The sequence below is a fragment of the Methylocaldum sp. GT1BB genome, assembly GCF_051027545.1.
Lineage (GTDB): Bacteria > Pseudomonadota > Gammaproteobacteria > Methylococcales > Methylococcaceae > Methylocaldum.
Genome location: NZ_CP194902.1, coordinates 3,383,044 through 3,498,386, shown reverse-complemented (window position 1 = coordinate 3,498,386; position 115,343 = coordinate 3,383,044). Strand labels below are relative to the sequence as shown.

The 115,343-nt window shown below is 59.1% G+C and carries 87 protein-coding genes, 1 tRNA gene and 3 pseudogenes (2 of these 91 only partly in view); 44 read left to right on the top strand and 47 right to left on the bottom strand.

The features are described 5' to 3' along the window. Together ACR2TX_RS17020 and ACR2TX_RS17015 are read left to right on the top strand one after the other, a co-directional pair. Window positions 1–1,446, top strand: partial view of a hypothetical protein gene (locus ACR2TX_RS17020; RefSeq protein ID WP_434130280.1) — the 3' portion only. Its footprint begins 3,063 nt before the window's first position; only the last 1,446 of its 4,509 coding nucleotides appear in the window; its start codon lies off the left edge, out of view; its stop codon occupies window positions 1,444–1,446. A 43-nt stretch (window positions 1,447–1,489) separates the two neighbouring features. Next, window positions 1,490–3,970 carry a hypothetical protein gene (locus tag ACR2TX_RS17015; protein WP_156881441.1) on the top strand — a complete coding sequence of 827 codons (2,481 nt, stop codon included), beginning with the start codon at window positions 1,490–1,492 and terminating at the stop codon, window positions 3,968–3,970. 24 nt (window positions 3,971–3,994) lie between these two features. Here ACR2TX_RS17015 and ACR2TX_RS17010 read toward each other — a convergent pair. Next, window positions 3,995–4,657 (bottom strand): annotated as a pseudogene (locus ACR2TX_RS17010) (IS5 family transposase); the annotation flags it as partial. A gap of 197 nt (window positions 4,658–4,854) precedes the next feature. Beyond that, window positions 4,855–6,450, bottom strand: a complete 1,596-nt coding sequence (locus ACR2TX_RS17005) for an FAD-dependent oxidoreductase (RefSeq protein WP_434130278.1) — start codon at window positions 6,448–6,450, stop codon at window positions 4,855–4,857. A gap of 185 nt (window positions 6,451–6,635) precedes the next feature. Between ACR2TX_RS17005 and ACR2TX_RS17000 the strand changes: the two genes are divergently transcribed. Further along, window positions 6,636–7,490 carry a thermonuclease family protein gene (locus ACR2TX_RS17000; RefSeq protein WP_434130276.1) on the top strand — a complete coding sequence of 285 codons (855 nt, stop codon included), beginning with the start codon at window positions 6,636–6,638 and terminating at the stop codon, window positions 7,488–7,490. Between the two features lie 59 nt (window positions 7,491–7,549). Here the strand turns inward: ACR2TX_RS17000 and ACR2TX_RS16995 are convergent, their stop codons facing one another. From ACR2TX_RS16995 to ACR2TX_RS16980, 4 genes are all read right to left on the bottom strand, one after another. Then, complete coding sequence (locus tag ACR2TX_RS16995; protein ID WP_434130274.1) at window positions 7,550–8,407, bottom strand: isocitrate lyase/PEP mutase family protein; 858 nt, start codon at window positions 8,405–8,407, stop codon at window positions 7,550–7,552. Window positions 8,408–8,466: 59 nt separating this feature from the next. Beyond that, a complete protein-coding gene (locus ACR2TX_RS16990; protein ID WP_077731583.1) occupies window positions 8,467–9,078 on the bottom strand; it encodes a DUF502 domain-containing protein in 612 nt (203 codons plus the stop codon). Window positions 9,079–9,459: 381 nt separating this feature from the next. Continuing rightward, the gene (locus ACR2TX_RS16985; RefSeq protein WP_434130272.1) at window positions 9,460–10,041 is read right to left on the bottom strand and encodes a hypothetical protein; all 582 of its coding nucleotides are present in this window, start codon (window positions 10,039–10,041) and stop codon (window positions 9,460–9,462) included. A gap of 246 nt (window positions 10,042–10,287) precedes the next feature. After that, window positions 10,288–10,494, bottom strand: coding sequence for a YgaP family membrane protein (locus ACR2TX_RS16980; RefSeq protein WP_434130270.1), 207 nt, complete (start codon window positions 10,492–10,494; stop codon window positions 10,288–10,290). 269 nt (window positions 10,495–10,763) lie between these two features. Here ACR2TX_RS16980 and grxC point away from each other — a divergent pair, with 269 nt between their 5' ends. The 4 genes from grxC to ACR2TX_RS16960 all read left to right on the top strand — a co-directional run bounded on the left by grxC (window position 10,764) and on the right by ACR2TX_RS16960 (window position 14,708). Further along, window positions 10,764–11,042, top strand: a complete 279-nt coding sequence (gene grxC, locus ACR2TX_RS16975) for a glutaredoxin 3 (protein ID WP_434130268.1) — start codon at window positions 10,764–10,766, stop codon at window positions 11,040–11,042. 357 nt (window positions 11,043–11,399) lie between these two features. Next, a complete protein-coding gene (locus ACR2TX_RS16970; RefSeq protein ID WP_077731587.1) occupies window positions 11,400–11,984 on the top strand; it encodes a hypothetical protein in 585 nt (194 codons plus the stop codon). Between the two features lie 88 nt (window positions 11,985–12,072). Continuing rightward, window positions 12,073–13,821 (top strand): multicopper oxidase domain-containing protein, encoded by a 1,749-nt coding sequence (locus tag ACR2TX_RS16965; RefSeq protein ID WP_434130266.1) that lies wholly within the window; start codon window positions 12,073–12,075, stop codon window positions 13,819–13,821. Window positions 13,822–13,835: 14 nt separating this feature from the next. Then, the gene (locus ACR2TX_RS16960; protein ID WP_347257971.1) at window positions 13,836–14,708 is read left to right on the top strand and encodes a cupredoxin domain-containing protein; all 873 of its coding nucleotides are present in this window, start codon (window positions 13,836–13,838) and stop codon (window positions 14,706–14,708) included. A gap of 132 nt (window positions 14,709–14,840) precedes the next feature. Here the strand turns inward: ACR2TX_RS16960 and ACR2TX_RS16955 are convergent, their stop codons facing one another. From ACR2TX_RS16955 to ACR2TX_RS16935, 5 genes are read right to left on the bottom strand one after another with little or no spacing between them, the layout of a single operon-like run. Further along, on the bottom strand, window positions 14,841–16,040 hold the full coding sequence (locus ACR2TX_RS16955) for a hypothetical protein (protein WP_434130264.1): 1,200 nt from the start codon (window positions 16,038–16,040) through the stop codon (window positions 14,841–14,843). A 54-nt stretch (window positions 16,041–16,094) separates the two neighbouring features. Further along, window positions 16,095–17,168: a galactokinase gene (gene galK / locus ACR2TX_RS16950; RefSeq protein ID WP_434130262.1), complete on the bottom strand. Its 1,074-nt coding sequence runs from the start codon at window positions 17,166–17,168 to the stop codon at window positions 16,095–16,097. 7 nt (window positions 17,169–17,175) lie between these two features. Then, the gene (galT, locus tag ACR2TX_RS16945; RefSeq protein WP_077731590.1) at window positions 17,176–18,255 is read right to left on the bottom strand and encodes a galactose-1-phosphate uridylyltransferase; all 1,080 of its coding nucleotides are present in this window, start codon (window positions 18,253–18,255) and stop codon (window positions 17,176–17,178) included. Beyond that, window positions 18,242–20,017 carry a glycoside hydrolase family 2 protein gene (locus tag ACR2TX_RS16940; protein WP_434130260.1) on the bottom strand — a complete coding sequence of 592 codons (1,776 nt, stop codon included), beginning with the start codon at window positions 20,015–20,017 and terminating at the stop codon, window positions 18,242–18,244. The genes galT and ACR2TX_RS16940 overlap by 14 nt, the downstream gene beginning before the upstream one ends. A gap of 30 nt (window positions 20,018–20,047) precedes the next feature. Beyond that, window positions 20,048–22,732 carry an FAD-dependent oxidoreductase gene (locus ACR2TX_RS16935; RefSeq protein ID WP_434130258.1) on the bottom strand — a complete coding sequence of 895 codons (2,685 nt, stop codon included), beginning with the start codon at window positions 22,730–22,732 and terminating at the stop codon, window positions 20,048–20,050. A 326-nt stretch (window positions 22,733–23,058) separates the two neighbouring features. Here ACR2TX_RS16935 and ACR2TX_RS16930 point away from each other — a divergent pair, with 326 nt between their 5' ends. Beyond that, window positions 23,059–24,876, top strand: coding sequence for an ATP-binding cassette domain-containing protein (locus tag ACR2TX_RS16930; RefSeq protein ID WP_133718536.1), 1,818 nt, complete (start codon window positions 23,059–23,061; stop codon window positions 24,874–24,876). A 149-nt stretch (window positions 24,877–25,025) separates the two neighbouring features. On the opposite strand, the gene ACR2TX_RS16925 is transcribed toward ACR2TX_RS16930, so the two are convergent. Further along, window positions 25,026–25,769 (bottom strand): ferritin-like domain-containing protein, encoded by a 744-nt coding sequence (locus ACR2TX_RS16925; RefSeq protein ID WP_077731592.1) that lies wholly within the window; start codon window positions 25,767–25,769, stop codon window positions 25,026–25,028. 30 nt (window positions 25,770–25,799) lie between these two features. Further along, complete coding sequence (locus ACR2TX_RS16920) at window positions 25,800–26,963, bottom strand: hypothetical protein (protein ID WP_086135538.1); 1,164 nt, start codon at window positions 26,961–26,963, stop codon at window positions 25,800–25,802. 301 nt (window positions 26,964–27,264) lie between these two features. On the opposite strand from ACR2TX_RS16920, the gene ACR2TX_RS16915 reads away from it, so the two are divergent. Then, window positions 27,265–28,467, top strand: a complete 1,203-nt coding sequence (locus tag ACR2TX_RS16915) for an ammonium transporter (protein ID WP_434130255.1) — start codon at window positions 27,265–27,267, stop codon at window positions 28,465–28,467. A 347-nt stretch (window positions 28,468–28,814) separates the two neighbouring features. Continuing rightward, on the top strand, window positions 28,815–29,192 hold the full coding sequence (locus ACR2TX_RS16910) for a hypothetical protein (RefSeq protein ID WP_133718539.1): 378 nt from the start codon (window positions 28,815–28,817) through the stop codon (window positions 29,190–29,192). Window positions 29,193–29,306: 114 nt separating this feature from the next. Here ACR2TX_RS16910 and typA read toward each other — a convergent pair whose 3' ends face one another. The 11 genes from typA to def all read right to left on the bottom strand — a co-directional run bounded on the left by typA (window position 29,307) and on the right by def (window position 41,622). Beyond that, entirely contained in the window at window positions 29,307–31,127 is a 1,821-nt protein-coding gene (gene typA / locus ACR2TX_RS16905; RefSeq protein ID WP_077731595.1) for a translational GTPase TypA, read from the bottom strand. Between the two features lie 75 nt (window positions 31,128–31,202). Next, window positions 31,203–31,937, bottom strand: coding sequence for a glycosyltransferase (locus ACR2TX_RS16900; protein ID WP_434130253.1), 735 nt, complete (start codon window positions 31,935–31,937; stop codon window positions 31,203–31,205). A gap of 232 nt (window positions 31,938–32,169) precedes the next feature. Beyond that, window positions 32,170–32,568 (bottom strand): rhodanese-like domain-containing protein, encoded by a 399-nt coding sequence (locus ACR2TX_RS16895; RefSeq protein ID WP_077731596.1) that lies wholly within the window; start codon window positions 32,566–32,568, stop codon window positions 32,170–32,172. Between the two features lie 53 nt (window positions 32,569–32,621). Then, on the bottom strand, window positions 32,622–33,209 hold the full coding sequence (locus ACR2TX_RS16890; RefSeq protein WP_077731597.1) for a class I SAM-dependent methyltransferase: 588 nt from the start codon (window positions 33,207–33,209) through the stop codon (window positions 32,622–32,624). Window positions 33,210–33,224: 15 nt separating this feature from the next. After that, complete coding sequence (gene trkA / locus ACR2TX_RS16885) at window positions 33,225–34,598, bottom strand: Trk system potassium transporter TrkA (RefSeq protein ID WP_077731598.1); 1,374 nt, start codon at window positions 34,596–34,598, stop codon at window positions 33,225–33,227. 60 nt (window positions 34,599–34,658) lie between these two features. Next, entirely contained in the window at window positions 34,659–36,023 is a 1,365-nt protein-coding gene (locus ACR2TX_RS16880) for a sigma-54-dependent transcriptional regulator (protein WP_434130251.1), read from the bottom strand. Between the two features lie 3 nt (window positions 36,024–36,026). Next, window positions 36,027–38,213, bottom strand: a complete 2,187-nt coding sequence (locus tag ACR2TX_RS16875) for an ATP-binding protein (protein WP_434130249.1) — start codon at window positions 38,211–38,213, stop codon at window positions 36,027–36,029. Further along, complete coding sequence (locus ACR2TX_RS16870; RefSeq protein ID WP_434130247.1) at window positions 38,195–38,752, bottom strand: DUF4390 domain-containing protein; 558 nt, start codon at window positions 38,750–38,752, stop codon at window positions 38,195–38,197. The genes ACR2TX_RS16875 and ACR2TX_RS16870 overlap by 19 nt, the downstream gene beginning before the upstream one ends. Continuing rightward, window positions 38,752–40,047: a 16S rRNA (cytosine(967)-C(5))-methyltransferase RsmB gene (gene rsmB / locus ACR2TX_RS16865; protein ID WP_434130245.1), complete on the bottom strand. Its 1,296-nt coding sequence runs from the start codon at window positions 40,045–40,047 to the stop codon at window positions 38,752–38,754. Before rsmB ends, ACR2TX_RS16870 begins: the two co-directional genes overlap by 1 nt. Then, window positions 40,047–40,970 (bottom strand): methionyl-tRNA formyltransferase, encoded by a 924-nt coding sequence (gene fmt / locus ACR2TX_RS16860; protein WP_434130243.1) that lies wholly within the window; start codon window positions 40,968–40,970, stop codon window positions 40,047–40,049. The genes rsmB and fmt overlap by 1 nt, the downstream gene beginning before the upstream one ends. A gap of 115 nt (window positions 40,971–41,085) precedes the next feature. Next, window positions 41,086–41,622, bottom strand: coding sequence for a peptide deformylase (gene def, locus ACR2TX_RS16855; RefSeq protein WP_077731604.1), 537 nt, complete (start codon window positions 41,620–41,622; stop codon window positions 41,086–41,088). A gap of 194 nt (window positions 41,623–41,816) precedes the next feature. Between def and ACR2TX_RS16850 the strand changes: the two genes are divergently transcribed. The 7 genes from ACR2TX_RS16850 to ACR2TX_RS16820 all read left to right on the top strand — a co-directional run bounded on the left by ACR2TX_RS16850 (window position 41,817) and on the right by ACR2TX_RS16820 (window position 48,648). Beyond that, a complete protein-coding gene (locus ACR2TX_RS16850; RefSeq protein ID WP_077731605.1) occupies window positions 41,817–42,842 on the top strand; it encodes a LysM peptidoglycan-binding domain-containing protein in 1,026 nt (341 codons plus the stop codon). Continuing rightward, a complete protein-coding gene (gene dprA / locus ACR2TX_RS16845) occupies window positions 42,839–43,954 on the top strand; it encodes a DNA-processing protein DprA (RefSeq protein WP_434130241.1) in 1,116 nt (371 codons plus the stop codon). Before ACR2TX_RS16850 ends, dprA begins: the two co-directional genes overlap by 4 nt. 40 nt (window positions 43,955–43,994) lie before the next feature. After that, window positions 43,995–44,462: a DUF494 family protein gene (locus ACR2TX_RS16840; protein ID WP_077731607.1), complete on the top strand. Its 468-nt coding sequence runs from the start codon at window positions 43,995–43,997 to the stop codon at window positions 44,460–44,462. A gap of 91 nt (window positions 44,463–44,553) precedes the next feature. Beyond that, window positions 44,554–46,854, top strand: a complete 2,301-nt coding sequence (gene topA / locus ACR2TX_RS16835) for a type I DNA topoisomerase (protein ID WP_434130239.1) — start codon at window positions 44,554–44,556, stop codon at window positions 46,852–46,854. Window positions 46,855–46,881: 27 nt separating this feature from the next. Further along, complete coding sequence (locus tag ACR2TX_RS16830) at window positions 46,882–47,436, top strand: L-threonylcarbamoyladenylate synthase (protein WP_077731609.1); 555 nt, start codon at window positions 46,882–46,884, stop codon at window positions 47,434–47,436. Window positions 47,437–47,537: 101 nt separating this feature from the next. Continuing rightward, complete coding sequence (gene ispB / locus ACR2TX_RS16825; RefSeq protein ID WP_077731610.1) at window positions 47,538–48,560, top strand: octaprenyl diphosphate synthase; 1,023 nt, start codon at window positions 47,538–47,540, stop codon at window positions 48,558–48,560. Window positions 48,561–48,571: 11 nt separating this feature from the next. Beyond that, a tRNA-Pro gene (locus ACR2TX_RS16820) sits at window positions 48,572–48,648 on the top strand. Between the two features lie 1,074 nt (window positions 48,649–49,722). Here the strand turns inward: ACR2TX_RS16820 and ACR2TX_RS16815 are convergent. Further along, window positions 49,723–50,535 (bottom strand): annotated as a pseudogene (locus tag ACR2TX_RS16815) (IS5 family transposase). Between the two features lie 162 nt (window positions 50,536–50,697). On the opposite strand from ACR2TX_RS16815, the gene ACR2TX_RS16810 reads away from it, so the two are divergent. The 4 genes from ACR2TX_RS16810 to ACR2TX_RS16795 all read left to right on the top strand — a co-directional run bounded on the left by ACR2TX_RS16810 (window position 50,698) and on the right by ACR2TX_RS16795 (window position 59,011). After that, a complete protein-coding gene (locus tag ACR2TX_RS16810; RefSeq protein WP_434130236.1) occupies window positions 50,698–55,869 on the top strand; it encodes an AAA family ATPase in 5,172 nt (1,723 codons plus the stop codon). Between the two features lie 41 nt (window positions 55,870–55,910). Beyond that, a complete protein-coding gene (locus ACR2TX_RS16805) occupies window positions 55,911–56,612 on the top strand; it encodes a response regulator (RefSeq protein ID WP_077730190.1) in 702 nt (233 codons plus the stop codon). Window positions 56,613–56,627: 15 nt separating this feature from the next. Then, the gene (locus tag ACR2TX_RS16800) at window positions 56,628–58,136 is read left to right on the top strand and encodes a PAS domain-containing sensor histidine kinase (RefSeq protein ID WP_347257390.1); all 1,509 of its coding nucleotides are present in this window, start codon (window positions 56,628–56,630) and stop codon (window positions 58,134–58,136) included. A gap of 659 nt (window positions 58,137–58,795) precedes the next feature. After that, complete coding sequence (locus ACR2TX_RS16795) at window positions 58,796–59,011, top strand: (2Fe-2S)-binding protein (protein WP_086135549.1); 216 nt, start codon at window positions 58,796–58,798, stop codon at window positions 59,009–59,011. 80 nt (window positions 59,012–59,091) lie between these two features. On the opposite strand, the gene ACR2TX_RS16790 is transcribed toward ACR2TX_RS16795, so the two are convergent. From ACR2TX_RS16790 to ACR2TX_RS16760, 7 genes are all read right to left on the bottom strand, one after another. After that, entirely contained in the window at window positions 59,092–59,535 is a 444-nt protein-coding gene (locus ACR2TX_RS16790) for a DUF2721 domain-containing protein (protein ID WP_077730188.1), read from the bottom strand. A gap of 107 nt (window positions 59,536–59,642) precedes the next feature. Continuing rightward, window positions 59,643–59,948, bottom strand: coding sequence for a DUF6794 domain-containing protein (locus tag ACR2TX_RS16785; RefSeq protein ID WP_434130233.1), 306 nt, complete (start codon window positions 59,946–59,948; stop codon window positions 59,643–59,645). Between the two features lie 558 nt (window positions 59,949–60,506). Beyond that, entirely contained in the window at window positions 60,507–62,942 is a 2,436-nt protein-coding gene (locus ACR2TX_RS16780) for a sigma 54-interacting transcriptional regulator (protein ID WP_434130231.1), read from the bottom strand. A gap of 325 nt (window positions 62,943–63,267) precedes the next feature. Beyond that, entirely contained in the window at window positions 63,268–66,453 is a 3,186-nt protein-coding gene (locus tag ACR2TX_RS16775) for an efflux RND transporter permease subunit (RefSeq protein ID WP_077730185.1), read from the bottom strand. Next, entirely contained in the window at window positions 66,450–67,685 is a 1,236-nt protein-coding gene (locus ACR2TX_RS16770; protein WP_434130229.1) for an efflux RND transporter periplasmic adaptor subunit, read from the bottom strand. Before ACR2TX_RS16770 ends, ACR2TX_RS16775 begins: the two co-directional genes overlap by 4 nt. Window positions 67,686–67,745: 60 nt before the next feature. Then, window positions 67,746–68,216 (bottom strand): carboxymuconolactone decarboxylase family protein, encoded by a 471-nt coding sequence (locus tag ACR2TX_RS16765; protein ID WP_077730183.1) that lies wholly within the window; start codon window positions 68,214–68,216, stop codon window positions 67,746–67,748. 1,019 nt (window positions 68,217–69,235) lie between these two features. Next, entirely contained in the window at window positions 69,236–69,850 is a 615-nt protein-coding gene (locus ACR2TX_RS16760) for a Slp family lipoprotein (protein ID WP_168175401.1), read from the bottom strand. A 907-nt stretch (window positions 69,851–70,757) separates the two neighbouring features. On the opposite strand from ACR2TX_RS16760, the gene ACR2TX_RS16755 reads away from it, so the two are divergent. After that, on the top strand, window positions 70,758–71,825 hold the full coding sequence (locus ACR2TX_RS16755; protein WP_434130227.1) for an SDR family oxidoreductase: 1,068 nt from the start codon (window positions 70,758–70,760) through the stop codon (window positions 71,823–71,825). Here ACR2TX_RS16755 and ACR2TX_RS16750 read toward each other — a convergent pair. The 3 genes from ACR2TX_RS16750 to ACR2TX_RS16740 form a co-directional block, all read right to left on the bottom strand. Continuing rightward, on the bottom strand, window positions 71,779–72,192 hold the full coding sequence (locus ACR2TX_RS16750) for a DUF6567 family protein (protein ID WP_139841171.1): 414 nt from the start codon (window positions 72,190–72,192) through the stop codon (window positions 71,779–71,781). The two genes, ACR2TX_RS16755 and ACR2TX_RS16750, sit on opposite strands and share 47 nt — an antisense overlap. Beyond that, window positions 72,189–72,566 (bottom strand): sensory rhodopsin transducer, encoded by a 378-nt coding sequence (locus ACR2TX_RS16745; RefSeq protein ID WP_077730178.1) that lies wholly within the window; start codon window positions 72,564–72,566, stop codon window positions 72,189–72,191. Before ACR2TX_RS16745 ends, ACR2TX_RS16750 begins: the two co-directional genes overlap by 4 nt. An 87-nt stretch (window positions 72,567–72,653) precedes the next feature. Next, window positions 72,654–74,444, bottom strand: a complete 1,791-nt coding sequence (locus tag ACR2TX_RS16740) for a thiamine pyrophosphate-requiring protein (protein WP_434130225.1) — start codon at window positions 74,442–74,444, stop codon at window positions 72,654–72,656. A 530-nt stretch (window positions 74,445–74,974) separates the two neighbouring features. Here ACR2TX_RS16740 and ACR2TX_RS16735 point away from each other — a divergent pair. The 6 genes from ACR2TX_RS16735 (at window position 74,975) to ACR2TX_RS16710 (ending at window position 79,680) form a co-directional block, all read left to right on the top strand. Next, the gene (locus tag ACR2TX_RS16735; protein ID WP_434130223.1) at window positions 74,975–75,754 is read left to right on the top strand and encodes a L,D-transpeptidase family protein; all 780 of its coding nucleotides are present in this window, start codon (window positions 74,975–74,977) and stop codon (window positions 75,752–75,754) included. Between the two features lie 137 nt (window positions 75,755–75,891). After that, a complete protein-coding gene (locus ACR2TX_RS16730) occupies window positions 75,892–76,245 on the top strand; it encodes a BON domain-containing protein (RefSeq protein WP_077730175.1) in 354 nt (117 codons plus the stop codon). A 61-nt stretch (window positions 76,246–76,306) separates the two neighbouring features. Continuing rightward, entirely contained in the window at window positions 76,307–77,032 is a 726-nt protein-coding gene (locus ACR2TX_RS16725; protein ID WP_434130221.1) for a ZIP family metal transporter, read from the top strand. Window positions 77,033–77,155: 123 nt separating this feature from the next. Beyond that, the gene (locus ACR2TX_RS16720; protein ID WP_434130219.1) at window positions 77,156–78,541 is read left to right on the top strand and encodes a cytochrome ubiquinol oxidase subunit I; all 1,386 of its coding nucleotides are present in this window, start codon (window positions 77,156–77,158) and stop codon (window positions 78,539–78,541) included. A gap of 9 nt (window positions 78,542–78,550) precedes the next feature. Continuing rightward, window positions 78,551–79,555, top strand: a complete 1,005-nt coding sequence (gene cydB / locus ACR2TX_RS16715) for a cytochrome d ubiquinol oxidase subunit II (protein ID WP_143735153.1) — start codon at window positions 78,551–78,553, stop codon at window positions 79,553–79,555. Beyond that, window positions 79,555–79,680, top strand: a complete 126-nt coding sequence (locus ACR2TX_RS16710) for a DUF2474 domain-containing protein (protein ID WP_143735152.1) — start codon at window positions 79,555–79,557, stop codon at window positions 79,678–79,680. Before cydB ends, ACR2TX_RS16710 begins: the two co-directional genes overlap by 1 nt. Window positions 79,681–79,787: 107 nt before the next feature. Here the strand turns inward: ACR2TX_RS16710 and ACR2TX_RS16705 are convergent, their stop codons facing one another. Both ACR2TX_RS16705 and ACR2TX_RS16700 read right to left on the bottom strand, forming a co-directional pair. Then, the gene (locus ACR2TX_RS16705; protein ID WP_077730171.1) at window positions 79,788–80,576 is read right to left on the bottom strand and encodes a metal ABC transporter permease; all 789 of its coding nucleotides are present in this window, start codon (window positions 80,574–80,576) and stop codon (window positions 79,788–79,790) included. 4 nt (window positions 80,577–80,580) lie between these two features. Continuing rightward, on the bottom strand, window positions 80,581–81,282 hold the full coding sequence (locus ACR2TX_RS16700; RefSeq protein WP_077730170.1) for a metal ABC transporter ATP-binding protein: 702 nt from the start codon (window positions 81,280–81,282) through the stop codon (window positions 80,581–80,583). Between the two features lie 184 nt (window positions 81,283–81,466). On the opposite strand from ACR2TX_RS16700, the gene ACR2TX_RS16695 reads away from it, so the two are divergent. Together ACR2TX_RS16695 and ACR2TX_RS16690 are read left to right on the top strand one after the other, a co-directional pair. Continuing rightward, window positions 81,467–82,273 (top strand): hypothetical protein, encoded by an 807-nt coding sequence (locus ACR2TX_RS16695; protein ID WP_434130216.1) that lies wholly within the window; start codon window positions 81,467–81,469, stop codon window positions 82,271–82,273. A 692-nt stretch (window positions 82,274–82,965) separates the two neighbouring features. Further along, a pseudogene (locus ACR2TX_RS16690) lies at window positions 82,966–83,798 on the top strand (IS5 family transposase). A gap of 16 nt (window positions 83,799–83,814) precedes the next feature. Here the strand turns inward: ACR2TX_RS16690 and gpmA are convergent. The 4 genes from gpmA to ACR2TX_RS16670 all read right to left on the bottom strand — a co-directional run bounded on the left by gpmA (window position 83,815) and on the right by ACR2TX_RS16670 (window position 87,153). Continuing rightward, on the bottom strand, window positions 83,815–84,519 hold the full coding sequence (gene gpmA / locus ACR2TX_RS16685) for a 2,3-diphosphoglycerate-dependent phosphoglycerate mutase (protein WP_086135614.1): 705 nt from the start codon (window positions 84,517–84,519) through the stop codon (window positions 83,815–83,817). Between the two features lie 60 nt (window positions 84,520–84,579). Continuing rightward, window positions 84,580–85,218 carry a class I SAM-dependent methyltransferase gene (locus tag ACR2TX_RS16680; RefSeq protein ID WP_434130214.1) on the bottom strand — a complete coding sequence of 213 codons (639 nt, stop codon included), beginning with the start codon at window positions 85,216–85,218 and terminating at the stop codon, window positions 84,580–84,582. Continuing rightward, window positions 85,215–86,216 carry a pyridoxal phosphate-dependent aminotransferase gene (locus ACR2TX_RS16675; protein WP_434130212.1) on the bottom strand — a complete coding sequence of 334 codons (1,002 nt, stop codon included), beginning with the start codon at window positions 86,214–86,216 and terminating at the stop codon, window positions 85,215–85,217. Before ACR2TX_RS16675 ends, ACR2TX_RS16680 begins: the two co-directional genes overlap by 4 nt. Window positions 86,217–86,496: 280 nt before the next feature. Further along, on the bottom strand, window positions 86,497–87,153 hold the full coding sequence (locus ACR2TX_RS16670) for a peroxiredoxin (protein WP_077730165.1): 657 nt from the start codon (window positions 87,151–87,153) through the stop codon (window positions 86,497–86,499). A 177-nt stretch (window positions 87,154–87,330) separates the two neighbouring features. On the opposite strand from ACR2TX_RS16670, the gene ACR2TX_RS16665 reads away from it, so the two are divergent. The 5 genes from ACR2TX_RS16665 to ACR2TX_RS16645 all read left to right on the top strand — a co-directional run bounded on the left by ACR2TX_RS16665 (window position 87,331) and on the right by ACR2TX_RS16645 (window position 97,875). Next, complete coding sequence (locus ACR2TX_RS16665) at window positions 87,331–89,499, top strand: heavy metal translocating P-type ATPase (protein WP_434130210.1); 2,169 nt, start codon at window positions 87,331–87,333, stop codon at window positions 89,497–89,499. 63 nt (window positions 89,500–89,562) lie between these two features. Beyond that, window positions 89,563–91,203, top strand: coding sequence for an NAD(P)-binding protein (locus ACR2TX_RS16660; protein WP_434130208.1), 1,641 nt, complete (start codon window positions 89,563–89,565; stop codon window positions 91,201–91,203). 2 nt (window positions 91,204–91,205) lie between these two features. Continuing rightward, a complete protein-coding gene (nifJ, locus tag ACR2TX_RS16655; protein WP_434130206.1) occupies window positions 91,206–94,796 on the top strand; it encodes a pyruvate:ferredoxin (flavodoxin) oxidoreductase in 3,591 nt (1,196 codons plus the stop codon). Window positions 94,797–94,809: 13 nt separating this feature from the next. Continuing rightward, complete coding sequence (locus tag ACR2TX_RS16650; protein ID WP_434130204.1) at window positions 94,810–95,796, top strand: dihydroorotate dehydrogenase-like protein; 987 nt, start codon at window positions 94,810–94,812, stop codon at window positions 95,794–95,796. Window positions 95,797–96,465: 669 nt separating this feature from the next. Further along, complete coding sequence (locus ACR2TX_RS16645) at window positions 96,466–97,875, top strand: L,D-transpeptidase family protein (RefSeq protein WP_434130202.1); 1,410 nt, start codon at window positions 96,466–96,468, stop codon at window positions 97,873–97,875. Window positions 97,876–98,041: 166 nt separating this feature from the next. On the opposite strand, the gene ACR2TX_RS16640 is transcribed toward ACR2TX_RS16645, so the two are convergent. The 3 genes from ACR2TX_RS16640 to ACR2TX_RS16630 are packed head-to-tail and all read right to left on the bottom strand — an operon-like array spanning window position 98,042 to window position 100,600. Beyond that, window positions 98,042–98,881, bottom strand: a complete 840-nt coding sequence (locus ACR2TX_RS16640; RefSeq protein ID WP_434132493.1) for a ZIP family metal transporter — start codon at window positions 98,879–98,881, stop codon at window positions 98,042–98,044. Between the two features lie 55 nt (window positions 98,882–98,936). Continuing rightward, window positions 98,937–99,371, bottom strand: coding sequence for a DUF1232 domain-containing protein (locus tag ACR2TX_RS16635; RefSeq protein ID WP_156880994.1), 435 nt, complete (start codon window positions 99,369–99,371; stop codon window positions 98,937–98,939). A gap of 26 nt (window positions 99,372–99,397) precedes the next feature. Further along, a complete protein-coding gene (locus ACR2TX_RS16630; RefSeq protein ID WP_434130200.1) occupies window positions 99,398–100,600 on the bottom strand; it encodes a glutaredoxin family protein in 1,203 nt (400 codons plus the stop codon). A 364-nt stretch (window positions 100,601–100,964) separates the two neighbouring features. Here ACR2TX_RS16630 and ACR2TX_RS16625 point away from each other — a divergent pair, with 364 nt between their 5' ends. Then, complete coding sequence (locus tag ACR2TX_RS16625) at window positions 100,965–102,146, top strand: cytochrome-c peroxidase (RefSeq protein WP_434130198.1); 1,182 nt, start codon at window positions 100,965–100,967, stop codon at window positions 102,144–102,146. A gap of 226 nt (window positions 102,147–102,372) precedes the next feature. Here the strand turns inward: ACR2TX_RS16625 and ACR2TX_RS16620 are convergent, their stop codons facing one another. After that, window positions 102,373–103,779 (bottom strand): MBL fold metallo-hydrolase, encoded by a 1,407-nt coding sequence (locus ACR2TX_RS16620; RefSeq protein WP_434130196.1) that lies wholly within the window; start codon window positions 103,777–103,779, stop codon window positions 102,373–102,375. Between the two features lie 361 nt (window positions 103,780–104,140). Between ACR2TX_RS16620 and ACR2TX_RS16615 the strand changes: the two genes are divergently transcribed. From ACR2TX_RS16615 to ACR2TX_RS16605, 3 genes are all read left to right on the top strand, one after another. Beyond that, window positions 104,141–104,641 carry a DUF1269 domain-containing protein gene (locus ACR2TX_RS16615; protein WP_086135571.1) on the top strand — a complete coding sequence of 167 codons (501 nt, stop codon included), beginning with the start codon at window positions 104,141–104,143 and terminating at the stop codon, window positions 104,639–104,641. Between the two features lie 63 nt (window positions 104,642–104,704). Further along, complete coding sequence (locus tag ACR2TX_RS16610; protein ID WP_086135572.1) at window positions 104,705–105,097, top strand: ferritin-like domain-containing protein; 393 nt, start codon at window positions 104,705–104,707, stop codon at window positions 105,095–105,097. A gap of 62 nt (window positions 105,098–105,159) precedes the next feature. Next, entirely contained in the window at window positions 105,160–105,534 is a 375-nt protein-coding gene (locus ACR2TX_RS16605) for a helix-turn-helix domain-containing protein (protein WP_086135573.1), read from the top strand. Between the two features lie 59 nt (window positions 105,535–105,593). On the opposite strand, the gene ACR2TX_RS16600 is transcribed toward ACR2TX_RS16605, so the two are convergent. Next, window positions 105,594–106,586 (bottom strand): M28 family peptidase, encoded by a 993-nt coding sequence (locus ACR2TX_RS16600; protein WP_086135574.1) that lies wholly within the window; start codon window positions 106,584–106,586, stop codon window positions 105,594–105,596. A 186-nt stretch (window positions 106,587–106,772) separates the two neighbouring features. After that, window positions 106,773–109,148 carry a sensor domain-containing phosphodiesterase gene (locus ACR2TX_RS16595; RefSeq protein ID WP_077730150.1) on the bottom strand — a complete coding sequence of 792 codons (2,376 nt, stop codon included), beginning with the start codon at window positions 109,146–109,148 and terminating at the stop codon, window positions 106,773–106,775. 457 nt (window positions 109,149–109,605) lie between these two features. Between ACR2TX_RS16595 and ACR2TX_RS16590 the strand changes: the two genes are divergently transcribed. The 5 genes from ACR2TX_RS16590 to ACR2TX_RS16570 form a co-directional block, all read left to right on the top strand. Then, window positions 109,606–111,495, top strand: a complete 1,890-nt coding sequence (locus tag ACR2TX_RS16590; RefSeq protein WP_347257570.1) for a potassium transporter Kup — start codon at window positions 109,606–109,608, stop codon at window positions 111,493–111,495. Between the two features lie 119 nt (window positions 111,496–111,614). Next, a complete protein-coding gene (locus ACR2TX_RS16585) occupies window positions 111,615–112,592 on the top strand; it encodes a DUF6279 family lipoprotein (protein WP_347257569.1) in 978 nt (325 codons plus the stop codon). Between the two features lie 247 nt (window positions 112,593–112,839). Then, window positions 112,840–113,211 carry a hypothetical protein gene (locus tag ACR2TX_RS16580; protein WP_139841173.1) on the top strand — a complete coding sequence of 124 codons (372 nt, stop codon included), beginning with the start codon at window positions 112,840–112,842 and terminating at the stop codon, window positions 113,209–113,211. A 301-nt stretch (window positions 113,212–113,512) separates the two neighbouring features. Further along, entirely contained in the window at window positions 113,513–113,785 is a 273-nt protein-coding gene (locus ACR2TX_RS16575; RefSeq protein WP_077730146.1) for an RNA recognition motif domain-containing protein, read from the top strand. Window positions 113,786–113,953: 168 nt separating this feature from the next. Next, window positions 113,954–115,343: the 5' portion of a lytic transglycosylase domain-containing protein gene (locus ACR2TX_RS16570; RefSeq protein ID WP_434130192.1), read on the top strand. Its footprint extends 56 nt past the window's final position; 1,390 of the gene's 1,446 nt are visible here — the first part of the coding sequence; its start codon is at window positions 113,954–113,956; its stop codon lies beyond the right edge, outside the window.

The following is a 115,343-nucleotide window of genomic DNA, read 5'->3' as shown; positions in this document are numbered from 1 at the left end:
GTCAACGAGCGCTGGCTCAATGCCTGGATCAGGCTGTTGCTGGGCGATGCGCGCAAGGTGCGGTGCACCGTCGAGCGGCTCGACGACACCACCGGCGCGGTGACGGAAACCGCCGTTTTCCCGTTGAGCGATGTGCCGATGTCTACCCTAGACTTCGTGTACAGCGTACAGCCCGGGGGCCAGTCGGCCACGGCCGACGCGTCGCCCTGCCTCGCCGAGCAGCGCGTGCTTTATCATGCAAGACGCCTGGCGAACGGCTTCGGCAACGACGCCGGGGTGCGGCTGCAGCACGAGCGGCCGGCCGATCTCGCCGCCGGAGAGACGACGCTGTTCGACGTGCTGGAGCAGGCACGCGCCATTCGGCGCTTGCTCCAGGGCGCACGCGGACTGCGTCCCGAGGACCTAAGCCCGCCCGACCGCCCGCATCAGTCCACGCTCGATCTGGCGGACCTGGAAGCACGTGTCGTGCGATACGAAAACGGCCTGAATGCCGCCCACAAGACGCTCGCAAGCCTGGTGTCCAAGGCCGCGGATACCCTCGCCGAGGATTTTCGCACGGCGATACTGAACCTCGGCCATTTCAGCGTCGAACCGGCCGTCCCCGGCGTCGCGGTCGGCGACACGCCCGAGATTCGCAGCGCCTTGGCCCGGCAGGCGGCCGCGATGCTGAAGGTCAGCGGACCGCGCTTGGAACAGGGCGCCGCGCTTCGAACCCGGGTTGCAGCAACCGACCCCCGCGCGCGCTGCGACCAACTGCTCGAACGCGGACGCGCCGTCTATGGCGCCGAGTTCGTGTCGCTCCCAAGCTTTACCTGCGACGCTGCCGGCGCCGCCGAACTCAATGCCGCACTCGCGGCCGGCACCCAGCAACAAGGCGGCGATCCGCTCGCCGTCCACGGCTGGTTCATGCGCGCCTCGCGGGTGCGCGACGCCCTGGCGCCTCTCGGCCTGTGCCTGCAGACGGCGGAAGTCTTCGCGACCGGCGCCCGCCTGAACCTTAATGTCGCGCAATTGCCTTTCAACGCGGAAGAGCGCTGGGTAGGCCTGCCGGGGGCCGGGAAAGAACTGCCTCCGAGCAAGCTGTCGCTGGTGGTGCAACCCATGACGGCAATCGATGCCGCCCTGCCCTTGTCCGGCCTGTTCATCGACGAATGGGTGGAGGTGGTGCCGAACAAGGAGGAAACGACCGCCCTCACCTTTCAGTTCGATCCGCCCAATGCCTTCCCGCCGCAGAACGTGCTGATCGCCGTGCCCCCGGTTCCGGGCCAGGACTGGACCACCGAAACCTTGCGCTGCGTGCTCGCCGAGACGCTCGATCTGGCCAAGCTGCGCGCCGTCGACACGCGCCTGCTCGGCGCGGCCGCGCAGTATCTGCCGGGCATCTACGTGCCCTTCAATGTCGCGGACGACGCGGTCTCGACCGACTTCGCGCCGCTCACGGCCTAATTCAACCGCCGCCACCAACGAAATAGATAGAGGAAACGACGTAATGGCAGGACTTTTCGTTTTCGTAGCCAGCCCGGCCCAGTACAGCACGGTCGGACGGAGCATACAGTTGTCCGGTTCGGTTGGAGGCGCCGGTAGCGGTTCCGTCTCCTGGGTTAGTATCCAGCTCGGCGCCGGGGGACCTACAGTGAAGCCCAACGGTCGCGAGAATTGGAGTTGGCAGGGACTGATCCCAAACAACATCCGCCCGGGCCAGGCGTTTCAGATCATCGTCACTGCCAGCGGAGTGATACAGACCAAGGGTTGGCCGGAACCGGAATACGAGACGGTCGACGGACAAGCCGTCCTCAACGTCGTGCTCGAAAACGTGGTGCCGGAACTGACGGTCGATTCGTTCCAGTCGCCCGTCGTGGTGACGCAGTTCCCCTATGTTTTCCAGCTCGAAGGATCCGCATCGGAGGCTAAACCCGAGATCTACGGCGTCCCCCAAGTCCAGTATCGGATCGGAAACGGCGCGTTCGTGGCCGCGAGTCCCGTCATTGGCAATGCGGCTCGCTGGACCGCGGGGGTTTCCGTGGCGACCAAAGGGGACACCGTCATCACCGTGCAGGCGTCCGACAATTTCGGGTCGGTCACGACCGTCCAGAAAACCTTGACGGTGCTCGAGTATCCGATGCCGACCGAAGTCGATCCGAACGTAAAAACAACGCTGGCCGGCGTGCCGACGACGTCCTCGATTACCAGTTGGACGCGGCTCGAACCGCAGTGTTCCAACGCGGACATCGGTTCCAGTTCCAACGCCCGCCTGTTCGATCCGCTATGGCTCATGACGCGGCAATGGCAGATCGGCGAATTCCAGGGCGAGGATACCGGCTCGCCGGTGCAGGCGCGGGTGCGGGCAACGGGCGCACTGCTCACGCGGTGCTATTTCGGGGAGTTGCCCGAGAATAACAAGGCGCCTCCGTACGACCCGACGCTCGAACCGCTCGAGGCCGTGGTGGAACGCCGGCGCATGCGTCCCGCCGGCGCCGACGATTCCCGCATGCTCACGCTGGCTGTGGAAGCCGGGCTCCACTTCCTGCGCATGCTGGAACGCAATGCGACGGCGAAGAAATATCGCCCGGCATTCCTCGCCCACTATGTACTGCAACCGTCCCTCACGCTGCCGGCCGACGACGCCGGCCGGCGCTTCGTCCAGACTATGGTCGGTCGAGCGCCCGACGCGCGCCGGCTCGCGTCCGCGTTCCGCCAGCCGGACTCGTCCCAGATCGTTTTCGATGCGGCGCTTAACATCGCGGCAGCCGACCATGCCCCGGTGCAGCAGGTCGCATCGGCTTGGCTCGCCTGGTACGACGGGCTTTTCACCGAGCCTGGGGCACCGTCCCAGGACGCCTGGATGCCGTCGCGCCTCGAGTATGCCGTGTCGGTCGCCACCCGTTTGTCCGCCGATCCGCAGGACGCGCTGACCTTCTCCGCCAGCGAATTCGATGGCGGCCGACTCGACTGGAGCAGCTTCGACATCAATAAAACAGCCGGTGTCGACACCACCGGCGACGTGTATCCGATCGCGCTCACGGAAACCACGATGCCCGCGCCGGTGAGCTTTCACGGCGCGCCCGCCCCGCGTTTCTGGGAACTGGAGGACGCGAAAATCGCCTACGGTCTGGTGTCGGCCGGACCGGCGGATGTGGCGCAAATGCTCATGATCGAGTATGCCAGCACCTACGGCAATGATTGGTTTGTCGTGCCGCTGAACTTGCCGGTGGGCAGCGTCACCCGCATCGACTCGCTGGTGGTGACCGACACCTTCGGCGTCCGCAGCCTGCTGCGTCCCATCGGCGATCCGGAACTGCCGCAGCCCTTCTTTTCCCTGTGGCAGGTGTCGATCCTGCGCCGTGCGGGCGAAAGCCTCGGGGCTGAGTTACCGACCGGCGAGCGGATCGGCGCTCCCGTCCCCAATCTGTTCTTTCTTCCGCCCACGCTTGGCCGGACCATCGACGGCGCGCCCCTGGAAGACGTGCTGTTCATGCGCGACGAAATGGCCAACATGGGGTGGGGCATCGAGCGTAGCATCGAAAGCGCCATCGAAACGCCGCTCAAGCTGGCAAGCGATCCGGCGCAGGCCAACAGCGCTCCGCCCCCCTCCACCGCACTGCCGCGCTATCGGCTGTCGACGACCGTGCCGGACAACTGGATACCGCTGCTGCCCGTGCAACCGAATAACACCGACAACGGGGTTTCGCAACTCCGGCCCGGGGCCGTACTTCAGCCGAATTCCACGGCAAAACCACAGTTCGCCCGTAGCGAGGTGCTCAAGGCGTTGAGCACGCAATGGCTCTACGACGAGGAGGTCCCCCGTGAAGGCGTGCATATTACGCGTCGGCGCCATATGACGCGGTGGATCGATGGGTCGACCTGGGTATGGACCGCGTTCCGCAGCGAAGTCGGCACCGGGGAAGGATCGGCCGGTCTGCGCTTCGACCAGATCGAGGATGGCGGTCGGTCGGAGCAGGGATTCGATTGACGGTTCACGCTTTATTAGAGCGTGTTATGCACTTTGCAGGAGTAGCGAGGCCTTGACGAGCATGAGGATGGCGAACACCACGAAGTGCAGGCCCGCCAAGGTTTCGGCTAACCGCTCGTAATCGCGAGCCAAACGCCGAAAACGGGCGATCCAACCGAAACTCCGCTCCACCACCCAGCGCCGGGGCAACAGCACAAAGCCTCTTTTGACCTCAGGCAGCTTGACCACTTCCAGCCGAATGCCGTGCTGGCGGGCGACCTCGGCTGCCTCGTCACCGGCGTCGCCCTGGTCGACAAACGCCACTTCCACACCTTGTCCCGTGACTTGTTGAACAGAGCGCGCCAGTTCCGCCACCTGCGCCCGTTCCGGCTCATTGGCCGGAGTCACCAGGAGCGCCAACAGATGGCCCAAGGTATCGACGGCCATGTGGACCTTGCTGCCCTTCTTGCGTTTATAGTCATCGTAACCGGCACGCGACCCACTCTCACAATTGGGTCGCAGCGTTCGCCCATCCAAAATCGCGGCTTTCGGCTGCGATTTTCGCCCCTGCGCCAGACGCAAAATTTCGAGGCGATCGTGCACGATCGCCTCGAAGCAGCCCGCCGCGAGCCAACGCTGGGTCTGTTGATAAACGGCTTCCCACGGCGGCAGGTCATGCGGCAACATCCGCGAAGGCGCGCCGGCCCGCTTGGCCGGGACATGGAATGCGTTCGGAGAGTTGAAAAAATAGAGCCTCCCGGCGGGAGGATTCCGCCCGGCCACGGAAATTCGCCTCCAGATCGGTTGATTGTTACAAAAGGAGCGTAACCGGAGATCGGCCGGGCAAGTCGCCGGAGAGTGGACTGCTCCGTACCGGCCGGATGCGTGCGCAACGGATTTCGGTGTTAAACCCGCTTCCGGAATCTAGGAAAACTATCCAGGCATTTCCCGATTTCAAGTCTTTGACGTGCTTTGTCCCATTCCAGGATCGGAGCGATGTCGGCTGCAATGGCTTCCATCTCGTCGGGAGAAAAGCGATGTAGAACGAGCAAGGGCGAACGACGCCGCAGGAGATCGTCCAAGTGAACGATCATTTCATTACGGGCGCAATGAAAAAGATCGGCGACAATGAATGGCAAGTCCGACAGAGCACGCGAACCCAGGGCGTTGTTCCGCTCGATAGATTGGAAAATCTCCTCGATCCGCCTGCCATGGCGGAAACCCAACCAGCGAATCTCTTCGGCTCCGAGCCCTAAATTCCGGCCCCGCTCCACCGAGTTCCGAAGCCATTCCGAATAGTTTTGGTCGGGAGCCCAAGGGAAAGCCAGACCCGCTGTCATGCAAGGGCGTCGAACACCCAGCTTTCGGCAAACTTTATCGACGATCGCCGCGGCGTCGTAACGCGCCGAGGTAAACTTGCCGCCCACCGAGACCAGCACGCCATTATTCAACTCTCTCAAAGTCCACTCGCGACTCAGCGCCGATGGCGCGAGCCCCTGTTTGCCCTTCAGCACCCGGAGACCGGCAAAGCCGCCGAGTATATCCTCTTCGCGCCATTGCACGGAGCCGAGCACACGGTTTGCCGATCGCAGCAAATAATCGACATCCTCCCGCTCCACGTCGACATCCTCGGGATTGCCCGCATAATCCGTATCGGTAGTGCCTAGCAGCGTTAGGCCATACCACGGCACCAAAAAGATCACCCGGCCGTCCGTTTCCGAAAAGAACAGCAAGGCATCCCTACCGGGCAAACGAGGCAAGATAAGATGAACGCCTTTACACAGACGACAGGCCTTGGGCGAAAAACCGGGCGCATCTTTCACCCATGCACCGGTGGCGTTGACCACACAGCGGGCATGCACCGGCGTCTGCTCCCCTGTCACTTGATCCTTGACGATGACGCCCGTCACTCGCCCGTGCCGCTCTTCGTAAGCTATGGCACCGCAATAGTTGACCGCCACGGCACCGGCTGCCAAGGCTCCGTCCACCAATTCCAGCACGAAGCGGGCATCGTCCGTCTGCGCATCTCCGTAAACCCACCCGCTATCCAAATCCGTAACGCGGAGCCACGGGAAACGACGTGCAAATGCCTCGGCGCTCAAACGCTCGTGGCGTGCTTCCGAGCCGGCGATACTTCCCAGCAGATCGTAGATCGACAGCCCCAGACGAAGCCGCCAGGATGCCAAGCGATCTTTGCGATAAACCGGGACACCGAAACGTAGCGCTTCGACCCGGTGCGGACAAAGCCGCATCAGCCGCTGCCGCTCGTTCAACGATTTCCGAACCAGTCCGAAATGCCCCTGCGCGACGTAACGCAGCCCGCCGTGGATCAGCTTGGTCGATGCCGAAGACGTACCTCCGGCCCAATCCCCCCGGTCGATCAAAGCCGTTGACAATCCGCGCAAGGCGGCATCATAAGCCGTCCAGGCGCCATAAATGCCGCCACCGACGACCAGCAAATCGAAGGTCTTGTTCTTAAGATCGGAAAATCGCCGCTGCATGGTCGTAATAGCCTTGATGCCCCATACTTCCTGGACCGATTCTCAGGATGTTACACTCGCGCCGCCAACGATCCTGACGTGGAGAATATCCCCGCTCTGGCAATACACACAAGCAAGTCGATCTCATTTTCCGACCATTCAAGGCTTGTCGCTCAAATGTGGCCATGGATCCGATCGTCATACCGATGAAAAAATCACCACCGATCCGCCTTCGATCTCTCTTCCTGATCGTCGCGGCCTTTTTGCCGATTCTCTGCGGCCCGGCGCAAAGCGATGAAGTTTTCCGCTGGAAGGACGAGAAAGGGCGCGTTCATTACTCCGATCATGCCGCCGAAGGTGCCGAACCTACAAATATCGAGGCGGCACCAGCGGTTCACGCGGTAAAAGCGGTATTCGACGGCGACACCGTCTTGCTCGACAATGGGGAGAAAGTCCGGCTGCTTGGAATCAACACACCGGAAGTGGACAGCCCCAGGAAGATCGGTGAAGCGGGAGGCGAAGAGGCAAAGCTCTGGCTCCAACGGCGCTTGACGGGCCGAACGGTGCGCCTGGAGCATGATATGGAGCTTAGGGACAAGTACCGGCGGCTATTGGCCCATGTCTTCGCCGACAACGGCGAACACATCAACCTGGCGTTGATAGAAGCGGGCTTGGCTTTCGTAGACATTCATCCGCCCAATCTCAAATATGCCCAAGCCTTGACTCAGGCCGAGAGTCGGGCGGAACTGGCTAAACGCGGCATTTGGGGAATGCCGGATTACCGGCCGAAGCCAGTGGAAGCGCTGACTGTGCGGCCGACGCAACGCGGCTGGCAGCGTTTGACAGGCGCACCATCCGCTATCGTCGAAAGCAAGCGCTATTTCCGGCTGAGATTTTCCGATCGATTCGAAGTCCGCATCCCGAGAGAAAACCTTAACCTATTCCCTCCCTTGGAGACCTATCTGCGCCGGAACGTCGAAGCACGGGGTTGGCTATCGCGTCGACGCGGCGATTATTCGATCTTTGTCCGACATCCGAGCGCGCTCACCATCCGAAGATGATTGCTGGAAATCCGGTCTTGACCGGCGTATCGCATCGAGCGGCGTGCCTGAACTTCGCTTCAATACTGATAACGGTGCTCCTCCTCGTAATACTGAGGAAATCCGACAGCCGCTTTCAACTCCTCGAATTCCATGATGTTCTCCGGCATCCGCCCCTGCCTGAGGCTGCTCAAAGCCTCACGCATGGCGCGGATGCCGGCATTCAGCAAGGTTAGAGGATATACCGCGATCTTATAGCCGATCGCCTCCAGCTGTTGGGGCGGCAAGACCGGAGTCTTGCCGTATTCGATCATGTTGGCCATCTTGGGCCCGTCAACTTCGGCGCAGTAGCGATGCATTTCCTCGACGCTTTCCGGAGCTTCCAGAAAAGTGATATTGGCGCCCAACTCCCGGAATAATCGACAGCGTGCGATGGCTTCCTCCAAACCTAACACGGCCCGCGCGTCGGTTCGCGCCATGATGAGTATGTCGTCGCCGGCATTGCGTGCGTCAACCGCCGCACGGATTCGCATTGCGGCTTCGTCCCGGCTCACCACCGCCTTTCCCTGGGTGTGACCGCAACGTTTCGGAGCCAGCTGATCCTCGATCATGATGCAAGCAAATCCCGCCCGAGCGTAGCCTTGCACGGTGCGCTTTACGTTGAGTGCATTGCCGAAGCCAGTATCCCCATCGCCGAACATCGGAATAGAGACGGCGGCACAAATATTCCGGCCCTGTTCCACCAGTTCCCCGTAGGAAATCAAGCCGGTATCGGGCAGACCGAGGCGCGCCCCGGACACGGCAAAACCACTCATAAAGCCCATCTCGAAACCGGACTCCTGGATCAATTTGGCCGATATGGCATCGTGGCAGCCCGGCATAATGCGGATACCAGGCGAGGCAAGAAGCTCTTTCAAACGGGCGGTAGCGGAAGCCATACGTTTTTCTCCTCGGAAGTCGGCCATGAATCGAATACCCGATCAACCGGAAACGGCGATCATTGCGACGCCTTATCGGCGTTCAGTTCGAGGCGGGATGCTTCGTTGGGTCTGGGAATGTCCACGCCGAGACTGATGACGAAACTCGACGCCTCCTCGATGCTCATCTCGGACACTCTGACCTTCGATTCGTGGACGATTACGGTAAAGCCCGAGGTCGGATTCGGCGAGGTCGGAACATACAGCACCAGGTAATCGTCGACCCGGTTGGTTACATAGGCCGGCACCCAAATGCCTTCCTTAGGATACTCGATGTAAACCACGTCGCGCAGCTTTTCCTTCTCATCGCCCCGAAACAGATTCAGTATTTTTTTGGTAACCCGGTATATCGTGCCGAGCAGCGGAATACGGTTAAGCAGACCCTCCAGGTAGTACCACACATGCGCTTTATCCTGCTTGAGCAAATAACCGAAATACGTCAGGACCAAAATGGCCGTCGTAAACAAGCCTATGGGGATAAAGAAGTTCTCGTAACGCCCGAAGATGCTCAACACGAAGTCTCGAAGCAATCCTTCGACCGCGATTACGATCTGTAGGATGATAACGATGGGAAGTACACCCAATACACCGATAAGAAAATAGCCAAAGAATTTCTGTAATGTCTTTTTCATTTTATTACCAGCAACTTTGGTGACGAAATTTGCAATTCGAGAAAAACGGCATCGACGAGCGATATCTCCGTCGGCCTGCTCCAATGCCGTTAAGTTAAGCCGTCATTCCGGCAGGGATTGCCGGAATCCAGTGCACAAGGACGTGAGAGGCCTTTGCCGTCCTTGGCGTCTGGACCCCGGCATTCCAATCGCAAACGGTGTCTTCGGGAGCACCGAAGCCACCCTTCCCTGCCGGGGTGACGTCATTCGTCTTAACTTAACGGCATTGCGGCCTGCTCCCGGACCGAAGAATATGCTCTACAGAATAAAGCGTAATTGGGACAATGTCAGTTTTGGAGCGTCGAAAAAGATCGATCGGGTTTGAGGGCGGGGTTGTGAAAATCAGTCTTCAACGGGCTCCACGGTTATCGTGACCGCTTCAGTGTAGGTAAGTTCCACTTCATCCCCTGCCCCTAAGTTCTTTATGTACTTTCGGAGCTGAGGATTTCGCACCTCAACCGTGTGCACGCGACCGCTCGGGCTCGAAATCGTCACTCTGTTCGCATCGTGATCGACGGACAAGACTTTCACCGTCGCCCTGACCGAGCGCCCTACCGATCCGCCCGGACGCTCTCCGGACTGTGTTATCGAGCTTCCTTCTCCAACTTTGACATCCTTTGCACCCTCGCCGGGATCTTTGATCTCGGCCGCAAGCGCCTCGTAATAACCGATGGTCACCTGATCGCCGACTTTCATTTTGGCGAGATTTTCAACTTTCGGGTCGATGTGTACGGCGAATCCGTTTCCGTTTGCGTCCGTCAAAAAGACCTGACGGCTTTGCAAATCGATCTCTTTGACCGTTGCGGTGGTTTGTTTGGCATTTGCGTAAAGCTGTTTCGGCTCGTGAGCGGCGCACGCCGCCAGAGCAGCCAGAATGACACTGTTGAGCACTCTCCGAGCGATCGAAAACCAGATGCTGTCCATCGCGACGCTCCGTCCATGACAATCCGAACAAACATCCGAGCTGAAATTGCAGCCCGACCAACGCCGATAATCGATGCCTCCGATGCGATTCCCGCACAGATGCCCCTTCATAAAGCAACTTCACGGCGTCGGCTACGGTTTCCCTCGTCATGGAGCGTCCCACGCGATCACACGACCGCATCGCCTGGAAGTCGACGTCCTCGAATAAAATTAGACAGCTCCGCTAGGAGGAAGGGTTCCCCGTTTTCAGAACTCTTTGAATCCAAGTCTCTTTAAAATGGTTTCCAAAGGACAAATTTTGGTAAATCCGCTCTGAAACAAGTTGGCTCCGACAAATGCTGTAAACCAAAGCCAGTTCTTGTTTACGAATATCGGGCTGGCTTCCGCGCCAAGTGCCAACGATAGCAAAACAAAAAATCCTGCGAAAATTCTTACTAAACGATGTGTGGTCATAGCAGCCTCATGTTAGAATTCTCTAATATATCAAACTCGAGCCCGCGATAAAGCACGAGTTCGCCGATGAATCGAGTGTGACGCACGTCGGCGCATGATCTGCAAGACTCATTCGGAAAAGCGAGCAGAAAACGGTCCTGTCGCGGATAGTATCAAACGGGTTTTTTTGGTGAACTCGGCTGCCTTGATGGCGAAGAAACCAAATTTCGAACATCGATGGAATATGGGACGGCTCTGAACGCTGGCCGCACATTCGAGGAAAATATTGGATGGCTAATGTAATCATGTACAGCTCAGCCTTCTGCCCCTATTGTGTCATGGCGGAGCGCTTGCTTTTGAAAAAAGGCGTCGAGAATATCCAAAAGATCAGGGTCGACCTGGAGCCGGAACTCCGCATCGAAATGATGGAAAGGACAAAACGCCGCACGGTACCCCAGATTTACATCGGCGAAACTCATGTAGGGGGTTATGACGACCTCGCTGCCCTGGAGCGTGTCGGCCAGCTTGATCTCTTGCTGGCCAATGCTCGATGGCATGGCAACGATTAGAAACTCCCCTCGCTCTGGCTTAGCTTTCAACTAAGAATCGTTCCGTATCGAAAAGCGGTTGAAAGGTTTTCCAGCGGTGAATTATTGACTTGTCTCAAAACTAAATTCGCGAATATCTGTCTTTAATACCAATTCGTTCTGCTGTACCGGATTAGCGCCAATCCAAACGGTAAGAAGCAGACAACGCGGCGTGCGTTGGACCGAAACATTGTGCATGGCACCCTGCTTATGTATATTTACCTATTCCTTTAGCTCATTCGGAGGCGAGGGGAAGTCGAGAAACTACGAGCCTTCCATTAGGCCCGCTTCAACAACGTAATACAAAAATCCGATAATCCATCAAGTGAGGGAAGAGATATGCGTAAACTAATTTGCTTCAAAGAGTGCTTGCTCGCTCTGAGCCTGCTCGTTTCCGCCGTGATCCCCGTATCGAGCTGGGCGCACGGAGGAGCCTCCGGCGTCGATTTGGATGCTTGCCGCATTCCGGTCGGCCCGCACTGGGTCCATTTCACCGCTTACCAACCGCAGTTGACTGGAACAACCGAATACTGCGATTCCATTCCCGAAGTTGGTTCAGCCACCCTGGTATTCGATTACGAAGGGAAGGCGTTGCGAAACATGACGGTTGAATTTGAAATCACCAAGGAACCGCAAGGAACCCGCGTCTTTTACAAGGAGCCGTCGACCTATCCGACCGGCACCGCCAACACCACAATCAACTTCACCGAGCCTGGTAAGTACTTGGCCCATGTGACCCTGGTCAATGAAGGGCAAAAGGTGGACGCCCACGTACCCTTTAGTGTCGGAGCCTCCGCATCCGGGCCTTCGACCAGCACTTACTTGGTCATTGCCGTCATTTTGATTGCGGCCGGCTATATCTTTTATCTTTCCAATGCGTCGTTCAAAGGCGCCGTAGATCGGATGTTGAAAAAGACCTCTTAGGAACTTTTAGGTCGGATCGATTGACTAAGCGCAAGCCGTCGCCAATCTTAGTCAAGTCTTCGAATCTCTGTTCCCAACGGTACTCAAAATGCAGACACGCTCCCTCGTATTCTTGTTTGGTTCGGCCCTGTTGAGCTTATCCACCAGTGCCGGAGCCGTTACTTCTCCACCGCCCAGCGCCAAAGTCCAACTCGGCCAAGCAGAACCTTTCTGCAACAGCGGGGTTCCTAGCGAATGGCGCAAAGCTCAAGTCATCGAAGGCGTAAACATTCAAGAATCGAGGGTCTGCAACGCGGATAATCCGGCAGACATCGCGGCGTTCGTGAAGGGAACCAACAACATATCCATGCAAACGATCATGGATACGTCCAGCTTAGCTGCGGATGCGATCACGAAAACCAATGATATGGATGGCGACGGTGACCCCGACCATATCATCATTAAAGTCGAAATCATGGAAGTAAACGGGCACTCGCCGGATTTCGCCGGCGTAGTACCCACCTTCGATATCGCACCCGGCATACAACCCAGCTTCTGGGTCTTCGCTCCGAAAACCCGCGATATGTCGACGCGTAGCTTCGCAAGCGTGGAAGCAAATCCGATGCTGCGCATGCCCTCCACGCCGATACGCGTCGAGCAGGGCGACGTGGTCTGGCTGGTCGTTGAGAATACCCACTACTTCCCTCACTCGATACACCTTCACGGCGTCGACCACCCCTTCATGGACCACGGCGGCGAAGGCAACGATGGCGTTGGCCAAACCAGCCAAATGGATATCATGCCGGGCCAAAGCAAGACCTACGTGATCCGGCCACGTCAGCCCGGCACTATGTATTATCACTGCCACGTCCAACCTCATACGCATATTCCGATGGGGCTCGCGGGCATGTTTATAGTGGAAGAGAACCGGCCGAACAACTGGGTTCAAACCTTTAACGTGGGCGCCGGCCAAGTCCGCCATCCCTCCGTAGCGGTATTGGAAAAATTCAGCCAGGAATACGACCTGCACTATCAGTCGGTCGACAAAGATCTGCATAAACTTCCGCAGGCAGCCAACGATCCCCGCCTGATCGCGAGAGCGATGAACCAGGAGTATGACATCACGGACGCGACTGACGACTATTTTCTACTGAACGGACGCTCCTTCCCGTACACGCTTCGGGAGTCGCTCATTACGGTTAACCCGAACGAGAAGATCAAGCTGCGCATTTTGAACGGCCATACCGAGACGCTTGCGCTTCATACGCATGGCCACAAGGCGACCGAAACTCATTATGATGGTGTCGAACAGAACCCCAGCGCTCAGGTGACCCGTGATGTTTACATGATGGCGCCGGCCCAGCGGCTGGACCTGTCGATCAATACGACGGATGACGGCTTGCACAGCTTCGGGTCCGGTATATGGATGTTCCACGACCATGTCGAAAGATCCTTCACCACCGACGGCATGGGCGAAGGCGGCAGCATCAGTCTCATCGTGTACAAGTCTTATCTAGAGGAAAACGGCACGCCGAAAACTCACGGCATGGATTTGACTCCGTATTTCACCAAGGAATTTTGGGAGAGAAAAATACCCGTATGGCAAGACTGGGCAGATGACTGGGGCAGCTTGGCTGAGCCTGCAGGCATTCAAACAGCGGCTGCGGCAAGCGTGACCGGAACGACCGGAGTTGAATCTGCGCCAGACGTGGTCGCCACCGATACGTCATCCAATCCGCTGGGCAGCCTTTTCAATGGACTGCTGTTCGGTATTGCGGGTTATGTGCTCTATCTGTACCGGGAACGCGTACTCGCTGTAATCAACCAACTCGCGTCCCAGGCCAAAGGCAAGCATTGAGGCAGTCGAACGTCATGTCAAAGTTTACGCATCTCATAATCTTCGGCGCTTTTCTGACCGCTTCGTCGGCCCATGCCGCGAAACAGCAGGAAATCGTAGAACATAAGTTATTGATGGATCACGGTGATGGCCACCTCATGGATATGGATGGCGGCATGGTCATGGGCCAAAACAAGGATAAGCTGCCCGGTGGCTGCGACAAGATCAGCGGGGACGAAGAGATCACCGTACGGGCCGGGCACAAGTATTCAAAGAAATTTCCCGGCACCATGTTCGCGTTCGACAAGCAGGAGTGGCGCATTAAGCCCTGTACGCGCCTCACGGTGCACTTCATCAACGAGGACAATATTCGCCATCAATGGATGATGCATGGATTGCCCAAGTATTTGTACGACAAGGGCATGTTCCACTTGGAGGTAACCGGCCCAGCCAAAATAAGCGGTACGCTGATCGTGCCCAAGGAAGACAAGACCTATCTGGTGCACTGCGACATCGCCCAGCACATGGAAAAGGGAATGAAAGGGCAGCTGGTCGTTGGGAAAGGCGGCGGCACGTTTCCCAGTATCCCCGGTCTGACCGACTTCGCCATTCCCGACAATTACGGCCCAACGCAAATAGCGGCTACTACGTCGGCGCAGCCTGCAGTTACTCAACCTACAGCGGCTCAACCGCTGCCGGCGCCTCAATCTTCGTCCAATACCGGCACATTCATTATCGGCCTAGCCCTCGGCTTGTTCGCGACACCATTTGCCGTGAGCAATTTCAAGCAGCGCTTCAAAGGCATGAGCTCGAAAGACGTCGTCATCTATGGAGCCAACCTCGGCAAGAGCCTGTTTGATCAAGCCGTCCATTTAGCAATCTCCATATACCGCCGCTTCAAGAAGTAAGCCAGGCCACACTCCCGTTGCGAGGCGCCTCACTCAGCCTGGAAGAGCCTCGCAACGGGCAAAAACCGCCCTCCTCATACGCAAAAATACCCGCTGTAACCGTCCGCAGACGGCAGGCCGAATCGGCTTCATTCACCGAAGGCCGGCTTGCGCCTCCGGATGCTGCAACTTGCATTCTTGCCGGTTGAAATGGCGTTGCGCCTCCAGAAAATCGTCCAGATACGCCTGATTGATCACCCGCCGCAAAACGCCTTCTTCGTCGGGTTCCACGTCCCATAGTCCGCTATTGTGCCAGTGATGGTCGTTTTCCCAGTCGGTGCGGTCGACTATCGGGTACAGACAGACGCCTTCCACCGGTACACCCAACTGCCGCGCCCCGCACACCTCTTCGGCGATTTCCCGTATCCATTGCCCCCGACCGGCGCCGACATGGCTGGTCTCGCCGATGATCATGGGGACCTGATAACGCTCGTACACCTCTTGCAACAAGCGGTGCAGCGGCATCCGCCTTGGATCGCCGAGATGCCAGTGGAGACGGTCATTCGTTAGATACTCCCACTGATTGGAGTGATAATAGTTGACGCCGATGATGTCCAGGTACTTCGGGTCCCCGCCCAAATCCTCGTCGCGGGAGCCGCGCAACATGTCCCAAGCCTCGAACATGGAAGCGCGCTGCGCCCGCGCCGCGTCTTCCAAATCGGGGCGGCCGGGCGGCGCGATAATGTGGATGATAGGATCGATATGGATGATGCGCGCACGAGGATCCACTTCCCACACCGCTTCAATCGCTTCGATGGCGGCCCGAACGAGCTGGCGCTTCAGTTCGTTGTCCCGGCCCTTGCTGTGAACCGCGTACGGGTACATCAAATCGCTATGACAAACCGCCCAGCAGATGAAGGATATTTCATTGATGGGCGAATATACGGGTTCCGCATTGCTGTGATCGGCGATGAAGCGCGCAGCTTCGGCGGAAAAGCGGGCAAAGCGATGCACGAAAGCCGGCGAAAACAGGTCCAGGTCGTCCGGCCAGCCATAATGGCAAAGGGTCCAGTTGACTTGGACGCCGTGCTCGTTGGCCGCGCGCAACATGGGAGCGAGCGAGGAAAAATCGAATCGCCCGCCGCGCTCGATCAGATGCCAGCGTACGCTTTCCCGAACGACATGAATCCCGACTTCGCGCAGCATGGCATAGTCGCTGTCCACCAGGAGGTCATGGTGCGTGGAATGCACCATGTCCAGACGCTTGCCGGATGAATTGATATGGCTGGCTCCCTCGAATCCTGCCATCCAAAAGGACTTGAGAAGTGCCGGAGCGATGTGATCGGTCGTCATTCAGCAGCCTCGTTGTATGAATTGCGGTCGATTAAGAGCTACGGGGGCACGGGATTACACCAGCACGCGGCCGTCATGCCCTTGAGCGCGGTAGGCGGCAAGGGCCGTCGCCTTCACCGCGGCGGCTTGCCCCGCCTTCGCCAGCGCCACGCAGGCACCGCCGAAACCTGCGCCGGTGAGCCGGGCGCCGTAGACGGCCGGCTGTTTTTGCAATAGCTCCACGAGAAGATCGAGGGCCGGAACCGACACCTCGTAGTCATCACGGAGGCTTGCATGGGACGCATTCATCAGCTCGCCGAACTCCTCGGCCGATACGCCGGACACCGCCAAGAGCACGCGCTGATTTTCGCTGAAGACGTGACGCGCGCGACGGTTCAAAGGTTCCGGCAGGCTCTCCGTTATCGCAAGGTCGCCGATATCCCTGAGGGCCATGACACCCAATCGGCGAGCGGCTTCCTCGCATTCCTGGCGCCGCTGGTTGTAGGCGCTAGCGGCCAGGCGGCGCGGCACGCCGCTGTCCAGCACGATCAGTTCGGCGTGCTCCGGCAGGGGCAGCAAGCGGCGCTCCAGCGTCCGGGTGTCCAGAAACAGCATGTGCAAGACATCGCCGAAGCTCGCCGCCATCTGATCCATGATGCCGCAACGGACCCCGGCGAACCGGATTTCGGCTTGCTGGGCCAGGAGAGCGATGGCGAGGTCGTCTATATCGAGCTGAAACAAACCGCGTAATCCCCTCAGCACCGCGACTTCCAGGGCCGCGCTGCTGGATAGCCCTGCCCCGATCGGAACCTCCGAGCGGATCAGGAGGTTCACCGGAGCTATGGCGCAGCCCGCTTCCCGAAGTACTTCAAGGCAACCTGCGACATAGCCGGTGAACCCATGGGCAATGGCGCCGCCCGCGCGGTAGCGAACCAGTTCGTCGAAATTCGCCGAATAAAATCGGCACCATTCGTCTTGGCTCCGTGCCATTTCGACCTGGGTCCTCTGCGGAATCGCGGTGGGAAGAACATAGCCGTCGTTATAATCGGTGTGTTCCCCGAGCAGATTCACCCGGCCCGGCGCGCCGGCTTCGAGCTCGGGTTCGGAACCGTACAGTTCGGAGAACTTGAGGTGGTCTGCTCCCATCATTCATTACTCACCAAGCCACCGCTATCGCCTTGAGTTCCCTTGCCTTTTCTTCCGGCAATGCGTCATTCGCGAACATGCCGGCGGCGAGCTCGGTGCCGGCCAGATATTTCAGCCGGTCTGCGGTACGGTAGGGCGGATAGAACTCGGCATGGAGATGGCACTCCGGATGCTGGCGCCGATCGACCGGAGCCTGGTACCAAGCCATGAGATAAGGGAATGGCCGCTGCCAAAGCCCGTCGTATTTGAGCAGAACCGTTTTCAGGGCGGCGGCCAGATCGGCCCGCTGCTCGGAATTCAAAGCCAAGAACGACGGAACCGCGACAATGGGGGCCACCCACACTTCGTACGGATAGCGCGCCCATGCCGGCACGAATGCGATCGCGTGCTCGCCGAGATACAGCACCCGCTCGCCGCTCTTAGCCTCCGCTGCGATCAATTCCTGGAGCAACGAACCGCCGGTCTTCTCGAAATGCTCGGCTTCGTTCTGGTGAATGCGCTCGGGAAACGGCGGCACGAAGGGATAGGCATAGATCTGACCGTGAGGATGATGCAGGGTCACGCCTACCTCGGCCCCGCGATTCTCGAAAGGCAACACATAACGCACATCCCGGCGCATGGCGAGGACTTCCGTGCGGCGCCCCCAGACTTCCAGAAGCAACTCGATGTGATCCAAGGGCAATCGGCCTAGGCTACTCTGTGGGTCCTGGGTGAACACGACGACTTCGCAGTGGCCTTTGGCCGGAAGGGTGCTGACCAGGCTTTCGGGCGGATCGTGAGCCTTCCCGGTCAGTGCCGGAAAGCGGTTATCGAACACGGCGATGTCATAGTCGCCGCAGGGCAGTTCGGTGGGATTGTCCGGATCGTCCGAGGGTGCAAAAGGGTTGTACTCCGGCGGCGGATGAAAGGTGCGCCCTTGCCGATAGGCAGCATAGGCCACCCATTCGCCTCGCAGGGGATGCCAGCGGAGGTGGGGATTGAGCCCTTCCGGGGCGGACAGCAGCGAGGGCTGGATATTCCAGGCGATGGGCCGACGGCTGTACAGGCTCAGCGTGCGGCCGTCCGCTTTCATGAGATCACGGGTGTACATAATTGTTTCCGCGCACCGCGCGGGCTATGTCTTCCACCGGCATCTTCGGAGTGCGATCGTCGAATAAGAGGCCGTTGGCCTCCTGGAATGTGTCCGCGAACTGCGTGTAGCAGAAGCCGCTGAACATTGCGGTTGAGCGCACCGCCTCGATGATGGCGCAGGTGCGCTGCTTGTATTCCTCGAGATCGTCGTAGCGTTGATAGCCCCAGCCACGGTCGTAGCGTTCGTCTCCGGGCCGAATGTAAGCCACGCCGCCGAACTCGGAAAGCAGCACCGGCTGGCCGCGGTGAGGGTGCCCATCCAGGGTCAGAATGCGCCCTCCGGCCCAGCGCCGGTCGACCACTTCCTGCAATTTGACCTCGGGTCCGTAACGGGCGCGGATATGGTCCGGGTTACCGTCGTAATCGTGTACGCCGATAATGTCGGTGGCGGAACTTTCCCAACCGTCATTGCCGATGACGAGACGGGTCGGATCCAGAGACCGGGTGAGGTGATAGAAGGACTGAACCGCATCCTGCGGCGCCGGCAACGCGGGCAGATCGGGAACGCCCCAGGATTCGTTGAAAGGCACCCAAATCACCACGCAGGGATGGCTGATGTCGCGCTCGATGACCTCGGTCCATTCTCTCAGCAGCCGATTCAAGGCCTTGTGGGTAAATCGATAGGCACTGGGCATTTCGGTGAAAACCAGGAGGCCCAGCACATCGGCCCAATACAGGTAGCGCGGATCCTCGATCTTCTGATGCTTGCGCACCCCGTTGAAGCCCATGGCCTTGGCCAGCTCCACATCGCGCTTCAACGCATCGCTCGTGGGTGCGGTCATCAGCGAATCCGGCCAGTAGCCCTGGTCCAAGGCCAGGCGCAGAACATAAGGCCGGCCGTTCAGCAAAATGCGCTCCCGCTGTGCGCCCACAGACCGCAGAGCGGTGTAGGAATACACTTGATCGACCACTTGCCCTTCGCAGAGCAGCTTTATTTCGGCATCGATCAGCGTAGGCCATTCAGGAGACCAGAGCAGTTCGTTGCGGAAGTCGTCGATGCCGGGATCGGACAACCCGATCCGTCGATGCACCTCGCCGCCGATGACGTGATAGGTGTCGTTCGCGAGAATTTGCGCACCGCAGCGGAGACATACGGAGACATAAGTCTCATCGGGGTGCCTCCCGGTGACGTAAGCATCGAAGGTGATGTCCCAGCGCTCCACGCTGGGCGTCCAGCGGATTTTTTCGATGTAGTTGTCGCCCACGAATTCCAGCCACACGGTCTGCCAGATGCCGGTGGTACGTGGATACCAGATGCTGTGGGACTCCAGCCGCCAGTCCTGCTTGCCGCGCGGCTTTTCGAGATCATGAGGGTCATCCTCGGCCCACACCGTGATGCGCTGCCTGCGACCGGGCGCCAGTGCGAAGCTGATGTCGGCGCCGAAGGGCGTATGCCCGCCCTGATGTTCGGCCACCTTGACGTCGTTGACCCAGACCCGAGCCTGCCAGTCGACCGCGCCGAAGTGCAGCAGAACCCTGCCGCTGCGATTTTCCGGAAGATCGAACTCCCGCTGATACCAGCACGCCCGGTGAAAACTCGTATCGGCGACACCGCTCCGCTGGCTTTCAGGGGCGAACGGCACCTCGATGGTCAAAGGCCAGTCGGGCACGTCGCGCGGTACCCGGAAAGCCAGTTCATCGTCGAACCGGAAGCGCCACGAACCATCCAGCGATATCCAGTCGGGGCGCCGCAGTTGAGGTCTTGGATAGCGGCTATCCATACCGATCCTTCTACATGTCATTGCGCCGCTCTAGAATTTCAGCGCGCCCTCCGCGGCCGCCGCTGCAGCCAGGAGCACCGATTCGGAAGCTGAACTCATCTTGTGTTGCGCGCGCTTAGTCTGCCGCTCCCGCACCGCCTCGGCGGCCCGCTTTCCGGCGAGGAAGGCGTGATCGGAATTGTAATACTCCCATTCGCTGTAGCGCCCGGCCAAAAGGATGTCGTGTTCGGCAAGCCAGTCCCGGATCAACTTCACGTTTTCGGCACGGACATGATCGTAAATGACGTAAGCATGCGGCAGGTCCACTTGGTTGGCAGCCCAAATCGGGTCTTCAGGGGTGAACATGCCAACCCTCTGACAGTCTCGAATGCAGCGCTCGATCAAGGCGTCACCGTCGCAGGGCAGCGGTTTCGCGGGCGAATAGGTGATCTCGCAGGTGAGGCCGAAACCGCCCGGCGCATTGCAATGGGGGCTGGCGTTGCCCTGCACGAAAATGCGGTGAAATACCGTGTCCTCTGGGTAATAGATCCAATGCTTCTCGGTGAGATGGGGCCGGCCGATCCCGAGATTTACGCAACGTACCGAGACGTGGCGTAAACCCTCGCTCGCCCGGCGGATATGGACCGGCGCTTCCTCGCCGAGGCTACGGACCAGTACCGGCAGCGGCATCGTGCTGATCAAGTGGCCGTACTCGATCTGCATGCCATCGGCCAAGGTTGCGGTATGCCGGTGAGGAGAGATCGCGACCACCCCGGCATTGAGGCGGAGCCGATCGCGCACGTAGGGAATAAAGCCGTTCATCAGCGCCTGAAACCCGCCCCGCAGGGGGTAGCCGAAGCGGGCGTTCGGTCCCATGGGCTTGGGCACCGGCCTCAAGGCGCCCTCGATCATGTCCTCCAGATCGGGCAGCGGTACCCGTCCGCCCAGCCAGGAGGTTTCCATCGCCTTGAGATCCACCGCCCATAACTTGCGGTTGTAGGGAATGGCGAAATGCTTGGCGATGCCGGCGCCCCACACCTTATAGATGAATTCCTCGAAATTTGCGAAGCGTTCCGGCAGTCCTTTCCGAGTGTTCGCAGCACCCCAGCGGACGGTACTTTCCAGGATGCCGTCGCCGCAGCAATCCTTCACGTCCCCGATCCGGCAATCCCGTTCACGGTGCGATTCCCGGCGGTTACCAGCCAGAGTTTTCCGTTCACTCAGGGGGCCAAAACGGGCTTCGATGGCACCGACGAGACACTCCTTGATGACTTCGGGCGGCAGGCCGTACAGACCGCCCTGGAACGGATAGCGGGTGTACACGCCCTTGCTGTAGATCCAGGCTTCCCGATCCTGCCAGTGCACGTTGTCGCCCAAAAGCTTTCGGTATAGCTCGTGCACATACCCATCATTGGAAAACATGATATGCCCGGCATAATCGAAGGTGAAACCGTTCTCCTCGATGGAGCGGCACCAGCCGCCTATGCTGTCGTTAGCTTCCAGCAGCAATGCGCCGGGGGCATGATAAGCGGCGGATAGGCCGGTCGGTCCGGCTCCGATGATGGCAATATCCCACTGCTCGTTCTGCGATCGCATCGAACGGCGGGAAACGGGACCGGAGCCGCGCCGGCGTCCGTGCAGCACTTTGCCGATCTCGTTGGCCATGGACCGTGCGGTAGCATCCCAGGACGTATTCCGCAATACCTTGCGCATCGCCTCGCTGCGCCGGGTGCGATCGTCCCCTTCCGTCAGCGCCCGGTCGCAGGCGGTGACGAATTGCTCGACGCTATCCCCAAGGTGGACGATCTCCCCATAGGGCCCCGCCACGTCGGCGATGGGCGTGCCGACGATCGGTTTTTCCGCCGCCATGTATTCCAAGGTTTTGGTCGGACTGATGAAGCGGGTCGAATCGTTCCGGGCGAAGGGCAACAGGCAAAGGTCCCATCCAGCCAAGAATGCGGGCAGCTCCTCATAGGAACGCTGACCGAAGTAATGGAGGTTGGGGTGCCGTGGCAACTCCGCGGGATCGATCTTGGCGACGGGTCCGACCATCATCAATTGCCAGTCCGGCCTTGTCCGTGCCATGGCGTCCAGTAACGGCAGGTCGATGCGCTCGTCGATAACACCGAAGAAGCCGAGCCGCGGCCGGGGCAGATCCGCTTGCTCGGGATGATCCAGGCCGGCTTCGCGAGCCTTGCCGAAGTGGGCCGCATCAACGCTGCTCGGAAAGCAGTGTACGTTGGGATGGCGGTGCGCCTTGGCGCGATACAGGCTGGGGCCTCCGGTGAATACCAGGTCAACTGCGCGATAGGCCTCCGCTTCGAACTCCAATAGATCGGGAGAGGCGCCCTTGAAAGCGGACAGCTCATCCATGACGTCGTAGACCATCGCCGTGGGCTTGAGCCGACGGGCCAAAGGCAGCGCCATGGGTGTGTAGAGCCAAACCAGGCCATTGCGCAGTTCCTCGCGCTCGCTCAAGTCGTCCATGAGCGGCTCCAGTTCCGTGAACTGGCGATGGTTGAAGCCCGGGTCGAGAATAGGCGTGAAAGGGGTGGCAACAAGCACCCCCGGAACCGGGCGATGAAACTCCCAATGCGCGGCTTCAGAGTGTAGCGGCTCCTCGATAAAGACAGTGGAAAAATGCTTGGCCAGGCGAGACAGCAGATGTTGAGGGCGTTGCCAGACCCAATTCCAACGTAGGTGGGAAAATACGGTCATCTTGGGTGTTTTTTCCATGAGCCCTCCTTGGAAATGGATTTTTCTGCTGCATCGCGAAAAATAGACTATCCAATGAGACCGGGTCCGTTTGTTCGCGGTTCCGAAGTACGGAGAACGCGAAACCCGCTCCAACATCGAATCAAGCGCTAAATCCTTGTTTGTCGGCATGTTCAACGCCTACATAATCCTCCTGATATACGGGACAGCCCCTATTCACCCGAGGTTTCGATCCGCTTAGCATCGGGTCGGATAACTGGCGGTTAGAGCGGACGCGTCATAAGCATGATGCCAAGCCTTGCCGTTGCAATTGCGCGTGAGCTTTGCGGTTTAGGGATCAGGGACAGATGCCAGACACCAAAAATTCGAATACGTCCGAAGCGACACCTCGTTTTCTGAGACGCCCCCTATTCTTTCTCCTGCACTATGTTCGGCGCCGGCCGTTCCATTTCGCCGGTTTGTTCCTGTTGGTGATCGGCGCCGCCGCCTGCGCCATCGGTGTGCAGGTGGGCATGAAGTTTCTGGTAGACGCCATGTCCGCTCCGGAGAGGAATCGGCTGGCCGTCTGGGGTCCCCTGGCACTGTTTATCACTCTCGTGGGTGTCGAGCATGGGCTGTGGCGATTGAGCGGCTGGCTCGGCTGCCGGACCATGGTGAGCACCGGCGTGGATGTGCGGCTCGATTTGTTCCAGCACCTCTCCGGCCACTCCATGTGCTATTTCAATGATCGTATGGCCGGCTCCCTGGGCAACCGCATCAGCGAAACCGCTGCCGCCACGGGGACGCTGTTCAGCGTACTCGCCTGGAATATGGTGCCGCCTTGCACCGATTTCCTGGGCGCTATGATCGTGCTGGGAACTGTCCACGGTGACATGGCTGCGCTCCTGTGCGTCTTTGTCGCGATCGTCGGTGGGGGCATGATTCTGTTCGGGCGGCGCGGCCAACCCATACATCGCCATTATGCTGAACAGTGTTCGCGCGCGAATGGCGAACTGGTTGACGTGGTGGGAAACATCTGGGCGGTGAAGGCATTTTCCGCCCGGCAACGCGAACGGGAACGCTTGGCCGAGCATTTGGGATTGGAAGCCGAAAGCCAGCGGCGGAGCTGGATGTATCAGGAGAAAACCAGGGTGCTTCACGACCTGCTGCTATGGTTGATGGCGGGAACCATACTGGCTTGGGCGCTCCAACTCTGGGCTGAGAATCGGATTACGCCCGGCGAGGTGGTGCTGGTCAGCACGTTGACATTCCGCATACTACACGGCTCCCGCGACCTCGCCTTTGCCTTGTTCGGCACCACTCAGCAGCTCGGGCTTATCGCGGAGACCCTGAGGGACATCGGCAAGCCGCACTCGGTAACCGATTGTCCACGGGCGAAACCGTTCGTGCCACAAGGCGGAGCCATCAAGTTCGAGAACGTCTGCTTCGGCTATGCAAACGGCGATCTCCTTTTCCGCGATCTAGGCCTCGACATTCCGGCTGGCCAGAGGCTAGGCATCATCGGCCCATCCGGCGCCGGCAAGTCGACGCTGGTGAGCCTGGTGCAACGGCTCGACGATGTTCATACAGGCCGCATTCTGATCGACGGTCGGTGCGTGACCGAAATTCCGCAGGATGCTCTGCGTGCGGCTATTGCCGTGGTGCCGCAGGATATTTCGCTGTTCCACCGTTCGATCCTGGACAACATCCGCTACGGCCGCTCCGAGGCCAGCGACGAGGAGGTCTATGCCGCGGCCCGTCAGGCCTTTTGCGATGCTTTCATCCGCGCGTTACCGGAGGGATACCACACGCTGGTCGGAGAGCGCGGCGTGAAACTGTCCGGAGGCCAGCGTCAGCGCATCGGCATCGCCCGCGCTTTTCTGAAGAACGCGCCGATCCTGATCTTGGATGAAGCCACCTCGGCACTGGATACCGCTTCGGAGCTCGAGATTCACCAGGCGCTGGCCAAGCTCATGCGGGGCCGCACCGTGCTGGCGGTGGCTCATCGGCTGTCCACGGTGGCCTCGTTCGACCGGATCATCGTGCTGAGTGAAGGCTGTATCGTCGAGGACGGCAGCCCCGAGGAATTGAGGCGGCGGCGCGGCGTATTCGACGCCATGTGGCAGCTGCAAGCAGGAAACGCCGTTTCTCAGAATCCCAAAATCACTCCGGCTGCGCGGGCATGAATCGTGACGAATAAAATGGGCGAAGCAAAGGCGTTAGGCAATACGATCCTATGGTACGACAGCGCATCATCCTACTACCCTGCAGCCGCCTCGGGCCGACCTTTGCCTGAATAAAAAGCCGAATCCCGAGGCAGCCGCACCGATGGCCGTCAGATCGCCGATACGCCTGCGTGGGACAGCGTGGATTGTTCGTGCCACTGGCGCACCTGCATCAGGTGATCATCCTCCTCCGCAAGCGCCGTCCGGAAATCGTTGGCCATATCATCAAGCCCCATCTCGCTGGTCAATCGGATCAAGAGTTCCCAACCGGCATGATCGACCAGCTCGGCGGTGAGGATTGCTTCTAAGGATTGGTCTATGGAGGTGCGCGGATCGCTCATGATCTGAAGCACTCCGCTCGACGCGACGGCGCTGACGTCCGCACCGGGCGTTTGCGTGGTCGGATCGGCGCCTAACGACTCCAGTGCCTTTGCCACCAGCTTGAAATGCTGGGCCTCCTCTCGCCGAAAACGTTTGAGCGTGTCGACAGAGATCGGCGAGCCGGCCTCGGACGCGGTTTCACATTTGTTAATGAGATAGTCGTAGAGCCGCGTACCGGTGCGCTCGAACGCCAGGCGCTCGCCCAGCTTATCGACCAAGACTTCGGGATGCTTGCCGGTCAGTTTCTGTAGGGTGGCCTGAGCCATACCTTTCAAGGTACCCGGCGGCGGAACCGACCCCACCGGCTCGGCTTCCCGAATATAGACGCTATCGAGTTTCGCAAGCGCCGATTCGTCTCCCGACGAACTCGGAGGAGCCGCCTGCGCCGCGTCTATCATCCGCTGGCTGTCGACCGGCGACATGCCGATACCGGTGCGATTTTTCGAGCTCATCTCGACTGATGTTTTTTCCATGGTTCAACTCCTCAGACGGTTTCTTGCGATTTATGCGACCCTGCGATTCAACTCGGTACCGGGGGACCACTGGTATCCCGCCGCCACCGTTTGAGATGGCGACCCGTCCGAATTCATATGCTGCCGGTAATCCAAGGACGCCGAATCTTCCTGCGACTTATCGACAAATTGAGTGCCGCGGGTGCGCAAGTCCACTTCTTGATCGAGCACCTTGCGGACGAATTCGCGGTTGCTCTTGAACGGAATAGGTTCCGGCAACGTGTCTGAAATGACCTCGGCCGGATCGCGCCTCTCATACTTCTTGAACAGTTCCGACACGTATGCGACATGTCCGAGCTCATAATCCAGGAAACGCTCCCATATCGCCTTGATGCGCGGGTTGGATTCCTGCTCCACGCAGCTGTAGTAGTTGTAGGCTTCCGTCGCTTCGTGCAGCAGCCATTTTTCGAGCCATGTTTCGTTGGGGTCTATGATGGACTCATACTGAGTGACATGCTGCTCCTCGATCGAGGCGATTTCAGCATATAACTGGCGGGCGACCGCATCGGCATACATCGGTCCGACATTGGCGTAGAAATCATGGGTCTGATACTCGGCGGCCATGATCGTCGTCGCATGCAGCTTGCTGATCGCGGCCGCTTTGGTTCGATCGTAGTGCTCGCGCAAATCGTTCTCCGGCGCTCGATGCTCATCCACGGTCGGTCTTCCCGGGATGATGTCCGTGTGGGATTGCAGAATGTTGTTCGCGTCTTTGCCCTCGAGCCGATCCAACAGCGCCGAATAGCGGTAAAGGTGGTCGAAATCCTCCAGCAAGCCGAAGCGGTAAACCTGAGCCAGATAGCCGTCGGGCTCGTTTTGCGCTACCGCCGCGGTGACCTCGACGGCCACTTGCTCGTAGGCGATGGTGGTCTCCAGCGGTGAATGATCGGAAGAAATGAGCCAATTGACGGTAGTCTGCTGATGCTGTTCGGCCCGCCTGACCTTAGCCAGCGGTACCTGAAGGTCCTTGTTCATCCGTGCGCACAGGTGCTGAAAACGTAGCGCCTCCATTTCAAGTCCGTTCATGAGGATGATCCTGACCCGCGTGAACGCCTCGTCATCGAGCTTGCTGATCGGCTTCTGAACCATCTCTTTCCACGTGAACCGTTGCTTTTCAAGGGGAACACCCCTCGAGTCAAAGAGCTTTACGGCCATAACGCCTCCTGTCCAAAAATAAGTCAGTCCCAAGGAAATATCGTTTCGTTTTCGAAACACTCCTGACTATGACAGCGGGAAGGAGAATGGATTCAGGCAAACAATCTAAGTGCATTCACTTACCCTGCATGACGTATTGTTCATCTCTGGTGCACCTCTGTCCTTTTCGCACCATATAGGATCATTCGACGCTGCACCGTTTCGGGAAGACATGCCCCAAAACGAGGCCATATGCTGCCAAGAACAAAAGGCTCGTTTCTTGCTTACGACACCCCGTCCTGAAACCAAAGAGATCGTTTTTATGGAGACAGTCAGTAAAAGCAACGACGTATTCTTCGTGCTACTCGGCGCGGTCATGGTGCTTGCAATGCACGCCGGCTTCGCGTTTCTCGAACTCGGCACCGTTCGCCGCAAGAATCAGGTTAACGCCTTGGTAAAGATCCTGACGGATTTCGCCATGTCGACCGTAGCCTATTTTTTTATCGGCTATTACATCGCCTACGGCGTCCAATTCTTCGACGGGGCGGCACATCTGGCTCAAAACAACGGCTATGAGCTGGTCAAGTTTTTCTTCCTGCTCACTTTCGCAGCCGCGATTCCCGCTATCGTGTCCGGCGGGATAGCGGAACGCGCGAAATTCAATCCGCAAATAACCGCTACGTTTTTGCTGGTCGGGCTCGTGTACCCGTTTTTCGAGGGGATTGCATGGAACAAGAATTTCGGCGTTCAGGCTTGGCTCGAGCAGAGTTTCGGAGCAGGATTCCACGATTTTGCCGGCTCGGTCGTGGTGCATGCCGTAGGCGGCTGGATCGGCCTGGTCGCCGTGATTCTGCTTGGGCCGCGCCGGGGCCGTTATCATCGAAACGGCGACATCTCCGCCCATCCACCATCAAGCATACCGTTTCTGGCGCTCGGTGCCTGGATACTGACTGTCGGCTGGTTCGGCTTCAACGTCATGTCGGCGCAGACCTTGAATGCTGCCAGCGGTTTAGTAGCCTTGAATTCTCTCATGGCGATGGTCGGGGGGACCTTGGCTGCTCTTCTGATGGGACGCAACGATCCCGGCTTCGTACACAATGGTCCCTTGGCCGGTTTGGTTGCCGTATGTGCGGGATCCGATCTCATGCACCCGATCGGTGCATTGGTAGTCGGGGCCGGCGCCGGGATTCTGTTCGTCGTCTTGTTCACCCTGACCCAGAATCGCTGGAAGATTGACGATGTGTTGGGCGTTTGGCCCTTGCACGGCCTTTGTGGGGCATGGGGAGGAATCGCTGCCGGAATTTTTGGCCTGCCAGCGTTCGGGGGTGTCGGCGGCGTCAGTTTCTTATCGCAGTTGATCGGCACCGGGCTCGGGCTTTCCGTAGCCGCGGTCGGCGGTCTCCTGATTTATGGATTTCTCAGGCTTACGGTCGGATTGCGCCTGGACCCGGAAGATGAATTCGCCGGCGCGGACTTAACCATCCATAAAATCAGCGCTTCCCCGGAGAAAGAAGCCGGCTGGTAGGTTCATTCACTCTCGGCCGATTTTTACCGGCCTTTTGATCCTCAAAACGTGGGCAGCATATTGTCGTGCGCCAATAGGTGCAGAGCGTTCTCCAGTCATGTTTTCAAGAAAGCTGTTAGGCCGCGTCTTGTTTCCCGTCACAAGAAATCGCCTGTTCGACGCTTTATAAATGGCAGATTGCAGCCTGTATCTGTAAACTGAAAACAGCAGGGTCGACGCTCTGTTCTGCACCAGGAAGACACCGTGAGGAAGCTCGACGAGACGCGAACTAGATGAACCCTGGCTTGGGCAAAATTTTTGCGCGGCTGCCCGAGAACCGGGGCACGAAAGACAAAAGGGGATCCACGATGAAAAAGGCCGGAGTGATTGGAGCAGGAGTGCTCGCAGCTATTTTTTGGGGCGATGTGCTGCTGGATTTTCTGATCACGGCGGTGGAACTTCTGCTCGAAACCCTCGAATTAGTCACCGAGCATGTCCTGGAGGCTCTCCTTGCCCTCACCCCCTATGAAGCTCAGGCAGTTACCGCATGGCTTGGATTCGGGCTGCTCATGCTCATCCTCCTTTTCGGATTCAAAAAGCTGAACGGAATTTTCCAACGAGCCAAGTCAACCGTTCCCGTTTGGTGGCAGGAACAAAAAGAGCGCGTCCAAGTCAGCTGGTCGAGCATCGGCTGGCAAATCGCCCTCACGGGGATGGCCCTGATACTCCTGCTTCTTTATATCTAGCGGAAAAGCCGAGCACCAGACCTTGGGCAGCCTCGACCGTCCGCCGCGATGACAATCATCCGACAAACGGCCAAGGCAGATATCGACAATCGCGAATGTTCCCTTATTTCTGCATCAGGCGCCCGCCGCACGGGTGGCTTTTTTGCGTTCGTGTTCCAGAAGCAGCTTTTTTCTGAGTCGAACGGATTTCGGGGTCACCTCCACCAGTTCGTCATCGTCGATGAACTCCAGAGCCTGCTCCAGACTCAGTTTGATGGGCGGAGTCAAAATGATGTTCTCGTCGCTGCCGGCGGCGCGGATATTGGTCAACTGCTTGGCTTTGGTGGGGTTCACCACCAGGTCGTTGTCGCGGGAATGGATGCCGATGATCATGCCCTCGTAGACTTCCGTGCCGTGCTCGATGAACAGGCGTCCGCGTTCTTGCAGATTGAACAGCGCATAGCCCAGGGCCTTGCCTTCCACCATGGAAATCATCACACCGTTGATACGCTGGCCGATATCGCCTTTCTTCACCGGGCCGTAATGATCGAAGACGTGGTACAGAAGGCCGGTGCCCGAGGTGGCAGTCATGAATTCGGTCTGAAAGCCGATCAGGCCGCGTGACGGCATCATGTATTCCAGCCGTACCCTGCCCTGCCCGTCCGGCACCATGTTCAAAAGATCGCCCTTGCGCTCGCCCAGTTTCTCCATCACCGCGCCCTGATTCGCCTCCTCCACTTCGATGGTGACGAATTCATAGGGTTCGCAGAGCTCGCCGTCGACCTCCTTGATGATCACCTCGGGACGCGACACGCCAAGCTCGTAGCCCTCGCGGCGCATGTTTTCAATCAGGATGGAGAGATGCAACTCGCCGCGTCCCGAAACCTTGAATTTGTCGGGATCGGACGTGTCTTCCACGCGCAGGGCAACGTTGTGCAGCAGTTCCCGCTGAAGACGTTCGCGAATTTGCCGCGACGTGACGAACTTGCCCTCCTTGCCGGCAAAAGGCGAGTTGTTGACCTGGAAGGTCATGCTCACGGTGGGCTCGTCAACGGTCAAAGGCGGAAGCGGCTCTACGCAATCGACGGCACAAATGGTGTCGGAAATCTCCAGCGCATCGATGCCGGTGAAGGCGATGATATCGCCAGCATTCGCCTCGGGCACTTCGACCCTTTCCAGCCCCTTGAATCCGAACACCTGCAGGATACGGGCGTTGCGCTGCTTGCCGTCGCGGCTGACGACCACCACCGGGGTGTTGGTCCTGATGGTGCCGCGCTGGATGCGGCCGATGCCGATCACGCCCACATAGGAGCTATAGTCCAGCTGGCTGATCTGCATTTGAAAGCCGCCCTCTTCGTCGACCACGGGCGGATGCACCTTTTCGATAATGGTTTCGAACAAGGGGTCCATGTTGCCTTCGCGGATATCCGGGCTGTGGCCGGCATAGCCGTTCAGGGCGGATGCGTAAATGACCGGAAAGTCGAGCTGCTCTTCGGTCGCTCCCAGCCGGTCGAATAAATCGAAGGTCTGGTCCAATACCCAATGGGCGCGCGCTCCCGGACGATCGATTTTATTGATGACGACGATGGGCTTGAGCCCCAGGGCGAACGCCTTCTGCGTCACGAAACGGGTCTGCGGCATCGGGCCGTCTACCGCATCGACCAAGAGCAGCACGGAATCGACCATGGACAAAACGCGTTCGACTTCGCCGCCGAAGTCGGCGTGGCCGGGGGTATCGACGATGTTGATGTGATAGCCGTTCCAGTCGATGGCGGTGTTCTTGGCCAGAATGGTGATACCGCGCTCCTTCTCCAGGGCGTTCGAGTCCATGACCCGTTCCTCCACTTTTTCGTGGGCGGCGAACGTGCCGGATTGCTGGAGCAGCTTATCGACCAGAGTGGTCTTGCCGTGGTCTACGTGGGCGATGATGGCGATATTGCGAAGTTTTTCGATCATAAATCGGAAAAAGGATGGATGGTGGGGGCGGGGAGCCGGGTAAAACCGGTTATTCTACCAGATTTTAAAGCTCACTCAGTCCTGAGCGGACGCACCGCTTTCGCCCTGCTGGACATGCGACCAGTAACCCCAATCCAGTCTGCGCCAGCGGGCAGGAATCAGGTCGCAATAAAGGAATAAGCACCGGACAACAGAGTGAAGCGTCTTGCGGAACACGCCCCGCTCCAGACGACGATGATCCATTGCATATACGGGCAGATCCGGTGCGAACGCGGTGCGGTAGCCGGCGCGTTTGATGCGCCAGACCAGTTCGGAGTCCTCGTTACAAATCAGTTCGGGGTCGAATCCGCCCACCTCCGTCACGATACTGCGCCTGACCAGCAAATTGGAGCCGCTCGCCGCAGGAATTCCCATTTTGTGAGATATCCATTGCCCGTGGGCGAACCAGCGGTAATATCGGCGAAATCGATTGTGCGACAGTTTTGGACCGTAGACGCAGTCGAATTCCGCATATCCGGCGAGTGCCCGAAAGTAGGTTGGTGGGAATACCACGTCTGCGTCCGTAAACAAGACCCATCCGGTTCCGGCCAACTCCATACCGATCTGACGAGCTTCCGATATCGTGCTTTTCAGCCTCACAATTTGGGTGAACTCCGGCGAACGGTGGCGAGCGACGATTTCCGCAGTTCGGTCGTCCCCGGCATCCACGACAATGAGACGACAGCGATCCGGTAACGACGACAGAAAATGAGCGATGTTTATCTCTTCGTTCAGCGTCGGCAGCACAACCGTGATATCACTCGATTGCATGAAAACCCCTCTGATCCCTTCTCTATCGTTTTTGCGATGCATGAGGCGACTATCATTAACATCGCCATGTTGCAAAACGAAGAACGGTAGCCGGTTTAAAGGGATTTATCGCAGGTCGAGCCTTTGATATGCGGATACGGACGCAGGGGGGTGCGAAGCTCCTATCGGATGCGCGCCTTCCCCATTTCCGTGTGCGTTAGGGCGTTTAAAGTGACGGGCTCTTTCGTCCCTATCAGCTTTGCTCCCAAGGAAGCCCATGATAACGCCAGCCGCCGACGCTGCTACGATGTTTCTGTTCGTCGAGAGGGCCTTCGAAGCCTTGCTCGATATTCGTAAGATCCGAATAGCCTTCGGCTGCCAAGGCATTGGCGGCATCGAGCGAACGCTGCCCGCTGCGGCACAATAAGAAAATCGGGGTATCGGCGTTCGGAGCGATTTGGCGAACGCGATTCACGAAGTCCGGATTGGGCTTCCAGTCCGGCGCCCATTTCCACGGAATGTTGATGGCGCCGCACGGATGCCCGACATAGGAGAATTCCAAAGGATCGCGGACATCCAGCAGCACGGCACCGCTTTGTTCCCTGAAAGCATTCCACGCGTTGGGCGGAGTTAAGCTTTTTACAGACGACATCTTGGTACTCCTGAAGAGTTGATTCACGTGAGCAAGGTACCGCTACACGGCGCCTATGCCTTTTGCCCCACAAAAAAAGCCTCGTTGCGACTGCCTCGGTTCAAATCGCCGATTTGCCCTTCTTCCCGATAAAACACGAGTCTGAGGCTGCCAAACAGCCGAGGCAGTTCGTTCGTATCGAGAAGAAAAGCCGGATTTGTAGGCCCGATCCCGGCAGCTTTGTCTCGTGTGTAAGTCTGATAGAAGAGCAAGCCGCCGGGTTTCAGCGCCTTTGTAATAGCCAAGGTCAAAGACCGTTCCAAAAAGCGGCTGATGACGATGACGTCGAAGGATTCCGCCGTGGGAGGCAACTCGACCACGTCTCTGGTCTCGGCGCGGAGACCCAGACCGAGCCGTCGGGCATGAACGTTCAGCCGGCTGATCGCCTCCGGAGAAATATCCCATGCCTGGGTCTCCAGCCCTCGCCGCGCAAGAAACAACGCGTTTCCTCCCAGCCCGCAAGCCAAGTCCAAGGCGGTTCCGGATTCAGGGAGAAGATGCGCATTATCCGCCAAAACCGGTGCCGGCTCGGGAATCGCGTCGCCGGCTCCCCGGTAGATCCGGTCCCATTTGTCTCGAATCGGAAACCCGTCGTCGGTCATAGATAATCTCCGGAATCAGACCGGTACATCGGTAGCTTGAAAGATTTGTTCGACCATGGGAATAAGTTTCTTGTCGAGTAGGAACATGATGACGTGATCACCCTCCTCGATCACCGTGTCGTGGTGAACCTGAATCACCTCGTCCCCCCTGACCAAGGCCCCCATCACCACGCCCGGCGGAATGTTGATCTTGTCGATGGGTATGCCGACCACCTTCGAGCTGCCGCGGCGCCCGTGGGCGACCGCTTCGATCGCTTCCGAGGCGCCATGCCGAAGGGAGTGGACCTGAACGATATCGCCGCGCCGAACATAACGCAGCAAGGCGCTGATGGTCGCCTGCTGCGGAGAAAGGACGAGGTCCACCAGTGAGGAATCGACGAGGTCCGCGTAAGCGCTCTTGTTCACCAGGCTGATCACCCGGCGGGCACCCAGGCGTTTGGCCAACATGGCGGACAAAATATTGGCTTCGTCGTCGTTGGTAATGGCGCAGAAAATATCGGTGTTCTCGATGTTTTCGCTGAGCAGAAGCTCCTTGTCCGAAGCATCGCCCGCCAATACCACCGTATTGCTCAGATCGGCGGCGATTTTCTGGGCGCGCTTATAATCCTTTTCTACGAGCTTGACCTGATAACGCCCCTCCAGCGCTTGAGCCACGCGCTTGCCGATGTGTCCGCCGCCGGCGAACATCAGTCGCTTGTAAGGCCGTTCGAGCTCTCTGAGCTCGCTCATGACCGCTTTGATTTCTTCGGATGATGCGGCGAAAAATACCTCGTCATCCGCCTGAATAATGGTTTTTCCGTTCGGGATGACAGGCAGGCCGTTTCGAAAAATTGCCGTGATGCGCGCATGGACATTCGGCATGTGCTGATGAAGCTCGCGGATTTCCCGCCCGACCAGCGGCCCGCCTTGATGGGCCCTGACCGACACCAGCCGGACGCGGCCCTCGGCAAAATCCAGGACTTGCGAGGCCCCCGGATACTTGAGCAGCCGCTCGATGAATTGCGTGATGATCTGCTCCGGGCTGATGACGACGTCGATAGGAATGGTCTCGGGGGAAAAAATGCCCGGATAGCTGAAATATTCGATGGCGCGGACCCGGGCGATCTTTCGCGGAATCTTGAACAGGATATCCGCCATCTGACAGGCCAGCATATTGGTTTCATCGTCGCTGGTGACGGCGATGAGCATATCGGCCTCATCCGCCCCGGCTCGCTTCAATACCGTGGGATGCGCCGCATTGCCCTGAACCGTGCCGATGTCGAACCGGTCTTGCAAATCCTTCAATAAGGCGGGCTGCGTATCGACCATGACGATATCGTTAGCCTCGCTCGCCAAGCTGGCGAGCACGCTGCTTCCGACCTGCCCGGCGCCAAGTATGATTATTTTCATTATCGAGAGCAGAAGTTAGAGAAACTAAGACAGGAAACGGCAAATTCGAGAGCCGCGATGCTATCGCTTTTCTCTGAATTTGATCCCAAGCGAATTGAGCTTGCGATACAAATGAGTACGCTCGAGGCCGATGGCATGTGAAAGACGGGCAACGCTGCCGCTGTATTTTTCCAGGTGATACTCGAGATAAGCCTTTTCGAACCGTTCGCGCGCCTCTTTGAGCGGCAGGTCATAAAAATCGGGCTGGCCCACGGCTGCGCCGACTTCCCCCAAGGACTCGCCGAGCGCCGCCTTCACTTCGTCCAGCTCTACCTCTTCCCCGCTGCCCAGGATCAAGAGGCGCTGCACCAGATTCTTGAGCTCGCGGATATTGCCATGCCACGGATAATTCCGCAAAAAGTTCTGGACCGGAACGGGAAACTTCCGGAACGGCAATTTCTCCCGGCTCACGAAGTAATCCACATAAAATCGCAGCAGCTCGGGCACATCTTCGCTGTGTTCGCGCAAGGGCGGGACCTTGAGCGTGACGACGTTCAGCAGGTAATAGAGCTCGCGCCTGAAACGGCCGGCTCGCACCTCTTCTTCCAACGATTTTCGGGTCGATGCGACGATGCGGACATCCACGTTGATCAGTTCACTGCCGCCCACCCGCGAGAATGAACTCGATTCCAGTGCGCTAAGTAGGCGCAACTGCGTTTCCTCTTCCATATCGGCCACTTCGTCCAGGAATAACGTTCCGCCGTGCGCCTGCTCCAGCAATCCGTAGTGAATCCGCCCGTCTTCCATCCTGCCGAAAAATTCCACTGCCGAGTACTGCGGCGCGATCGTGCCTACGCCCACGTCTACGAAAGGGCCGTCGCGCCGCGCGCTGTTGGCATGAAGATAACGCGCCAGGGTTTCTTTCCCGGAACCGGGCTCACCTACGAACAACACGCGGGCATCGTGCTGCGCCAAACGCTTGATTTGATCGCGGAGGCGCTCCATGGCGGCACTCTTGCCGACGGGTTCGATCGGGATGTCCACCCGCCGCTTCAATCCGATGTTTTCCCGCTTAAGCCTAGCGTTTTCCAGGGCTCGCTCGACGGTCACCAGCAGTTTGGCCAGCGACAAAGGTTTCTCGAGAAAATCGTACGCGCCCAGCCGGGTCGCTTCGACCGCGGTTTCGACCGTTGCATGGCCGGACATCATGATAACAGGGCATAGCTGGTCATCCCGGAGCCACTCTTTCAGCAGAGTGATGCCGTCCTCGTCCGGCATCCAGATATCCAGCAAAATCAGATCCGGCATGCGTTCCGCCCTGAGCTTGCGCGCAACGCTCGCGTTTTCGGCCGCGGCAACCCGATAGCCCTCGTCTTCCAGAATCTCCTGGAGCAATTGGCGAATGTCCGGCTCGTCATCCACCACCAAAATATTCGCTTTGACCACCGCTTATACCTCCATCGCTAGCCTGCGCACCGCAGCCGTTTCGGTTGCGATGGGCACTCGTATGATAAAGCGCGCGCCTTCACCTCGCCCCGAAACCAGCCGGATGCTTCCCCCATGCTCCTCGACAATCTTCTTTACAATGGCCAATCCCAAACCGGTACCCTTCGATTTAGTCGTTACATAAGGTTCGAAAATTCGGTCAGCCTGCTCGGGCGGAATACCGGGCCCGGAGTCATGCAACTCGATTTCGACGTAATGATGACGGTTTTCCTCGATCAAACGCGTCTGGATGCCCATTTTACCCGACACCCCCGGTGCCATGGCTTCCTGCGCGTTCTTGATCATATTGTGCAGAACCTGTCGAATTCTGATCGGATCGGCGTAAATCGGAGGCAAAGTGGGCTCCAGATCGAGTTCGAACTCCAAACCGGATTGAGGCGGATAAAGCGCCACGACTTCCTCGATCAAAGCATCGATATCGATCCGCTGCAACTGGATAATGGATGGTTTGGCATATTCGGAGAAGGCATTGACCATGGTCTTCATGGCCTCGACCTGTTGCACGATGGTACGGGTCGCGCGATCCAGCACCTCGGCTTCGGCCGTCTCCAGATTCTTGGACAGCTTGTGCTTGAGACGCTCGGCCGAAAGCTGAATCGGTGTGAGCGGATTTTTGATCTCGTGTGCCAGACGCTGGGCCACTTCGCTCCATGCCGCCTGACGCTGGGCCTGGATCAGCGCGGTGACATCGTCGAACACCACGACGGCACCTTGCGACTCACCGTCCGATCCGAATAGCGGCGTTCCGCGGCATAAGAGTTCCTGGCGGCCTTTAGGCCCGAGGAAGGGAATTTCTTCGCGCCAGATGCTATTCTCCTTTTCCAATCGATTTCCAACGATCTGCATCAAATCGGCCAGATGCGGCTGTGCTTCCGTCAGCTCGCCGATCGTAGCGCCGACGCTCTTGTCGAGCTCGGCGTGAAGAATGGCATTCGCGGCCTGATTGGCGGTCAGAAGCCGCATCGACTCGTCGAAACTCAACACGCCGGAGGAAAGGTTCGCCAATACGGTTTCCAGATAGGCGCGCTGGCGCTCGACCTCCTGTCGGGAATGCTGCGCTTCGTCTCTTGCCTGGGCGATCTTCTGCGTCATGGCGTTGAACGACTCGACCAAGAAGCCCAACTCGTCCTTGCGTTTCACCGGCAAGCGCTTCTCGTAATTGCCTTGGGCCACGGCTCTGGTGCCCTGGGCCAAATACCGGACCGGAGCCACGATGCGGCGGATGCTGAGAAACGCGGACCACATCGCGGCTAAAAGACTCAGAAGGAGTACCAGGGACAGGGTCAGGGAAAACGTCAGCTTCAATGACCCCCGCAGAAAGGTAAGCTCCTTGTAGTGAACATAAGCCGCCTCGACGGTTTTCGCGAGATCGGCCACACGCAACGGGACTGGATAAATGCCTTGAAGGTATTGCGCGTCATCGCCTGCGATGGATACGACCGCCCTGATTTGCAGGCCGTTTCCGACGTCGGGTTCGAGACCTACGTACGATTTGCCCTGTTTCACCTGCAACAAGACGCCGGTTTCCGGAAAGTCCGGAATGATTCTTCCGGTTTGGCTGCCGATAAAGCCAATGATGCGGCCTTGCTTGGAAAAAACGGTCAGCTCGCCGTCCTCGGCATGGCTGCGCAGCTCTGCCAAGCGAATAGGCACAAGACCTTCCGGCGAGCCTTCCAAGCCTTCCGCCATTTGCTCGGTTTGCTTCAAGACGGCTCGCATACGCTCGTCCAAGGCGGCTTGTCCCAGTTGCAGCGCATCCTCCATGGCCTGGTCGATGCGGACATCGAACCAACTGTCGATGCTCTGCTGAAGGAATTGCATGGAGTAATAAAAGACGATGGTGGCCGGGGCCAGGCTTAGCAGAGTGAACAGAAACACCATGCGGAGCGTGAGATTGGAACCGGCCGCCTTCCGCTTCAACTGTTTCAGCAGCCAGTAGACATTGGCGCCCACCAATCCCAGAAGCAAAACCGATCCCAGCGAGTTGATCAGCACCAGCCAGGAATACATCTTTCCGAGCTGGGACGCGTCTTGAGTCGCCGTACTCATCAAATGAAGCGATGCCAAGAGCGCCGAAAACAGCACCAGGATCGTTAAACTGAGCGGTGGCTTTAATCTGCGACGCGCCATCGGTACCAGGAACTCCCGAGATACCAGCTTGGGGAAACGTAGGCAATCGGACGCAAAGGAAGCGGCAAGGATTCTATATCCAGATCTACCGACAGGCTCGCCTCGTAACTATTGCCCTCGACGATGCGATCGGCCGGCAGCATGAACCAGCCCCGGATCGCACCCATGGCTTCCAGCAAGGCCGTCAGACTCGCAAAGCTTTCAGTATTTCCGCCCTCGTGGATGATCTGGAACGACCTGCCCAAGGGATGATAGAGAATCCGGAACTTATGGATTTCACTCAAGATCGTTTCATTTAACCAATAATGCCGCTGACGCTTGATCTTGAGCCGAACAGCCAAAGTCAGGGGAACTCCGTGTCTCAGGGCTTCGAGGGCGGACTCGCTGAAACGGTAGTCGATATCCGCGTTTAAAACGAAGTTGGTGCCGGACGGCACAAGCTCGGCGCGTATGATCCGAAATCCGTAATCCGCGCACACGGCATCGAAGGCCAGTAAAAGGCCGACAAGAAAGCTCCATTGACTCAGACGTTGGAGCACTAGCTGGTTTTCACTATGCGAGCGTAATAAAACCCATCCATTCCCTGATCGCCGGTCAATATCTGCCGGCCATGGCTTACCGCCTCCCCCCAAGTCGCCTCGATGGGCACTTCCCGTGCTTCGGAATGATTCTCGAGGAATTCGGCGATTCTCACTTCGTTTTCTTGCCGCAAGATGGAACACGTAGCGTAAAGCAGCAATCCGCCGGGCGCCAGCATCGGCCAAGCGGCATCCAAAATAAGCCGCTGCAAGTCCAGCAACCCGCCAATATCGGAAGGCTTACGCAATACCTTGATATCCGGATGACGCCGTATGACCCCGGTAGCGGAGCAAGGCGCATCCAACAAAATCCGGTCGAAAATCTGCCCGTCCCACCACGCTTCGGGATCCGTGGCATCGGCAGTCAGCACCCTGGCGTTCAGCCCGGCGCGCGCAAGATTATCGTGAATCCTGGCAACCCGCTCGGGGGAAATATCGACTGCAACCACTTCCTTCAAACCGGAACAGGTTTCGAGGACATGCATCAATTTACCGCCGGGAGCCGCGCACACATCGAGCACCCGCAAACCCGGCTTCAGCTCCAATAACGCAGCGGCTAACTGGGCGGCACTGTCCTGCACGGATACCCAACCCTCCGCGAACCCCGGCAGCCTCTCTACCGCCGTAGGGCCTTCCAACACTACGGCACTGTCGCCGACCGGGGAAGCATAGGCCGAAATGCCTGTCTGCGCCAATCGCTCCAGGTAAGCCGCCCGCGATATCGCCAGGCGGTTTACCCGCAAAACCATGGGAGGAGCGAGATTGTTTTGCCTCAGAACCTCGGTGTATCGACCCGGCCAGTCTCGCTGTATCTGCGAGGCCAACCACTCCGGGTGAGCTTCGGCAACGACTTTCTTTTCCTCAACCCGAGCTTCCAGCGTCGACTGCTCCCGAAGATAGGTGCGCAAAATCCCGTTCAGTAGCGGCTTCGCCCAGGCCTTCCGCCGTGCCGCCGATACCGTTTCGGCCACCGCCGCATGAGGCTTTACCCTAGTGTACTTGAGTTGATATAAGCCGAGCATGGCCAACATCCGGAGATCCAGGTCCTTGATCGGTTTCCGCGTCAGCAACCCGAGCAGATAATCCAGCCGCCAATACCAGCGCATGACGCCGTAGCACAGGGCTTGCACGAAAGCGCGGTCGTTTTCCCGTGGAATCTTGGGCAGGACGGATTCGAGTGCGTGCGTGAGGGTTTTCTGTTCTCCCACCACCTGAACGAGTACATCCGCCGCGAATACGCGTGAATTCGACTCCATCAGCCGAAGCGTTCCGATCTAACCGGATGCGCGTTCAGAAATGCCTGAGCCGTCATCCGCCTCCCTCCCGGAAGCTGAACTTCCAGCAGCCGGAGTACTCCGCTGCCGGTGGTGACATCCAGGGTCTTGCCGCGATCAAGAATCGTTCCCGGCTCTGCCCCCGCGGGTTCATCCAGGCTCTCAGCCCGCCAAATCCGTAAGATGTCTCCCCGGTAAAGTGTCTCGGCGACCGGCCAGGGATTGAATGCTCTGATCCGGCGCTCCAGGTCGATCGCCGCCATCGTCCAGTCCAAACGCGCCTCGTGCTTTTCCAGCTTCGCCGCATAGGTAACTTGGGTTTCGTCCTGAACCTCGGGCCGCACCGTCCCTGCTTCGATTTCGGGCAATATTTCCGCGAGCGCTTCCGCGCCGAGCCCGGCCAGGCGGTCGTGCAGCGCTCCAGCCGTTTCCAAGGGCGCGATCCTGCAGCTCTTCTTATGCAACATCGGGCCCGCGTCGAGACGCGGCTCCACGAACATGATGGTAATGCCGCTTACCTCGTCGCCGGCGAGGATGGCCCGCTGTATGGGCGCCGCGCCTCGCCACCGAGGCAGTAACGATGCGTGAACATTGACGCAACCTAGACGGGGAATCTCCAGAACCGCTTTGGGCAAGATGAGGCCGTAAGCCACCACCACCATCAAATCAGCATCATGAGACCTGAGCCGCTCCTGTTCCTCGGGGTCTTTCAGCGTGGTCGGCTGAAAGATGGGTATACCGCGAGACTGTGCCAACTGCTTCACCGGACTCGGCTTGAGCTTCTGGCCCCGGCCCGCCGGGCGATCGGGCTGGGTATAGATCGCACAGACATCATGCGGCCCCTCCAAAAGCATCTCGAGGGTAGGAACGGCAAACTCCGGTGTGCCGGCGAAAACGATCTTCATAAGATGGAAGTGGCGAATTGCAAAGACGCAGCTACGTGCCGCTGCGTAAACCAAAAGAAGGACCCTCTCCGCCCGGAGCGAATCCTACTCCCCCGAAGTATCGGGAGACTTGAAATCAGACGACTGCCCGTGTTTTCTGCGGCTGCTGTGAGGTCCGCTGCCGCTGATCCTTTTTCAGTTTCTTACGGATAAGCTGGCGTTTCAACGGCGAGAGATAATCGACGAACAACTTTCCATCCAGATGGTCGATCTCGTGCTGGATGCAGACCGCGAGGAGGCCATCGGTTTCAAGTTCGAAAGCATCGCCATTGCGGTCCAATGCACGAATCTTGACCGTCTCGGCGCGAGTTACCTTTTCGAAAACACCGGGAACCGACAAGCAACCCTCATCCATTTCCTCGCTCCCGTCCTTCTCCACGATCTCGGGGTTGATCAGGCAAACCGGGGTGTTCTTTTCCTCGGACACATCGATGACCACGATGCGTTTTTGGACGTTGACCTGCGTTGCGGCAAGACCTACGCCGGGAGCGGCGTACATCGTTTCGAACATGTCGTCCACAAGCCGCTTGATCGACTCGTCGACCACGGGCACGGGAACCGCTTTCTTGCGGAGCCGGTCATCGGGAAATTCAAGAATGGTTAAGATGGCCATAACGTTTATCGTGGACGCTGAATACCTAAGTCAATGGAATTCTAACGAAATTCAACTAGACTTTGAACGCCGTTCCTTAAGACTCGATTGGTTTTTGAAAGTTGCACATGCCTTATCGCGAACAAATTCTTGCAGTGAGTCCAGCGCTTCCCACACTCGAATGGCCGCGCCATGCGTGATGAGCAGGAGACAAGATGACGCTTCGAATCATTATCGGTATTGCCTTATCGTTCGTCGTCGGCACGGTGTCGGCCGATCACATTCAGCTAAATCCGAATCATCCGGACCGATACACCGTAGTCCAGGGAGACACGCTATGGGGCATCTCCGGTAAGTTCTTGAGCAAGCCCTGGCAGTGGCCGGAAATTTGGCAAAACAACCCCCAAATCGCAAATCCGCATCTTATTTATCCGGGCGACGTGATCGCCCTGAGCTACGTAAACGGCGAGCCCCGCCTGCAAATCGAAACGCCGTCCGAAGTACGCCTGAGCCCGGAAGTTCGAGTCAGCCCGATCGCCCGAGCCGTGCCGCTCATTCCCATGGACGCGATCCGTCAGTTTCTGAGTAGACCCAGGGTCGTCAACAAGCGCGAATTACAGGATGCGCCATATATCGTGGCGTTTGTCGACGAGCATATCGTGGGAGGGATCGGCGACGGGATTTACGTGCGTGCGGTCGAAGACGGCACGAACCAGGCATTTACCTTGTTCAGACCGGGCCCGGCCTACCAGGACCCAGTTACCGGCGACATTCTCGGCTATGAAGCGATCTACGTAGCCGACGCCCAACTGCAACGTATCGGCGACCCGGCAACACTGGTGTTGACCCGCGCCCAGCGCGAAGCCATTATCGGCGACCGGCTCATGCCGGTCGAGCAAGAAAAAATCGAGCTTTATTTCCAGCCACGTGCGCCCGAGCAAGATATCGAAGCCCATATCATCAGTGTCTTGGATGGGGTCTCGCAGATCGGCCAATACCAGGTCGTGGTGATCGACAAAGGAACCGCCGACGGCATCGAAACCGGACACGTTCTCGACATTTATCAAAGCGCACGTCCGATACGGGATATCGTAAGCCAGAGACCCGGCGAAACCGTGGCCTTGCCCGACGAACACGCCGGCTTGTTGATGATCTTCCGCCCCTTCGAACGCGTCAGTTATGCGCTGGTCATGAACGCAACACGTGCGATACACGTGTCAGACATTGCTGCAACCCCTTGACGACAGGCTGCTCCGCGGAAAGCTTAGAAGACCTGTGCTACTGGCTGGCACTGCATCGAGCACCGCTCATCGGAAGCCGGCGGTTCTGCGCCATTCTCGCCCATTTCCACAGTCCTAGAATCCTCTTCGAAACCAAGGCGGCTGATCTAGCCGCCTTAGGTCTTAAAGAAGAAACCATCGTCTATCTCTGCCATCCGGATTGGCTGGCCGTGGAAGCCGATTTGCAATGGCTGAGTGCGTCGGGCCACGATTGCCTCACGCTGCACGATCCTCGATATCCCGCGCTGCTGCGCGAAATATCCGATCCGCCCCCGCTGATCTTCGTTAAAGGGGACGTTTCGGCCCTTTCATTTCGCCAGATTGCAGTTGTCGGCAGCAGAAATCCGTCGCCGTCCGGTCGGCGGATTGCGCGAGAAATCGCGTCAGGCTTAGTCTCCGCTGGCTTTGCTGTCACCAGCGGGCTGGCATTGGGGATTGATGCCGCCGGGCATTCCGGAGCGCTCGAAGCGGGCGGTGTTACCATAGCCGTCGCCGCCACGGGATTGGACCGAGTATATCCGTACCGTCATCAGAATCTGGCACACGAAATCATCGCCCAGAACGGAGCCTTGGTATCCGAATTCCCTCCCGGAACCGGCCCCAAGGCCGATCATTTCCCCCGTCGGAATCGTATTATCAGCGGCCTTTCCTTGGGTACCCTGGTCGTCGAAGCCGCGCCGCGGTCCGGATCCTTGATCACTGCACGTCTCGCAGCCGAACAGGGACGCGAGGTCTTCGCCGTCCCCGGCTCGATTTACAATCCGCTTTCCCGCGGTTGCAACGAATTGATAAAAAACGGAGCAAAACTGATCCAAACGGTTGAGGATATCGTCGAGGAATTCGAGGCGCGATTATCCGTCCAAGCCTACAAACCTTCGTTCAAAACCGATTCGGACGACAACCAACCCCATATGGAACTCTTGAAATATATTGCGTACGACCCAACCTCTGTGGATACTCTAGTGGCAGCCACAGGAAAAACGCCGGAAGCTATCGCCTCGATGCTTTTAATGTTGGAACTGCAAGGTCATGTTGCCTCTACACCCGGAGGATGCTACTTCCGGACCCAGTAAATTTCCTAGCCGTTGCGCATCCCTTAGTTGAGACCACTCAATGAAAGAAAACGTATTCGATGTCCTAATTTATCTTTTCGAAAACTATATGGATGATGATGTCGAACTCACACCCGATCCCGACATGATTCGCACCGAACTTTTGGAGGCGGGATTCCCTCAAACCGAAATCAATAAAGCCTTTGAGTGGCTAGAATCGTTGGCCGAGCATAATGCGATCAAGCCTGTTTCCTCGCCGGCATTTCGTATCTTTTCCGCCCAGGAAACGGCTAAGCTCGATGCCGAATGCCGTGGTCTCCTGATGTTTCTGGAACAAAGCGGAATCCTTACGCCGGCAAGCCGCGAACTGGTCATCGACCGTGTCATGGCATTCAACGAAGAAGCCATCTCTCTGGAAAACCTGAAGTGGGTTGTGCTTATGGTACTTTTCAGCCAACCCAACGAAGAAATCGCTTTCGCGCGCATGGAAAATCTCGTCTACGAGAGCCTGCCTAATTATCTGCATTGATACATCACCCGTTTCTCCATTTCTTCTCCGCAGAAGAAACCGGAGAATCGTTTATTCTTAAACGCAAATAGCTCGCACCTTATTAACTCCGATGAGCCAAAACCTGGTCATTGTTGAATCACCAGCAAAAGCCAAGACCATTGAAAAATATCTCGGCCGAGATTTTCAGGTCTATGCATCCTATGGCCATGTCCGTGACCTTGTTCCCAAAGAAGGAGCAGTAGATCCCGATCATGATTTCGCGATGAAGTATGAACTCATCGAGAGAAACGAGAAGCACGTACAAACCATCGCCAAAGCTGCTCAGAAAGCTGACGCCTTGTTCCTCGCGACCGACCCGGACCGCGAAGGCGAGGCCATTTCGTGGCATATCTACGAGATCCTGAAAAACCGCAAGGTGCTCGACAATAAACCGGTACACCGTGTCGTTTTCCATGAAATCACCAAGCGCGCCATTACCGAGGCGATCAAACACCCCAAAGCGCTCTCTACCGACCTGATCAATGCGCAGCAGGCGCGCCGTGCACTGGATTATCTGGTCGGCTTTAAGCTGTCGCCCTTGCTGTGGAAAAAGATTCGGCGAGGCCTATCCGCCGGACGGGTGCAAAGCCCGGCACTCCGGATGATTGTCGAGCGCGAGATCGAAATCGAGAACTTCCAGATTCGGGAATATTGGACTCTCGATGCCGACGCCAGCACCGAGGGGCAGAAGTTCCGCGCCCGGCTCATCACCCTGAACGGCGCGAAGCTGGAACAGTTCAGCATCGTCACTGAAGAACAGGCGAGCCAGATTAGGAACTCGCTGCTTGCGGAGGCCAACGGCAAGCTCCGGGTGGTGAAGATTGAGGAGAAAGAGCGCAAAAAGAATCCCGCGGCACCCTTCATTACCTCCACTTTGCAGCAGGAAGCGGCTCGCAAGCTGGGGTTCACCACCAAGCGCACCATGGCAATCGCCCAACAGCTTTACGAAGGTATCGACCTGGGGGGCGAAACCACCGGGCTGATCACCTACATGCGTACCGATTCGGTCAATCTCGCCAATGAAGCGGTACAGGAAATTCGTGAGCTGATCGCGTCCCGGTTCGGCAAAGAAAACCTGCCCAAGCAGCCGCCTCTATACAAAACCAAGAGCAAGAACGCTCAGGAAGCCCACGAAGCCATTCGGCCCACATCGGCTTTTCGGCTGCCGGAACAAGTCAAGCCTTATCTCAGTCCCGAGCAATACAAGCTTTACAACCTGATCTGGAAGCGGACCGTCGCTTGCCAGATGATTCACGCCACCATCAAAACGGTCTCGGTCGACCTGTCCTGCGGCACGATGGGCGTATTTCGCGCAACAGGCTCGACGGTGGTGAATCCGGGCTTTATGAGCGTCTACCTCGAAGGCAGGGACGACGTATCCACCGAAGACGACGAAAGTTTATTGCCCGCGCTGAAAGAAGGCCAATGGGTCGATCTGCTCGATATCGTCACCGCTCAGCACTTCACCGAACCGCCGCCGCGCTATACGGAAGCAAGCCTGGTCAAGGCGTTGGAGGAGTACGGCATCGGCCGGCCGTCGACTTACGCGGCTATTATCTCGACCCTGCAGCAGCGTCATTACGTCGTGCTGGAAAATAAACGGTTCCATCCGACGGACGTGGGGCGCATCGTCAACAAATTCTTGACGGAGCACTTCACCCAATACGTCGACTACAACTTCACCGCCAATTTGGAAGACGATCTGGACGCCGTCTCGCGCGGCGAAAGAAATTGGATTCCGCTGATGCGCGAGTTTTGGTATCCGTTCAAGTCGCTGATCGATGCCAAGGATGAAAGCTTGAGACGCGCCGACGTTACTCACGAATCGCTAGACGAAGCATGTCCCGAATGCGGCGGACAGCTATCCATACGCCTCGGACGTAACGGCCGCTTCATCGGCTGTACCAATTATCCCGAGTGCAAATACACCCGCAACATCAACGGGGAAGCCGCGCCCGCCGCGCCGGAAGTCGTGGAAGGAAAGGTCTGCCCCGAATGCTCCTCGCCGCTGGTCATCAAGACCGGTCGGTTCGGGAAGTTCATAGGCTGCAGCAATTATCCCAAGTGCAAGCATATCGAACCGCTCGAAAAACCGGAGAACACCGGGGTACGTTGTCCTGAATGCAATAAGGGCCAATTGATCAAGCGGAAGTCGCGCTTCGGAAAATTATTCTTCTCCTGCAATACCTATCCCAGTTGCACCTACGCCGTCTGGAACCCGCCTGTCGCAGAGCCCTGCCCCAACTGCGGCTGGCCGATCCTGACGCTGAAAGTCACCAAGCGGCGCGGCACGGAAAAAGTCTGTCCTCGCAAGGAATGCGGCTATGCGGCGCCTTACGAAGGCGAACCGCTGGCCGAATCCGCAACCTAGCGTTTTCGACCGCGGGCCAAGGAAAAAATGCTCTCGCCGTTTCGTCTGAGGCTCGCGGCGAGTCACCTGCGTCGCGGAGGCATTATCGCCTATCCGACCGAGGGCGTGTACGGACTCGGCTGCGACGCTCTCGACCAAGATGCGGTACGCCGGCTCCTGGCTTTAAAGGAACGACCCTCGGCGAAAGGACTGATCCTCATTGCCGCGGAATTCGATCAGATCGAACCTTATCTCGACATCCCGACCGAATTTATGCGGAGCCGACTCTTGGCGACCTGGCCCGGACCGGTCACCTGGATCGTTCCCGCTGCTAGCTGGGTACCGGCTTGGCTCCGAGGCGAACACGCGACGCTGGCCGTCCGCGTCACGGCTCATCCCGATGCGGCCGCCCTATGCCGCGCTTTCGGCGGGCCGATCGTATCGACCAGCGCCAACAAAAGCGGCCGGCCGCCAGCCCGTACGCCGATATCGGCTCGCAAGCATTTCTCTACCGGGCGCGTCCTGATCTTCCCCGGACGACTCGGAGGACTGCGCGGTCCAACGGCCATCTATGATGCATCGACTGGCGTTCGGCTACGCTAAGTGGCAAGTCGAAACCGTTTTAGCTTGACACGCCGACCTCTCATCCATAGCATTCCAGCGTTTTGCAGGACTCTGCCGCAGCGAGAGCAATTTCATCCTTAATGAGCATATTGACTACGTCACAGATCACAACGACAGCTTCGCAAAATCCAAAAACAGCCTTTACAAGTATCCGCTGTTTGGTAGAAGAAGAAACGTCGGCTGTCGACCGACTCATTCTTCGCGAGCTCAGTTCCGATGTATTGCTTATCAATCAGATCGGCCGATACATCGTAAACAGCGGCGGCAAACGACTGCGCCCGATGCTGTTGCTGCTGGTCTCCAAGGCTCTCCAATATCAAGGGCAGCAACACATCACCCTTGCAGCAGTCATCGAATTCATTCACACGGCTACCCTCCTCCACGACGACGTGGTCGACGAATCGACCCTGCGCCGTGGGCGAAATACCGTCAATGCGCTTTGGGGAAACTCGGCCAGCGTTCTAGTCGGCGACTACTTGTATTCCCGCTCGTTCGAATTGATGGTGAGCGTGCAAGACCTCCGCATCATGGAGATCCTCTCCCGCACCACCACAGCCATCGCCGAGGGCGAGGTGTTGCAGCTTCTCAATTGCAATAATCCCGCAACAACCGAACACAAGTACCTCGAAGTCATCTCTCGCAAGACCGCAATCTTGTTCAGCGCCGCAGCACAATTGGCCGCTGTGCTAACGGGAGCGCCCGAGTCCACCGAATTGGCGCTGAAGGACTATGGCCTTCACCTCGGCATTGCGTTTCAGTTGATCGACGATGCCCTGGATTACATGGCGAATCCCGAAGAGCTCGGAAAAAATCTCGGTGATGACCTGGCCGAAGGCAAACCGACGCTGCCTCTGATCTATGCCATCGAGCACGGCAATGCATCGCAGGCCGCCGCACTTCGGGACGCTATCGAGAACGGCAACCGCGATGCGTTCCGCGAAGTTTACGAAATCGTTGAATCTACGGACGCAATCGCGTACACTGCACGGCGCGCTAGGGAAGAAGCAAACAAAGCGGTCGAACTGCTCAATGCACTTCCCGCATCAGACTACAAGGACGCACTCGTTCAGCTGGCCCACTTATCGGTCGAACGAAGCTATTAAAATCCAATTTCCGGGGTGTAGCTCAGCCTGGTAGAGCACTGCTTTCGGGAGGCAGTGGCCGGAGGTTCGAATCCTCTCACCCCGACCAATTTAATCAATTGGTTATCCCGTCTTCTCCTACTCGATCAAAGTCACAGCATGGCCAGATCGTGACCGACCTCCTTCAAGGGCCTTCACCGCAGCCCTGACATTCTCCGGCGAAAGATGGCCATAACGCATCGTTACCCGGATGTCTGAATGCCGTAGGGGTTCCGCTACCTCCCGGATCTAAACTCCAGCCTGAACCAAGCAGGCCGCACAGGTGTGACGCAGGTCACGCGGATGAAAGTCCTCGATTCCCGCCTTTTATAAGCCCCTTCGAATCCCTTCCGTATCGAGCCAAGCCGCGTTCCGTCCGGTGAGCGAAAAACCAGGGCGAAGCCGGGCAGTGCGTAGTTCTGAAGCGTGCTCGCGATAGGATCGCTTCCCGTACTTCCCGATTCAGCGGCACACTCTCGCCTCTTCCATTCTTCTGGTTTGTTGCCCGGAGGTAGACCTGGCTCGGTCCCAGGTCTACCTCCGGGCAACAAACCAAAAACTCGCCCAACGGGGAGCGTGGGAAACAGGTCGCACGACCGCGCGGCTCTGCGCCTTATCTGCAGCGACCGGAGGGATCCGTCATCCTTGAACGGCCCGCCGCACCAGGCTTTCCGATCCTAAGAAGCCCTGCTGGGCGATCTCTTGGAACAACCGCCGGGCGTTATGAATACCCGTTCCGCCAGCGCTGCGGCAAGTGCGGCCGGAGCGGATCAATGAGGCCGGGGACCGGCGCCCGAAACGCCCGCTCTGGAATGCCTTCGGCCCGTAGGAAACGCCGTACGATAATACACTCAAGATCGAAATGGTGGGCAATCGCCCGAAACGACCAGCTTTGTTGCCTCAGGTTCACGACCGCTTCATGACGAGCCAGGCGGTAGGTCCGATGGTCGGCCCGCGCCCGTTCGGCGCGCATCAGCGCAGAGGTGGTGCAGTGGCAATTGGATTCAGTGGCGGCGGCATCACCGTGTCCGCGGCCTCCTGCAAGGCCCGGTGATGACGGCTCGACAATCCACTGGTGCAGCACCGTCAGCGTACTCTCCTACTGCCGTATAGAATCGTCTCCTCAGCCGATCACCCGGCGTCGTTAGAATGTAAATGCGGCTATAGCACCAAGGCCTGTTAACACAACCTGAGTACTTCGATGAAAGGCGAAATGAATAACCGCCGCAAATATCAGGTCCAGATTATCGAAGCGAGAGAAGAATCGGCGAAACCCTTTGAGTCGATGGACCAAACCAGACCTTTTTGCGCGTGCGGAACGTCGCGAGGTAGTACTCCTAGGGCGGCAAGCGGTCGCATTGAGCGTAACGAACCTAGGTACTCAGATCGAGCGCGAGTTGAAGGATTTCGTCGCCTGCGCTGGCGCGGTCCATGATGAGGCAGCGGGAGACCGGCGGAGCCCTCGAACCCGACAGCACTGGACGATCTTTCGGGATATCATGGGCATAGCCGGAAGAGAGGGCAAAGGTTATAGCACAGCATTCATTCGCGGCAACCACACGAATTTTGGTGCTCCATCGGGCGCGCGGCTTGCCAACGGCTTGGCGGCCGTTTTCCTTAATGCGCCGGTGCCATCCGTATGTATCTCGATGACCGTACTATCCAACGGCACCGCTTCGATCTTGACCGGAACAATTTCGATTTTGATCTGAATGATCTGCTGGTGCTGCAATTGCTCGAACACCCGGTCGAGCACGCCGCTTTTGGCCCAGCGCATCATGCGGGTATACACGGTGTGCCAGGGGCCAAAGCGAGGCGGCAAGCTGCGCCACGTGCAGTCATGTTTGGCGACATATAAGATCGCATTGAGCACCTGGAGATTCGAGAGACGCACATTACCGCGCTGGCGCGGCAGACAGTGGGCGATTTGTTGATATTGAGATTCACTGAGCTCCATGCGCGAAGTCTAACAGACATTGTGTTAACATGGCCTAAACCACATTCGGTGGGTGGATATTAACGGATCATCATATGGCGGTTCGCGACAGCCCCGCTCTTATTCAAGCCTCGCGACTTCACCGTCGCAAGGCCTTCGGCTTTAGCCTGAGATTACTTCATCATGCCTGGCATACCTCACGTTCCAGAGAGCATAGCGCAAGCAGTTGATATAACAACAAAGCATCAACCGCAGGGCCTGCCAACACTGGGCAACTACATCGCTACCGAAAAACTCGGAGAAAGCTTGCAGGCCTCGGTATTCAAGGGCTACCACATACACGTCCCCGACCAACCGCTGGTCATCAAACTGCTGAAGCAGCTGTCGAGCTGGGACGATCAGTCGCGGCATCTGCGCCAGAAGATCGAACGCCTGAAAGTGCTGCACGATCCGCGGGTTTGTACGCCGCTCGCGCTGGAGTCCTACGGCGACCTTCAGTTTATCGTTCAGTCCTGGTTCGCGGGCCAAACGCTGAATCATTGGGTGGCACACCAAAATAAACTCGATCTCAACGATTTTTTTACGCTGGCTTGTACGCTGGCCGATACGCTGCACGCGGTACATGATGCCGGCATTACCCACGGCGGCATAAAGCCCCATAATATTCTGATTCAACCGGGGACGCTGACGCTCCGGCTGACCGATTTCATCACCCCGCTCGACATTCGTGACGTCAGCCATTTCATCTACGATCCGGAATTCGTACGCCATACCTTGGCCTACACCTCGCCGGAACAGACTGGCCGCATCAATTATCGCGTGGATTTTTCCACCGATTTGTATTCATTAGGGATCGTGTTTTATGAGCTGCTGACCGGTCAGCTGCCGTTTTTTTCCAGCGATCCACTGGAACTGATTCACTCGCATCTGGCTGAGGAAACGCCTAGAGTCAATCAGCTCAAACCGCAGATTCCCCAAGCTTTGGCCGACATCATTGCCAAACTTACCGTCAAGCAGCCGGAGAAGCGTTACCAAAGCACCGCAGGGTTACTGGCCGACCTAATCCGCTGCAAGGACGAGTACGCCGCCACCGGCAGCGTATCAGCGTTCACGATCGGCCTGCACGATCGTAGCCGTCGGGTCATCTTCATCTCGAAGATGGTGGGCCGCCAGCACGAAAGCGAGCTGATACGGGAGCAATATGACGAGGTCATCAGCGGCAAATTCCGCTCGGTATTTATTTCCGGACTGTCCGGCATCGGCAAAACCCGGCTGATTCAGGAACTGCAAAAACCGCTGGTCAAGAATCGCGGTTACTTCACCTCCGGCAAATTCGACCAGTATCAGAAAAACATCCCCTACAGCTCGCTGATTCAGGCCTTGCGCAATCTAATGCGCATCTTCTTAACCGAAAGCGATCTGCAGGTTCAGCAGTGGCGGAAGAAAATACTCGATGTCGTCGAGAACAACGGAAGCGTCATCATCGACGTGTTGCCGGAACTGGAATTCATCATCGGACGGCAGCCTGAAGTGCCGCATCTGCCTCCGGTGGAAGCCCGCCATCGTTTCAACAATTTGTTCGGCCGGTTTCTCGCTTGTCTCGCCAGCGAAGACAATCCGCTGGTACTGTTCATCGACGACCTGCAATGGTGCGACAGCGCAACCTTCGACTTTCTGCAAAACCTGTTCGACAACCATGATGAACATCCCTATTTGTTTTTCATGGGCGCCTATCGGCACAACGAAGTCGACGGCAGCCATCCGCTCAGCAAGCTGATCCGCAAGATTCAGGAAAACAACGGTCCGTTCGCGGAAATTCGCCTGGAGGCGCTCACTGACGCCGACTGTCATGAAATGGTGGCCTACATCCTCGACTCTTCGCTGGAAGCCACGGCCAATCTGGCGGAATTTATCGCCCACCTCACCGAAGGTAACCCGCTGTTCGTCAGCGAAAGTTTGGCATGGCTGTATAACGAGAACTTGCTGAACACCGATGCCGAACACCACTGGCACTGGGACATCAAGCGGATTCGCGACACGCAGATGCCGACTTCGGTAGTTGAATTGTTCAGCTCCAAGGTGAGCAAACTGCCGGTCAAGACCCTGCATATACTCGACCACTGTGCCTGCATGGGCAACCGTTTCAGCGTCGAAGACGTGGCGCTGGTGTTGGACATTCCCATTGAAAAGCTGTTTGAGGATTTGAAGCCGGTCTTGAATCTGGGGATGCTGCTGGAAAACAAATCCGATCTGCAATTCGTCCACGACCGGGTTCAGGAAGCGGTGCTGCGCCAGGTCGACACTGAGGCCAAACCCGCGATTCACTGGCGCATCGGCAACCGCCTGCTGCAAGCGGTGCCGGCGGGAACCCATCTCGAACTCCTCGATAACTTGTTTACCATCGCCGCCCACCTCAACCTGGGCCGCCCGGCGGAGATGGAACCTGAGCTGGCGTATCGACTGGTCGATATCAACTTCCATGCCGGCAACAAGGCGCTGGATGCGCTGGCCGGCGATGCCGCCAACGACTTTTTCCAGAAAGCCCACGACTACCTGCCCGACGATTGCTGGCAACAGGCCTACGATCTGACCTTTCGCATATACCAGCGTCTGGCCAAGACCGAGTTGATGTGCGGCCGTTATGAACGATCGGAAGCGCTGCTCAATCATTTGATCGAATACGCCGCCAGCGACTTGGACAAAGCCGAAGCCCTGGCGGAACAGACCACGTCGCTGTCCTCGTTCGGCAACTTCAACGAGGCGATCGCGACTGCCAACCGAGGCCTGGCCTACTTCGATAAATCAATCCCCGAACAAGCCGAGATCGCTCACCAGCGAATGCGGGCCTTAATGGCGGAAATCGAACGGCAAGGCGACGTCTGGACGACGATCCTGCACATGCCTTTTACCCAGGACCGCAAGAGCAAGATCGAGCTGGCGTTTTACAGCGAGCTCATTCCGGATCTTTATATGTCCGGCCTGGTGCCGCAGCTGTATCTGTCCGCCGCGCAATCGACCCTGCATTGCCTGCAGGGCGGCATGGACGAATCGGTGATTTACTCGTTTTCGATCATGGGCCTCAATCTCGGCGAACAGGGCAAGTTCGAACTCGCGTTCCGTTATCAGGATCTGGCCCACGACCTGTGTGAAAGACACCCCAATACCTTTGGCGCCACCCGCGGCATGAACGGCATCGTCTGGTGCAACATGCATTCGCGCAGCCATCCGGCCGAGATCGTCGATTACTGCCACAAAGCCATACAGTGCGGCAAGAATTGCGGCGACCTGTATAACGCCGGCCTGTCCTACGGCCCCTTGATGTGGAATTTGCAGGTGCAGGGCAAAGATCTGCGCCTGGTCGAAGAAGCCGCCGAGGAATGCCTGCATTTTTCCCGCAAGAACCAACTGTCGTTCTCGGTCGGCCTCGCCGAAGCCGTGCTGGCCGGCTGGGTGGCGCCGATGAAACCCGATTACCAGCCGGTGGACATGACCGAAACCCTGGCGCGCTGGGAAGCCGACAATTATGTCGCCGCTTCCGGCAGTTATTTTGCGCTGCTGGGTTTTGCCCACCATTATTTAGGCGATTACGCCGCGGCAGCGGTGTCCTTGCACACGGTGGAACGCTATCTGCACGGTTTGACCGATAACGTGCTGAAACGGCTCTGGTATGTCTTCCGTATCGTCAATCGCCTGCGCTGGCCGGAGGGTGCCGACTGGCCGGCGCTTGAAGCGGAAATTGCGCCGTTGCTGGCCGAACTGGAAACCTGGGCCCGTCTCGGCCCCCTGCTGAAACCCTTTTTGGCCTTTGTTCATGCCGAGATCGCCCGCGCTCGAAACCAAATGCGCGAGGCCCGCAACTTGTATTTGGATGCGATCGCGGTCGCCCAGGAACAAAACTACGGCCTGCTCACCGGCCATTTATACGAAGCATTGGCTGATGTCATGGCAGCCGGCAATCTCGGCGATGCCGGACTTTATTACGGCGCGGCGCGACGTATCTACCGGGCGTGCGGCGCCGATCGCAAAAACGCGCAATTGCAGCAACGCCTCCCTTATACTGAAGCGGACTACCCAGTTCGTGCCGAAAAAACTGTCGCCCTCGACAAGCCGGCTACGCTGCCGAATCTCGATTTCAATTATCTGATCAAATCCGCGCTGGCCCTGTCTGCGGAAGTCGATCTGAATCGGCTCATGCAAAAAATCATGAGCGTCGTGCTGGAAAGCTCGGGGGCTCAGCATGGCTACCTGCTGATCAAGGAAGCGGATGAACTGCTGGTCGCCGCCGAAAGCCATGTCGGCGAAAAACACATCGTCAATCGCGAGTATCTCAGTCTTAAACAGACCCGCAGCAGCATTAGTCATGCTATCGTCAACTACGTACTGCGCACGCGTAAAAAAGTATTACTGCACGATGCGATGGCCGAGGGCGAGTTTCAGGACACTGCGGAAGTGCAGGCGCTAAAACTGCGTTCGGTGTTGTGTCTGCCGATCATCAAGCAAAACGAACTCATCGGCTTGCTTTATCTGGAAAATCGATTGTCGGCAGGTGTATTTACCACTGAAAAAACCGACATGACCGAACTGTTGACCGCCCAGGCTGCGATTTCCCTGGAAAACGCCCGCCTCCTGGAACAAACTCGGAAGGCCTACACGAAACTACAGGAAAACCAGGAACACATGCTGCAGATGGAAAAACTCTCGGCATTGGGGACGCTGGTCGGCGGTGTGGCGCATGAGATCAACAATCCGCTGATGGGCGTGATGAATTTCGTCGAATTCGCCGCAGACAGAAGTACGGATGAAAAATCGAAGGAAATTCTCGATCAGGCGCTACAGCAAATTCACCGTATCAAGAAGATCGTCAGCAACATGCTGGTATTCGTTCACAACCGATCGACTCCGAGCGGCACCTGCCAGATAGCGGAGGCGATCAGGCAAACTCTATTGCTGCTGGAAGGCGAATTGGGCAAGCACGGCATCAAGGTCGAGGTGGATGCCGTCGACGATCTGCCGGCCATTCGCTGTAGCTCCGACAGTCTGCAGCAGATCCTGGTCAATCTGATCATTAACGCCCGCGACGCACTAGTCGATAGCCAGCAACCACAAATCAGAATCATGCTCAGGCCCGTGGACGGCATGTTAGAACTGAGCGTGGCCGACAACGGTCCCGGCATCCCGCAAGAGGTGCAAACCAAAATTTTCGATCCGTTCTTTACCACCAAGCCTCCCGGAAAAGGCACCGGACTGGGTTTGTCGGTCATCCGCCGTCTGGTTCAGGATGTCGGCGGCCATATACAGGTGGAGAGTTTACAGGGGCACGGCTGCTGCATGCGGCTACGCTTTCCCCATGTTTGAGCATTTGAATTCGATACATAAGAGAAACGATATACAAGGTTATGGCAAGCAAAATCCTGGTAATAGATGACGACCCGGCAGTGCGCAGCGCCTTCAAGCTGATTCTGGAAAATGACGGTTTCTCGGTTCGCGTAGCCGAGAACGGTTTACAAGGCATCGAGCTGGCCCGCGCGGAACGCCCCGATCTGATTTTTCTCGATCTGCGCATGCCCGGCATCGATGGCGTGGAAACCTTGCGCCGTCTGAAAACCATTGACGAAACGCTGAACGTTTACATCGTCACCGCCTTTGCCAACGAATACATGGAGCAACTGAAAGGCATCAATGAGGAAGGCTTTCAGTTCGAACTGGCCAGCAAGCCGCTGTCTTCCGCACAAATTCGCAATCTCGCCCAGATTGCCCGTATCGGCAATCCTCAGGAAGAACGGCGCGCAAACCAGCACAAACTGGTTCTAACCCTGTATGTGGTGTCCCTGAACAGTGAAACCCGCCGTCTGGTCGAGCAGATTTCCACTGCGCTCGCCAATCTTTACGATCCCGGACAATGGGTTCTGGACGTCGTCGAAGTCTTGGGCATGCCGGAAAAAGCATTGGAAAAGGACGTGTTTGCAACGCCGATGCTGGTGCGCGACATGCCGGAACCCGTATTGAAACTGCTCGGTGACTTGTCGCGGGCTCCTTCGATCATGGCGGCCATTACCACTCAAGCGAAAGGAATCGGCGTACAAACCATCATCGTTTAAGCACGCTTATCGACCATGAACACCCGGCTTCGCAAGCTTGATCTGATCCTCGACACTATCACCGACGGCGTTTTGGTTGTAGACAGCCAGGGTGTCGTACTCTATGCCAACCAAGCTGCCGAAACCCTGCTGGCGCGAAGCCCGATAGTCGGTCAATCGCTGGCGATTCCGATCAATCCTGATAAAAACAGCCATCAGGACATTAATTTAATCCGTCCGAACGGACTCGCCTGGGCGGAAATGCGCTCCACACCGATCGAATGGGACGGGCAATCCGGCTACGTCATCGCCCTGCGTGACATTACCGAGCGCAAGCACATGGAGCTGGAACGGCAAAAGTTCGTTTCGCTGGCCGATAACAGCATGGATTTCATCGGCATATGCGACATGAATTTCACGCCGTTTTACATCAACGAAGCCGGCATGCGCCTGATCGGCATAGACAGCCTGGAGCAGTGCATCCGAACACCGATCCAGGAATTTTTCTTCCCCGAAGACCAGCGCTTCATCCTTGAAGAATTTTTCCCGCGCGTTATGCGCGAGGGCCACGCCGATGTGGAAATCAGGTTCCGGCATTTCAAGACCGGCGCCGCCATCTGGATGATCTACAACGTGTTCTTCATCAAAGACAGCACGGGCGAACCGGTTGGCATCGCCATCGTGAGCCGCGATATATCTTCGCGCAAACAGGCCGAGGCTGCTCTGCGCAAAGCCGATCAACATAAGGACGAATTCCTGGCCATGCTGGCTCATGAACTCCGAAATCCGCTGGCCCCCATCAGCAACGCAACCCACATTTTGGACATGCTGAAGCTGGAAGACACGCGGTTTCACTGGGCTAAGGACATCATTAAGCGACAGGTGACGCACCTCGCTCGCCTGGTCGACGATCTACTGGACGTCTCCCGTATCGCGCGCGGCAAAATTTCGCTGAAGAAAGAGCGGCTTGACCTTGTAGAAGTGATTAAATCCGTCTTGGAGACGGCACAAGGCCTCATCTCGGCCAAACAACAACATCTCGATGCTTGTCTGCCTAACCAACCGATAATGTTGGAGGGCGATTCCGTGCGCCTGTCTCAAGTGTTGCTTAACCTGCTCGACAATGCCAGCAAATACTCTCCGGAAGGCAGCCGGATCGAGGTTGATGTCCAACGGCTCGGGGGCGAAGTCGAGATCCAGGTGCGGGACAACGGCACTGGCATCTCGACGGAACTATTGCCGACGATCTTTGGGCTATTCCAGCAGGGTACGCGTACCCTGGATCGGTCTCAGGGCGGACTAGGCATCGGGCTTACCCTGGTAAAACGGCTAGTGGAACTACACGGCGGACAAGTAACGGCATCAAGTCCTGGCGCTGGACTCGGCTCCACGTTCAGCATCCGTTTGCCGACGATTGACGAAGGGACCACCCTTCCCGTCTCTAAGACATCAGTGCCATCGCCTAACGCAGAGATGCGGGTGGTGGACGATAATTCCGACGTAAGAGAGAGTAATACCCTCCTCCTGACTGCCAACCTTAGGTAAACCGGACCTCGATTTCCTCGCTACCTCCGGCGGTGCCGAAGTTCACCGGGAATTGCATCGGACGCAAGACACCGTGTCATTATAAGCACTGATCCACCCCTGTCTTCGAGATGGTTTCGTTATAAAGATCATCGCCCTTACCTATCCGTGAAGCGGCTAGCAAATATTTGGTTATTAACCCGGCCTATAAATATAGGCCGGGTTAATCCGGGGCAGGGATGCCCCGGCGCGGCGACAAGCCGCGTGAGCCCAGGCCGGGCGTGTACCGGGCCTGGGCGGCGGCCCGAAATACCAGGAGGGTATTTACGGGCCTGATTAATAGCTCAGACGGAAATCCATGCTCGACCGATAGTGCCTACTGCGCAATGAAAACGGTGATAACACCCGACACAGGATTGGCATTGAGTTAAATCAGAATCATCCGGCCGCGGCCGGATAAGTAATCTTCCGAAGTTTAAAATACCGACGGATGCGCACGGGGCGTTTCTGCAACCGGCGCCGATGGAACCGAGTTTTCCGGTTCAGAGCGGCCACCCTGTCGACCGGATCAAAGAGCTCCTCGACCACGGCTCCCTACCCGCCCGACCCACGACGGCGCGAAGCAGTCACGACGGTATCCGTTGTGCCTTACCCTAGAGCTCTAGACTTTCGCCATTGAAATGAACATCAACCATCCCGACCAGAAAAAGAACGTGATTTGCCGCTGTAGCGGGACGACGACAGGACAGATCAAGCGACTTGTCGATAAGGGAGTCAACGACCTGGACAGCATATCGAGAGCGACCGGTGCATGTTCAGGTTGCGGGGCCTGCGATACAGACATTCTGGCCTTATTAGCCGAATATGCTTCGCCTGTTTTGCAAGATGCCCTATAGCGCCGCTCTGTTTTCCTCGACAACACGACGAAGAAAGATTGATGCCAAACGATGGTGTTGGCAGCAGCTGATAACGGTGCTCATTTTCGGTAGCGCCATCGGAACCGCAAGCTGGCGGTCGCCAGATAAATTTCGTGCAGGAAGCAATAAAGGCCGATGATCAGGGCGGCCATCGCGGCGATAAAGAGAATCGCGATAGCGTTCGAAACATCCAGGCTTAAGAAGGCCCCGACGAACAGAACGACAATGAGTGTACAGATGAGCAAGGCACAGGCCGTACAGAGGCTAATCGCCCAGTACGCTATGCGGGCGCGGCGCGATAGCATACTGATCTCGCACTGAATGTCCGGATGGAGGTGTTCGTCCGTGCCGGCGTGTTTGTCCTCGATCTGGCGGGACCGATCAACGATGCGGCCAACGCGAGAGCTAAGCACCGACAGTAGAGCACCGATGCCGGTAAGAAGAAATACGGGCGCCACCGCAAGTTCTATGACATGAGCAATATCGGTGGCAGTGGCTTGCATCGACAGCCTCACAGATTAAATGGTTGAGCAAAAGGACAATTTGGAGGAAGACCGCGCTTCATGAGATTAATCTCCTCCTTACAGAAGGGTAGCAAGCTGCGCTCACATCACAGACCGGACTGGCGCCGCAACCTTGCCCACAGCTCACGGATAATCACGACCGAAGCCTCCTCGGGATTGAGAGCGCCACAGGATGCCATCTGCGCCTTGTTTCCGCGCCAAAGACCAAAGACCTTCCGGATATAAGCCCCTAGGCTGAAGTGGACGATGATGGCGTCCGCACTGGATGCCGCGGCAATTTTGTCTTTTTCGGCCTGACTCAGCTGGAGGGTCAACCGGTCCACGGCTTCTCGAAGGGTTCGAGGCAAACTCTGATCGGCCTCTGAATCGGGCGATGGTAACGGATTGGTCATTTTCTTTATGATGAGAGAAAGCTGCCGGAAATAAGGACCAAAATCGGGAATATTGGAGTTTAGCCATAAAGAGGCAAGGAACATTCGACCGCGCATTGGCAATACAAAAAGCTTAAGAACATGTACTGCAATACGGCCGTCTCCTACAGGCCGACCGTGGCTTCGGTCTCTTGGTCACCCGCCCCCATAGTTAGCGATTTCAACCGGGCAAGACAAGAATCCATGCAACTCACCGCTGCGGCTATCGGCAGCCGCGACCTGGATACCATGAAGAAGCGGGATATGGCCTGTGACACGTTTTCGAGTCTTATTCCATTCGGCATTCGAGTGAACATTCATCGTAGGATGGGTAGAGCGAACCGAAACCCATCGATGGTGGGTTATAGCCCCTCGGCTCCGCTCGTGACAGGCCCTTCGACAAGCTCAGGACAGGCCCCGCGTAACCCACCGACCCTTCGACTTGGCTCAGGACAGGTCCGAGGCCGTTCGGTGGGTTACGGCCTCGCGGCCTAACCCACCCTACAGAAATTAATGCCTTACTGAAAGCGATAATGTTCGTCACGACATGTCGCGGGATATGCCGAGTTTTTCCATGCGGGAGCGCAGGGTGCTCCGCTTGAGGCCCAGTCGTTCCGCGGCCCCTTTCGGCCCGCCGATCACCCAGTCGGTTTCCCGCAAGACTTGGAGGATGTGTTCGCGTTCGACGTCTTCGAGTGTTCTCGATGCGCCCCGCATTGTGTAAGATTCCTTGTGAACGGATACCGAATCGGGCAGGGGCACGCGCAGCACGCCATTGGGCGACAGAATCACCGCGCGCTCGATGACGTTCTGAAGCTCGCGCACGTTGCCCGGCCATTGATAACGCTTGAGCGCTTCGGTCACCTCGTTGGGAATGTGGGTGATCGGGCGGTTGATGCGCCGCGCGAACTTTTCCACGAAATGTCGCACCAGGGGCGCAATGTCCTGGGGACGCTCGCGTAGAGGCGGAACCGTGATGGGAAAGACGTTCAGACGGTAATACAGATCGTCACGAAACGTCTGCTCCTTGACCATCCGGGCCAGGTTTCGGTTGGTCGCCGCCACCAACCGGACATTGGTTTTAACGGTACGGGCACTGCCGAGCCGCTCGAACTCCTGCTCCTGCAGCACCCGCAGCAGCTTGGGCTGCAGATCCAACGGAATCTCACCGATTTCATCGAGAAACAGAGTGCCCTCGTGTGCGAGTTCAAACCGACCGATTCGCCGCGCGATCGCCCCGGTGAAGGCGCCCTTCTCATGGCCGAACAGCTCGCTCTCAAGCAGATCCCTGGGAATGGCCGCGCAGTTCACCTTGACGAAGGGATGAGCGGAGCGCGCGCTCAGGTCGTGAATGGCCCGGGCGATGAGTTCCTTGCCGGTACCGGTCTCACCGGAGATCAGAACGGTCGCATCGGTCGTCGCCACGATTTCGACCTGTTTGAGAGCGCACGCCAGCGCAGGACTTTCGCCGATGATTTCGCCAAAGTCGTGCTCGATCCGGATTTCGTCTTCAAGACAGCGCTTCTCCTCTGCCAGCCGTTCCTTCGCCTCACTCACTTCACGGTAATTCAGGGCATTGTCCACGGCGATCGCCACCTGCCCGGCGATTTTCTCCAGGAAATCGATCTCCCCATCGCTGAAGACGCTGTCCGCCAGCCGCAATAGATTCAAGGTGCCGAGCAAGCGGTCGCAATGGATCAGCGGAAAGAAACAACCGGATTTCAGACCCTCCGCCAGGCCAGGATTGATTCCCCTATCGAACTGGGCCATGCGCTGGGCGTCGAAGACCTGGAGGCGACCTGTCCGGAACGTCAGACCAGACGGCGTCCCTTCCATAGGAAAAAGCGCGCCTGCCCGGACGGTTCCTTTGCCGTCCGGGAAGTCGAGCGTGTAAAGGCGCATCCCGCCCGCCTCGAGATCGGGCAGAGTAAGACCCACGAAATCGCACTGCATGACGCGCCGGACGCTCGACGAAACGGCCTGGCAGAGTTGTCTCAGATCCAGGTGCGAAAGCACCTCGTTGGTGAGATTCAGCAAAAGGCGGAGTCGCTCGTGTTCCTCCTGCAATTGTTGCTGCAGCCGCTTGCGCTCGGTGACATCCTCGACCAATGCCATGACAAAGCCGGGGCAGTAGCCTCCGTCCAAAACCCGGGAAATGGTGTTGCTGACCCAGAGCACCCTCCCGTCCTTGCGCCGATAGCGCTTTTCGATCTTGAACTGCTGGAGCGTCCCGCTGAGAAACTCCTGGTAAAGGGCCAAGTTATTGCCGCGGTCTTCCTCGTGGGTGATATCGGGCCAGGAGAGTGCAAGCAGTTCCTCTCCGGTGTAACCCAGCATTCGCTGAAAGGCGGCATTGGCGGCCAGAAACCGGCCATCCACGTTGGATAATGCGATACCGATCGCGGAATTCTCAAACACCTGGCGCCAGCGTTCTTCACTGTGCCGCAGCGCCATTTCGGCCCGGCGGCGCTCCAACTCGGCCCCGGCGCGCACGGCAAAAATCTGCAGGATCGATTCGGCCAGCTTCGGGCTTTCGATGGGGTGGTCGAACAACACCACGATCAGGCCCAGGGCACGGCCGCCCGAATCAAGAAGCGGCGTTCCCACATACCCTTCAACCTTCATCTCGGCGAGAAACCGATCCTGGGGGAACGATTGCTGCACACCGCTCGCATAGGAGCACAGGCTCTTGCCGATCACGTGCCTGCAAGGGGTATGCGCCAGATCGTATTCAAAGTTGTCTACGATTTTCCCGTCCGCCCACACGGCGATGGTGCGCACCCGTTCCGAGCCGGCTTCCACCAGTTCGCCGATGAAGACGCGGTGGGCGTCAAGGGAAGCGGCAAGGTGTTCGACTAATGAGCGGAAAAAGCTTTCACCGGTCGCACTGGAAATCCCCTTGGCGATATTGAGCACCCTGTCCTCCGGCGGGCTGCGGTCCATCTTGGGAATACCGCCGGTGATCAATGTTTGCATGGTCGCGATGCTGCCTGAATGATGTAGGCCTGCATGTCCTCGAACTGATGTCCCCCCGTGAATCACGCGAACTTGGTGAAGTGATGCGAGAACGTCGGAACGGTCACCGTTTCAGCTATCCGCTTCGTTCTCCACGCATGACGGTATCAAAGATCAGTCTAGAAAAGAAGCCGGTTGAATAAGGCCGTTGCGCGAGGCCTTACAATCGCAAACAGCCTATCGATTGGCCATTCCTCGCTCTCGGCTTCGGGCTCGGTCGGGATGGCGAAGACACCCTCTTAACAGCGCGAGGCCCAGGGCCGAACCCACAGCGACGGGCTTCGCGCTAGTCATCGGACACCCTCCCCAGTTCGTCCACCACGGCGGGGACCGGTGCCCGCCCGCGCCTCCGTGCCACCCGGGCGCGGATGACCACGTAGAAGACCGGTGTCATGAACAGGCCGAACAAGGTCACCCCGAGCATGCCGGAGAACACGGTGACACCCATGATGCGGCGCACCTCGGCCCCGGCGCCGTGAGAGAACACCAGCGGGACGACGCCGGCGATGAAGGCCACCGAGGTCATCACGATCGGCCGCAGCCGCAGCCGGCTCGCCTCGATCGCCGCGGCGACGATGCCGCGGCCTTCGCCCTCGAGCTCGCGCGCGAACTCGACGATGAGGATGGCGTTCTTGCAGGCGAGCCCCATCAGCACCACCAGCCCGATCTGGACGAAGATATTGTTGTCGCCTCCCGTCAGCCACACGCCGAACAGCGCCGAGAGCAGACACATGGGCACGATCAGGATGACCGCCAACGGCAGCGTCCAGCTCTCGTAGAGCGCGGCGAGTACCAAAAATACCAATAACACGCACAGCGGAAACACGACTTTATTGGCATTGCCTTCGTGGATCTGCTGATAGCTCAGGTCGGTCCAGTCGTAACTCGTTCCGGCGGGCAGCACCCGAGGTGCCAGGGAGGCAATGGCGGCAATGGCTTCGTTCGAGGACATGATCCTGGGATCGGCCTCGCCGATGAGGTCCGCGGCGGGGTAGCCATTGTAACGGATCACGGGGTCCGGCCCATAGGTCTGACGGACCGTCACGATGCTGCCGATCGGCACCATCTCTCCGGCTTGGTTGCGGGCGCGCAGCGTGAGGACGTCCTCGGGCTGGTCGCGGAACTGGGCGTCGGCCTGAGCGTAGACCTGATAGGTGCGGCCGAAGCGGTTGAAGTCGTTCACGTAGGTGGAACCGAGGTAAATCTGCAGCGTTTCGAACACCTCGCTCAAGGGCACGCCATGTCGCTTCGCCTTGGTGCGGTCGACGTCGGCCGTCAGTTGCGGCACGTTGGCCTGATAAGAGCTGATGGGAAACCCCATCCCCGGTACTTCCGAAAGAGCGCCCGCCAGTCCCTGGACCGCATGCTGCAATTCACCGTAGCCCAGGCCCGCACGGTCCTGGACGTAGAGCGAAAAGCCGGACCCGGTGCCGATGCCGAGTATCGGCGGCGGCATGATCGCGAACGCGAAGGCCTCCTGGATCGAGGAAAATTTGCCCATCAGCTCGCCGACGATCTCGGGCGCCGGCCGCTGGCGCTCGTCGAACCCGTGCAGGCCGAAGAAGATCGTACCGGTATTTGGCGTGTTGCTGAACTGCAGGGCATTGAGCCCCGGAAACGCCACGGCATCGCGGACCCCTTCGGTGGACAGGGCCATCTCGCTCATGGTGCGCACCACCGCTTCGGTACGATCGAGCGAGGCACCTTCCGGCAGCTTGACGCCGCCTATCAGATACAGCTTGTCCTGGGTCGGGATGAAGCCCCCCGGCACCGCCTGGAAGCTCAGCCAGGTCAGGCCGATGAGACCGCCGTAGAGCACCAGGATTCGGCCGCTTCGGCGTAGGATCCTGACCACGGCGCCGGAGTATGCCTCGGCGCTGCGCTGGAAGCCGCGGTTGAAGGGTCGAAACAGCCAGCCGAACAGCGTGTCTAGCACGCGCGTCACCGGATCGGGTGTCGCGCCGTGCCGCTTGAGCAGCGTTGCCGCCAGCGCCGGTGACAATGTCAGCGAATTCACCGCCGAGATCACGGTGGAGATGGCGATGGCCACGGCAAACTGGCGGTAGAACTGGCCGGTCACGCCGGACAGGAAGGCCATGGGCACGAAGACCGCCGTCAGGACCAGCGCGATGGCGATGATGGGGCCGCTGACTTCGCGCATGGCCTGATGGGCCGCCGCTCGCGGCGCCAGTCCGTTGGCGATGTTGCGCTCCACGTTCTCGACCACGACGATGGCGTCGTCCACCACGATGCCGATGGCGAGCACCAAGGCGAACAGCGTGAGCGTGTTGATGGAAAAGCCCAGCAACAGCAACACCGCGAAGGTGCTGACGATGGAGACGGGTACCGCGAGCAGCGGGATGATCGAGGCTCGCCAGGTCTGCAGGAACAGGATGACCACCGCGACCACCAGGAGCACGGCCTCGAACAGCGTCTTCACGACCGCCTCGATCGAATCGCGAACGAACACCGTCGGGTCGTAGACCACGTCCCACTTCACCCCCTCGGGGAAGAAGCGTTCCAGTTCGCGCATCTTGGCGCGCACGCTGTCGGAGAGCTCGATCGCGTTCGAGCCGGGGGCCTGGAAAATCGCGACCGCCACCGCCTGCCGATTGTTGAGCAGCGAGCGCAGCGCGTATTCGGAGGCGCCGAGCTCGATCCGCGCCACGTCGCGCAGGCGGGTGATCTCGCCGCCGGCGCCGGTCTTGACCACGATGTCGCCGAACTGCTCCTCGGTGACCAGCCGCCCCTGCGCGTTGATCGACAGCGTGAAATCACTGACGCGCGGCTGCGGAGGGCCGCCTATCGTTCCCGCCGAGACCTGGACGTTTTGTTCGCGGATGGCCCGGACCACGTCGCCCGCCGCCATGCCGCGCGCGGCGACCTTGTCCGGATCGAGCCAGATGCGCATCGAATAGTCGCCGCCGCCGAACACCATCGCCTGGCCCACGCCCGGCAGGCGCGCGAGTTCGTCCTTGACGTGCAGGGTGGCATAGTTGCGCAGGTACAGGGTGTCGTACTTCTGGTTCGGCGAGAGCAGATGCACCACCATGGTCAGATTGGGCGACTGCTTCTCGGTGGTGACGCCGAGCCGGCGCACATCCTCCGGGAGCCGCGGCAGGGCCTGGTTGACGCGGTTCTGGACCTGTACCTGAGCGAGGTCGACGTCGGTACCCGGCCTGAAGGTGACGGTCAGGTACATCACGCCGTCGGAGCCCGCCACCGACTTCATGTACATCATGTGTTCCACCCCGTTCATGGCTTCCTCGAGAGGGGTGGCGACGGTCTCGGCGATGACCTTGGGGTTGGCGCCGGGATAAACCGCGCGCACCTGCACCGAAGGCGGCACCACATCGGGGTATTCGGCCACCGGAAGCAACGGGATCGCGATCACTCCGACGACGAACAGGAGGATCGACAAGACTGCCGCGAAAATTGGGCGGTCGATGAAGAAGGCGGAAAAGTCCCTCATGCGCTGGGCTCCCGGGTCCGGTTTGCCGAGGTCTGCTCATTACCGGCGTTCAGCTTGGGATCAGCCGGATGCGGCGGGGGATCGCCCATCTTGATGAACTGCGGGCTGACCGGCATGCCCGGGAAGAAGATCTTTTGGACTCCGTGTACGACCACCGCGTCGTCGGTGCCCAAGCCCTCGGTGACGATGCGGAGGCCATCGAACATCCGCCCGAGCTTGACGTCGCGACGCTGCGCCCGGTTGTCGGCATCGAGCACATAGACGTACTTTCGATCCTGGTCGGTGAGGACCGCCTTGTCGTCCAACAGCACGGCCGGGAACTTGCCGCTGCTCGGAAGTTTCACGCGCGCGAACAGCCCCGGCGTCAACATCCCATCCGGGTTGTCGACCACGGCGCGGGCGCGGATGGTGCCGACAGCGGGATCGAATCGATTGTCCAGAAAATCCAGGCGCCCTTCGTGCGGGAAGCCCTCTTCATCGGCCAGCCCCACGAACACGGGGTTCACCGCCTCCTGCAAGGTGCCCCGCTCGCCGGTTCGCCTCCTGGCGCCCTGGCGCAGATACGCCTGCTCATCGACCTCGAAATAGACGTAAATGGGGTCCAACGAAACGATGGTGGTCAAGAGGGTCGCCGTCCCGGTTCCGTCGTTCACCAGATTGCCCTCGGTGACGAGTTCCCGGCTGATGCGTCCGCTGATCGGGGCTCGCACTTCCGTGAATTCCAGGTTGAGCTTGGCCTCGTCGACGGCGGACTGCGCCGATTGGACGGCGGCGATGGACTCGCGCAGGTTCTTGTCGCGGGTGTCGAGCTCCTCCTCGGAGATCACGCGCTTCTCGAACAGCCGCTGCGCCCGCGCCAGATCGTTTTTCGCCAGGTCGCGCCGGGCCTGGGCGCGCGCCAGCTCTCCCTGCGCCCGTCCGAGCGCGGCCTTATAAGGTCGGGGATCGATGACGAACAGCAGGTCGCCCTTCTTGACCAGGGATCCGTCCTTAAAATTGACCTTTTCCAGATATCCCCCCACGCGAGCCCGCACCTCTACGGTCTCCACGGCGTCCAGCCGTCCGGTGTACTCTTCCCATTCCACGACTTCCCGTTGAATCGGCCGGCTTACCGCAACCGCTGGGGGCAGCGGTCCTGCCGGCTCTGCCGTCGGTTGGCCGCAGCCGGCGAGCAGGCTCAGGAGGAGACCGAGCCAGCTTGCCTGAACTATCCAGTACCTTTTGTTGATCACGTTCTTGCTACCGTTTACCTTGCACTATTCCCCGGAGCGCATCGCCAGCACGCCAGGGTTTTACCGGAACTTTCCACACGCTGGCCGGTAGGTGTCCGGTACCTTCCGAAAGCCGATGGCGAGCCGGTTCCACCCGTTGATGGCGATGGTCGCCAGCGTGAGCTTGACCAGCTCTTCGTCCGTGAATTGCGCGCGTGCCTGTTCGAAGACCTCGTCCGGGGCGTGTCCTTCGCTGATTTGGGTGATCGCTTCGCACCAGGCGAGTCCGGCCCGTTCCCGATCGGTATAGAACGGCGCCTCGCGCCAGACGCTGAGCGCGTAGAGCCGCTGCTCGGTGTCGCCCAGAGCCCTCGCCTCCCTGGTGTGAAGGTCTATGCAGTAGGCACAGCCGTTGATCTGGGAGGCTCGGATCTTGACGAGCTCCAGCAGGGATCGCTCGAGACCGCATTCGTCCGCGTACTTTTGTAGCGCGCACATCGCCTCCATGGCGTCCGGCGCCGCTTTGGCATAGTCCAAACGTCTTTTCGTCATGGCCTTCTCGTGGTGGGTTAACCTCTGGGACTGGATTCTCTTTTTATCAACTTTCGTACCAGCCCCGACCGGTTCATTCGAACTTTTATGGATCAAACGTTTACCTTGAGCTTGCGGTACGGAAGCGAATTTATCGCAGCAAGCCGCGGGACAGAGGCGGCGATATCTCGCCCCGAGGCGAGATATCGCCGCGCATCAGGGCTAGTCTCCTTCCGAACTAAACGCCGCATGTCCCGGTTGTCTAGGCAAAATGGGGCGACCCGGGCGTTGCCAGCCGTGTTTAATTCAACCTCATGCCCAGAAACGAAGGATAGCCAGTGGCGAGAGCCGTCAACCAACCCGCGATAAGAAGCGCGCCGGCAAAGACAGCGGTGCCGACTCCGGATCGGTAAAGAATTCTCACCAAAGCGTTCGAGACCGTGGGACGAAACTTCCAAGCAGCCAACGAACTTGCGGCGATACTAAAACCGATGCTTGTGGCCGCGGTTAGTGAATCCACACACCAAGGACAATGGGGGATTGGCGTGTTGACTATGGCGTTACAAACAAAGAAAAAGTTGACCCAAGGCCAATCACAGCCGCATGAGAACCAGAGGCCGCATAAAGGCGTTACCAAAACAATAGCCGTGCCCCAACTGGCGGCAATCGCCGGCGCCCTCAAAGGATTCATGTCGACCTTTCTTACCCGACGAGAAGGCGTCGGACCGTAGTTTGGCTTTTGCTCCATGCCAAGAGCATTCGTTTAGAGCTTGATGATGAGCGGATCTTCAGGAGTATCGGCCAGTTGCTCTTCCCACTCCACCAATTTTTGTGAACCTTTACATAGTTGACCGGGCCTACTTCGGCCTGAAGCCGAAAGGATACGGCCAGCATCCACACCAAAAGCGCTTTCATTCGTCGATCGCCGAGAATTGGAAATGGTGTTCAGAGTAGAACTTTCCGGCAGAGCAAAGCGTGCAGGGCTCGCATGGAGAACCCGTTTTACCAAACTCCGGATCGTTTGCTCCTGAAACGGTCGATTACCGAAACGGCTGATATGGCTGATAGTAATAGGGGTAAGCGTAGCCAGTCCCTCGCCACTCGCGAGGCCCAAACCGATAGGGCGGGACGTAGACATCAGGGAGCTCCCAACGTTGGGGCCACACATGGACTTGGCCGCAATCGATCACCGGGTAGCGGACCGCCGGATAAATGTAGTGGAATCGACCCAAGGGCCGAATTTCCGCGTCTTGGACCGCCTGCTCCTGGATCTCCCCGGCCACGGTAATCAGACGGCCCGGAAAGTAGTCCGCTGAGTTCAGAGAGCCAAGGCACCGGACCAGAAATCGGCTTTGAGAGGCGTTGAACTTTTCCTTGGGACGGTCACTGGAATCCAGAGGCTTTTGCCAAACCTCGATTTCTGTCACTGACGGCAGAACGCGGGCAGCAGCCACCTTACCGCCCAAGATTACCGTCTGTCCTCTGAACGACTCCGGATCGGCGCTGATCTCTGCAAAGGACGGCTGATTTGTAGCCGCCTGCCGCCAGGACTCGGCTATCGGACTCGCTGCGCAACCACCCAAGAGCGGAAGAATCCATAACCACCCGCGCAACCGGTGCATCCTGCAATACCCGGTACCCCACGAACCAGACATCCCTCGCCTGGCCGGAAAGATCGAATGAATATCCATAGCGGCGACTCACAGGCCAAATTCCTTACTGGCTTAGATCTCCTGGCCGGACTTCCGGTTCGTGCCCAGCCCAAGATTGGGCTTATGAAGAGGACTAACATTTTCGTGCTACGGCCTGCTTCAAGGCGCTGCCAGTCTGATCTCGGAGGGATTTGCCGCCCTGAGAAGGGCATCTTTCATGGCAGCAAGGCAAAGGATGAACCGCCACTATCGGGTGGCTTACTTGACTTTCCGAAACATAGACCACGATGTCTAGAGCGTATTCATCTCGCTCGTACGGCAAAACAGGCTTGGCGGAAGTCGCTGGCGCCTTCGGCTCGGGTGAACCGATTCAAGCATTCGTCGGCAATCCCTTGCCGGCGAAGACGCTCGGCCGGGCCGTGGCGTCGGGAAAGGATTCCCGACCTACGGGGGCACGGTCGTAGGTCGGCAATCCCTTGCCGACGAAGACGCTTGGCCGGGGCATGGCGTCGGGAAGGGGGGCTTCGGCGCTCCAATCGCAAACGGCCTGGCCGGGAGCGCCGGCCAGCCCCTTCCCGAAGACGCCGTTTGCGATTGGAAGGTCGCGACTAAAGCGACGTTTGCGATTGGAAGGGGCCGATTAAAGGCCCGTTTGCGATTGGAAGGGTCGCGGCTAAAGCGACCGTTTGCGATTGGGAAAGGATTCCCGACCTACTCGCCAGTGCCCGTACAGTAGGTATGAAAATGCTCCAAAGCCCACTGCGACCACATACATTTCCGAGAAAGCTCTGGGCTCAGCCAACCCAATCCTTCTATCTTTGGCCTGATCGTCCGAACACCCGTCGCAAGCGCCGGTCAATATCCGTAAGCGTAGGCTTATCGCCGGCGCAATAATCCAGCAGGAGCAGCCATGAGCACATCGGACGTCGTCGTGATCACCGGAGCCTCGGCCGGCGTGGGGCGCGCCACTGCGGTGGAGTTCGCCCGACGCGGCGCACGGGTCGCCGTGCTGTCGCGCGGCGCGGACGGATTGGAAGGTGCTACGCGGGATATCCGGCAGGCCGGAGGCACGGCGCTCGTCATTCCTGCCGACGTGTCCGATCCCGATCAGGTCGAGCAGGCCGCCGGTCGGGTCGAGCGGGAATTGGGGCCGATCGACATCTGGATCAACTGCGCCATGGCAACGGTATTCTCGCCGGTGAGCGCTATGACGCCCGCGGAGTTCAAGCGGGTGACCGAGGTCACCTATCTCGGCTACGTCTACGGCACGATGGCGGCGCTCAAGCGGATGCGGCAAAGAAACCGCGGAACCATCGTGCAGGTGGGCTCCGCCCTCGCCTATCGCGCCATTCCGCTGCAATCGGCCTATTGCGGGGCCAAGTTCGCCATCCGCGGCTTCACCGACGCGCTCCGTTCCGAGCTGATCCACGACCGCTCCGAGATCCGGCTGACGATGGTGCAGATCGCCGCGTTCAACACACCGCAGTTCGATTGGGCGCGCATACACATCAACCGGAATCCCCAGCCGGTTCCGCCGATCTTTCAGCCGGAAGTGGCGGCGCGCGGCATCGTTCACGCCGCTTATCACCCGCGCCGCGAATTCTGGATCGGCTGGCCGACGGTGAAAACCATTCTCGGCAACAAGCTCGTCCCCGGCTTCCTGGACCGCTATCTCGCCGACAAGGCTTACGAGGGCCAGCTCGGCCCGGAACCCTTGCCGTCGAACCGCCCCGACAACCTGTTCGACCCGGTGCCCGGCGATCATGGTGCCCACGGCCGGTTCGACAACCGGGCCAGGCCGTGGAGCTGGCTGCTCTGGGCGAACATGCACCGGGGCTGGCTCGCGGCCGGCGCAGCCCTCGTAGCCGGCTTGGCTGTTTGGGGCTGGCCCAGTCAACCCGAGCGCCGGATTCAAACCAAGCGCTCCCGCCTCATCGCCGGTCGTCCCGGAACTCCACCAAATCCCCGCGCACGGTGATCTTCGGCAGCGAAAACAGGATGAAATAGGGGCTCGTCTGATCGTACACCAGGTTCACGAAAACCTGCGCCGTGCCGTTCGAGACTCCGGCCTTTTCGTACAGGCGCGTGATCGCTTCGGCATAATCCGGGCTCTTGAAGGTCAGAAGGCCGAGCAGCCTGAAACCGGTGCTGCTGCCGATGACATCCGCTTTTAAGAGGCGGAAATTGGGTTGCGACAACGTGACCTGCGTGACGGTCGTAATCTGCGCACCCCCGGCGGCCGAAGGCGCGGCCAAAGGAAATCCGGTCGCAACGGGCGGGACGGGACAGCCGGTGAGCAAGAATAAAAACGGGATCAACAGCAGAAACCGCATGAGTACTCTCATCCCTCCGAATAAGCCGTGGTGGTCAGCAGCGCGAGTTCGGCCTGGCGCGAGTCCAGCCGGGTGTGCTGCACGACGATGGGTACATCCGATTCGATGATGCTGGCATAGTCGGTATCCACGGGGATGGGCTCGGGATCTTCCAGATCGTTGAAACGCAGGTGCAGCGTGCGCCGAGCCGGCACGGTCAGCCGATACGGTCCGGCCGGTTCGCGGTCGCTGAAAAAGATGGTGATGGCCACGTGGGCGTCCGTGTCGCCTGCATTGAGCATGCAGACGGTTTCGTGACTCTCGAGCGCCCGGCCCTCGCCGACGCTCGTCGGCGGGATATAGCCTTCGGCGATGGCCCAGAGTTTTTTGCCGATGGAAGTCGCCATAGTGCTTGCCTCATGTCTGAACCGGCAACTGTCGAAGCGCCATTTCCAAGATACTGACCGCGAGGCGCCGGCGCACCGTGGCCAGGCTCAATCCGTCTCCGGCAAAACCGTCGCTTTCATTTCCTTCGCGGCGGATTTGACGATGCCCCAGGCATCCACGTCTCCGCCGAACAGTGCCGAAAGATAAGCCTTGGCCTGCTCGAAGGTGATGTGCGGCGGCAGCGGCGGCACGTTGGGATCGGTGTACGCTTCCAAGAGCACCGGCCGGTCGGCGGCGAAAGCCCGCTCCCAGGCCGGGGCGATGTCCTCCGGCTTGTCCACCTTGAGCCCCATGAAGCCCAGCGATTCGGCGTATCTGGCATAGGGGAAATCGGGCACATCTTGCGACGCTTCGTACTTGGGGTCGCCCGCCAAGGCCCGTTGCTCCCAGGTCACCTGGTTGAGGTCGCGGTTATTGAGCACCAGCACGATGAAACGCGGATCGCGCCATTCCTTCCAGTACTTTTCGACCGTCACCAATTCGGCGTTACCGTTCATCTGCATGGCCCCGTCGCCCACCAAAGCGATCACGGCCCGGTCGGGGTAGGCGAACTTGGCGGCGATGGCGTAGGGCACGCCGCAGCCCATGGTGGCGAGCCCGCCCGAGAGCGAGGCCATCATGCCGCGGCGGATTTTCACGTCGCGGGCGTACCAGTTGGTGCCGGAGCCGGAGTCGGCGGAAATGATGCAGTTGTCGGGAAGGCGCGGCGACAGTTCCCAGAAGACCCGCTGCGGATTGATGGGATCGGCCGCGTTCATGGCGCGGGATTCCAGCACTTGCCACCACTCCCGGATTTCCCGCTCGATGAAATCTCGCCAGCTGCGATCGGTCTTCCGTTGCAGCAGCGGGATCAAGGCTCGGAGCGTCTCCGCGCTGTCGCCCACCAGGTTAACTTCCATGGGATAGCGCATGCTCAGCATCCGCCCGTCGAGATCGATCTGAACGCCGCGGGCCTGGCCTTCCTTGGGCAGAAACTCGGTATAAGGAAAGCGCGAACCGATCATCAGGAGGGTATCGCAGTTCAGCATCATCTCGTAGCTGGGCCGGGTACCCAAGAGTCCGATGGAACCCGTGACGAAAGGCAGGTCGTCCGGCAGCGCCGCCTTGCCCAAGAGCGCCTTGGCGACGCCGGCCCCGAGAATCTCCGCCGTTTCGGTGACTTCGTCGGTCGCATGCAGGGCGCCCGCGCCCACCAGCATCGCGACACGCTGGCCCTGGTTCAGCACGTCCGCCGCCTTTTGCAGATCCTCCTCTTTGGGCACCACCCGCGGCGCGGCATAGCCGACCCCGGACAGAATATGGCCGTGTTTCCGGGGCGGCGTGGTGACCGCGTCCAGTTCCTGTACGTCGTTGGGAACAACGATGCAGGTGACGGTCCGCTCGCACACGGCGATGCGCACCGTCCGATCCACCAAGTGCCGAACCTGGTCCGGGCTCGATGCCATGTGGACGTATTCGTGGGCCACATCCTTGAACAGCGTCACCAGATCCACTTCCTGTTGATAATCGCCGCCCAGGGCACCGCGCGCCTGTTGCCCGATGATCGCCAGGACCGGCTGGTGGTCCAGCTTGGCGTCGTAGAGCCCATTCAGAAGATGAATCGCGCCGGGTCCCGAGGTCGCGAGGCACACGCCCACCTGCCCGGTGAACTTGGCGTGGGCGCAGGCCATAAAGGCGGTCATTTCCTCGTGGCGCGCCTGGATGAATTGAAACCGGTCCCCGGCCCGCCCCAGCGCGCCTAGAATGCCGTTGATGCCATCGCCTGGATACCCATAAATGCGCCGGATGCCCCAAGCCGAAAGCCGATCCAGCAGAAAATCGCTCGCCGTGTACGCCATGAGTCGCCTCCTTTCCCAGGTCCTCTGTCGGCCACGCCCGCGACGCCCGATCATCGAGACCGGCACGCGGACGATCATGCTTTCGAGTTATTAACCCGGCCTATAAATATAGGCCGGGTTAATCCGGGGCAGGGATACCCCGGCGCGGCGACAAGCCGCGTGAGCCCAGGCCGGGCGTGTACCGGCCTGGGCGGCGGCCCGAAATACCAGGAGGGTATTTATGGGCCTGATTAATAGGACCGATGGGATGAGCGAAAATTGCGCGAGGGCGCCAAAAGCCGGAAAGCGGCGCGATCCTCAAAAGAAGGGGGCACTCAGAAAAAACGATCCTTCTGCCCTCAGGTTCGAGAGAACTTGGAGCCTATCTGAGTTGGTCCCCAAATCCTTCGACAGGCTCGGGACAGGCCCTTCGACAGGCCGGGGCGAACGGCCTACTGAAATAGGCTCCTACACTTGGCTCGAAAATTGACAGATATCAAGGCGATTATTGCGGTCAAAACATTATCAGCCGACGATATCGAAAACCCGTCATGGACAAGACCAGGTTAACCATCGCATTCGTCTTGCCGTACCTTACAGCATTGCTGCTTTATCCCGAGCCGACGGATTTTCCGCTCCAGACGCCCAAAGCTCCGTTGAGCCGTCACGGCGGGAATCTACACGATCGGCCGATACCGTATCGCATCGCCGATCGCCCGAGCCCGGAGGCGGACCGGGAGATAGCCGCGCTCTTCGCACCGAAACGGCATCCACGATTGATCGCCGATCGACCGCCGGAACTCGACCCGTACAAACAGAGCCAGGCGTCGAAGCCCAAGATTGGATCAAAGCACGCGGCAAAGCCCAAAAGCCCCGTCATCATCCAAATCGATCAGACCCACCAACGCCTGTCGGTGCATGTTGGCGGCGAGGCCGTGGAGGGGCTCGAATCGGTACTAGTTTCGACCGGACTTCCGGGCAAAGCCACCAAAACTCCGGACGGCACCTATTCCCCGCGTGCCTTGGCGGTGCGCCGCCCATCCTATTTCGCGACCAGACTCTTGAACCGGCCGGTATACCTGACCCATGCGATTCAAATCGTGGACGGCATCTTCATGCACGATGCCTCGGACGGGGCCATGGCACATCTCGGCAAAAAGCGCTCCCATGGCTGCGTACGGGTCGATCGCCGGCAGATGCCGAAGATCTTTCGCCTCGTGAAACGGCACCGGACGAACACCCGGATTCAGATCTTTCATTCATCCATAAAGGACGCGATCCGGGGCGATCCTTCCATCGCCGCACGTTCGGAGATCGAAGACACGCGCTGAACCGGAAACCGCCTCGCGACCTTTCCGCTCCCTTCTCGGTCAAAACAAAAAGTGCAACCGTGCTTCCTCGACTGATCGAGGCTTCATCGATTCCGATTCGGAAAAAGCCGGCTTTACCACGCGCAAAGGAGGGCGCAATGACTCACCCCATCAAATCGCTTACGCTCCTGACCGCTGTCGCTGCGGCTCTTACCCCAGGTATCTGGAACATTGCCACTGCCGACCCTTTAGACCGTCCCTTTCTGGCCAGTACCGGTACGGTCATCGACGATACCGTCATCACCACCAAGATCAAGGCGGCCTATGTACGAGACCCGGTGGTCGGTGCTCTCGATATTCATGTCGACACGATCAAGGGCGTCGTCTATCTCAGCGGATTGGCCAATAGCGAGGCGGAAAAGGAAAAAGCAGCCACGCTCGCCAAGACCGTCGAAGGTGTCGTGGAGGTCAAGAACAATATCCAGGTGAAGCCCGCCGCGACCGGCGAGTGAAGCCTGCCGGGGCGGCTCGACCTAGATTCCGCCTCTGCGTGGCCGATTCACCCGTCTGAAGATGAATGATCTCTTATCGGTACTTGCAGTGGCGGTCTTACCCGCCGCCGGAAACATCGTCGGCAGCCTTTTGGCGGAGAGCCTTCGCGCGCCGCCATGGATCATCGGCGCCGCGTTGCACGGCGCGGCCGGTGTGGCGATCGCGGTAGTCAGCATTGATCTCATGCCCCGAATTCTGCCCGTGATCCCGATGTGGCTATTGATTTCGACGTTTCTCGGAGGATCCGTGTTTTCGGCAGCACTTGCTCGCGCGTTTCGGTATTGGACGGGCTCCCGGTCAGGACGGTCCGGCGCTTGGATGGTTTATCTGGCCGTGGCGGTCGACCTTCTCACGGACGGCCTGATGGTTGGCGCGGGTTCGGCCGTTTCCGGCGGCCTCGGATTACTGCTCGGATTAAGCCAGGTGATTGCGAATATTCCCGGCGGGTTTGCAGCGATCGGCAACTTTCGAAACCGTCAGGTGCCGCGAAAACGGCGGCTCGGCATCTCGGGCTCGTTCATTCTTCCGCCGATTTTCGGCGCGGCGATCGGCTATCTGCTGCTACGCGACGCGAGCACCCAGGTCGAGCATGCGGCACTCGCGTTTCTGGTTGGCGTGCTGTTACTGGCGACTGTGGAAGACATGCTGCCCCAGGCCGATGAGCCGGGCGTCGCCCGATGGATTTCGACCCCGTCCTTCGCCGGAGGATTCGCCCTGTTCGCCGCTTTGTCCGCCTATGTCGATTGATCCCAAGCCTCGAATCAGCGTTCGCAGGCTGAAATGACGTTCGTCGCATAAACGACACCGATTCTCGCCGGTCCAATTTCAAAACAGGGAAGGCCCGGCCTCGTCACCGATAGGAGAGTAACAATGGATGCGCTTGTCCTCGCGCGAACTCAGTTCGCGTTCACGGTGAGTTTTCACATCTTCTTTCCGGCGTTCACGATTGGCTTGGCGAGCTATCTCGCCGTGCTCGAGGGGCTTTGGCTGGCAACCAAACGGGATGTCTTCCTGCAGCTCTACAAATACTGGCTGATCGTCTTCGCCGTGGCCTTCGCCATGGGCGTCGTGTCGGGCATCGTAATGAGCTATCAGTTCGGAACCAACTGGGGACCGTTCTCGGAAAAGACCGGCCCGGTCCTCGGCCCCTTGCTGGCCTACGAAGTATTGACGGCGTTCTTCCTGGAGGCCGGCTTTCTCGGCGTCATGCTGTTCGGACTCGACCGCGTGGGCCCGAGACTGCATTTCGCAGCGACGCTCCTGGTCGCCTTCGGCACGCTGCTTTCGGCGTTCTGGATCTTGTCCGCAAACAGTTGGATGCAAACGCCGGCGGCGTATCACCTCGAGGCGGGCCGCTATGTGCCCGACAGTTGGATCGGCGTGATCTTCAATCCGTCCTTTCCCTATCGCTTCACGCACATGGTGCTCGCGGCCTATCTCACGACCGCGCTCGTGGTCGGCGCGACCGGCGCCTGGCATCTCCTCAGAGACAAGACCAATGCGCCGGCCCGCGTCATGTTCGTCATGGCGATCCTGATGGCGGCGGTGGTCGCGCCGACTCAACTGATCGTGGGCGATCTCCACGGCCTCAACACCAAGGAATACCAGCCGGCAAAAGTTGCGGCGATGGAGGGACACTTCGAGAGCCGGGAGGGCGCGCCGCTGATTCTGTTCGGCATCCCGGATGTCGACGAAGCCCGGACGAAATACACTCTCGAAATCCCGAAACTCGCCAGCCTGATCCTCGAACATGACCTCGATGCGAAAGTCACCGGGCTCGATGCCTTTCCGAGAGATCACTGGCCCAATGTACCTATCGTCTTTTGGGCGTTCCGGATCATGGTCGGAATCGGCGTGCTGATGATCCTGTTCGGACTGGTCGGCGCCGTGCAATTCTTCCGAAAACGCTTGTTCGATGAGGCCTGGTTCCACCGCTGGGGGGTCGCCATGGGGCCGCTGGGGTTCGTGGCGATCCTGGCCGGCTGGTTCGTGACCGAGGTGGGTCGCCAACCCTTTGCGGTATACGGACTCCTCCGAACGGGGGACGCCGTATCGCCCATCGGCACGCCGGGAGTCGCCGGGTCGCTGCTGGGTTTCATCGTGGTATACACGATCATTTTCGGTGCCGGCTCGTTTTATCTGATACGGCTCATGAAGCGCTCGCCGGATATCGGGCTCGAGAAACCGACGGAAAAAGGCCCTCTGAGGACGACCGGCGTCATGCCTGGACCAGCGCTCGAAAAAGGCCCGCATTAGGAGGAACCGATCATGTTCGATCTACCGACTATCTGGTTCGTATTGATCGGCGTGGCCTTGCTCGCCTACGCCATTCTGGACGGCTTCGATCTCGGCGTCGGGATTCTTTTCCCCCTGGGACGCGACGAGGAAGAGCGCGACCGGATGATGAACAGCGTGGCGCCGGTCTGGGACGGCAACGAGACCTGGCTCATCCTGGGCGGCGGGGGCCTGTTCGCCGCCTTTCCCCTCGCCTATTCGCTGGTGCTGACCGCGTTATACGCGCCGGTGATCGCGATGCTGCTCGCCCTGATTCTGAGAGGCGTCGCATTCGAATTCCGGTTCCGGACAGTGCGCGCCAAGAAATATTGGGATTGGGCTTTCATCGGCGGCTCCACGGCGGCGGCCTTCTTTCAGGGCGTGATGGTCGGCGCTCTCGTTCAGGGCATCCGGATCGAGGACCGCATTTACGCCGGCGGCTGGTTCGACTGGCTCAGTCCTTTCAGCGTGTTCTGCGGCGTCGCACTGGTCACGGGCTATGCCCTGCTCGGCGCATCCTGGCTGGTCATCAAGCTGGACGGCGATCTCCAGGAGCGGATGCGGCAGCTTCAGGAGCCGCTTGGCCTGGCGACGATTCTCGCCATCGTTCTCATCAGTTTCGGCACGATGTTCGTCAACGAAGCCATCAGGGATCGATGGTTCGGACCTGGAGCGCTTCTATTCCTGTGGATCATCCCGATCGCCACGACTCTGCTTGCGGTCGCGTTTTACCGCGCGGTGCGGGCCAAGCGAGCCGTGACCCCGTTCCTGCTGGCGCTCGGCTTGTTCGCCGCGGCCTTCCTGGGGCTCGCCGGAAGCCTTTTCCCTTACCTGGTTCCGCCGAGCATCACCTACCGCGAAGCCGCGAACCCCGACAACAGCCTCGCGTTCATGCTGGTCGGCGCAGCCATCCTCCTACCGGTCATTCTCGGCTATACGGCTTACGCCTATTGGATTTTTCGCGGCAAGGTGCACGCCGGCGAGGGTTATCACTGATGGAACCGGTGGACGAAAGACCGCTCTGGAAGAAACTCGCCTGGTTCTTTCTGCTGTGGGCCGGCGGTGTCGGAACGGCCACCGCGGTCGGGTATGCCATCAAGCTGGCTGTCGCTTTGTTGTGAAGGCAATGGTAGCCCATAGGCCGCCGGGCGAAATACGAGAAGCACGCGACTCCTGTCGTCCCGGATTGCGTCGCACTTCATCCGGGCTACCATTAGCCGCAACTGCACTAGATTCGATCGGCGCGCTCCCGGCGGACTTTCAGATACACAGAGCCCAGAAACAAAAAACCACTTGCCAGAATGATTGAAGGGCCGGGTGGCACGCTGATCGTTGCGTGGGCGAGAATTCCGGCGAGCGCGGAAAGACCGCCGGCAGCGCCGCTGATGGCGGCGTATTGCCCCAGATTCCGGCTGACGTTCCTTGCCGTGCAGGCCGGTATGGCGAGTAAAGCGGCGGTCATCAGTCCACCCACGATCCGCACGCCGAGCGCAACGGTCAATGCGATGCAGATCAGATAGACCGCGTTGTGCCAGCGGAGATCGAGGCCTTGGGCACCGGCCAGATCGGACGAAATGCCGATCAGGACCAGGTTCGAGTAGATGTGCCGGACCATGAAAAAAATGCCCAGAGCTATCGCTACCGTAATCACAGCGGTCGTCACCGTTATCCGCGACACATCGCCGAGCAGTGCGATATCGGTTTCTTCCTCCGGCAGAAACAGAAAAGCCGTCGCAAGAGCCGTGGAAAACACGACGGCGGTGAGCGCCTCGAGATGCAGCCTGGTCACTCTTTCCAGATACCAGATAAGAAGCATCCCGAAACCCAAGAACAAGACCGCACCGATGGAAACATCGAAATCGTACAGCAGCGCCAACGCGATCCCGGGCAAGGTCAAATGCCCCAGGGCGCCGCCCACCAGCGCCATGCGCTTGCTCAGCATCAGCGAACCGAGGTAGCCGGCGACCGCGCCGGTGGCGCCACCAAGGATCAGGGCAAGCAGGATTTTTCCGCTCATAAAATCACCGATGGTGATGCTCGTAATATTTCACGCCGGTACCGTAGAGCGCCTGGAGCTGCTGCGGCGTGAGCACTTCCTGGGGGGCGCCCATGCAAAGCTGCTGCCGGTTGAGGCAAAGCACGACCGACGCATATTCCCACACCACATGGAGGTCGTGCGTCACCAGCAGGATGGTCAGGGGTTTTCTTTGCCGGTAGCGGTTGAGCAAGGTATAGATCGTCTCCTCGCCCCCCACGTCGATGCCCGCGGTGGGTTCGTCCAGCAACAGCACGTCGGGATCGTTCACCAGCGCCCAGGCGATCAGCATGCGCTGGAACTGACCCGTCGACAAAGCACCGAACGGCCGTTGCAGCAGGGATTCGTCCAGCCCGACCTCGGCGAACATCCGTTTCACGGCGTCGACATCGCGGGTCTTGAAACGAAAGAACTCCTCGATACTGAGCGGCGGAAGCTCCTGGCGTTGCAGAAACTCCTGAGGCGGCAGATAACTGATGTTTCGGGTCTGCCAGGTGACCGTCCCCTGATAAGGGATCAGGCCGAGGAGCGCCCTGAGCAGCGTCGTCTTTCCCGCGCCGTTCGGTCCCAGGATCACGAAGACGGCGCCCTCGGCCACCGAGAACGAAAGATCGCGGATGATCGTTTCGTCGCCGTAAGACACCGAAATCCCTTGGACGGTCAAGATCGAAGGCTGATTATCCGTCATGTTCCCGTTCGCCTTCCGTTATGCTTCCTGAGCGGATAGTGCCAAACCGGGAGCCAGAGGACAAGCCCGCAAAACTTCGTGTCCGCCAGCGCGCCTCACCTTAAGCGGCATCGCGTTAACCCCGTTTCTTGCTTTCGGCGGGAAGCCGTCGCAAACTCGAGTCTAATCATCAAGGAGGAAAAGCATGGTTTTCCGGAAAGACAAGCGAATACTGCGGCCATCGGGACGCATGCCGATAGACCGGCGGACGCTGAAAACGCTCGTCGCGCCGATTTTCTTGCTTTTGTCGCTATGTAACGCCGTCTTGGCCGAAGAAACCCGGATCATGCTGCGGGTGAAAGGCGTCGATTCCAAGTTCGTCGGCAGCGGTGTCGGTGGGGTACGGGCGGTGGTCGAGGACGCCGAGACCGGGGAGATTCTGAATCAGGGGTGGATTACCGGCGGCACCGGCGACACCAAACGCCTCATGGAAACCCCTCACCAGCGCGGTCAGCCGCTCGCCGACGACAACACGGCGGGTTATTTGGCCCGGCTCGACCTCGCCGAGCCACGACTGCTGCGCTTCAAGATATTCGGTCCGTACGGACAGCGCCAATCTCTGCAAGAGGCGAGCGTGACCAGTTGGGTCGTACCCGGCAAGCACATCATCGGCGACGGCATCGTCATCCATTTACCCGGTTTCATCGTGCGCGGCGGAATCTCCGCGCCGGAGAAAGGTCAGGCCAAGCTGGAAGCGGAGGTGACGATGATGTGCGGCTGCCCCATCAGCAAAGGCGGCCTATGGGATGCCGACAAATACGAAGTAAAGGCCTTGCTGAAACGGGACGGCAACGCGGTGGGCGAATATCCTCTGGCATTCACCGGCGAAGTCAATCATTTTGCGGCACAGGTGCCGGCGCGGGACAAGGGGGACTATGAAGCGGTGATTTACGCCTACGACCCCGGCACCGGCAATACTGGTGTGGACAGAGTGGTCTTCGGAGCCAAATAAGTCCGCCACTGTCCCGAGCGCTGGAGCGGCCCACCCAAGCCACTCGCTCTCGATTGCCCCGGCGCTCCATGGCTATGGGTCGCCTTTGGCGGTTATGACGCGGCCTTCTTGCAGAAGAACCAGCGAGTAGGTCGGGAATCCTTTCCCAATCGCAAACGGTCGCTTTAGCCGCGACCCTTCCAATCGCAAACGGGCCTTTAATCGGCCCCTTCCAATCGCAAACGTCGCTTTAGTCGCGACCTTCCAATCGCAAACGGCGTCTTCGGGAAGGGGCTGGCCGGCGCTCCCGGCCAGGCCGTTTGCGATTGGAAGGGTCATCCCAGCGCTCCTGGGATGACCGTTTGCGATTGGAGCGCCGAAGCCGCCCTTCCCGACGCCATGCCCCGGCCAAGCGTCTTCGTCGGCAAGGGATTGCCGACCTACAACCGTGCCCCCGTAGGTCGGGAATCCTTTCCCGACGCCACGCGGCCCGGCCAACGGCTTTGTCGGCAAGGGATTGCCGACGAATGCTTGAATCGGTTCACCCGAGCCGAAGGCGCCAGCGACTTCCGCCAAGCCTGTTTTGCCGTACGAGCGAATTGTACGGCCTACGCGATTGACGCGACGTGGTCGTACTTAGAGCCTATCCCAGTAGGAACAAAAGCGTGATGAGCGACCTCTAATGCCGAAATTTCGAGTCAAGAGGGGCTCTTATGGGACTGGTGACGAAAGATGATGGCTGGCGCATTCCGGATGAGCTGTGGGAACGGATGGAACCGCTCTTGCCGCCGCGTAAACCGCATCCGCTCGGGTGCCATAACCCGCGGGTGCCGGACCGACAGGCGATGAATGCGATCTTGTTTGTGCTCCGGACCGGGTGTCAGTGGAATGCGCTGAACGCCACCGGGATTTGCTCCAGCAGTTCGGCCCATCGCCGCTTTGTCGAGTGGACCGAAGCCGGGGTGTTCCAGGCGTTCTGGCGCGAAGGACTGCTGACTTATGATGCGTTGAAGGGCTTGGACTGGTCGTGGTTGGCCATGGATGGGGCCATGACGAAAGCGCCGTTGGCGGGTTCAAAAAAACGGGACCGAATCCGACCGACCGGGGCAAACAAGGTGCGAAGCGAAGCCTGTTAACCGATGGCGCGGGCCTGCCGCTGAGTGTGGTGATTGCCGGCGCCAATCGGCACGACCTGAAGCTGGCGCGGTCCACCTTGGCGGCCATCGGCGTCCCGCGCCCTGTACCCACGCCGGAGCAGCCGCAAGGCTTGTGCCTGGACAAAGGCTATGACTATGACGAGGTGAGGGACTTGGCCAAGGCCTTTCAGTTTACCGCTCACATTCGAGCGCGCGGTGAGGAGGCCGAAGCGATCAAGAAGGAAGCCGGTTTCAAGGCGCGGCGCTGGGTGGTCGAACGGACCCACAGCTGGCTCAACCGATTCCGCCGGATTTTGATCCGCTGGGAAAAACGAACCGACACCTATCTTGCCATGCTGCACTTGGCCTGCGGCATCATTACTTGGCGGGCAACGGGTCTACTGGGATAGGCTCTTATATCACGAGCTAATCGAGCATTATCTTCGAGGCGACGTTGAGGTCCTGGTCAAACATGTAGACCACGGGTACGCCGGTGGGGATTTCCACCAGAGGAATCTCTTCGTCCGAAATGCCGTCCAGCATTTTGACCAGCGCGCGCAGACTATTGCCGTGCGCGGCCACCAAGACATGGCGTCCCATTCGCAGGTCGAGAGCAATGCGGTCCTGCCAGGCGGGCAGGCATCGCACAAGGGTATCGAACAGCGATTCGCTCGCCGGGAGGACGCGGGGGTCGAGGTGGGCGTAGCGCGGGTCAAAACGCGGATGACGCGGATCATCGTGGCTCAGCGCAGGCGGCCGTACCGAATAGCTGCGCCGCCACACATGAACCTGCTCCTCACCGTGTCGCTCAGCCGTCTCTTTCTTGTTCAACCCTTGCAATGCGCCATAATGCCGCTCGTTGAGCCGCCAGCTACACTCCAGCGGCACCCACATCCGATCCATCTCGGTCAAAATAAGCCAGGCGGTATGGATGGCACGCTTGAGCATGGAGGTATAAGCGATATTCACGGAATAGCCTTGCTGGCACAGTATCCGACCGGCGCGGCGGGCCTCCTCGATTCCTTTTTCGATGAGACCGATGTCGGTCCATCCGGTGAAGCGGTTTTCGAAATTCCAGGTGCTCAGCCCGTGGCGCACCAATATCAGGCTTGCATGAGTGCTTTGATTCATTGCAGGACCGTTGGTCAAGCGAGCGTTTGCTGTGCCGCCATCTTCTTCTCCCAGCGATGCTCAGTGGCGGACCCGTACGGTGATAAAGGCGCCCTGGCCGGCACCGGCGCTGACCGGCTCGATGTCCCGGACCCGCTCAAGCGGTGTGGATAAGGTTTGCACCCAGACCGGGTCGTGAAAGCCCGTATCCATGAGCAGGGCATTGACCTCATCGGCGGAATAGAAGCTAGCCTCCCGGTAGAAGACGTTCTCCGCCTGGTGGGCGAGATAGTCCTGTCCCAGGGGACTGTTCCGGTCGATGAAACCGATGACGAGCACACCGCCCGGCCTAAGGACGCGAGCGGCCTCGCGCAGCATGGCCGCAGCGTCGTCCACGAAGCAGATCGTGGTCACGATCAGCGCATAGTCGAACAACGCGTCCGCAAAGGGCAGCGCCTCGGCGATCGCCTGTGCGGCGCGCACGCCGCGGGCGCGGGCGTAGCGCAGCATCTCCGCCGCCGGGTCGATCCCGTAGGCGACGCCCAGAGGTGCGGCGAAGCGTCCGGTACCCACCCCGATCTCCAGCCCCCGCCCCTGCCAAGGCAGCAACGCGCGCACGGCGAGCAGCTCGGAGAGGTAGGCCGCCCGGTGACGGTCGAACCAGTCCTCATAGCGTTGGTGATGTCGGATGAATGGCTCAGCCCTGGGATCGCCCGTCATAGCAGCTCCCGCAGCGCGGCGACGAAGCGCATGTTGTCCTCGGGCGTCGCGGTGGTCACCCGCATGTAGGCGGGGCCGAGCTGCGGGTCGTTCAGTGGCTTGATGAGGATGTCCTTTTGCCTCAGGTTTTCGGCGATCTCGCCCGCGTCCTCGGGGGTGAAATCGGCCAGAAAGAAATAGGTTTCCGAAGGGAAGGTTCTCACCCCCAGCGCATCGAGTTCACCCGCCAAATCCCGGGCCCAGCGGCGCAGGTTGGCGGCGCGCTCCCGGATCTTGTCCTCGTTTTCCAGCGTGGCGATGGCGGCCGCCTGGCTGGCTCTCGCCAGTGGGTAAGCATCGTTACTCGAATTCAGATCGTCCGCCAGGGCTTCCGGCAATATGGCGTAGCCCACCCGAAAACCCGCCAGGCTGTGAGCCTTGGACAGGGTCCGGGTGACCAGCAGGTTCGGGTATCGCGGCACCAGGTGAGCCACGCTATGGCCGGCCATGCCGATGAAGGCCTCGTCCACCAGGAAATAAGTGTCGCGATATCGTTCGAGCAGGCCGGGCAGCGGCGCCATGCCGAAGCTGCCGCCGTTGGGGTTGTTGGGATTGACGATGACGGCGAGACTGGTGCCAACGGGGATCTCCAACTCGCTGAGGTCGAAGCGGAAATCCGCTTCCGGCCGCAGCCGCGTTTCGGTGTAGGACTGCGCAATCTCCGGAAACAGGACATAGGTGGGAGTCAGCAGGTGTACCTGATGCCCCAAGCGCTGGAACAGCTGGCGCAGAATAAGTTCCGAACCGGCATTGATATGGATGAGCCGCTCGGGCACGCCGGTCCGTTCGCTGATGAGCCGGCGCAACGGTTCCGAGTACGGCTCGGTATAGTAATTGCTCAAGGGCAGCTCGGCGCGAGCCGCCTCGATAGCCTCCTCGATCGGAGGCAAGGGGTTTTCGCACAGCAGCAGCTTGATGCCTCGGAAGACGCCGCCACCCTTTTCTGCCTTGCTGCTCATTTTCGAAATCCTTTATCAGCGGCCGGGCATGAAGAAAGTGATGGCACCGATCCCGGCCATAATCAGCATCGCCTAGACCAATTTTCACCACAGTTTTGGCAGTCTGGATCGGGAAGGTCGTAGGTCGGCAATCCCTTGCCGACAAAGCTCTCGCCGATCCGAGGGGTCAGCAACGAATTGCCGGCCTATGGCACCGCTTCATTTTCGCTCCCTCCTGTCGGCGCGCGGTGTCAAGCAGTCCATCCAAGTCACTTATTCCCGATGCCCCTGCGCTCTGCGGCTATGATGCGGCCTTCTTGCAGAAGAACCAGTCGACGCACTCGTATCCCTCCTGGAGCCGCGCCTCGGCGTCCTGGGCCGTCTTCGGCGGCGGCACGATCACCTTGTCGCCCGGCTGCCAGCCTTCCGGCGTGGCCACGCCCTGCTTGTCCGAGGTCTGCAGCGCCTGCACCAGGCGCAGGAACTCGGGGATGGAGCGGCCGTTGGTCATGGGATAGTAGACCATGGCGCGCAGGGTGCCCTTGTCGTCGATGATGAAGGTGGAGCGCACCGCCGAGGTGTCGGAGGCGCCCGGCTGAATCATGCCGTAAGTATTGGCCACCCGCATCGACAGGTCCTCGATGATCGGGAACGGGATCTCCACGCCGAACTTCTCCTTGATCGTGCGCATCCAGGCAATATGTGAATAATTGCTGTCGATCGAAAGCCCGAGCAACTCGCAGTTCAGACTCCGGAACTGCGGATAGGCCTTGGCGAAAGCCATGAACTCCGTGGTGCACACCGGCGTGAAATCGGCCGGGTGGGAGAACAGCACCAGCCATTTGCCGCGGTAATCGCCGAGCTTCTTGACGCCGTGGGTGGTATTCGCCTCGAAAGCGGGCGCCGGCTCGTTCAGGCGCGGCATTTCGAGTGGTTTGGATGAAGTGATATTTTCCATGATCTATCTCCTCTGAAACGGGTACGGAATCGGACAAGGGACGCTGTGCGTCTGCCCGACTCGTTTGTCCAATGATTAGATTTGAGACAGAATCGGCTCTTTAAAGGTCCCCCGAGCCGTATCCGCAAAAAGCCGTGTCGAGCGGTGTCCCATATCAAAGAAGGAACGGAAGTTCTTATGGATACTCAATTGACAACATTGTTGCAGCAACTGGATCGACGCATCCTGAGCCTCAGCCCTCAGAGAGACGTATTCCTGCTGCGCCTTATCGTGGCGTTGTTGGCGGTCATCTTCCTGGCCATGGACGCACTTTACGGCATGCCGTTCTTTTACTGGCTGGGGCTGCCGTTTTATCTCTTCTGTCTGGCGCTCTACGTTCAAGGGCTCGTAAAATCGCTCCTGATTTTGCGGCAGGTTTCCGCGGAGCTGCTGATCGTTCTGGTGATGACCGTCACCCTGATCGACGGGAAGCCGCTCAGCGGCGCGATGGTCGCCTGGTTCATCGGGCTCGGTTTGTACATTTCCTTCACCATCATCCGCAGAAATCGGGAAAAGATCGAAAGTCTGGTGAAGCAGGCCAAGCGAACGGCCCTCGTGCTCGCCGGCGGCGAGATCCGCGAAATCCCGGCGGAAGAGGTGAAGCAGGGCGACGTGCTGATCGTGCCCCGCGGCACCGCCGTCCCGGTCGACGGAAGCATTGCGGAGGGAAAATCGTCCATCGACGAATCCTTCGTCACGGGCGAACCGTTTCCGATCCACAAGGTGCCGGGCGATGAAGTCACTTCCGGCACGCTCAATCTTTCCGCGCCCTTGCAGATTCGGGCCACCAGGAACGGCGACGCTTCGTTTCTTGCCCTGATCGCGGGCGAAATCGAAAAAAGCCTTCAGAAAAAATCCACGCTGCAGCAAAGGGCGGACAAGATCGTCCAGTACCTCATCCTGGGCGTGACCGGCTATGCGTTCCTGCTGTTTTTCGTCACCGGCAGCCTGGATTTGATGGCGACCGCCCTGTCGGTATTGTGTCCCTGCGCCTGGGCGCTCGCGACGCCGACCGTATTCGCGTCCGGCATAGGCCGCTCGGCGCGGCTCAATATCCTCGCCCGGGGCGGAGAACCCCTGGACATCATGCACGAGATCGACACCGTAATCCTCGACAAGACCGGCACGGTCACCCTGGCCGAACCCAGGGTCAGCCGGGTGATACCGATAGGTGCCGATGAGCGCGAGCTGATCGAGATCGCGGCGTCGGTGGAAACGCGGTTCAGCCATCCGTTGGCGCGGGCCATTTTGAATTTCGCGCGAAACCAGGACATCACGCGATTCAAACCCGTGAGCGACGCCGAGGACCTGCCGGGGCGCGGGGTCAAGGCGCGACTGGAAGACCGCGAAGTGCTGATCGGGAGTCCCGAAACCTTGGAGTCGCTCGGGATCGAAATACCGGACCTCGAATATTCCGGCCGCGCGATCTGGGTCGCCATGAACCGTGAAGTCAAAGGCGCCATCGTCGTTCAGGACGTGATGCGCTCGGAGATGACCAACCTGGGGCAAGCGATCCGCGAACTCGGCGTCAAACGCGTGTTGGTCGCCACCGGCGATCACGAGGAGTCCGAAGCCAGGCGAGTGGCCGATCTGATCGGCGCCGACGGATATTATTTCAACTTCAAGCCGGACGACAAGGCGGCGCTGGTGAAGGAACTTCAGTCGTCCGGCAAGGTGGCGATGGTGGGCGACGGGGTGAACGATGCCCCGGCCCTGGCCGCCGCCGATGTGGGCATCGCCATCGGCGGACACAAGAACGTGGCCCTGGCGATCGCCTCATCCGATATCGTGATTCTCGGCGACGATGCCGGCGATCTGCTCACGATCCTCGACATCAGCCGCAAAATGGCGGAGATCACCAAACAGAATTATGCCTGGGCCATGTCGTTCAATACGGTCGGGCTCGCTCTGGCCACCTTCGGCTTCCTCAATCCCGTACTCGCCGCGTTCTTGCACCATATCAGCTCGGTCTTCGTCGTCGCCAATGCGGCACGGCTCCATCAACACGGCCGCCGATCTGATGGACCGAGTGATGACGGGCCTGAGTCGATGGCAAAGCCAGGTGAGCCGGTTTCTGACGCACAGGGGCCAGGAGGCATGAGCATTCTCGAGACGAGTAACGATCCCCTTCTCGTCCCGCAGCCGAAAAGCCGGTACACCGAACCGGCTCGAGCGGGACGGGACAGCCGAGTTCGGATACGGTTGATGAAACTTTGCCCAGGCAGGCACCGTCCGAACCCTGAAACGCTTGCCCCGAGACACAGGAGCACATCGCAGCGCCGTCTGCTTCGAAGCTTTGGCGCATGATCGCGGACTCTCTTTGCTTGGCCATCGACTAGGCCGCCGATCGAGGATGGAGAGACTTTTAGAATGAGCAATCGCAAATCCAGCGACCTGACGCGACCGGCGGACCTCTTGCAACACGGGCGGAGCACCGGCCCCTTCCGCACGCAGCGTCCGATTTACGTCGACCTCCTGCCGCCCTGCAATAACGCCTGCCCGGCCGGCGAGAACATCCAGTCCTGGTTGTTCGACCTGCGCGCCGGTCGCTATGAGAAGGCCTGGCGGGTCTTGATGGAAGACAACCCGATGCCGGCCGTGCACGGACGCGTCTGCTACCACCCCTGCGAAACCCACTGCAACCGCGGCCCCATCGACAGCCCGGTGAGCATCCACGCGGCCGAGCGGTTCCTCGGCGACCTCGCCTTGCGCGAAGGCTGGCAGGTCGTGAAAGCCCCGGCCAGCGGCAAGCGGGTCCTGATCGTGGGCGCGGGGCCCAGCGGCCTGTCCTGCGCCTATCACCTGGCCCGGCTGGGCCATCAGGTGGAGATCCACGAAGCGGGTCCCCTGGCCGGCGGCATGATGCACTTCGGCATACCCGCCTACCGCCTGCCGCGCGCGGAGCTGATGGGCGAAATCAGGCGGATCGAGGCCATGGGCGTCAAGATCGTTCTCGATCACAAGGTGGAAGACGTGCTGGCGGAAAAGGAGTCCGGCCGGTTCGACGCGGTGTTCATCGCCGTTGGCGCACATCTGAGCAAGCGCGTCGGCATCCCGGCGCGGGACGCCGGCAAGATCCTGGACGCGGTGACCTTCCTGCGCCAGACCGCCACCGGCGAAGCGCCCAAGCTCGGCCGGCGCGTGGCCGTCTACGGCGGCGGCAACACCGCCATGGACGCGGCGCGCACGGCCAGGCGCCTGGGCGCCGAAGAGGCGCTCGTCATCTATCGGCGCGACCGGGCGCACATGCCGGCCCATGAATTCGAGGCCGACGAAGCCATCGAGGAAGGTGTCAAGATCAACTGGCTGCGCACCATCAAGGAGATCGACCAGACGCATATCACCGTCGAGGTGATGAGGATCAACCCGGAAGGGTATCCCGAACCGACCGGCCGGTTCGAAACCCTGGAGGCGGACTCGCTGATCCTGGCGCTGGGCCAGGAAACCGATACGCGCTTCCTGCACGAGGTGCCGGGCATCCAGTTCAAGCCCGACGGCGTCGTGATCGTGGACGACAACATGATGACGGGGAGTCCCGGCATCTTCGCGGGCGGCGACATGGTACCGAGCGAGCGGACCGTGACCGTCGCCGTCGGCCACGGCAAGAAAGCCGCGCGCTGTATCGACGCCTATCTTCGCGGCACGCGCTACGTCAAGCCGCCCAAGCATCCGCCGGTAAGCGCCGATATGCTGCGCCTGTGGTACTTCACCGAAGCCGAACGGAAGCGGGAAGCCGAACTCGAACTGGAGAAACGGCGTTACGGCTTCGAGGAAGTGGTCGCGGGGCTCTCCGAGAACGAGGCTCTGTTCGAAGCCAAGCGCTGCTTCTCCTGCGGCAACTGCTTCGAGTGCGACGGCTGCTACGGCGCCTGTCCCGAGGACGCCATCGTCAAGCTGGGACCCGGCAAGCGCTATCGCTACGATTACGACCTCTGCACCGGCTGCGCGGTCTGCTACGAGCAGTGTCCTTGCCATGCGATCGAAATGATTCCGGAACCCCGAGGGGAATAACGATGGCGAAACCGAAAGTCATTACGCTCGACGGCAACGAGGCGGTGGCCCATGTCGCCTACCGCGTCAACGAAGTGTGCGCCATCTATCCCATCACGCCCTCCTCCACCATGGCGGAACTGGCCGACCAGTGGGCGGCCGAGGGCAAGACCAACATCTTCGGCGAGGTGCCCGTGGTGGTGGAGATGCAAAGCGAGGGCGGCGCCGCCGGGGCCGTGCACGGTGCCCTTCAGACCGGGGCCTTGACCACGACCTTCACCGCTTCGCAGGGTCTCCTCCTGATGATCCCGAACATGTACAAGATCGCCGGCGAACTCACCCCGACGGTGTTCCATGTCGCCGCCCGCTCCCTGGCGGCGCAGGCCTTGTCCATCTTCGGCGATCATTCCGATGTCGCCGCGGTGCGGGGCACCGGTTTCGCCCAGATCGCCTCGGGCTCGGTGCAGGAGGCGCACGACTTGGCGCTGATCGCCCAGGCCGCGAGCTTGAACAGCCGGATTCCTTTCCTGCATTTCTTCGACGGCTTCCGGACCTCCCACGAAATCAGCAAGATCGTGCTGCTTTCGGACGACGAAATCCGGGCCATGATCGACGAGGAGACGGTCCGCGCGCACCGGGCGCGGGCCCTGAATCCCGACAATCCGTTTATCCGCGGCACCGCGCAGAACCCGGACGTTTATTTCCAGGGGCGCGAGACCGTAAATCCCTACTACGCGCGTTTGCCGAGCCTGGTACAGAAAACCATGGACCGCTTCGGAGAACTGACCGGACGCCGGTATCGCCTGTTCGAATACCACGGCGATCCGGAGGCCGAGCGCGTGGCCGTGATTTTGGGCTCCGGCGCCCACACCCTGCGCCAGACCGCCGATTTTCTGGCCAAGCAGGGCGAGAAGGTAGGCGTGATTCAGGTGCGTCTGTGCCTGCCGTTTTCCGTCGGGCATTTCCTCGCCGCCCTGCCCTCGACGACCAAAGCCATTGCCGTCCTGGATCGCCTAAAGAGTCCCGGCGCGCTCGGGGAACCCCTGTACACCGACGTGGTCGCGGCGCTGGCGGAAGCGGAGGCCAGCGGTCTCCTTCCGGCCGGGAAACGGCCCGAGATCGTCGGCGGCCGTTACGGGCTTTCCTCCAAGGAGTTCAATCCGGCCATGGCGAAAGCCGTGCTGGACGAGCTGAAGAAGGAAAGACCCAAGAACCACTTCACCGTGGGCATCGCCGACGACGTTTCGCACACCAGCCTGGACGTCGATCCCGGTTTCGACATCGAGCCGGACGGCGTGGTGCGCGCCGTGTTCTTCGGTCTGGGCGCGGACGGCACGGTCGGCGCCAACAAGAACAGCATCAAGATCATCGGCGAATCCACCGATCTCCATGCGCAGGGCTATTTCGTCTACGACTCCAAGAAATCCGGCTCCAGGACCACGTCTCACGTGCGTTTCGGGCCCGAGCCGATCGAATCGCCCTATCTCATCGAATCGGCCAACTTCATCGGCTGCCATCAATTCAACTTCATCGAGAAGCTGGACGTGCTGGCCAAGGCCAAGCATGGCGCGGTTCTCCTGCTCAACAGCCCGCACGGCCCGGACGACGTATGGGACCGGCTGCCCTACGAGGTTCAGCGGCAGATCATCGACAAGGCGCTGAAGCTCTATGTGATCGACGCTTCCGGGGTCGCCCTGGAAACCGGCATCGGCGGACGCACCAACACCATCATGCAGACCTGCTTCTTCGCCCTGTCCGGCGTTTTGCCGCGCGATCAGGCGATCGCCAAGATCAAGGAAGCGATCAAGAAGACCTACGGCAAGAAGGGCGAGGAGATCGTGCGGAAGAACTACGAGGCGGTCGATCGAACCCTTTCCGCCCTGCACGAGGTGAAAGTCCCGGACCAGGCGACCGGCACCCTCGAGCGCCAGCCGGTGGTTTCCGAGGAGGCGCCCGATTTCGTGCGCCGGGTCACGGCGATGATGATGGCCGACCGGGGCGACGAACTGCCGGTGAGCCTGATGCCGGCGGACGGCACCTTCCCGTCGGGCACCACCCGGTGGGAGAAGCGGAACATCGCGCAATCCGTGCCCGTGTGGGAGCCCGATATCTGCATCCAGTGCGGCAACTGCGGCTTCGTCTGTCCGCACAGCGTCATCCGCGCCAAGTTCTACCACGAATCCCGGCTCGAGAACGCGCCCGAAACCTTCCTGTCGGCGCCGGTCACCGCCTACGGTTTTCCGGAAACCCGCTATACCTTGCAGGTCTATGTCGAGGATTGCACGGGCTGCGGCCTGTGCGTCGAGGTCTGCCCGGCCAAGAGCCTCACCCGGAGCGGCGTCAAGGCCATCAACATGCGGCCCAATGACCCGATACAGGAACCGCAGAAGGCGAATATCCACTTCTTCGAAACCATTCCGGTGAACGACCGCGCCCGGGTCGATTTCTCGTCGGTGCGCGGCGCGCAGTTTCTCGAACCCTTGTTCGAATTTCCCGGCGCCTGCGCGGGCTGCGGCGAGACGCCCTACGTTCGGCTGCTGTCGCAACTCTTCGGCGATCGCCTGATCGTCGCCAACGCCACCGGCTGCTCCTCCATTTACGGCGGCAATCTTCCGACCACGCCCTGGACCGTGAATGCCGAAGGAAACGGCCCCGCCTGGTCGAACTCGCTGTTCGAGGACAATGCCGAATTCGGCTTCGGCTTTCGCCTTACCGCCGATCAGCACTTGGCTCTGGCGCAGCGGCTCGCCCGCGAGCTGAAAGATTCGCTAGATCCCGAATTGGTGGACGAAATCCTGGCCGCACCGCAGCTCACCGAGTCGCAGATCCGCGCCCAGCGCGAGCGCGTTGCCAAGCTCAAGGCCATGCTGCTGAAACGGACCGACGACAAGGCGAAGGATCTTCTGTCGGTGGTCGACCAACTGGTGCGGCGCAGTATCTGGACCGTCGGCGGAGACGGCTGGGCTTACGACATCGGCTCGGGGGGCCTCGACCATGTGCTGGCCTCGGGCCGCGACGTCAACGTGCTGGTGCTGGACACCGAGGTGTATTCCAACACCGGCGGGCAGATGTCCAAGGCGACGCCGCTCGGCGCCGTGGCCAAATTCGCGGCGGCCGGCAAGACCGTCGCCAAGAAGGACCTCGCCCTACAGGCCATCGCCTACGGCAATGTCTATGTGGCGCGCGTCGCCATGGGGGCGAACCCGCAGCAGACCCTGCTCGCCTTCCGCGAGGCGGAAGCCTATCCCGGTCCTTCCCTGATCCTCGCCTACAGCCATTGCATCGCCCACGGCTACAATCTGCAACACGGCATGCACCAGCAGGATCTGGCCGTCGCCAGCGGCTATTGGCCCTTGATCCGGTACAACCCGGCGCTGCGCCGGTCGGACCGGAATCCGTTCGTGCTGGATTCGCCGCGTCCGCACATCCGATTCAAGGAGTATGCCTACAACGAGCTGCGCTTTATGATGCTGAGCCATACCAATCCCCGGAACTTCGAACGCTTGATGGAGATGGCGCAGCAGGTAGTCGATCAAAAATGGGACATTTACGAGGAAATGGCCAGCCGCGCCGGCAGCCGCTTTCATCCCGACGCCAGCGTCGACCTTCCGTAACAGGGGAGCCCGCATGGATCTGAAGACACGCTATATGGGACTGGAGCTCGATCATCCCGTGGTCGCCTCGGCCTCGCCGCTTTCCGAGACGCTGGACGGCATTCGCCGGCTGGAGGACGGCGGGGTCTCGGCGGTGGTCCTGTTCTCGCTGTTCGAGGAGCAGATCCGCCAGGAAAGAATGGCGTTCGTTCAGCTGATGGATCACCCGTCGGAAAGTTATGCCGAGTCGCTGAGCTACTTCCCCGATGTGGGCGATTTCCGCGTCGGCCCGGACAGCTATCTGAGCCTGGTCCAGCGCGCCGCCGAGGCGGTGGACATTCCGGTCATCGCCAGCCTCAACTGCGTGACCGGCGAGGGCTGGATCGACTACGCCCGACAACTGCAGGAGGCCGGCGCCAAAGCCCTGGAGCTCAATATCTACGGCATCGAAGCGAATTTCGATGTCTCGGCGCGTGAGGTCGAGCAGCGCTACCTGGACATCCTGCGGACGGTCAAGCAAGCCGTCTCCATTCCGGTGGCGCTGAAGCTGAGCCCTTTCTTCAGCGCCTTCGGCCATATCGCCCGGCAGTTCGATGCCGAGGGCGCCGATGCCCTGGTCCTGTTCAACCGCTTCTATCAGCCCGATCTCGATATCGTCAACCTGGAGGTCGCTCCGACCCTCTCCCTCAGTCACGCCGGGGAGATTCGCCTGCCCCTGCTCTGGATCGCGCTTCTGCGCGGCCGGATCAAGGCTTCGCTCGCGGCGACGCGGGGCGTGGAAAGCGCCGTCGAAATCATCAAGTATCTCCTCGCCGGCGCGGACGTGGTGATGGTCGCCTCCGCCCTGCTGCGCAACGGTCCGGACTATGCCGGCACGCTGGTGGACGGTTTGAGGGACTGGATGGACCAGCGCGGGTTTCAATCACTGGAACCCATGCGCGGCATCATGAGCCGCGCCAAAGTAGCGAATCCGGGAGCCTTCGAACGCGCCAATTACATTAAAATACTGGAAAGCTACTGATGGCCTGCGCGGCCTCCAGGTAGACCGAGGGAGCCGAGGCTGGACCAGAAGTAGGTCGGCAATTCTTTGCCGACGCAGACTCAGCAGGTGTCGGCAAAGGATTGCCGACCTACTTCGAGCGCCAATTTCATTTTTCGAACAAGCCAAGATATTTTTAAGGAAGCTCTGAACGAGTGGATTCCGTTCATGCCCCTTCGACAGGCTCAGGAGAGCCTTCGACAAGCCTGTCCCGAGCCGAGTCGAAGGGCCTGTCGAAGGACTTAATCAGAGATTCCTTAAATCGAGCCACAGTATCGGCCACGACCCTCACCGATTCGCAATAGTCATCCCGGCCAACAGCATCGTCTCCGTTCTATCGCACTTCTACACCGCCGTTTAGGTCTAATGCGTCGAAATGTTTGCTGTGGCGCAAATATTTGAGGAGCGACAGAGTTAGTGTTTGCCGCGGTAGCCGACCCGTATGCCTGTTGCACTCATGGAAAATGGTCCGAATTCGGCCGATACCTCCGGCATGATCCCGGCATGAGAGGAGAAGCACGATTGAATGTTCCTGTGGAGCGTTCGCAGCCGTGGGCATTGCATCAGCCACGGCGCCGTAAGCGCGGGCTGATTCTTATCCTGGGCTTCTGCTGCGGACTATCTGCATGCGCCTATCGCCCGATGCAAGAGATGTCAAATCACTGGCATGGCGAGTGGGGCAGGTTACCGCCTCCGATCGAAGAGCCGGTGAAAGAACCGGTGGAAGAATCAGCGCCTATTGCGAGCCCACCGATCGCGTCGTTGGAGAAGCACCGATTCTCTGTCGCCAAGGACGAAGGGGTAGTCGGGTCGTTCGGAGTTATTACGCTTCAGCACGGGGACACGCTTCCCGATGTCGCGCGGCACTTCGGATTGGGATACGAAGAGATCGTCGCGGCAAACCCCGAGCTCGATCCGTGGGTGCCAAGCGCGAACAGCAGGACGTTGATCCCGGTGCAGTTCGTACTACCGCGGGCGCCACGGCGGGGAGTGGTCATCAATCTCGCCGCCATGCGGATGTTTCATTTTCCCGCCAAGGGAAATGGCGCCGAGGTCGTCACCTACCCCGTAGGCATCGGGCGGGAAGGGCGAGCAACTCCCACCGGGGCGATGCGGATCGCGCGAAAGATTAAGAACCCGACCTGGTATCCGACAAAGAACATCCGAGACGACCACCTCCGGCGGGGCGATCCCTTGCCGGCCGCAGTGCCGCCGGGGCCTGACAACCCCTTGGGCAAGTATGCCCTGTACCTGAACCGGCAGATGTATCTCATTCACGGCACGAACAAGCCTTACAGCGTCGGGCTTCGAGCCAGCAATGGCTGCATCCGCCTGTATCCGGAGGACGCTAGCAAGCTGTATTCGCGGGTTCCGTTGAACGAGCCGGTGTATATCGTCAATCAGCCTTATCTCGTGGGCTGGCGTGACGGGGTAGTCTACCTGCAGGCTTACCCGAGCCATGAGGAATTAAACGAAAAATTACTCAAGAAAACCCTCCGCGCCAATCTAAAAAAGTGGGAGCGGGATCAGAACCAACCCCTGGATTGGGGAAAGATCGAACGCATTGTCCAAGAAGGACTGGGCATTCCGCTACCGATTACCGCGGGAACACCCCCTGTCGACGCCGTACTTGCGGGAGCGCAGCCTATCGTGCGACCCGACAAGTGGTTCGGACAACCCGAACCGGCGCCGGAAGCCAGCTACGGCTGGTACGTGTTCGCCGCCGAGACAGCCAGCGAAATGACGGCCCAGCGACTCGCCGCCGTGCTCAATCATCAGGGGCCTCCGATACCGGCACAAGTTGTTCCGAGCGGCGAACGCCATCAGGTTATAGCGGGGCCATTCGCCAACGCCAAGGCCGCCAAAACCGCCGTGAAGCGTCTCAAGGTCGATCTGGAACTGGACGGGCGCATCTTGCCGCCAAAAGCGAGCAGGCAGCTAAGTCGCCCGCCAAACCTGCCACCCGGGAAACGTGTTTTCCGAACATATCGGAGCCGGACCGACCAACCTGAAGACGGTACCGGAGGAAACGGAGGCGACGAGCGGCTCAGGAGCAGATGACGTCGTGAATGCAATGCTTGAAGACACCGCTTCGGATACGACAGTAGACGAAGCGGTCGCCCGGCGACTCGCATTGGTAACGAACTGATATTGCGCGTGCTTCCGGATACCGAGACTGCCCTGCGCATCCTCTCCGCTTGGCTTGATCCAAATGTCTCAACCCCATTCAGCCCAAGGCCACATCCAGAATCATCATGACAATGAAACCGAGTATGGCCCCCAGCGTGGCGATGTCGGTGTTGCCCCGTTCCCGCGACTCGGGAATTATCGCTTCGAACACCACGTAGATCATGGCCCCGGCCGCGAAGGCAAGCGCATAAGGCATGATGGCCAAGCACGCGGATACGGCGGCGGCGCCTATGACGGCGGCGACCGGTTCGACCACGGCGGACAGCTGCCCGTACCAGAAGCTGCGCAGCCGCGACCAGCCCACGCGGCGCAAGGGCATGGCCACCGCCGCGCCCTCCGGAAAATTCTGCAGACCGATGCCGATCGCCAAGGCAATCGCACCGCCCAGACTGGCCGTATCCAAACCGCAGGCCAAGGCGCCGAAGGCCACGCCCACGGCCAGCCCCTCGGGAATGTTATGCAGGGTGATGCCGAGCACCAGCAGCATAGTACGCCGCCAGGTCGTGACGACCCCCTCCTCCGTCTGCATCGCTGCGCCGAGTTGGAAATGGGGCAACAGCCAGTCGCAAAGACTCAGCGCATAAGCGCCGAGGGTGAATCCCGTTGCCGCCGGAAGCCAGGCAAAACGGCCATAGCCTTCCGATAAATCGAGCGCGGGCGCGAGCAAAGACCAGTAACTCGCGGCCAACATCACTCCCGCCGAGAATCCCAGCATGGCATCAAGCAGCTTTTGGTTCATCCGCTTGGTAAAAAACACCAGGGCGGCGCCGAGCGCGGTCATTCCCCAGGTGAACAACGAGGCGAGAAGGGCTTGCAGAATGTGGGCACGCTCGGCGAACCAGCGGGAAACGGTCGAAAAGTGGGCTTGAACATACATGCCGAAGGCCGATAGGTCGCCGTTCGCGGCAAGGGAGGCAAAATCGCTCGCTGCGTCACTCATCAGCGAAAAGTCTGGAAAGCGCTTCCTGATACTCGTCGCGAGCCTTTCGCCAAGCCGCGTATTTTTCGAGTTCGACCTTCACGAGCTTCAAGATCAGCGCCATGACGGCCACATCGTCCAGATAGCCGACGATAGGGATCACATCCGGGATCAACTCCGCCGGGTTGATCAGATACAGGAGACCGAAGGCCACGGCGGCGATCGCCCAGGCCGCGATATCCCGGTATGTCCCCGATCGGTAATCGCGGATCAATTCCAGGCAGAGCAGGATATCCAGCCAGACCTGATACAGCGCCGGAATCTTCTTGACCTTGTTCTCGATCTCGCGAGCCTTTTCGATGATGCGGTCGAAATGCCGATCCGTGATTTTCCCGCCGTTGCGCTTGAAGAAAGCTTCGTTCAGTTCGTTCCGGTCTTCTTCATCCACGGGTATCCCTCCCTTCCGTCAGCGGCCTAGACCGAGAAAGCGAGCCATTCCGGCCTGAACAGCAGCAATAATCCGATGACGATCAGCACAACGCCGCCGATGGCGTGAGCATACCGCACGTATGTCCCGGTCAGCCCGGTCACCCGCAGGGTCTGCATGGCGACGAAAAACACGAAGAGGTCGTCCAGCATGAACACCAGTATGTAAAGGCCGAGGTAAGCATGATATTGCCATGTCGGCAGGTTGCTCAGAGCAAGCACCTGGGTATAAATAGCCGGTATTCCGGCGGAACAGATCAGCTCCACCAGGTTCACCGCAAAGGCAAGCAGGATAATGCCCGCCAGCGCGAGCAGGAAGCGCCGCTCGCTGGCCAAGGAACGCAGCCGCTCGAAAACGCGCTTCCGCGATTCGGGTGCGGTCACTTTACAGATAGCCTCGGGATTCACGAAATATTCGCGAAGGTAATAAGTACCGCCGCCCAGCGCCAGCGTTCCCACCAAGATGCGAATCCAGAGCAGCATGCCGAAAAAAAGCAGCAAGTTTAACCAGGCCGCCATGAACAGATAGTAAACCGCAGCCGAGGCGACGATGAATGCGCTGCCCAGCACCCACATCCGAAACCGGTTGCGCAATCCCACCAGCAGACTGATCAGGAAAAGCAAGGTCCACATGGCGCACGGATTGAAGCCGTCCACGGCCGCGAGCATCAAAGTCAGCACGGGAAGAGAGACCTGGCCGATGGTCACTTCTCCGAATATCGGCAATTTCAGAACCTTCGGCGTTTTCTTGACAGGCTGCGGAAGATCTTCGGCCGGTGTCTCCGGTATGCCGGTCAACAGCGGCCATACGAGATCCCTGCAAACGACTTCCTGACAGGCCTTTGCGGCCGACTGGATCTCCGCTCCGGTCGTCGAGTCGTCATCGTACCCTTCGAAGTATGTCTTACCAACCACGGTCAGAGGCACCCCCGGGCGCTCGATTCCGAATTGCCTGACCAGCGCAGAAAAGACATCGTAGTTCCCGGTATAACGGCTGATTTCCAGATAATGAACACGAACTCTCGCCTCTTCGCCTTCCCATCGTCTGAGGAAATCCATTGCGCGTTCACAATGCGGACAGCCGTCCTTCCAGAAAAAGTAAACATCGACTTTACGTTCTTCCGATTCGGCACCGTTCGCATACCCAACCGCGCCGAGCAGCGAGAAAACAATCAGAAAAAGTAGCCACACCGAGTTCCTGCTGGGTCGCACCACCGATCAACCTCCTACAACAGCTTCGACTTCTCGACTCCCTGAACTATACGACGAGTTCACGGACTGGCGCGAATAAATCAAGGCTTGCACACTTGCTCAGAAGGATGACATCGCGGTTGCCCGATTTCTGAAATAGCGAAAGCGGTTATAGCCAAGAAAAGCCGAATGTTCGCCATGCGCCGTCAGAAAGAGGTCGGTCGTCATTCGAGCATCCGCACGCACCTCCATGGGGTTCCATTTCGAAACGGAGTTTTGTGTGTATTTGCATGGGATGGATTCTTGACTCGACGATGATTACAAATGAGAATTCTTCTCATTACGAAAAACAAAAGGGATGATCATGAAGGTCAAAACATGGGGCACCGTATTCACGCTCCTTGCCATTCAGGCCGCAGCCGACGATCAAGCCTTGCCCGGAGGCCAGTGGCTCACGCCGAAGGCCAAACTGGGCCGGGAGTTGTTCTTCGACGCCAGTCTCTCCTCGCCGGCCGGGCAATCCTGCGCCAGCTGCCATGAGCCCAAACGCGCATTCACCGACCCGGACAAGAGGATTCCCACCTCCGAGGGCGTGATTTCGGGACGGTTCGGCAGCCGTAACACTCCCACCGTCATGTATGCCGCATTCAGCCCGGCATTCCACTACGACGAACAGGAGGGGCTGTTCGTAGGCGGCCAATTCTGGGACGGCCGCGCCGCGACTCTGGAAGAACAGGCGAAACAGCCGTTCCTGAATCCGGTCGAAATGGCCAATCCGAGTCGAACTGCCGTGGTGGAAAAGGTACGTCAGGCCCCGTATGCCCGGTTGTTCGAAGAAGTGTATGGACGGGGTGCCCTGGATGACACCGAACGGGCCTACGATCTCATCGCCGACGCGATCGCCGCATTCGAGAATATCCGTGCATTCAACCGCTTCAGCTCGAAATACGACGCGTATCTGGCCGGAAAGGTCAAATTGAGCCCGCGGGAGCTCAGGGGGCTCAAGGTGTACGAGGATCCCGCCAAGGGCAATTGCGCCGCCTGCCATCCCAACCGGCCGTCGGAGGAGGATTCCCCGCCGTTGTTCACGGATTTCACCTATGACAACCTGGGCGTTCCAAAGAATCCGGACAATCCCTTCTACGCCTTGCCGCCCGAGTTCAATTCCGCCGGCCGCGACTTCGCGGACCGGGGCCTGGGCGCCAGCGTCGGCAGCGTTGCCGAGGACGGGAAGTTCAAGGTCCCGACCCTTCGCAATATCGCGATAACCGGTCCCTACATGCACAACGGTTATTTCCAGACCTTGCGTGGCGTGGTCGAGTTCTACAACAACCGGGACGTCAAGCCCGCCTGCCGGGACGCCATGACCCGTGAGCGCGATGCCCTCAAGCAAGGTTGCTGGCCCGCCCCCGAGATAGCGGACAATGTCAACCATGACGAACTGGGCAACCTGGGACTGACCGAACGGGAAATGGACGACCTCGTTGCCTTCTTGAACACCCTGACCGACGGATATCGCCCGCTCCAATGGAGGCGTGGCAAGTAGCGCGTTTTTCACCACGGTTTAGCGGTACGGGAAGCGCGTAGGTCGGCAATCCCTTGCCGACAACGTTCCTTGCCGACCCGGTTCGTCGGCAAAGGATTGCCGACCACCCTGCCGCCCCGTAGGTCGGGAATCCTTTCCCGACGCCGTGCTCCGACCGAGCGTCTTCGTCGGCAAAGGATTGCCGACCTACACCTTGGGGAAGCGCTACAGAAAACCGGAAAATGCTCTAACCCGTTCCACCGGCGATGTTACTGGGACAGCATTTCTCCCACGCGTTAAAACCGCCCACGAGATCGATCGTATTATCGAATCCCTGATCTTCCAGCAAGCTGGTGGCGATGGACGAGCGGTAGCCGGTGCCGCAATGGACCACGATGGGCCTGTCGCGGGGCAGTTCGCCGCTCCGTTCCGCGAGCCGGTTCAGCGGGATATTGAGGCTTTCGCCGATGCGTTTCTGCTGCCATTCGTTTTCGGTACGCACATCGAGAACCAGGGGCGACTGCGCCGAGGCCAGCTTTTCCGCCAGGGTCGGGGCTGCGATCCGGTCGGTCCGCCGGATGAGATCCGGCCGCTGCTCCAGCGCTTCCATGCCCCCCTCGAGATAACCCGCAACATTGTCGAAACCTATTCGGCCGAGACGCATCGCGGCTTCCTGCTCGCGGCCGGGTTCGGCGATGAGCACGATGGGCCTAGTGCGATCGAGCAATGTGCCCGCCCAAGTGGCATAAGGGCCGCCGAGGCCGATGTTCACGCTGCCCGCCAGGTGCGCCCCTGCGAAATCCGCCGTCTCGCGCACGTCCAGAAGCTGCGCCCCGGCCTGTTTCATCGTGAGCACCGCGTCGAGCGAGAGCGGTTTCAGCCCGGTCGCCAGGGTTTCTTCGAGGGTTGCGCGCTCCTTGCGGTTGAGTACCGCGTCATGGGAAAAATATTTCGGCGCTTCCGGCTGGCCCGCCGTGACCAGGCGAATGAAGTCTTCCTTGCTCATGGGTTTGAGCGCGTAGTTGTACCCGCGCTGCGTTCCCATGGTGGAGAACAGGTCGGTGCTGAGACTTTTCCCGCACATGGACCCCGCGCCGTGAGCCGGGTAAACCAAGGTTTCGTCCGGCAGGGGCAATAGCTTTTCGTGCAGAGACTCGTAAAGCATCGCGGCCAGGTCTTCGGCCGAAACGCCGAACGAGGCCAAAAGGTCGGGGCGTCCCACGTCCCCGATGAATAGCGTATCGCCCGTCAGCACGGCATAGGGAATCTCCGTGCTCTTGGCCTGATCGTAAACCACGATCGAGATACCTTCGGGGGTATGCCCGGGTGTTTCCAGGATCTTCAGGCGGACCTGACCGAATTCGAGCGTATCGCCGTCGGGATGCGGAATGAACGCATATTCGGCATCCGCCCTCGCCCCCAAATGGATCTTGGCGCCGACACGATCCCGCAGTTCCAGGTGTCCCGCAATGAAATCGGCGTGAAAGTGGGTCAGGAACACATGGCGAATCTCGAAACCTTCCCGGCGCGCCTCTTCCAGATATTGCTCGATGTCGCGCTGGGGATCGACGACGAGCGCGGTTTTCGTCTCTTCATCGCCGATGAGATAAGAGGCGTGGGCGAGACAGCCGAGATAGAACTGCTTGAAGAACATGGAGACCTCCTCTTGAGTTGGCGTGCTGCATCTGGTTGGACACCACCCGTCGACGCAATGATCCCCCATCGGCCTTTCGGTTGCGCATGCCCTTTGACTGAGAGTCGTGGTTTTCATGAGTCGTCGGAAGCTTTTTGGCAATAAGCCGGGCTTTCCCGATCCCCCTCTAACGCGGCCTTTTTCGCCAGCCTCGAGATGATGCAATCGCATAACCGTTACGCAATTTCCTTCCTGAAATCGAGTCTAATTGCTACCCCAATGCGAAGCTTTCGGCCCGTTACCGCCGGGTTTACTCCGGCATTGTCGGCCGCCGCCTTGGTCGGCTAGTCCAACATCCCTAATCAGAACTGGAGCAAGAATCATGCGACGCATCTATTTCTTGGTACCGAACATCGAAATTACCAAAAAGATTGTGGACGAGTTGTTGCTGGCGCGGATCGAGGAACGCCACATCCACGTACTGGCCAAACGCGGCACGCCTTTGGAAGATCTGCCCGAAGCCACTTTCCTGCAAAAGACCGACTTCCTTCCGGCCCTGGAACAGGGCGTCGCACTCGGCGGCGCGACGGGACTCTTGGCCGGGCTGGTGGCGATCGCCTTGCCCACGGGGCTGGTTCTGGGCGGCGGAGCGCTGTTTGCGATCACCCTGGCTGGCGCGGGGGTCGGAGGATTGATGTCGAGCATGGTCGGCAGCAGCATCGGTAACCGGCGGATCGATCAATTCCAGGAGGCCATGGAAAAAGGCGAATTCCTGCTGATGATCGACGTGCCCCGAGACCGCGTAGAAGAAATCGAGGCCATCATCAAGAAACACCATCCCGAGGCCGAGTGCGAAGGCACCGACCCGCATACCTTCCCCTAGGGCTTTGCGGTCGGAATATGCGATGGTCTGGCCACTCAGCACCCGCCACTTTAGGAAATGTTCATGAATTCGAGCTTGAAGGACCGCCTGACCGAAGCGCTCGATGACGAATACAAGGCGCTCGCCGCTTATCGAAAAGTCATCGAAAAGTTCGGTCCGATACGTCCCTTCGTTAACATCGTCGAAGCCGAGGCGCGGCATGCCGCTGCCCTGCTCTCGCTGTTCGAACGCTATGGCATACCCGTGCCGGAAGACCGCTGGCCTGAGCGCGTGACAGCGCCGGATACGGTTGAAGAGGCCTGCCGCAGCGCGGTCGAGGCCGAGATATACAATATGGCGATGTACGACCGCCTGCTTGCCGCTACCCCGGAACCGGATGTTCGCCGGGTTTTGGAAAACCTTCGGTCCGCCTCCCGCGATCGTCATTTACGCGCCTTCGAACGTTGCCTTCATTAAGGCGAAGGTAAAGCATTACCTCCGATCAAATCAGAACGAGACCGCTATTCAGGAGACTAGGAATGGACGTGCAAATCATTGAAAAAGAAGGCTCGAAATGGGCGATGATTCCATATGACGACTATCTGTCCCTCGTGGAACTGGCCGAATTGGCGACGGACATGGCGTCCGACGTCAAAACCGAGGAACGGCTTGTGCCGGGCGAAGAACAACTTCCGGACGACTTGAAGGCGCGCCTTTTGGCCGGAGAGAACGCCATTCGGATCTGGCGCGAGTTCCGCGGGCTGACGCTGGAGGAACTGGCCGAGCGGGCTGGCATAACGGAATCGTTCGTTGCCCTTGTCGACCGGGGACGGCCGACATGCCGAATCGACAAGCTCAAGCGTATTGCCGAAGTGTTAGGCGTGCACCTGGAAAATATCCTTCGCACGGTATAGTCAAGGCCTTCACCATGCGGAGCGGATGCGGTCGTTTGACGCATCGGCAATTTGAAGGTCTACCGCGCGAGCTCGAGCACTGCGGCATAGATTCCCGCTACCACTTGGGCCATTCTCCGGTAGTCCAGCGTGTCGGGCGTGTCGGTGGCGGCATGATAGTTCGGATTACGATAGAAAGCCGTATCGGTGATCATTACGGCCGGATAGCCTGCTTCCCAATAATTGAGATGGTCCGAGAAGTCGACGCCCGGGAGAAAGCGCGGAGCATTGATCGAATGCACCGGCAAGCTTGAGGCGTTGGACATCGCCTTCTTGATACTTCGCACCAGCCGTCCCTCCCCTATCCTTCCCACGACGGCGATGAAGTTTCCGGTGGTCGGATAGAAAAGCGAAAGTCCCGGCGCGGGAAATGACTGGCTGTCTTTCGCATCGGTGAAATAGCCGATCATTTCGAGCGCAAGCATCGCGCGTACGTTCGCCCCCTTCGCCTTGAGCGACTGGGCATGCACGGCACTCCCCATGTGCTCGCTCCTGAAAAATGGCGGTTCCTCCAGGGTATAGGCTACGAGATCCACCCGGATTGCGAGATCGGCTTTGCCCAGTAGTCCCGCCAGTTCGATCAATCCGGCGACGCCGCTCGCGTTATCGTCGGCTCCGGGATAGGGACCGGCCGTATCGTAATGTGCGCCGACGACGATCCGCTCCTCGGACGGCGGGCCAAAACTAGCCATGATATTGCGGTAAGTCGTTCGGCCGACCCGGAACGGCTGGTCCGCGGTTTTGCCCTGCGCTTGCTCGAACGCCGAACGGATATACGATGCCGCACGATCGAGATTATCCGGATGACCGGCATCCCTTGGCCCTAGCATCTCCGACAAGGTTCGGACATGGGCTTCCAGGCGCCCGGGATCGATGGTGGGCGGCGCGGCCTCGTCCGTGCCGGCAAACGAGGGCTCCGCCAGACAGAACCGGAGTGCAATCACCAGAAAGCATGCCCAGGCTAGTACGATTGCTCCGCAAACCGACATGGGCGAACGATTTCGGACATCCATGCAATACACTCCAGACAACCGTGGAACTGCACGGCTCCAATTCCGCTTTCAAGACAGGCATACTGAAAACCCGCGCGGCGAGGGTCAACAGTAACCGTTGGATCGCCGCCGAGTCTTTCCGTTCGGCATCACCGGGACTCCGCGAGCGGTCGAATACCTTGCCGAGGAATCCCACCGAGATTTTGTCTAAGCCTTCGTCGAACTCTCGAAAAACCAGTCGCCTAGCGCTTTGACAGAAAGAGGACGGCTGAAGAAAAAGCCTTGAGCTTGATCGCAACCTTCATCCCGCAGAAAGGCCAATTGCTGCTCCGTTTCGACGCCTTCGGCGATAACCGTCAGTCGAAGGCTGTGGCCCAGACTGATCACTGCGCGGGTTATCGCAAGATCGTCCTGATCATCGATGATGTCGCGCACGAAGGACTGATCGATCTTCAGCTTGTCGATCGGGAATCGCTTGAGATAACTGAGGCTTGAATAGCCCGTCCCAAAATCGTCGATAGCCAACTTTACGCCCATGTCCTTGAGCTTGTGCAAGCGTTTCTGAATCGATCCCTCTCCTTGCATGACGATTCCCTCGGTCAACTCGAGTTCAAGATACTCGGGCTCCATACCCGTTTCTCCCAACACCCGTGCGACGAGGTCTTCGAATCGCTGAACGAATTGTGGCGAGGCAATGTTGACGGCAACCGGAACCTTGGCGAAACCGAGGGATTGCAAGTACACGTTTTGGCGGCAGGCCTCGCGGATCACCCATTCCCCGATCGGAACGATGAGGCCGCTTTCTTCGGCGATGGGAATAAACCGGCCCGGCGCTACCCGGCCCCATTCCGGATGCTGCCAGCGGATCAAGGCCTCGAGGCCTACCAATCCGTGCGTCTCGATATCGTACTGAGGCTGATACTCCAGCAAGAATTCGTCACGTTCCAGAGCCTGCCGCAGACCGCTTTCGATCGTAAGCCGCTCCAGCACGGCGGAATTCATGCTTTCGGTAAAGAATTGATAAGTATTGCGTCCTTTTTCTTTAGCGTGATACATGGCGGTATCGGCATGTTTGACCAAGGATTCCACGTCGCCGCCGTCCTGCGGATACATGCTGATGCCGATGCTCGGCGTGATGCTCAGCCGGTAATCCTCGATGACATAAGGCTGCGCGACCACGCTCAGAATCCTTTCGGCGGTCTGAGCGGCCGAGTCGCCTCCCGTTTCCGGGAGCAGTACGACGAATTCGTCGCCTCCCAGCCGGGACACGGTGTCCGTATCCCGCAGGCATCCCCGCAAGCGGCCCGCAATGCTCCGCAATAGCCCGTCGCCGACATGATGTCCCAGGGAGTCGTTGACCGTTTTGAATCGGTCGAGATCCAGAAACAGCAGGGCCGTTTCTTTCTTGTCACGGGCTGAAAGCGCTAAGGCCTGCGCAGCCCTGTCCATCAACAAGGCACGGTTCGGAAGCCCTGTTAGCGCATCGTAAAAAGCGAGACGCTGGATCCGGTCCTCGACCCGACTGCGCTCGATGGCGATCGCAGCGGTATGAATCGCCGTCTCTACCAGCCTGGCGTGTTTGTCCGAAGGCCGCTGCGGTTCGCGATAGTAAACGGCAAAGGTACCGATGACGTTTTGCCTCGCGTCGAAAATGGGTGTCGACCAACAGGCGCGAAGTCCGTACTGCTCGGCGAGATCGCGAAAGGCGGCCCAACGGGGATCCGTCCGAATATCGCTGGTAATTACCGTTTGCCGGTGAAATGCCGCAGTGCCGCAAGATCCCACGGAAGGTCCGATGGCGATACCGTCTATTTGCCGGTTGTAATCGTCGGGAATACTCGGGGCGGCCCCATGCCGCAAATGAACGCCGTCCTTATCCAGGAGAAGCACCGAGCAGAGTATTTTGTCATCCTGCTGTTCGATCGTACGCGCCAGTGCAGCCAGGGTATGCTCGAGGGGCGCTCCGTTGGCGATCATCTCCAGCATGTCTCTCTGGCCGCGCAACAAGGCCTCGGTACGTTTGCGCTCGTTTTGTTCGATCACGAGAGCGGCGAGATTGGCCACGGCAATGGCGAAAAAGCGTTCTTCCGCAGACCAGCTGAGCGTTTCGCCGGTGTGCTCGCAGCATAGGACGCCCTCGACGCGCCCGAAGACGTGTATCGGCACATCGAGCATCGAGCTGATCCGTAAAGGACGCAGGTACACAGCGGAAAACTCGGCGGTAGAAGGATGATGACACGCATCGTTCGCCACGATGGCTTCCTCGGTTTCAAGTCCTTTGAAATAGCTCGGAAAATCCTCCTGGCGTAATGTCATCCCGGAACTGTGCCGTTGCCGGGAGCGCTCGTAGAGATCCATGCATTCGATGGCGAGCCGGTCTTCGGTAAACCGCCATACACTGATGCGCTCGATGTCCAACTCCGTCGCGGTGGTTCGAGTCAGCAGGCGAATCGCCTCGAGCGCATCCTCAGCCGAAAAAATTTCGCTACGCGTTAGCGAGGCCAGCGCGCGTTGTTGCTCCAGCAAGGAGTTGCGGTTTCGCCGAAGCCGTTCCTCCGATTGCATTAGTGTATCTACCTTCATCCACCACCCCGTTGAGAACGACTCGCATCGGTCGCGTTCAAAGCCCAATGCCTTGAAAACCGTTTCGGCAGTACGCTACCGATCTCGCATAGGCCGTTCCGAATCGCTGCATTCGTTATGGCCGATCGGGCCACAGCTAACCGCGATCGACTGTATAGGAGCTAAGTATGGGACATTTTCATCGGGTTAACGGTACGCCCCTCAATTCTAAGGCGAGTATCGTAAAGGTGAGCGCCTGGCACGGTCCAGCGAACAACCGCCAATCTTTCGACGCCCGTCTGTCGTTAAACCCGGAGACGGCCGTCGGACGGGTCTTTGCGTTGCCGTTCTGGGGAGCAATGAGCCGGCCGAGGAGTCAAAGGGCAAAGTCTGCCGTGAGCGGTCATTGATAAAACACAAGGATCTCCGCATTGTGAAGTGCAACCATCGTTCGTCTCGACCGCCACACGCCTGAAAAATGCAAGCGCATTCGACATTGCAACGCCTAAAGCCCGGTAGAACCGTTACGCTGGTCGGCACGCTCGGAATCGTGTTCGGCGACATCGGCACCAGTCCGCTTTATGCCATGCGCGTCGCCTTCAGCGGACCTCACGCCATTGCGCCCAGCGAGACCAATATACTCGGCGTGCTGTCACTTATTTTCTGGTCGCTGATCGTGATCGTCTGCCTGAAATATGCCGCGATCATGCTGCGGGCCGACAACCGAGGCGAAGGCGGAATCATGGCCTTGGTATCGCTTGCGTCTCGCGCTGCGATCGATTCACCCCGCCGGCGACGCGTAATCGTTCTGATCGGTCTCATCGGCGCCGCCTTATTTTATGGCGACGGCATTCTCACACCCGCAGTTACGGTTACGAGCGCCGTCGAAGGCCTGGCGGTCGTGGCTCCGAAACTCAACGAATTTGTCGTGCCGGTGACCCTGGCGATCCTGACCCTTTTATTTCTTCTCCAACGCAAGGGTACGAGTCGTGTCGGCCGGCTGTTCGGCCCGATCATGCTCCTATGGTTTTTTTGCCTCGGAATCCTCGGTGCGCGCAGCATTCTCGCTACCCCGCAGGTATTGGTAGCAGCGAATCCGTGGTACGGCGCTCGTTTTTTGATCGAAGAGGAATGGTATTCGCTGGTGGTCCTGGGCGCGGTTGTCTTGGTGGTGACCGGAGCCGAAGCTCTTTATGCGGATATCGGCCATTTCGGCGTTCGGCCGATTCGCATGGCCTGGTTTGCCGTGGCTCTTCCGGCCCTGTTGCTGAACTACTTTGGCCAAGGCGCATTGCTGCTGCGCGAATCGGAGGCTACCCAAAATCCGTTCTACCTTCTAGCACCGGAATGGGGAGCCCTCCCGCTGCTCATATTGGCGACGATTACGACGGTGATTGCGTCCCAAGCCGTAATTTCCGGGGTATTCTCGACGACGTTGCAGGCGATCCAGCTTGGTTACTTGCCGCGGGTGCGTATTTATCACACGTCGCTGTTTTTCCCCGGCCAAATCTACCTGCCGGTCGTCAATTGGCTTTTATTGGCCGCAGTCTTTACCCTGGTCGTGCAATTCGAATCGTCCCAACGATTGGCCGCCGCTTACGGCATCGCCGTTACCGGCACGATGGTCATCACGAGCCTGTTGGCTTTCTTCGTATTCAAAAGGCTCTGGCAATGGAGATGGATGACCAGCCTGGCGGTCGTAGGCTGCTTCTTGATTATCGACACCGCCTTCCTTATGGCCAATAGCTTGAAATTCACCCAAGGCGGGTGGATTCCCCTTGGGGTTGGCGTTGTCCTGTTTACCGTGATGACCACCTGGCAACAAGGACGCACGTTGCTCGGAAAACGCTTGAACGAAAGAGCGATATCGTTCGAAACCTTGCTCATGCGTTTTCACGCAGAACCGCCGCGGCGTATTCCCGGAACCGCCATTTATCTCACAGCCGGCCGCCGGGGTGTCCCTCAGTCCCTCTTGAACAATCTGGCGATCAACAAGATTCTGCACGAACGGGTGATCGTGCTGACCGTAATCGTCAAAGACGTGCCCTGGGTGCCTCGCTCCGAACGCATCAAAATCAGGCACTTCGGCGACGAGTTATACCGAGTCAAGATTTACTTCGGTTTCAATCAGGAGCCCAATGTGCCGGACGCCCTGGCCTTGTGCAAAGAACGGGACCTCGAGATCGATTTGGCCAATGCCTCGTTTTTCTTCAGCCGGGAAGCCGTCATTTCGACGCCCCGCCCGGGTATGGCTCTCTGGCGCGAGCGCCTCTTTATCCGCCTGGCGCGCAATACCGAGAGCGCCATGGACTTTTTCAGAATACCTCCGGACCGTGTGATCGAACTCGGGACCGTGGTCGAAATCTAACTGGCTCCGCTTCGTAAACTGAAATCGTTCGCAATGGCTTTGAATTTTTCTCTTCTACTAAGTGACAGCGTACCTCACGATAGGAGCTCGACGTGTATTCGCCAGAATATGGACGGCAAATGAACGTATCGTCCCTCACCATCCTGATCCGCCGATGGCACTTGATCGTCGTATCCGCGATAGTGCTGCCGCTCGCGGCCTGCACCAGCATTCGGTTCGGTTATAACCATGCGGATACCTTGCTGATCTTCCGGCTTGATGAGTATTTCGATCTGGAAAAGACGCAGAAAACCTTGGCTAAAGATCGAATCAACGCGTTACTGGCCTGGCATCGCGCGACGCAATTGCATGCTTATTCGGCCTTACTCGACGACATTCGGACGAAAGCAAAGGGGCCGATGACGCCATCCGAGGTTACTGATTTTCAGCAGAGGATCAACCGACGACTGGAAATACTCGGCGAGCGGGCCGCCCCGGAAATCGCCAGGCTCGCACTGACGCTCAAGCCTAATCAGATCAGGCAGGTACAGCGCGAACTCAGCGATGACAATGCACAATTCCGAAAGAAATACGGTTATCTGCATAACAGCGCGGACAATGCCCCCGGAGCCAAGGCGAAGCTTTTTATCAAGCGTGCCGAGTTTTGGCTCGGGAAACTCACCGACGAACAACGAACCATCATCCGAAACGCCATAGCCGGACGCGACAACGGCAACTACACCTGGGCAGACGAGCGCGAAGCACGGCAGCGCGATTTTCTAGCCCTGCTTTCGAAAATCCAGGAACGGAAGCCGGAGGAGCGAGTCGCAACGGACTGGATTCGCACCTATTTCGCCGAACTGGCCGACCAAACAGACCCCCAGCGGCGCGCCTATATTCAGACCCTACGTCAGTCGAATGCGGAGTTGATCGCCAAAGTAATTACGTCCGCAACGCCCGAACAGCGAGCTGCCCTGGACGAGAAATTACAAGGCTATGCCGCCGACCTTGCCGCCTTGGCCGGAGAAGATCGCAGGTTTGGACAGTGGACTTTTCCATCGCGCCCGAACGAAAAATTAAGAGGACCGGAAACGAAGAGCTTCCGAAGTTCTCCTTAGCGTCGTTTTTCGCTCTGCCCATGGCCTAACCGTGGGGCGGAATTGTTCGTTTTTTGTCTCGAAAAACAACAAACGATAAGTATCCGGCCCGTCCAAGTACCGATCGCAAGATCTCGAAATCCACAGAAATTCACGGCTATCGCGATCTTGGTCTTCATAGCCGGCAGCCTGCCGGTCAGTGAACCAGTGTGCCTTTTCGGTGTCGGGAAGGAGAAGCGATTCAAGAAATTCTATGGAGCATGCGATTATGGTCCGATTAAGCTTCGAATCCGTCATTCCGGAACATGCTGTTACTTTGGGTCCGGCCCCGTATTTTCGAATCAGCGGTCATGTGATTCGCCAAGGTCCGGACAACGAAATCGTGGGGCGCTATCAAAACCACTTCTGGGAGATTCAGGGCAATTTATTTTCCCGATGCGACTGCCGGACCGGCGCCTCGATTCATTTTGAGGACACCTTTGGCGGCGGGTCCGAACGTTTCGGTCCTTTCGAGCATTTCTTCATATCCGACGGAAGCGTCTACACGGATCACGAACCGTTCGCCCGGTTCCTCGAAGAGGAGCGATGTTGGCAGCACGGCGACACGAACGTTTGCTGGCCGGTTCTTGTCATATGCTGACTGCCGAACCGGGCCGACTCCGATCTTCGCGACATAAGCGGTTTTGGATAAAGCGATGCCATCGCGGTATCCTTGACCTATTATCGTTCGGTGGCGAAGAGCGCTGCACCCCGAGGATTCGATCTTGTCAGGCAACTACACTGCCAGACGTCCCTCAAGCCTCGCCTCCTCGTCCAAATCTCGTGCAGCGCATCGGGCCTCACCCCACCAGGCGGTTTTCCCCAACGAAACGTTGCAGCCCGGTTGGACTTCGTATGGAACCATGTCAGGCCTATCCGGACGGCACCAAAGGAGAAGCATTATGTTGAGAGTGTATGCCGGCAATCTCCCCCCGGATATGACGGAACAGGAGTTTACCGAACTATTTGCGGCCTATGGACGAGTACGCTCGATCGAATTGGCTCGCGATATCTTTTCGGGACGTTGCCGCGGCTTCGGCTTCGTCGAGATGGAGGGTCATGAGGCGCGTGCGGCGATCGCCGGATTGAACGGCCGCAATCTGCGGGGCAACACGCTACGCGTTAACGAAGAGCGGCCGCGCGGCCGGCGCGGCGGCGGTGGCCGCCGACGTTAGCTGGAAAAACTCTGCTAACTCGAATGTCCCCCAACTTTCCGCATACTCGAGCTACAATGATTTTATCCACGTAGCCGAATTTCGATCCGCAATCGCGGGTCGTTTGAGTTCTCGGCGAAAAGCGTTTCTTCCGAAAAAAATTCTTGAGCCGGCTTGGGGGGCTCGTCGATGACTCGCAGACTGATCCAGTGTCTTCTGATGGTTGTGCCTGTTCTCATGGCAGGCGGCTGTTCCGGTCCTTCCACGATGCAAAAACATCATCGGATTCACCATGGAAGCCTTCACCAGAAGGCCGTAGCACCCGCGGCCTCGATGGCGCAATCGGCGGATGCATCGTCGCGGCTTCGCGCGATGTCTTCCGTCTCGATTACCTCGGGTATGTTCCCGAAGCCCGTGGCCCTGGAAACGCAAGTCGCCTTCTGGCGCAATGTCTACGGCGTCTGGAGCCGTTCTCAAGTCGTTCTGCACGATAACCGTTTTCTGGATGTGATTTATGAAGTGATTCAGCTCCCCGGCAATATCACCGAGGGCTATACCCCGATCCAGAAAGAACTGGTGCGCGAACGGACAGCCTATTGGCAGTCCCGATTGCGCGACCTGGAACAAAAGGTCTCTGCGGGAATTCCTCTGACCCAGGACGACCGAAGACTGGCCGTGAAGATCAGTCCACGCGGGGATCTCAAGACGGCACTACTGGGCGCGAGCGAGCGGCTCCGCGGTCAGCGCGGCCTTCGCGAGCGCTTCAAGAGGGGTTTGGAAATCAGCGGTCGTTATGATCGCCACTTTCGGGAGATTTTCCGCCACGCGGGCCTCCCCGAGGATTTAGCGCATTTGCCCCATGTGGAATCGTCGTTCCAAACGCAGGCGCGTTCCTCGGCAGGCGCCGTGGGCGTGTGGCAGTTTACGCGCGGGGCGGCCGAGCGATTCATGAACGTCAACACGATCATCGACGAGCGCCTGGATCCCATCGCTTCGGCTCACGGCGCCGCCCGTTATCTAAGCTATGCCTACGGCAAGCTCGGCAGCTGGCCCCTGGCAATCACGTCCTACAATCATGGCATTTCGGGCATGATGCGCGCGAAGCAGTCTTTCGGCCATGACTTCATGCGGATCGTTTCCGATTACGACCATCCCCAATTCGGTTTCGCTTCCCGTAATTTCTACGCCGAATTTCTGGCAGCACGGGAGGTCGCCAGTCAGCCCGAACGTTTCTTTGCCGAGGGCATACGATATGAAAAGCCTCTTGACTGGGACCGTGTCGTCATAACGCAGAATACCTTCGTTTCGACTTTGGCTCGTCAATACGCAACCGACAAGTCTCAGCTCATCGCCCTGAATGCGGCCTGGAGCGGACCGGCTCAGTCCGACAGGGCGGCTTTACCCGCCGGCACGGCGGTCTGGCTACCCTCGGGTACACTCCGGCAGATCGCGTACCGGGCGCAGCAGAATCGTCTGGCAGCGCAGCAACCGGAAAACAAAGGGGCATCAGCTCACGTTAAGGTAAGCTATCCCGGCAACGTCAAGGCCGGCGGCACCGCGACCAGAACCAATGCGTCAT

Coding starts and splice junctions, on each gene's coding strand:
- ACR2TX_RS16985 (WP_434130272.1), bottom strand. CDS start 10,041: ATGGACAGCATCTGGTTTTCGATCGCTCGGAGAGTGCTCAACAGTGTC.
- ACR2TX_RS16585 (WP_347257569.1), top strand. CDS start 111,615: ATGAACGTATCGTCCCTCACCATCCTGATCCGCCGATGGCACTTGATC.
- ACR2TX_RS16925 (WP_077731592.1), bottom strand. CDS start 25,769: ATGGAAAAAACATCAGTCGAGATGAGCTCGAAAAATCGCACCGGTATC.
- ispB (WP_077731610.1), top strand. CDS start 47,538: ATGAGCATATTGACTACGTCACAGATCACAACGACAGCTTCGCAAAAT.
- grxC (WP_434130268.1), top strand. CDS start 10,764: ATGGCTAATGTAATCATGTACAGCTCAGCCTTCTGCCCCTATTGTGTC.
- ACR2TX_RS16795 (WP_086135549.1), top strand. CDS start 58,796: ATGAACATCAACCATCCCGACCAGAAAAAGAACGTGATTTGCCGCTGT.
- trkA (WP_077731598.1), bottom strand. CDS start 34,598: ATGAAAATAATCATACTTGGCGCCGGGCAGGTCGGAAGCAGCGTGCTC.
- ACR2TX_RS16990 (WP_077731583.1), bottom strand. CDS start 9,078: ATGAAAAAGACATTACAGAAATTCTTTGGCTATTTTCTTATCGGTGTA.
- ACR2TX_RS16640 (WP_434132493.1), bottom strand. CDS start 98,881: ATGTATGTTCAAGCCCACTTTTCGACCGTTTCCCGCTGGTTCGCCGAG.
- ACR2TX_RS16830 (WP_077731609.1), top strand. CDS start 46,882: ATGCTCTCGCCGTTTCGTCTGAGGCTCGCGGCGAGTCACCTGCGTCGC.
- ACR2TX_RS16775 (WP_077730185.1), bottom strand. CDS start 66,453: ATGAGGGACTTTTCCGCCTTCTTCATCGACCGCCCAATTTTCGCGGCA.
- ACR2TX_RS16645 (WP_434130202.1), top strand. CDS start 96,466: ATGTCAAATCACTGGCATGGCGAGTGGGGCAGGTTACCGCCTCCGATC.
- ACR2TX_RS16620 (WP_434130196.1), bottom strand. CDS start 103,779: ATGTTCTTCAAGCAGTTCTATCTCGGCTGTCTCGCCCACGCCTCTTAT.
- ACR2TX_RS16805 (WP_077730190.1), top strand. CDS start 55,911: ATGGCAAGCAAAATCCTGGTAATAGATGACGACCCGGCAGTGCGCAGC.
- ACR2TX_RS16700 (WP_077730170.1), bottom strand. CDS start 81,282: ATGACGGATAATCAGCCTTCGATCTTGACCGTCCAAGGGATTTCGGTG.
- ACR2TX_RS16995 (WP_434130274.1), bottom strand. CDS start 8,407: ATGGCTTCCGCTACCGCCCGTTTGAAAGAGCTTCTTGCCTCGCCTGGT.
- ACR2TX_RS16940 (WP_434130260.1), bottom strand. CDS start 20,017: ATGGATAGCCGCTATCCAAGACCTCAACTGCGGCGCCCCGACTGGATA.
- ACR2TX_RS16705 (WP_077730171.1), bottom strand. CDS start 80,576: ATGAGCGGAAAAATCCTGCTTGCCCTGATCCTTGGTGGCGCCACCGGC.
- ACR2TX_RS16890 (WP_077731597.1), bottom strand. CDS start 33,209: ATGACCGACGACGGGTTTCCGATTCGAGACAAATGGGACCGGATCTAC.
- typA (WP_077731595.1), bottom strand. CDS start 31,127: ATGATCGAAAAACTTCGCAATATCGCCATCATCGCCCACGTAGACCAC.
- ACR2TX_RS16605 (WP_086135573.1), top strand. CDS start 105,160: ATGGACGTGCAAATCATTGAAAAAGAAGGCTCGAAATGGGCGATGATT.
- ACR2TX_RS16735 (WP_434130223.1), top strand. CDS start 74,975: ATGGACAAGACCAGGTTAACCATCGCATTCGTCTTGCCGTACCTTACA.
- ACR2TX_RS16710 (WP_143735152.1), top strand. CDS start 79,555: ATGGAACCGGTGGACGAAAGACCGCTCTGGAAGAAACTCGCCTGGTTC.
- galK (WP_434130262.1), bottom strand. CDS start 17,168: ATGATGGGAGCAGACCACCTCAAGTTCTCCGAACTGTACGGTTCCGAA.
- rsmB (WP_434130245.1), bottom strand. CDS start 40,047: ATGGAGTCGAATTCACGCGTATTCGCGGCGGATGTACTCGTTCAGGTG.
- ACR2TX_RS16800 (WP_347257390.1), top strand. CDS start 56,628: ATGAACACCCGGCTTCGCAAGCTTGATCTGATCCTCGACACTATCACC.
- ACR2TX_RS16935 (WP_434130258.1), bottom strand. CDS start 22,732: ATGGAAAAAACACCCAAGATGACCGTATTTTCCCACCTACGTTGGAAT.
- ACR2TX_RS16580 (WP_139841173.1), top strand. CDS start 112,840: ATGGTCCGATTAAGCTTCGAATCCGTCATTCCGGAACATGCTGTTACT.
- fmt (WP_434130243.1), bottom strand. CDS start 40,970: ATGAAGATCGTTTTCGCCGGCACACCGGAGTTTGCCGTTCCTACCCTC.
- ACR2TX_RS16790 (WP_077730188.1), bottom strand. CDS start 59,535: ATGCAAGCCACTGCCACCGATATTGCTCATGTCATAGAACTTGCGGTG.
- topA (WP_434130239.1), top strand. CDS start 44,554: ATGAGCCAAAACCTGGTCATTGTTGAATCACCAGCAAAAGCCAAGACC.
- ACR2TX_RS16575 (WP_077730146.1), top strand. CDS start 113,513: ATGTTGAGAGTGTATGCCGGCAATCTCCCCCCGGATATGACGGAACAG.
- ACR2TX_RS16670 (WP_077730165.1), bottom strand. CDS start 87,153: ATGGAAAATATCACTTCATCCAAACCACTCGAAATGCCGCGCCTGAAC.
- ACR2TX_RS16595 (WP_077730150.1), bottom strand. CDS start 109,148: ATGAAGGTAGATACACTAATGCAATCGGAGGAACGGCTTCGGCGAAAC.
- ACR2TX_RS16980 (WP_434130270.1), bottom strand. CDS start 10,494: ATGACCACACATCGTTTAGTAAGAATTTTCGCAGGATTTTTTGTTTTG.
- ACR2TX_RS16965 (WP_434130266.1), top strand. CDS start 12,073: ATGCAGACACGCTCCCTCGTATTCTTGTTTGGTTCGGCCCTGTTGAGC.
- ACR2TX_RS16720 (WP_434130219.1), top strand. CDS start 77,156: ATGGATGCGCTTGTCCTCGCGCGAACTCAGTTCGCGTTCACGGTGAGT.
- ACR2TX_RS16650 (WP_434130204.1), top strand. CDS start 94,810: ATGGATCTGAAGACACGCTATATGGGACTGGAGCTCGATCATCCCGTG.
- ACR2TX_RS16740 (WP_434130225.1), bottom strand. CDS start 74,444: ATGGCGTACACGGCGAGCGATTTTCTGCTGGATCGGCTTTCGGCTTGG.
- gpmA (WP_086135614.1), bottom strand. CDS start 84,519: ATGAATCAAAGCACTCATGCAAGCCTGATATTGGTGCGCCACGGGCTG.
- ACR2TX_RS16765 (WP_077730183.1), bottom strand. CDS start 68,216: ATGACGAAAAGACGTTTGGACTATGCCAAAGCGGCGCCGGACGCCATG.
- ACR2TX_RS16810 (WP_434130236.1), top strand. CDS start 50,698: ATGCCTGGCATACCTCACGTTCCAGAGAGCATAGCGCAAGCAGTTGAT.
- ACR2TX_RS16625 (WP_434130198.1), top strand. CDS start 100,965: ATGAAGGTCAAAACATGGGGCACCGTATTCACGCTCCTTGCCATTCAG.
- ACR2TX_RS17000 (WP_434130276.1), top strand. CDS start 6,636: ATGAAAAAATCACCACCGATCCGCCTTCGATCTCTCTTCCTGATCGTC.
- ACR2TX_RS16760 (WP_168175401.1), bottom strand. CDS start 69,850: ATGTCTGGTTCGTGGGGTACCGGGTATTGCAGGATGCACCGGTTGCGC.
- ACR2TX_RS16840 (WP_077731607.1), top strand. CDS start 43,995: ATGAAAGAAAACGTATTCGATGTCCTAATTTATCTTTTCGAAAACTAT.
- def (WP_077731604.1), bottom strand. CDS start 41,622: ATGGCCATCTTAACCATTCTTGAATTTCCCGATGACCGGCTCCGCAAG.
- ACR2TX_RS16680 (WP_434130214.1), bottom strand. CDS start 85,218: ATGACGGGCGATCCCAGGGCTGAGCCATTCATCCGACATCACCAACGC.
- nifJ (WP_434130206.1), top strand. CDS start 91,206: ATGGCGAAACCGAAAGTCATTACGCTCGACGGCAACGAGGCGGTGGCC.
- ACR2TX_RS16615 (WP_086135571.1), top strand. CDS start 104,141: ATGCGACGCATCTATTTCTTGGTACCGAACATCGAAATTACCAAAAAG.
- ACR2TX_RS16695 (WP_434130216.1), top strand. CDS start 81,467: ATGGTTTTCCGGAAAGACAAGCGAATACTGCGGCCATCGGGACGCATG.
- galT (WP_077731590.1), bottom strand. CDS start 18,255: ATGTACACCCGTGATCTCATGAAAGCGGACGGCCGCACGCTGAGCCTG.
- ACR2TX_RS16725 (WP_434130221.1), top strand. CDS start 76,307: ATGAATGATCTCTTATCGGTACTTGCAGTGGCGGTCTTACCCGCCGCC.
- ACR2TX_RS16910 (WP_133718539.1), top strand. CDS start 28,815: ATGAAAAAGGCCGGAGTGATTGGAGCAGGAGTGCTCGCAGCTATTTTT.
- ACR2TX_RS16850 (WP_077731605.1), top strand. CDS start 41,817: ATGACGCTTCGAATCATTATCGGTATTGCCTTATCGTTCGTCGTCGGC.
- ACR2TX_RS16955 (WP_434130264.1), bottom strand. CDS start 16,040: ATGACGACCGATCACATCGCTCCGGCACTTCTCAAGTCCTTTTGGATG.
- ACR2TX_RS16755 (WP_434130227.1), top strand. CDS start 70,758: ATGAGCACATCGGACGTCGTCGTGATCACCGGAGCCTCGGCCGGCGTG.
- ACR2TX_RS16875 (WP_434130249.1), bottom strand. CDS start 38,213: ATGGCGCGTCGCAGATTAAAGCCACCGCTCAGTTTAACGATCCTGGTG.
- ACR2TX_RS16600 (WP_086135574.1), bottom strand. CDS start 106,586: ATGGATGTCCGAAATCGTTCGCCCATGTCGGTTTGCGGAGCAATCGTA.
- ACR2TX_RS16660 (WP_434130208.1), top strand. CDS start 89,563: ATGAGCAATCGCAAATCCAGCGACCTGACGCGACCGGCGGACCTCTTG.
- ACR2TX_RS16920 (WP_086135538.1), bottom strand. CDS start 26,963: ATGGCCGTAAAGCTCTTTGACTCGAGGGGTGTTCCCCTTGAAAAGCAA.
- ACR2TX_RS16930 (WP_133718536.1), top strand. CDS start 23,059: ATGCCAGACACCAAAAATTCGAATACGTCCGAAGCGACACCTCGTTTT.
- ACR2TX_RS16915 (WP_434130255.1), top strand. CDS start 27,265: ATGGAGACAGTCAGTAAAAGCAACGACGTATTCTTCGTGCTACTCGGC.
- ACR2TX_RS17015 (WP_156881441.1), top strand. CDS start 1,490: ATGGCAGGACTTTTCGTTTTCGTAGCCAGCCCGGCCCAGTACAGCACG.
- ACR2TX_RS17005 (WP_434130278.1), bottom strand. CDS start 6,450: ATGCAGCGGCGATTTTCCGATCTTAAGAACAAGACCTTCGATTTGCTG.
- ACR2TX_RS16665 (WP_434130210.1), top strand. CDS start 87,331: ATGGATACTCAATTGACAACATTGTTGCAGCAACTGGATCGACGCATC.
- ACR2TX_RS16960 (WP_347257971.1), top strand. CDS start 13,836: ATGTCAAAGTTTACGCATCTCATAATCTTCGGCGCTTTTCTGACCGCT.
- ACR2TX_RS16780 (WP_434130231.1), bottom strand. CDS start 62,942: ATGCAAACATTGATCACCGGCGGTATTCCCAAGATGGACCGCAGCCCG.
- ACR2TX_RS16750 (WP_139841171.1), bottom strand. CDS start 72,192: ATGAGAGTACTCATGCGGTTTCTGCTGTTGATCCCGTTTTTATTCTTG.
- ACR2TX_RS16590 (WP_347257570.1), top strand. CDS start 109,606: ATGCAAGCGCATTCGACATTGCAACGCCTAAAGCCCGGTAGAACCGTT.
- ACR2TX_RS16610 (WP_086135572.1), top strand. CDS start 104,705: ATGAATTCGAGCTTGAAGGACCGCCTGACCGAAGCGCTCGATGACGAA.
- ACR2TX_RS16745 (WP_077730178.1), bottom strand. CDS start 72,566: ATGGCGACTTCCATCGGCAAAAAACTCTGGGCCATCGCCGAAGGCTAT.
- ACR2TX_RS16900 (WP_434130253.1), bottom strand. CDS start 31,937: ATGCAATCGAGTGATATCACGGTTGTGCTGCCGACGCTGAACGAAGAG.
- ACR2TX_RS16785 (WP_434130233.1), bottom strand. CDS start 59,948: ATGACCAATCCGTTACCATCGCCCGATTCAGAGGCCGATCAGAGTTTG.
- ACR2TX_RS16675 (WP_434130212.1), bottom strand. CDS start 86,216: ATGAGCAGCAAGGCAGAAAAGGGTGGCGGCGTCTTCCGAGGCATCAAG.
- ACR2TX_RS16895 (WP_077731596.1), bottom strand. CDS start 32,568: ATGTCGTCTGTAAAAAGCTTAACTCCGCCCAACGCGTGGAATGCTTTC.
- ACR2TX_RS16970 (WP_077731587.1), top strand. CDS start 11,400: ATGCGTAAACTAATTTGCTTCAAAGAGTGCTTGCTCGCTCTGAGCCTG.
- ACR2TX_RS16730 (WP_077730175.1), top strand. CDS start 75,892: ATGACTCACCCCATCAAATCGCTTACGCTCCTGACCGCTGTCGCTGCG.